Here is a 101149-nt window from a genome sequence, read left to right as displayed (position 1 = left end):
GCCGCGGGGCGGATCGGGCCCGCCCCCGATCCGCCCCGATCCGGTTCCGGCCTGTCTCCGATCCAATTCGGAGATGTCCGAAGGACGTGGCAACATGCCGTCATGTCCTTGGCCCTCACCGACCTCCTCCGGCACCCCGTGGTGCAGGCCCCGATGGCGGGCGGAGTCGCCGTGCCGCAGCTCGCCGCGGCCGTGTCCGAGGCGGGCGGGCTCGGGTTCCTGGCCGCCGGGTACAAGACCGCGGACGGGATGTACCAGGAGATCAAGCAGCTGCGCGGGCTGACCGGGTTCCCCTTCGGCGTCAACGTCTTCATGCCCCAGCCCGAGACCCCCGACCCCGCCGCCGTGGGCGTCTACGCCCATCAGCTGGCCGGTGAGGCCTCCTGGTACGCCACCGAGCTGGGTGACCCCGACAGCGGCCGCGACGACGGCTACGACGCCAAACTCGCCGTCCTGCTCGACAACCCGGTGCCGGTGGTGTCGTTCCACTTCGGCGTGCCCGCCCGTGACGTCCTGGACGCCCTGCGCCGCGCCGGCACGTTCACGCTGGCCACCGCCACCACCCCCGACGAGGCGCGGGCCGTTCGGGACGCGGGCGCCGACGCGGTGATCGCGCAGGGCGCCGAGGCCGGCGGCCACCAGGGCACCCACCGGGACTGCCCGGAGACGGACTGCTCCGGCATCGGGCTGCTGTCCCTGATCAGCCAGGTGCGGGAGGCCGTGGACATCCCGGTCGTCGCGGCCGGCGGCATCATGCACGGCAGCCAGATCGCCGCCGTCCTCGCGGCCGGCGCCTCGGCGGCCCAGCTCGGCACGGCGTTCCTCGCCACGCACGAGTCCGGCGCGCACGCCCTGCACAAGCAGGCGCTGACCAACCCCCTGTACACCCGCACCGAACCGACCCGCGCCTTCTCCGGACGTCCGGCCCGCGCCCTGGTCAACCGCTTCCTGCGCGAGCACGGCCGGTACGCCCCCGCCGCCTACCCGGACGTCCACCATCTGACCGCCCCGCTGCGCAAGGCCGCCGCCACCGCCGGGGACCCGCAGGGCATGGCGCTGTGGGCGGGACAGGGCCACCGGATGGCCCGCGAGCTGCCCGCCGGGCAGCTGGTGGAGGTGCTGGCCGCCGAACTCACCGCCACCCGGACCGCTTTGTCGGCGGGAGGTGCCCGATGACCGCCCCGGTCTTCGTCGTGGACGGCTTCGGCACGGACGGCTCCGGTCACCACGTGCTCGACGGCCCCGAGGGACGGCACGCCGTCTCCGTGAAGCGGCTGCGGGCCGGGGAGAGGGTCGTCCTCACCGACGGCGCCGGCCGCCGGGCCGAGGGTGAGGTGACCGGCACCGAGGGCAAGGACCGGCTGATCGTGCGCCTCGGCGACGTCGTCGAGGAGCCCGCGGAGTCGCCCCGGCTCACCGTCGTCCAGGCCCTGCCCAAGGGGGACAGGGGCGAGCTGGCCGTGGAGACGATGACCGAGGTCGGCGTCGACGCGGTCGTGCCGTGGTCGGCGGCGCGCTGTGTCACCCAGTGGCGGGGCGAGCGCGGGCTGAAATCCCTCGGCAAATGGCGGGCGACGGCCCGTGAGGCGGGCAAGCAGTCCCGCCGGACACGCTTCCCGGAGGTCGCGGACGCGGCCACGACCCAACAGGTTGCGTCACTTCTGGCCGAAGCCGACTTCGCCGCCGTCCTCCACGAGAGCGGCACCGAACCCCTCGCGACCGCCGAACTCCCCTCCTCCGGCACCATCGTGCTGGTCGTCGGCCCCGAAGGCGGGGTCTCGCCGGAGGAGCTGGAGCTCTTCGCGCGGGCCGGCGCCCAGCCCTACCGCCTGGGCCGCAGCGTCCTGCGCACCTCCACCGCCGGCACCGCGGCGGCGGCCGTACTCCTGGCCCGCACGGGCCGCTGGTCCTGATCCGGGACCACCGAGGCGCCGAGGTGTCGGGCGCCAGGGCGCTGATCAGGCCCGGCGGCGGGGGCGGGACGGGGGCAGGGCGGGAGCAGGGCAGGGGCGCCCGCGGTGGCCGTATGCGCCCTACCGTCACGCCTGTGGCGGTGGCAGGCTGCCGTCCATGGCGTCCAAGGGGGCACTGACAAGGAGTTGGCCGAGGTCTTGGCCGAGGGCTCGGCGCGGGGCACGGTGGCGGCGGCCGGTACTGGCCGTGGGGTTCGCCGTGTTCGCCGTGGGCGGGGCCGTGGCGTGCGAGCCGGGCTCGGTCGGCTCGGCCGCGGTGGCGCTCACGACCGACGAGACGGTCACCCAGGAGCTCAACCGGCAGAAGGCCGGCGTGCGATGGCTCAGCTGCACCGCCTCCTACGGGGACGACGCGAGCGCGTCGTCGCGGTCCGCGCGTGCGAACGAGAGCACGGTGGCCACCGTGGACTGCGACGGGGAGACCGAGGACGGCAAGGAGATCACCGTCACCGGGAAGATCACCCACGCCGTCGACGGCGCCTGTGTGCGCGGGGACATCACCGCGAAGGTGGACGGCAAGCAGGTGTTCCGGGTCGACGGCCTGGGCGACTGCGACGCCACCAGCCCGCCCCCGGTGGGCGAGCCCACGAACCGCGGCCCGCAGCCCACCGTCACGGTGACGGTCACGACGACCGTGTGGTGCGACCAGTACCCCTCCTGCCGCCCTGTCGAGGGCAAGTGATCCAGACCCCTGTCCACGCCGACCGCGCCTGCGTAGGGTGACCGGGTGACGCACTCTGCTTCGGTCGCCTCCGCCGCGTATCTCCGGTTCCCGCATCCGCACGGCGAGTTGGTCGCCTTCACCGCCGAGGACGACGTGTGGCTCGCCCCGCTCGACGGCGGCCGCGCCTGGCGGGCCAGCGCCGACAACGTGCCGGTGACGATGCCCCGCATCTCGCCCGACGGCACCACCGTCGCCTGGACCTCCACCCGTGACGGCGCCCCCGAGGTGCACGTCGCCCCCGTCGAGGGCGGCCCCGGCCGGCGCCTGACGCACTGGGGCAGCGCCAGGACCCAGGTACGCGGCTGGACCCCGGACGGGAAGGTCCTGGCGCTCAGCACCCACGGCCAGGCGAGCCTGCGCCGTACCTGGGCTTGTGCGATCCCCCTCGACGGAGGCCCCGCCACCACGCTGCCGTACGGTCCCGTCGGCGACGTCGCCCACGGGCCGCGCACCGTACTGCTCTCCGCGACGATGGGCCGCGAGGCCGCCGCCTGGAAGCGCTACCGGGGCGGCACGGCGGGCAAGTTGTGGATCGAGCAGGAGACGGGGGACGACGGGGCGGCCGAGCCCTCCGGCGAGTTCGTCCGCCTGCACGCCGATCTCGACGGGAACATCGAGTACCCGATCTGGGTGGGCATGGGGGTCCCCCCTGTTCGAGCGGAGCCGAGAACCTGGGGGGGGATTGCCTTCCTCTCCGACCACGAGGGCACCGGTGCGCTGTACTCCTCCCTCGCCGACGGCTCCGACCTGCGCCGGCACACACCTCTGGGCGGGTTCTACGCCCGGCACGCCGCCACCGACGGCACCCGCGTCGTCTACTCCAGCGCCGGTCGGCTGTGGATCCTCGACGACCTGGACGGGGCCGAGCCCCGCCCGCTCGACATCCGGCTCGGCGGCCAGCGCGTCGACCTGACACCGTTCCCGGTGAACGCCGCCCGCTGGTTCGGCTCCGCCTCCCCCGACCACACCGCGCGCGGCAGCGCCGTCTGCGTGCGCGGCACCGTCCACTGGGTCACCCACCGGTCGGGCCCCGCCCGTGCCCTCGCGGCCACCCCCGGCGTCCGCGCCCGGCGCCCGCGCGCCTTCCGCGCGGACGGCGAGGAGTGGGTGGTGTGGGTGACCGACGCAGAAGGCGACGACGCCCTGGAGTTCGCCCCGGCCGCCGGCCTCGCCCCCGGCGCGACCCCGCGCCGGATCGCCGCCGGACGGCTCGGCCGGGTTCTGGAGCTCGCGATGTCGCCGGACGGCAGCCGCGCCGCCATCGCCTCGCACGACGGCCGCGTCCTGCTCGTCGAGCGGGAGACCGGCGAGATCCGCGAGGTCGACCGCAGCGCCGACGGCGACGTCTGTGGGCTGACCTTCTCACCCGACTCCGCCTGGCTCGCCTGGTCCCATCCCGGCCCCCGCCCGCTGAGCCAGCTGAGGATCGCCGGCACCACCGACCTCCAGGTCACCGAGGCGACCCCGCTGCGCTTCCAGGACTACGCGCCCGCCTTCACCCTCGACGGCAAACACCTCGCGTTCCTGTCGACCCGCTCCTTCGACCCGGTCTACGACGAGTACGTCTTCGACCTCGCCTTCGTCGAGGGCGCCCGGCCACACCTGATCACCCTCGCCGCGACGACCCCGTCACCGTTCGGCCCGCAGCGGCACGGCCGCCCCTTCGAGACGCCGGACCGGGACGAGACCCCCGACAGCGAGGGCACCCCGACCACCCGCATCGACCTGGAAGGGCTCGCCGACCGGATCGTGCCGTTCCCGGTCGAGGCCGCCCGCTACTCCAACCTGCGCGCCGCCAAGGACGGGGTGCTGTGGCTGCGGCACCCGGTGCGCGGTGTGCTCGGTGCCTCCCGCGCCACCCCCGACGACCCCGACCCGAAGACCGAGCTGGAGCGCTACGACCTCGCCCAGTCGCGCATCGAGCATCTGGCCTCGGACGCCGACCACTTCGAGGTCAGCGGCGACGGCAAGCGGGTGCTGCTGTGGACCGACAGCCGGCTCAAGGTCGTTCCCAGCGACCGGCGCGCCTCGGGCGACGACGACAGCGACAGCAACATCACCGTCGACCTCGACCGGGTCCGCCAGTTCATCGACCCGGCCGCCGAGTGGCGGCAGATGTTCGACGAGGCCGGCCGCATCATGCGGGACAACTACTGGCGGCCGGACATGAACGGCGTCGACTGGGACGCCGTCCTCGACCGCTACCGGCCCGTCCTCGACCGGCTCGCCACCCACGACGACCTGGTCGACCTCCTGTGGGAGGTGCAGGGCGAACTCGGCACCTCGCACGCCTACGTCACCCCGCGCGGCGGCTTCGGCGGCGGTGCCCGGCAGGGCCTGCTCGGCGCGGACATCTCCCGCCACGAGGACGGCAGCTGGCGCGTCGACCGCATCCTGCCCGCCGAGACGTCCGACCCTCAGGGCCGCTCCCCGCTGGCCGCGCCCGGCGTCGCGATCCGCACCGGTGACGCGATCGTCGCCGTGGCCGGACAGCCCGTCGACCCGGTGAGCGGACCGGCCCCGCTGCTGGTCGGCACCGCCGGCAAACCCGTCGAGCTGACCGTCTCCCCGGCCGGCGGCGGCGAGGCGCGGCACGCGGTCGTCGTCCCCGTCGCCGACGAGGAGCCGCTGCGCTACCACGCGTGGGTCGCCGACCGGCGGGCCCACGTCCACGAGCTGTCCGGCGGCCGGCTCGGCTACCTCCACGTCCCCGACATGCAGGCTCCCGGCTGGGCCCAGATCCACCGGGACCTGCGGGTCGAGGTGGTCCGCGAGGGCCTGATCGTGGACGTCCGGGAAAACCGCGGCGGCCACACCTCCCAGCTCGTCGTGGAGAAGCTGGCCCGGCGGATCGTCGGCTGGGACCTGCCGCGCGGCATGCGTCCGGAGAGCTACCCGCAGGACGCGCCCCGCGGTCCGGTCGTCGCCGTCGCCAACGAGTTCTCCGGCTCCGACGGCGACATCGTCAACGCGGCGATCAAGGCGCTCGGTATCGGCCCGGTCGTCGGCACCCGCACCTGGGGCGGCGTCGTCGGCATCGACAGCCGCTACCGGCTGGTCGACCACACCCTCGTCACCCAGCCCAAGTACGCCTTCTGGCTGGAGGGTTACGGCTGGGGCGTGGAGAACCACGGCGTGGACCCGGACGTGGAGGTCGTCCAGCGCCCGCAGGACCACGCGGCGGGCCGGGACGTCCAGCTGGACGAGGCGGTACGGCTGGCGCTGGCCGCGCTCGAGGAGACCCCGGCGAAGACGCCGCCGGCGATGGGGTAGGCAGTCCGGCGCCGGGGCACGACCGTGCGGACGACGGCTTCCCGCGTCCGCCCGCGTCCGCCCGCGTCCCGGCGTCGCTCGCGTCCTCGCGTATCCGCGCAACCCGTGTCCGTCGGCGTCCGGGGGCGCCCGTCCGCGTCTCGGCGTCGGCCGGCGTCCGGGGGTGCCCGTCCGCGCCCTGGTGCCGGCCCTGTCCCGCGCGTCGGCGCATCCGTGTGCCCCGGTGTCCGGCCCGTCCCTGCACGTCCCCGCGTCCGCCCGTGCCCCCTGCTCGATCCCGCGCGTCCCCGTGTCCCTCCGGACTGTCCCCGGACGCCTGCCCGCCGCGGCGGGGGCGACTACGATGCCCCCGTACGCGATCACCACGCACCGAGGAGGGCCTGCCATGGCAGGGGAACCGCAGGACGACTGCCTGTTCTGCAAGATCGCCGCAGGGCAGACCCCGGCGACGATCGTCCGGGAGACGGACACCACCGTCGCGTTCCGCGACATCAACCCGCAGGCGCCCACGCACATCCTGGTGATCCCGAAGGCGCACCACAAGGACGCGGCGGCCCTCGCCGCGGCCGCCCCCGAGATCGCGGCGGACGTCCTGCGCGAGACACAGGCCGTCGCGGCCCAGGAGCAGCTGGAGAGCTACCGCATCGTCTTCAACACCGGCAGCGGCGCCGGCCAGACCGTCTGGCACGCGCACGCCCACGTCCTGGGCGGCCGCGGTCTCCACTGGCCCCCCGGATAGGCGGCGGCTTCCTTGTCCGTACGCGAACTGGTGGTGCTCGGCACCGCCAGCCAGGTTCCCACCCGCCACCGCAACCACAACGGCTATCTGCTGCGCTGGGACGGCGAGGGCATCCTGTTCGACCCCGGCGAGGGCACCCAGCGCCAGATGCTGCGCGCCGGGGTCGCCGCGCACGACCTGAACCGGATCTGCGTCACCCACTTCCACGGCGACCATTCGCTCGGCCTCGCCGGCGTGATCCAGCGCATCAACCTCGACCGGGTCCCGCACCCCGTCACCGCGCACTACCCGGGCTCCGGGCAGCGCTTCTTCGACCGGCTGCGGTACGCCACCGCCTACCGCGAGACCGTCGGCATCACCGAGGAACCCGTCGCCGCGGACGGCCCGCTCGCCCGCACCGCCGGATACACCCTGGAGGCGCGGAAGCTGTCGCACCCCGTCGAGTCGTACGGCTACCGGCTGGTCGAACCCGACGGCCGGCGGATGCTGCCCGACCGGCTCGCCGCGCACGGCGTCAAGGGGCCGGACGTCGGCCGCATCCAGCGCGAGGGCACGCTCGACGGGATCGCGCTGGAGGACGTCAGCGAGGTGCGGCGCGGCCAGCGGTTCGCGTTCGTCATGGACACCCGGCTCTGCGAGGGGGTGCACGCGCTCGCCGAGGGCTGCGACCTGCTCGTCATCGAGTCCACGTTCCTCGACGAGGACGAGCGACTCGCCGTCGAGCACGGTCATCTGACGGCCGGCCAGGCGGCCCGGGCGGCACGGGACGCAGGCGTACGGCATCTGGTGCTCACCCACTTCAGCCAGCGCTACAGCGACCCGGAGGAGTTCGAGCGGCAGGCGCGGGCCGCCGGGTACGAGGGCGAGCTGACCGTGGCACGCGATCTGCTGCGGGTGCCGCTCCCCAAGCGCCGCTGAGGCCGCCCGTACGATGCTTCGATGCCCGTACCGAAAGCCGAACTGCACCTTCACATCGAAGGCACCCTCGAACCCGAGCTCGCCTTCGCCCTCGCCGCCCGCAACGGCGTCGACCTGCCCTGGGCCGACACCGACGCCCTGCGCGAGGCGTACCGGTTCCAGGACCTCCAGTCGTTCCTGAACCTGTACTACGCACTCATGGCCGTGCTGCGCACCGAGCGGGACTTCGAGGACCTCGCCGACGCCTACCTGGCCCGCGCCGCGGCGCAGGGCGTGCGGCACGCGGAGATCTTCTTCGACCCGCAGGCCCACATGGCGCGCGGCGTCGGCATGAGCACCGTGGTCGACGGGCTGTGGCGGGCGCTCGGGCGCGGTCAGGAGACGCACGGCGTCTCGACCCGGCTGATCATGTGCTTCCTGCGGGACGAGTCCGCCGAGTCGGCCCTGGCGACCCTGGAGGCGGCGAAGCCCCATCTGGACCGGATCACCGGTGTCGGCCTGGACTCGGCCGAGGTCGGGCATCCGCCCGGGAAGTTCCGTGCGGTGTACGAGGCGGCCGCCGCGCTCGGGCTGCGGCGCGTGGCGCACGCCGGTGAGGAGGGGCCGCCGGAGTACATCACCGAGGCGCTGGACGTCCTCGGCGTCGAACGGGTCGACCACGGGCTGCGCTGCGTGGAGGACCCGGAGCTGGTGGAACGACTGGTGCGGGACCGGATCCCGCTGACGCTGTGCCCGCTGTCGAACGTCCGGCTGCGCGCCGTGGACACCCTCGCCGGCCACCCGCTGCCCGCGATGCTCGACGCCGGCCTGCTGTGCACGGTGAACTCCGACGACCCGGCCTACTTCGGCGGCTACGCGGGCGACACCTTCGACGCGGTGCGCGACACGCTCGGCCTCGGCCCGGAGCGGCTGCGCGAGCTGGCCCGCAACTCCTTCCTCGCCGCCTTCCTGGACGACGACGAGGAGCGGCGGGGCAGGTACCTCGCCGAGGTGGAGGCGTACGTCTTCCCGTAGTCCCCACGCCGTCCACGCCGCCCTCGCCGTAGGGGTGTCGTTAACGAGTGGCGAACCAAGTGACAAGTAACCCGCCGGTAGCTTTCAGGGCTTCGCCGCAGCGGTCTTCTTCGGCTGGCGGGGCACGGTCTTGGTCTTGTCGAGGTGTCCGTAGACCGTGGAACGGGGCACGTTGAACATGTCGGCGATCTGCTGGACGGTCTTCTCCCGGGCGTCGTAGAGCTGCTGGGCGAGCTCGGCCTGGTCGGCCGTGAGCTTCGGCCGGCGCCCGCCGACCCGGCCGCGGGCCCGCGCGGAGGCGAGCCCGTCGTTCGTGTTCGCCACGATCAGCTCCCGCTGGAGCTCCGCGAGCACGCTGAGCATCCCGAACATGGCCCGGCCTTCCATGGTGGAGGTGTCGATGCCCTGCTCGATGACGTGCAGCCCGATCCCGCGCTCGCGCAGCTCGGCGCCGAGGGTCACCAGGTGCAGCACGGAGCGGGAGAGCCGGTCGAGCCGGGTGACCTTCAACGTGTCACCCTCGCGCATCAACTGCATGACGAGATCGAGCTTGGGACGGGAGGCTTTCGCGCCGCTGGCGACGTCGACGTGGATGTTGTCGCGGTCGACGCCGTCGCGGAGAAGTGCGTCGATCTGGTGGTCGGGATTCTGATCGGCCGTCGAAGTGCGGCAGTAGCCAAGAAGCATTGTCGGAAACTACTCCGACGACCGTTCACCGACGTTGATTTCCGACGCGAGTTGTCGACAGTGCCCACCTGCGGGTTCGTGATCACGCGTATGAGTGTCGACAGACGGTCGTTTGCCGACACTCAAGGACACATGAGATCCAGTGGGGAGTGTCCGGCCAAGGGCCAGGCGCACATCATCGGCGACGGAAAATCGTCAGCGGATGGCGAGAAGGCCATCCACCAGAGCTCGGAGCCCGTCGAGGTAAGTGTCCTCGCCGGTCAGCGGTGCCCAGCGGTCCGCGATCTGTGCCAACCGGGGCAGCTCACCCGGGTCGAGATTGCCGAAGACCTGCTCCCGGTAGGTCCCTCGGTCGTCGTCTGCGCGCCGCCGGGCCGCTGTCGCCCGGACCACGATCTCTCCAGCGGTGTAGTACCAGATCGCGCGGTAACCGTGCACGGCCCGCTCGGGGGACAGTCCGCATTCGACCAGGCCGTCGACGATCTGCTCGACAAACCACAGCGCTGACGTGGACATCAGGTCATCGGCGGTCAGCACTTCCACGATCCAGGGACAGGCGGCGAGCGCCTCGTGGATCGCGGCGGCGGCAACGACGATCCGCTCGCGAGGGTGGGCGGGCAGTTCGGGTCGGCGCAGCGCCTGCGCCGCGTAGTCGTCCAGCAGCAGGACGAGCAGTTCTTCCTTGTTGCGGACGTGGTGGTAGAGCGCCATCGGTGTGCTGCCGATCTCCGTGGCCAGCCGCCGCATGGTCAGCCGGTCCACGCCTTCCTCGGTCACGATCCGGCGGGCCGTCTTGATGACCTCCTCGCGGGATATACGGGGAGGTCGGCCAGGGGATTTGCGCGGTGCGGACGGCTGCGGCATGCCCCCATCATTCCCCAGGTCTCGACAACGGCGATCCCCTAACGCTAGTTTCTTTACATGTATAAAAACTTACGGGGGCGATCCGGAGTGGTGCTGGCGGCGGCGGCCGTCGCCCAGTTCGTCTTCGCTCTGGACATGTCGGTGGTCAACGTCGCACTGCCCGCAATCCGCAACGCGCTGGGATTCGCGCCGCTCGACCTGTCGTGGATCGTGCACGTCTACGCGCTCACCTTCGGCGGACTGCTGCTACTGGGGGGGGCGTGCTTGTGACCTGTACGGTCACCGTCGGCTGTTCGTGGGGGGCCTGGTCGTCTTCGGGCTGTGCTCGCTGGTGGGCGGGCTGGCCCAGGCGCCCTGGCAACTGATCGCTGCCCGCGCCGGTCAGGGCCTGGGTGCTGCCGCTGCCGCCCCAGCCGCGCTGGGCATGCTCACCACCACGTTCCCTGAGGGCCCTCGGCGTGTCCGGGCGCTCGGGGTGTGGAGCGCGGTGAACGCCGCAGGGGGAGCGTTGGGGGTACTGGCAGGTGGCCTGCTGACCGAGTACGCGGGTTGGCGCTGGGTGATGCTGGTCAACCTGCCCATCGTGGCGGCGGCTCTCGCGCTGGTGCTGGCAGGCGTGCCCGCCGGAGCACAGCCCGACCGGCGCGAGAGGCTGGACGTGCTCGGCGCTGTCCTGGCGACCGGAGGAGTCGGGCTGCTGGTGTTCGGTGTCGTCCGCACCGACGCCCGAGGATGGGGATCCCTGGCCACCGTGGCGACCCTCGCCGCTGCGGCCGCGATCCTGGCCGCCTTTACCTTCGCCGAATCCAGGGCCCCCGCGCCGCTGCTGCGCCTCGGCCTGCTGCGCAGTCGCTGGGTGGCCGGCGCCAACGTGCTGGTTTTCTTGGCCGCGGCCGGGCAGTTCACGGCGTTCTACTTCGTGTCCCTGTACATGCAGCAGGTCCTGGGCATGGGTGCCGCAGCGACCGGCGCCGCGTTCCTGCCTTTCTCCGTGAGCCTGGTCGCGGGCACCATCATCGCGACCCGCGTCACCACGGCGCGCACCCCCCGAGCTGCCCTGGTGCCCGGCGCTCTGCTGGCCGCCGTGGGCCTGGCCTGGCTGGCCTTCATCAGCCCCGGCGGCGGCTTCCTCACCGACGTGCTCGGTCCCTGCCTCATCACCGGCGTCGGCGTCGGACTGGTCCTGGCCCCGGTCGCCGCCGCCGCAACCACCGGCGTCGCCTCCCGCGAGGCCGGCATGGCCTCCGGCCTCTTCAACAGCTCCCGCCAACTCGGCGGCTGCGTCGGCCTGGCCGCCCTGGCCACCATCGCCGCACTCCGCACCGGCACGGCCACCGACCCCGCCTCCCTCAACGACGGCTATGCCCTGGGCCTGGCCGTCACCGCCGGCCTCTTCGTACTCGCGGCAGTCGTGGCGATCGGGGTGTTGCCCCGACGCCAGGCCGCCCTGCCTGACCCCCCGCAACCCGCCGCCCCCACAAAGAACCAACTGGAAGGAACGCCATCATGACGACGACCCCCATCGACCTGTTCGTCTCCGCGCTGCAGTTCCGCCCCGACGGCGATGTCCGAGCCGCCGAACGGCAGATGACGAGCAGCGACTCCGGCGCCTGGCAGATCACGACGTTCCACGTGGAGACCGACGTCGACGTCCACGCCGACCACTGGGAGATGCACCCGGAGGCCGAAGAGGCGGTGTGCTGCCTGACTGGCGGCGTCCGCCTCTACTTCCGTGCCACCACGCCCGGTGGCGCCGAGGACATGGTGCAGTTGCAGGCAGGCACCGCCGTGATCGTCCCCCGCGGCCGCTGGCACCGCCTGGAGCTGAACGCCCCCAGCGACCTGATGTCGATCACCCTTCGCCACGGCACTCGCCTCGAAAAACGCACCGACACTCACTGACCGGGAGGTGGCCCGACAGATTCGCTGCCGGGCCACCGCGAGCCTCGCCCAGTCCTCACGAAGTTCCAACAGCGCGCCGTTTGACACCCTCGTCGACCGCACAGGGATCCCATACTGATGAGCTCGTGTATTCAACTGTCGCCGGTTCCCCGGTCTGGCGGACCTGGACATGACCGCCATGCGCAGGGATGCCACGGGCAAGGCCGCTGGGCATCCAGCCGTCGCCTGAACTGGCTGGGCATCCAGCCGTCGCCTGAACTGATCGTCCGACGCCGTTACCAGGCCCGCTCGGTCCGCTCCGTGGTCTTCCCAGCGGCCGGCGGAGAGAAGACGCTGAAGGGCCTGGTTGCGGAGTTGAAGGCGACGAACGCCGAGTTCGCCCGTTCCAAGCGGGAGGTGTTCAAGTCCTCCTACTCCCACCACTACCGCAGCGGGCTGATGAAGCTCCTCGGCGTGCTCGACTTCCGCTCCTCCAACGACCAGCACAAGCCCGTCATGGACGCGTTGAAGCTGATCGAGCGGCACAAGGGCTCCTCCACCACCTACCTTCCCCTCGGCGAGACCATCCCGCTCGAAGGCGTCGTACGCAAGGACTGGATGGAGTTCGCGCTCTTCACCCCCGACAAGGGACCCAAGCGAGTCATGCGCACCGTGTACGAGGCGTGCGTCTTCCAGGCCCTGCGCGACCGGCTGCGCTGCAAGGAGATCTGGGTCGTCGGCGCCGACAAGTGGCGCAACCCCGACGACGACCTCCCGGACGACTTCGAAGTCAGGCGCGCGGAGTACTACGAGAAGCTCAACAAGCCGCGCGAGGCGAAGGTGTTCACCGCCCAACTCCAGGCCGAGATGCGCGCCGAGCTCGGCGCGCTGGACACCAAACTGCCGAAGCTGCCGTGGGTCACGATCAGCGGCAAGCACCGCAACGGCGCGATCAAGTTCACCGAGCCCGAGCCGCAGAAAGAGCCGAAGAACCTGCGCAAGCTCAAGAAGGCGATCCGCAAGAAATGGGGCACCGTCGCCCTCATCGACATCCTCAAAGAGGCCGCCCTGCGCACCGGGATGCTCAAGGCCCTCGCCCCGGTCGGCACGCGGGAGGCGATCGACGAGGCGAAGCTCCTGGAACGCCTGCTCCTGATCGCGTACGCCTACGGCACCAACTCAGGGATCAGCTCCGTCGCGTCCGGCGAGCACAAGCACACCGAGGAAGAGCTGCGCTACACGGCCCGCCGCTATCTGACCGCCGGCGGACTGAAGGCCGCCGGCGTCGAGATAGCGAATGCCACCTTCGCGGCCCGCTCCGAAGCGGTCTGGGGCCAGGGCACCACCACCGTGGCCTCGGACTCCACGCACTTCAAAGCCTGGGACCGCAACATCTTCACCGAGTGGCACTCCCGTTACGGGGGCCGCGGCGTGCTCGTGTACTGGCACATCGAAAAGGGTTCGATGGCCATTCACAGCCAGCTTCTGAACTGCACCGCCTCGGAGGTCGCCGCCGCGATCGAGGGCATGATGCGGCACGCCACCACCATGCAGGCCGAGGGCAACTACGTCGATTCGCACGGCCAGTCGGAAATCGGGTTCGGACTGACCAGGCTCCTGGGCTACGACCTGCTGCCGCGCATCAAGCAGATCAACAAGGTCAAGCTGTACCGGCCCGGCCGCGAGGACGAGGACACCTACGAGCGCCTGGCGGACGCGATGACCCGCCCGATCCGCTGGGACGTCATCGAGAACAACTACGACCAGCTCATCAAGTACGCCACCGCGATCCGGGTCGGCACCGCCTCCACCGAGGCGATCCTGCGGCGCTTCACCCGCACAGCCTCGCACCCCGTCTACCAGGCGATGCTCGAAGTCGGCCGCGCCCAGAAGACCATCTTCGTCGCCCGCTATCTGCGCGACCGCGACCTTCAGCGCGAGATCCAAGAAGGGCTCAACGTCGTCGAGGGCTGGAACGGCGCCAACGACATCATCTTCTTCGGCAAGAACTCTCTGTTCTCGCACTCCACCTCTTGCAAACGGCGCTGTCCGGCAACAGTGAACCGAGCACCGCCGAGAACAGCGGGCACTACATCCACGTCGACGAGCCCGAGGTCGCCGTCGAGGCGATAGGGGACGTCACCGGCGGCTGACGGTCCGGGACCGGTTACCGCCCGCCCATTGACGACCCCTGTTCGCCTATCTAACCTCTGTTCTCATACGTGTACCACGTCCGCGCGGCCCGGCCGTGCGGACGCCGCCCGTGGCCCCGTACGCGCCCCGCTCGCCGACCCCTCGCCCTTGGACCTCACCGATCCCGAGGCCCCGCTCACCGCCGGCCCGGACCTCGTAGGAGCCGCCCTGTGACCGCGCAGACCGTGCCCGCCGTGCCGACCGCCCGCGACCTGACCGTCACCGAGGTACGGCTCACGCCGATCCTGGTCGCCGACCCACCGCTGCTGAACACGCAGGGCGTCCACCAGCCGTACACGCCCCGGCTGATCGTCGAGGTCGTCACGGCGGACGGGACCACCGGGGTGGGGGAGACCTACGGCGACACCAAGTACCTCGAGCTGGCCCGCCCCTTCGCCGAGCAGCTCAAGGGCCGCAAGGTCACGGACGTGAACGCACTGTTCGCGCTTCTGGACGAGGTCGCCGTCGCGGCAACCCGGGTCGACACCGCCGTCGACGTCGGCGGACTGCGCGGCGTGCAGACCGCCGACAAGCTGCGGCTGTCCATCGCCTCCGCCTTCGAGGTCGCCTGCCTCGACGCCCTCGGCAAGGCCCTCGGCCTGCCCGTGCACGCACTGCTCGGCGGCAAGCTCCGCGACACCGTGGAGTACAGCGCGTACCTCTTCTACAAATGGGCCGGCCACCCCGACGGCGTCCCGGCCGAGAAGGACGACTGGGGCGCCGCCCTGGACCCGGCCGGCGTCGTCGCGCAGGCCCGCGCCTTCAAGGAGCGGTACGGCTTCGGTTCCTTCAAGCTCAAGGGCGGTGTCTTCCCGCCCGAGGAGGAGACCGCAGCCGTCCGCGCCCTCGCCGAGGCCTTCCCCGGCCACCCGCTGCGGCTCGACCCCAACGGCGCCTGGTCCGTCGGGACCTCGGTCGAGGTGGCCGAGGAGGTCGGCGGACTCCTGGAGTACCTGGAGGACCCGACGCTCGGCACCCCCGCCATGGCCGAGGTCGCCGCCCGCACCGGCGTGCCGCTCGCCACCAACATGTGCGTGACGACCTTCCCCGAGATCAAGGAGGCGTTCACCACGAACGCCGTCCAGGTCGTCCTCTCCGACCACCACTACTGGGGCGGGCTGCGCAACACCCTGAACCTCGCCGCCGTCTGCCGCACCTTCGGCGTGGGCATCTCCATGCACTCCAACACCCACCTCGGGATCAGCCTCGCCGCGATGACCCACGTCGCCTCCACCGTCCCGGGCCTGCACCACGCCTGCGACTCCCACTACCCGTGGCAGTCCGAGGACGTCCTCACCGAGCGCCTCACCTTCGAGGACGGCGCCGTGCGCGTGTCCGACGCGCCCGGCCTCGGCGTCACCCTCGACCACGACCGGCTCACCGCGCTGCACCGGCGGTGGCTGGAGGACGACGGCACACTCCGCGACCGGGACGACGCGGCGGCCATGCGGATCGCCGATCCCGACTGGGTCACCCCGACGGTGCCCCGCTGGTGAGAGGCCCGGCGGCACGCCGGAGCCCCGGGCGGGGGCGGCTCCGACGTGACGGGCGGCACGTTGTCGGCGACGTGGTGCACACTGGCCAGAACCGCACCAGGCCAGGGAGCGCAACGTGAGGGCGTCCACCACGCCGGCCGCGTCAGCCGGAGAGGGAAACACCGAGGGAAGCACCGAGGGAAGCACCGAGGGTGCCGGCACGGGCGCCCCGGACAGCGCGCCCCGGGCCGCCGCCGTCCGCTCGGGGTCCTCCTGCATGCCCCATGTCGACCCGCTCGCCGCGCTGCGCGCGCCCGGCGACCCGCCCTGGGACGTCTACCTCACCGGCACCGTCTTCCTCGACATCATCTTCACCGGGCTCGACTCCGCCCCGGTGCGCGGGACCGAGTCCTGGGCGCGCGGGATGGGGTCGAGCCCCGGCGGCGTCGCCAACATGGCCACCGCCCTGGCCCGCCTCGGCCTGCGCACCTCCCTCGCGGCCGCCTTCGGCGACGACCACTACGGGGACTACTGCTGGGACGCCCTGGAAAAGGGCGAGGCCATCGACCTCTCCCCGTCGCGCACCGTGCCCGGCTGGCACTCCCCGGTCACGGTCTCCATGGCGTACGAGGGGGAGCGCACGATGATCTCCCACGGTCACGAGCCGCCCCCGGAGCAGCCCTCCCGCCCGTCCGACCCCGCCGCCCGCAAGCGGCTCCCGCCCGGCGCGGACCTGCCGCCCTGCCCGCCCCGGGCGCGGGCCGCCGTCGCCTCCCTCGCCCCGGGGCGCAGCGACTCCTGGATCGCCCGCGCCGCGGCGCGGGGCACCCGGGTCTTCGGCGACGTCGGCTGGGACGACACCGGCGCCTGGGACCTGGCCGCGCTGCCCGACCTGCGGCACTGCGAGGCCTTCCTGCCGAACGCGCAGGAGGCCATGCGCTACACCGGCACCGACTGCCCCCGCGCCGCCGCGCACGCCCTCACCGACCGGGTGCCGGTCGCCGTCGTCACCCTCGGCGCGGACGGGGCGTACGCGGTGGACCGGCGGACCGGTGAGAGTGCCGAGGTGCCGGCCATCGCCGTCGAGGCCCTCGACCCGACCGGCGCCGGGGACGTCTTCGTCGCGGGCTTCGTCACCGGCAGCCTGGCCGGCTGGCCGCTCGCCGACCGCCTCGCCTTCGCCGGCCTGACCGCGGCCCTCTCCGTCCAGGAGTTCGGCGGCTCCCTGTCGGCGCCCGGCTGGTCGGAGATCGCCGCCTGGTGGCGCGAGGTCCAGTCCGTACGGGCCCAGGACCCGGCCGCGCTGAGACGCTACGCGTTCCTGGCGGACCTGGTCCCCGACGACCTGATCCGCCCCTGGCCCCTGCGCCGGGCGGTCCCGACCATCGGCTTCGGCCGGTCGGCCTGACCCACCCCCCGCTCTCCTCCCCGGTCCGCCGGTGCGGGCGGCCGTCACCCCGTCCCCACCCGCCCGCGATCACCCCGCTGTGAAAAGGTCTACGGAGTTGTCACCCCCGCGTCGTACCCTGGGAGTCGCGAGGCCGCCCTCAGCTGCGCGGCCCTGACGAGGAGGAACCGCAGGCCTTCAGAGCCGGCCCATGACTCAGACACCCACAGACCGCACCTCCGCGCAGGAGCAGGCGAGAGTACAGCTCACCGTCCCGGCCAAGCACCCCATGGTGACCGTGCTGGGGTCCGGCGACTCCCTCCTCCGCGTGATCGAGAAGGCCTTCCCGGGGGCCGACATCCACGTCCGGGGCAATGAGATCAGCGCGGCCGGCGACGCCACGGAGGTCGCCCTCGTCTCGCGCCTGTTCGACGAGATGATGCTGGTGCTCCGCACCGGACAGCCGATGACGGAGGACGCGGTGGAACGCTCGATCGCGATGCTGAAGACGACCGAGGACGGGGAGAGCGAGGGCCAGGAGACCCCGGCCCAGGTACTCACGCAGAACATCCTCTCCTCGCGCGGCCGCACGATCCGTCCCAAGACGCTCAACCAGAAGCGCTACGTGGACGCGATCGACAAGCACACCATCGTCTTCGGCATAGGCCCCGCCGGTACCGGCAAGACCTATCTCGCCATGGCCAAGGCGGTACAGGCCCTGCAGTCCAAGCAGGTCAACCGCATCATCCTGACCCGCCCCGCGGTCGAGGCCGGGGAGCGCCTGGGCTTCCTGCCCGGCACCCTCTACGAGAAGATCGACCCGTACCTGCGCCCGCTCTACGACGCCCTGCACGACATGCTCGACCCCGACTCCATCCCCCGCCTGATGGCGGCCGGGACCATCGAGGTCGCGCCGCTGGCGTACATGCGGGGCCGGACGCTCAACGACGCCTTCATCATCCTGGACGAGGCGCAGAACACCAGCGCCGAGCAGATGAAGATGTTCCTCACCCGGCTCGGGTTCGACTCGAAGATCGTCATCACGGGTGACGTCACCCAGGTCGACCTGCCGAGCGGCACCAAGTCCGGGCTGCGGCAGGTGCAGGACATCCTGGAGGGCGTCGAGGACGTCCACTTCTCCCGGCTGTCGTCGCACGACGTCGTACGCCACCGGCTGGTGGGCCGTATCGTCGACGCGTACGAGCAGTACGACAGCGAGCACGGCACCGAGAACGGCACGCAGAAGAGCGGCCGGGGCAGGGCCGGGCACAAGGGGAAGTAGACCGAGCAGCAGATGTCGATCGACGTCAACAACGAGTCCGGAACCGAGGTCGACGAGCAGGCGGTCCTCGACATCGCCCGCTACGCGCTCGCGCGGATGCGCATCCACCCGCTCTCCGAACTCTCGGTGATCGTGGTGGACGCCGCCGCCATGGAAGAGCTCCACATCCAGTGGATGGACCTGCCGGGACCGACGGACGTCATGTCGTTCCCGATGGACGAGCTGCGGCCGCCCGCGAAGGACGAGGCCGAGCCCCCGCAGGGGCTGCTCGGCGACATCGTGCTGTGCCCCGAGGTCGCCGCCAGGCAGGGCGCCGAGGCGCCGACGCAGCACACCATGGACGAGGAGCTCCAGCTGCTCACCGTCCACGGTGTGCTGCACCTGCTGGGCTACGACCACGAGGAGCCCGACGAGAAGGCCGAGATGTTCGGCCTGCAGGCCGCCATCGTCGACGGCTGGCGCGCGGAGAAGGGCATCACCGGCCCGTCCCCCGCCCCGACCGTGTCATGAGCCCGCACCTCGTCCTCGGCGCGATCGCCCTGATCGTCGTCGCCTGGCTGTTCGCCTGCGCGGAGGCGGGCATCGCCCGGATCTCCACCTTCCGCGCCGAGGAGGCCGCGCGCTCCGGCCGCCGGGGCAGCGCCGGGCTCGCGAAGCTCGCCGCCGACCCGACCCGCTACCTCAACGTGGCCCTGCTGGTCCGCGTCGGCTGCGAGATGGCCGCCGCCGCGCTGGTCACCTACGCCTGCCTGCGCGAGTTCGACGGCACCGCCGAGGCCCTGCTGATCGCCATCGCGGTCATGGTCCTCGTCTCCTACGTCGCCGTCGGTGTCTCCCCGCGCACCATCGGCCGCCAGCACCCCATGAACACGGCCACGGCGGCGGCGTACGTCCTGCTGCCGCTGGCCAGGATCATGGGCCCGGTCCCGAACCTGCTGATCCTCATCGGCAACGCGTTCACCCCCGGCAAGGGCTTCAGGCGCGGCCCCTTCGCCTCCGAGGCGGAGCTGCGCGCGCTGGTCGACCTCGCCGAGCAGGAGTCGCTGATCGAGGACGAGGAGCGCCGCATGGTGCACTCCGTCTTCGAGCTGGGCGACACCCTGGTCCGCGAGGTCATGGTCCCGCGCACCGACCTGGTGGTGATCGAGCGCTACAAGACCGTCCGGCAGGCCCTCACCCTCGCCCTGCGCTCCGGTTTCTCCCGGATGCCGGTGACCGGCGAGAGCGAGGACGACGTCGTCGGCGTCGTGTACCTGAAGGACCTGGCCCGCAAGACGCACATCAGCCGGGACGCGGAGAGCGAGCTGGTGTCCACGGCGATGCGGCCCGCGTACTTCGTGCCCGACACCAAGAACGCCGGTGACCTGCTGCGCGAGATGCAGAAGGAACGCAACCACGTCGCCGTCGTCATCGACGAGTACGGCGGCACCGCCGGCATCGTCACCATCGAGGACATCCTCGAGGAGATCGTCGGCGAGATCACCGACGAGTACGACCGTGAGATCGCGCCGGTCGAGGAACTGGGCGAGGAGCGCTACCGGGTCACCGCCCGCCTCGACATCACCGACCTCGGCGAGCTGTACGGCCTGGAGGAGTACGACGACGAGGACGTGGAGACCGTCGGCGGACTGCTCGCCAAGATGCTCGGCCGGGTACCGATCGCGGGCGCGTCCGCCGTGGTCGACCTTCCCGACGAGCGCCGGCTGCGGCTGACGGCGGAGGCCGCGGCCGGCCGCCGGAACAAGATCGTCACCGTGCTGGTGGAGCCGGTCGCCCCCGGGGACCCGGGGGAGCCGACCGACCCGTCCCGGGACGAGACGGAAGAGGCGTGGGAGAGGAGCGAGCGGGACGAGCGGGCAGGGGAGCCGTCGGCATGACTCCGGCACAGCTGCGCGCCTTCTGTCTCTCCTTCGACGCGGCCGTGGAGGACTTCCCGTTCAACCCGGAGACCTCGGTCTTCAAGGTCCGGGGCAAGCTCTTCGCCCTGACGAACCTGGACGCGCGGCCGCTGAGGGCCAACCTCAAGTGCGACCCGGACGACGCGGTCCGGCTCCGTGCCGAGCACCCCGGGCTGATCGTCCCCGGCCGGCACATGAACAAAAGACACTGGAACACGGTGACCGTCGACGGCGGCCTCCCGGACCGGCTGGTCCGGGAGCTGGTCGAGGACTCCTACGACCTGGTCGTCGCCGGCCTCCCACGCGCCGAACGCCTCCGCCTCGACCGCGCGTGAGGCGCTGAGGCGCGGTCCCGCGGCAGGGGAGCCTCAGCGGTCCTGTGGCACGGCGCCGCAAGCGGCCCTGGGGCACGTCCCCGGGGCCGCGCTCCGTATGCTCGGGGCCATGACCGACAGCAGCGCGCTCGACCCCGAGGACCTCAAGATCGTCACCCTGGCCCGTTCCGCGCGGGCCCGCAACGGTGTGCCCGAGGGGGCCGCCGTACGGGACGAGAACGGCCGGACCTATGCCGCCGGGACCGTGGACCTGGACTCCCTGAAGCTGACCGCCCTGCAGACGGCGGTGGCGACGGCGGTGGCATCCGGGGCGAAGTCGCTGGAGGCGGCGGCCGTGGTGACGGACGCCGGTTCGGTGCCGGAGGCGGACCGTGCGGCGGTACGGGACCTCGGCGGCCCCGCGACCCCGGTGTTCCTGGCCGGCCCGGACGGGACGGTCCGGGAGACGTCGACCGCGGGATGACCTGATCCAGGGTTCCCGGAACGATCCCGGCCCTCTTGGGTGTTACCGGTGGTAAATGGGCCGGAATCCAACCTTGCCGTCCTCTGCCTCCCACGCATCAATGGAACCGTTGTTCCGACGGGCCGTCAGGCGCGGTCCGTCGGTCCCCCGGCCCGCGCAGCGTGACGACCGCTCTCACCTGCCGGGCGTTCCCCCCACGGAAAGGGACCGGACTCCATGAGAGGCACACGAATCGGAACAGGCGCGTCACTGGTCGCGGGGGCGCTCGCGGTCTGCGGGCTCGCCTTCGCCCCGTCCGCCGCCGCAGTCGCCCCCGGGTCGGCGACGATCACCGCCGACTGCGGAAGCTTCGGCGGCGGTGAGGCCACCCTCACGGCGACCCAGAACGGCTCGGCCGCCACCCTCACCCTCAGCACCTCCGCGTTCACCGCGCCCGTCGCCCTCGGCCAGGACTCCATCAACTCCACTCTCACGCTGGTGAACGACAACGGGGGAACCGTGAGGTTCGCCGGCACGAAGAACCCGGCCATGGCGGCCGGCGACTCCCTCTCGGTCGGCCCGCTCGGCGGCACCGTGGCCTCCGGCGACAGCCTGGAGGCGTACGGGGGCTCGCTGCGGATGACCGTGTTCGGCTTCATCACCATCACGTGCACGGCGGAGGGGCCGCAGTCACCGGGCCCGTTCGTCTTCGACTGATCCCGCGCGAGCCCCACTCGACCGCTGCTCGACCGCTGTCTGCTCCCCCCCCGTTTCCCGGGCCGGACATCTCACGGGGTGCCCGGCCCTCCGGGGCCCGTCGCCGGCGGGTGGTACGGCGGGGCTCCGGGGATCAGGGAGAATGGGCGGCATGAGTGTTCGTACCCAGTCATCCGAGCAGCCCGCCGGAGCAGTCCACCGGGCCGGCTTCGCCTGCTTCGTGGGCCGCCCCAACGCGGGCAAGTCCACCCTCACGAACGCTCTGGTCGGGCAGAAGGTGGCGATCACCTCCAACCGGCCGCAGACGACCCGGCACACGGTGCGCGGCATCGTCCACCGCCCCGACGCGCAGCTGATCCTCGTCGACACCCCCGGTCTGCACAAGCCGCGCACCCTGCTCGGTGAGCGGCTGAACGACGTGGTCCGCACCACCTGGGCCGAGGTCGACGCGATCGGCTTCTGCATTCCCGCGGACCAGAAGCTCGGCCCCGGCGACCGCTTCATCGCCAAGGAACTGGCCGGGATCAGGAAGACCCCGAAGATCGCCATCGTCACCAAGACCGACCTGGTGGACGGCAAGGCGCTGGCCGAGCAGCTGATCGCCGTCGACCAGCTCGGCAAGGAGCTCGGGATCGAATGGGCGGAGATCGTCCCGGTGTCGGCGACCGCGAACCAGCAGGTCGACCTGCTGGCCGACCTCCTCATCCCGCTGATGCCCGAGGGCCCCGCCCTCTACCCCGAGGGCGACCTGACCGACGAACCCGAGATGGTCATGGTGGCCGAGCTGATCCGCGAGGCCGCCCTGGAGGGCGTCCGCGACGAGCTGCCGCACTCCATCGCCGTGGTCGTGGAGGAGATGCTGCCCCGCGAGGACCGCCCCGCCGACAAGCCCCTCCTCGACATCCACGCCAACCTCTACATCGAGCGCACCAGCCAGAAGGGCATCGTCATCGGCCCCAAGGGCAAGCGCCTGAAGGACGTCGGCATCAAGTCCCGCAAGCAGATCGAGGCACTGCTCGGCACCCCCGTCTTCCTGGACCTGCACGTCAAGGTCGCCAAGGACTGGCAGCGCGACCCGAAGCAGTTGCGTCGTCTGGGCTTTTGACGTGGGGGGTGTTGCTGGGGCGTTGGTGTCGGGTTCTGTGGGTGGGGCGAGGCGTTGTTCGGGATCCCGCCGCGCGGCGGTAGCCGCATGTCGATGCAGTCCGGACCTTCACGTCAAGGTCGCCGAGCACTGGTAGCGCGACCCGAAGCAGTTGCGTCGCCCGGGCCTCTGACGCGACCCCGGGTACCTCCGAGAGCGCCGGTACCTCAGGTGCCGGCCCGTCGGCCCCGGTGCTGCTCGCGCAGCACCTCGCGCAGCCAGTCGTACGACGCCTTCGGCGTGCGCCGCTGGGTCTCGAAGTCCACGTGGACCAGGCCGAAGCGGCGGGCATAGCCCTCCGCCCACTCGAAGTTGTCCATCAGGGACCACACGAAGTAGCCGCGTACGTCCACGCCGGCCTCCAGCGCCCGGTGCAGGGCGCGGAGGTGGCCGTCGAGGTACGTGATGCGGGCCTGGTCGTCGATGCCCTCGTAGGAGCAGCCGTTCTCGGTGATGACGACCGGGGGGAGCCGGTCGCCGTAGCGGTCGTGGAAGCCGGTGAGGAGCTCGGTCAGGGCCCCGGGAACCACCGGCCAGCCGAAATCCGTCACCGGGTACCCCTCGATATCCCTTACGGAGAAGGGGAGTTCGGCCGGAATCCGGACACCGCCGAAGTCGATCTCCGTGCCCTGCGGGGCGCCCGCCCGGGTCGGCGCGTAGTAGTTGACGCCGTACCAGTCGACCGGCTCCGCGATGATCCGCAGGTCCGCCTCGACGTCGCCCGGCATCAGGTCGCCGAGGCCCTCCGGGTAGCGGCCGAGCAGCACGGGGTCGGCGAACAGGCGGTTCAGGAGCGTGTCGTAGAAGTCCGCCGCCGCCACGTCCGCCGGGTCGGGGGAGGCCGGCCAGGTCGGACCGTGGGAGTTGGCGATCCCGACGTCACCGGCGCCGGCCGCGCGCAGGGCACGCACCGCCAGTCCGTGCGCGAGGAGTTGGTGGTGCGCCACCGGCAACGCGTCGAAGAGCAGCTTCCGTCCGGGCGCGTGGACGCCCAACGCATGCCCGAGCAACGTGTGCTCGGCGGGCTCGTTGAGGGTGATCCAGCGCTTCACACGGTCGCCGAGACGCCCGGCGACCTCGGACACGTACTCCGCGAACCGCTCCGCGGTGCTCCGATCCAGCCAGTCCAGACCGGCCGGCAGGTCCCAGTGGAACAGCGTCGGCACCGGCCGTACGCCCGCAGCACACAGGTCGTCGACCAGACGGTCGTAGAAGTCCAGGCCGCCTCGCGCACGCACCCGGGGCCAGGAGACGGAGAAACGGTACGCGTCCACACCCAGGCCGGACAGCAGCGCCACGTCCTCGCGGTGCCGGTGCACGTGGTCGCACGCCACCGCCGCCGTCGAACCGTCCCGCACCCGGCCCGGCTCGGACGTGAACACGTCCCACACGGACGGTTCGCGTGCGTCCACCGCGCCCTCGATCTGGTGCGCCGAGGTCGACACGCCCCACAGGAAGCCGTCCGGGAAGCGGGGGAGCGGGTTCGTCGTCGCCATGGGGTGGATCATCCGCACCGGCCGTGACGGAAGTCAACGCCCGCGCGGCAGAAGGAGGTTACGCGTCACGTCGGTTACGCGCCCTCCTTGAGCACTCTGCTGATCAGCGCGCGCTGTTCCTCGGTCAGCCGGGGGTCGGCGCAGTACACCGACCGCCCGTCCACCGTGATCCGGTAGCTGAAGCCGTCCGGGACCCCCGCCGAAGGTGTGCCCCGGCCGGTGGTCAGGGCCCGCTCGGCCAGGGCGTGCCAGTCGGCGGCGTCGGCCCGGCCCGAGGTGTCCACCTCGGCCTGCCGCTCGATCCCCGCGAAGCCGCCCGTACGCCGCACCTGAATACGCATGGGTCCCTGTCTAGTACGAGAACGGGCGTGACGCCCACACCGCTGCCACCGCCGCTACCGCGTCGGCACCCCCACCCGCTCCCACGCCTTCGACACCGCCAGCAGCTCCTCGCCCTCGCCGAACCGCTCCCGCGCCGCCTTCACCGTGAGCGTCGCGAAGTCCGTGAACTGTGCGTCCTGCTCCAGCTCGCCGCCGGTCAGCACGTCGTACCAGACCTGCCCCGTCCGCTCCCACGCGTTCCCCCCGAGGGCGGTGGCCGCCTGGTAGAAGGCGTGGTTGGGGATGCCGGAGTTGATGTGGACGCCGCCGTTGTCCCGGCCGGTGTGGACGTAGTCGTCCATCGTCGCGGGCTGCGGGTCCCTGCCGAGGACGTCGTCGTCGTACGCCGTGCCCGGCGCCTTCATCGAACGCAGCGCCACCCCCGTCACCCGCGGGGCGAGCAGCCCGGCGCCGATCAGCCAGTCGGCCTCGGTGGCGGTCTGGCCCAGCGAGTACTGCTTGATGAGGGCGCCGAAGACGTCCGACACCGACTCGTTGAGCGCGCCGGACTGGCCGAAGTAGGCCAGGTTTGCGGTGTACTGCGTGACGCCGTGCGCGAGTTCGTGGCCGATGACGTCGACGGGGATCGTGAAGTCGAGGAAGATCTCCCCGTCCCCGTCGCCGAACACCATCTGCTCACCGTTCCAGAACGCGTTGTTGTAGTCGCGGTCGTAGTGCACGGTCGCGACCAGCGGCAGGCCGGAGCCGTCGATCGAGTCGCGGGAGAAGGCCTTGAGGAACAGCTCGAAGGTGGCGCCGAGGCCCGCGTGGGCGCGGTTGACGGTGGCGTCCTTGCCGGGCTCGTCGCCCTCCTCGCGGACCTTCGCCCCCGGCAGCGCGGTGCGGTGCCGGGCGTCGTGGATCGTACGGTGCGGCCTGCCCGGCTCGGCCCCGGCGAGGGGCGCGACGGCCGCGGCGCCGATCACCGTGGTCAGGCGGCGCTGGGTGCGCTCGTAGGCGTCGCGCTGGAGGGTGCGGCGGGCGGGGCCGGCGAGCGCGGGGTCGTCGGCCTGCGCGAGCCGGTCCAGGACGTGCGGCGGGACGATGGTGCAGAAGACGGGCTCGGAGCCCCCGGTGGTCGTCATACCCCGCACCCTTGCACTGCGTCACGCGTATGTCACTATCGGCAACGACATCCTCGACCGCGACGGGTGAACCGTGCCGCCAATCCCGGTGCCGAGGCGCCTTCGAGTGCTATACGACACTTTTTGTCCCCTTCCTCCTTCTGGTTCCGCATACTGATACGGACCCCCGCGCGGGAGTGCGTCTCGGTTAGGCTGCGGAGCATCATGCGTTTCGGGCTGCTTCTCCTTAGCTGCCGCGGCGAGGGCCTGTAGTCGAGGCCGACCCCCTCCCCGCGGAGTTCGGCGCTGCGCCGTCGGCCGTCCCTTCCGGATCCCACCGGATGCCCGCGGACCATCGAGGAGCCCACGCATCATGGCGAACCGCCAGCAGTCCAGCCCCATGCCGATCCACAAGTACGGCCGTTACGAGCAGGTCGACCTCCCCGACCGCACCTGGCCCGAGAAGCGGATCACCACCGCCCCCCGCTGGCTCTCCACCGACCTGCGCGACGGCAACCAGTCCCTGATCGACCCCATGTCGCCCGCCCGCAAGCGCGCGATGTTCGATCTGCTGGTCACGATGGGCTACAAGGAGATCGAGGTCGGCTTCCCGGCCTCCGGCCAGACCGACTTCGACTTCGTGCGCTCCATCATCGAGGACCCGGACGCCATCCCCGAGGACGTCACGATCTCCGTACTGACCCAGGCCCGCGAGGACCTGATCGAGCGGACGGTCGAGTCCCTGAAGGGCGCCCACCGCGCCACCGTGCACCTGTACAACGCGACCGCGCCGGTCTTCCGCCGGGTCGTCTTCCGCGGCTCCAAGGACGACATCAAGCAGATCGCCGTCGACGGCACCCGCCTGGTCGTGGAGTACGCGGAGAAGCTGCTGGGCCCCGAGACGCACTTCGGCTACCAGTACAGCCCCGAGATCTTCACCGACACCGAGCTGGACTTCGCGCTGGAGGTCTGCGAGGCGGTGATGGACGTCTACCAGCCGGGTCCGGGCCGCGAGATCATCCTCAACCTGCCCGCCACGGTGGAGCGTTCCACGCCGTCCACGCACGCCGACCGCTTCGAGTGGATGGGCCGCAACCTGTCCCGCCGCGAGCACGTCTGCCTCTCCATCCACCCGCACAACGACCGCGGTACGGCCGTGGCCGCCGCCGAACTGTCCCTGATGGCCGGCGCCGACCGCGTCGAGGGCTGTCTGTTCGGGCAGGGTGAGCGCACCGGCAACGTCGACCTGGTCACCCTGGGCATGAACCTGTTCTCCCAGGGCGTCGACCCGCAGATCGACTTCTCCGACATCGACGAGATCCGTCGTACGTGGGAGTACTGCAACCAGATGGAGGTCCACCCGCGCCACCCGTACGTGGGCGACCTGGTCTACACGTCCTTCTCCGGCTCCCACCAGGACGCCATCAAGAAGGGCTTCGACGCCATGGAGGCCGACGCGAAGGCCAGGGGCGTCACCGTCGACGACATCGAGTGGGCGGTGCCGTACCTGCCCATCGACCCCAAGGACGTCGGCCGCTCCTACGAGGCCGTCATCCGCGTCAACTCGCAGTCCGGCAAGGGCGGTATCGCCTACGTCCTGAAGAACGACCACAAGCTGGACCTGCCCCGCCGGATGCAGATCGAGTTCTCGAAGATCATCCAGGCCAAGACGGACGCCGAGGGCGGCGAGGTCACCCCGGCCGACATCTGGTCGGTGTTCCAGGACGAGTACCTGCCCAACCCGGGCAACCCCTGGGGCCGCGTCCAGCTCAAGAACGGCCAGTCCACCACCGACAGGGACGGAGTCGACACGCTCACCGTCGAGGCCGCCGTCGACGGTGTCGACACCGTGCTGACCGGCACCGGCAACGGCCCGATCTCGGCGTTCTTCGAGGCCCTGCAGTCCATCGGCATCGACGTACGCCTGCTCGACTACCAGGAGCACACGATGAGCGAGGGCGCCTCCGCGCAGGCCGCCTCGTACATCGAGTGCGCCGTCGGCGACAAGGTTCTGTGGGGCATCGGAATCGACGCGAACACCACCCGCGCCTCGCTGAAGGCGGTCGTCTCGGCCGTCAACCGGGCGGCCCGCTGAACAGCCGCTTCGAGGGGTTCGACAGCCCCGCCCGCCACTTCCGGCGGGCGGGGCTCCGTCGTTTCCCGGCCAAATCCCGTGGGGGTCACGGGAAGGTCTCGCCCGGGGTACTGACTCAGCCTCACCGATGTGGCTAACATCACGGGGCACGGCGATGAAGCCGGGGCGATGTGGAGGTGCGACGTGCTGCCAGGACGGGGACCCGACGGCCGTACCGCTGTCGCCAGACTTTCGCGCCTGCTGGGCACCCGGACCGCGTGGACGGCCGTCGGTGACGGCGAGTTCTTCTGCCCCGGCTGCGGCGGCGACCGCAACTACCAGCGGCTGACCGGACAGCGCCGCTTCGCCCTCCTCGGCGTGCCCGTAGTGCCCCGCGGCACGACCGGCCCGGTCGTCGAATGCGCCGCCTGCCGTCGCCACTTCGGCACCGACGTCCTGGACCACCCCACCACCACCCGCTTCTCCGCGATGCTCCGCGACGCCGTGCACACCGTCGCCCTCGCGGTACTGGCCGCGGGCGGCACCTGTGCGCGCGCCTCCCTGGAGACCGCCGTGACCGCCGTCCGCGCGGCCGGCATCGACGACTGCACCCAGGACCAGCTGGCGGCCCTCGTCGAAGCGCTGGCCGCCGACACCGGCCGCTTCACCGGCGAGCCCTGCGCGGCGGGCCTCGCCATCGAACTGCACGAGGCCCTCGACCCGCTGGCCCCGCACCTCGCCGCCCCCGGCCGCGAATCGATCTTCCTCCAGGGCGCCCGCATCGCCCTCGCCGACGGCCCCTACACCCCCGCCGAACGTGACACCCTGTCCACCATCGGCGCCGCCCTCACCATCTGCGCGACGGACGTGACCCGCCTGCTGACGGTGGCCCGGACGCCGTCCTGACCGCCCGCGCCAGGCTCGGCTCAGTGGAAGCCGGTGAGTCCGAGGCGCATGATCAGGCGGTCCTGGCCGGGGCCGAAGTAGTCCCGGCGCAGCCCGGCGTCGGGTTGCTCGAGACGGAAGCCCAGGGACCGGTAGAGCCGGATGGCCGCGCGGTTGGCGGGTTCCACGGTCAGACGGACCTGTTCGATGCCGCTCTCGCGCAGCCGCGCCAGGGCCTCCGCCATCAGTTCCCGGCCCAGTCCGTGGCGGCGGCGCTCCTCGGCCACGCACAGGCCGAGGATCCAGCTCTCCCGGTTGAGCGCCGTGGTCGCGGCCAGGACGTAGCCGCGCAGGCGTCCCCCGCCGTCGTCGAGGACCAGGAGATGCTCGGCGTACATGTCGTAGAGCTGGCGAAACAGGAACGCGGGGTACGCGACCTCCTGGAAGACCGCCTCGTCGAGCCGCCGGAGCTCGGGCAGGTCGGACTCCTGTGCCGTCCGCAGCAGGGGCCGCGGGTCGGGGAACGGGTCCGGTTCCCTGAGGAACCCGCGGCGGTCCAGGGCGTGCTCCAGCGGCTCGGCGGTCATGCCACCCCCAGTCGGGACGTGCGGGATGTGTGGGCGTCAACGAGGCAGCCCCGGCGCGGTTCACCCTAAGGAAGTGGGCGTCCCGGTGGCGGCCGACGGTTTCCCCTCGTTACAGTGAGCGTCCAACTTACTGCGTGCAAGGGCGAGTTCAGGTTTGTCGGTGAAGTGCTGACGTGCGCCTGTCGTGCGCCTGTTCGTTGGGGACTGGCTCATTCCCAGCTCTCTGCGTGTTTCGCGTCGGTTTACCGTGCGAGTACCGGCAGACGCTGTTCCGTCTGCCGGTGTCCGCGAGGACATGCGCCCAGGGCACAGGGTCTTGTCCGACACTGATGGGAAACGACAGGGTGATGATGGATCGCAACGCCGACGCGCCGTGGTCGCATTTCGATCCCGAGGTGTATGTCGACCTCAACTACCGCACACCGCTCGAAGTCGACCTGCTGATCGTGCGGTTGATGCGCGACTACTTCAGCGGCTGCTTCGGCGGGGGGGTCCCGGGGGCGGTGCGCGGTGTCGACGTCGGGGCCGGCGCGAACCTCTATCCGGGCCTGGCCATGCTCCCGTGGTGCGAGAAGATCGTCCTGCTCGAGTACGCGCAACCGAACGTCGAGTACCTGGAGCGGCAGACGTCACCCGATGGCTACGACGAGGCCTGGGACGCGTTCTGGAACGAACTGAACGAGGCCCCCGCCTACGCCGGCGTCGAACCGAGGGCCCGGTTCAGCGAGATCGTCCGGGTGGAGCGGGCCAACCTGCTCGACCTCGACGGACAGCGGCGCTGGGACATCGGGACGATGTTCTTCGTCGCGGACTCGATGTCCGAGTGCCCCGACGAATTCCTGCGGGGCGTACGGTGCTTCATGGACGTGCTGACCGAAGGAGCCCCCTTCGCCGCCGCGTTCATGAAGGAGTCGGTCGGCTACCAGGTCGGCGAACACCGGTACCCGGCCTACCGGGTGAACGAGGACCGGGTCCGCGAGAGCCTGGAGCCCTTCACCTCCGAGCTGGAACTCCACGATCTGCACCACATGGTGCGGCCGGGTCACGAGGGAATCATCCTCGCCCTGGGACGGCGCAATTCGGAGATTGCCGTCCCCTAGGAGCGGGGACCGTCTCTGCACACAGGGTAACCAGATCTGTACGAGGGGTGCGGGAATGCAGATCAAGCCACGGCAGCATCTGCTGGACATCTGGCGGGCCGCGGCCCGCCATTCGTTCGACGACGGAAAGCTCGTCTGGGGGGAAACCGACGGGCTGAGTTCCGTCGCGGACGCGGAGCGGCTGCTCTGCCTGCTGTACCCCGCCACCGAGGTCCCCGCGTTCCGTCTCGACCAACCGGACACCACCGAGCGGGATGTCCTGCGCGCGCTGGAGCGGGTCGGCAGCCGGCTCGAGATCCCGCCCAACATGATCACCGTCCTGTCCCAGTTCATGCGCACCCACACCGGGCCGGACGACAGCCCCACCTTCTCCGGCGGGCACTACTTCAGGCCGACCGACCCGAAGCAGAAACTCACCCACGAACAAACCCAGCTGGGCGTCGTCGACGCCTACTCCATGTCCGTCACGCTGTGCCTGGCCACCCTGGGGTTCCTCAAGGTCTACGAGGAGAACACCACCCGGCCCGAGGTGCGCAGGTCGCTCGGCGAACTGAGAGACGCCACCAACGCCCGGCTGACCGCCGCGATGGTCAGCCTGCTGCGCTCCTTCACCGTCAACGTCTTCGACGCCGAGTCCGAGCAGGGCCGACGGCTCATCCAGGTCATCGGGCAGGACAAGCAGTCCGACCGGGCCGTGCTCCAGCAGTTCTCCCGCAGATTCCGCCCGCTGCGCGCCACGATCATCGAAAGCCTCAGCCGTGGCATCGAGGTCGACGAGAGCATCCGGGACGAGAGCCAGCTCTTCGAGTGCGGCTGGGCCTGGGGCGTGGTGAAGGACGCGCCGACCATCACCGACCTGGACGTCCTGGTCAAGGGCCAGCCCGACGGCATCGCCGACCGGCTGCCCTACGTGTACTTCACCGTCGTCGCCCTGGACGGCATCCAGGACCTGTTCTCCGATCGCACCCTCACCCTGGGGCTGCTCGACGCCGACCAGCAGAAGCTCGCCGAGGCGTTACGCCTGCGCTGGGAACTCAGCCAGCAGTACTGGTCGGCCATCGCCCGCTTCGGCACCGAGCGCTGGCCCCTGGAGGACCTCCCCTGGCAGACCACCGGTCTGCGGCTGGAGTCGGAGTACTTCTCCCTCACCGTGGCGGCCATCCTCGTCCACGACCTGATCCGCCGGAAAGCGACCGACGACGACCTCACCCGCACCGTCGCCATCATGGAACGCCTCGCCGACCGAGGCCGCGTCACCAGCCGGATGACCAGGAACGACCCCACCGTCCGGCTGCACCACCCGGGGGTCACCATGCCGCTCGCCGGGTCCGAGCGGTCCGGCGCGCCGCTGGAGTGGCGGATGACCGACTTCTCCGCACAACTGCTCAAGCGGATCATCCAGCTCGCGGCACTCTCCCGGAACATCGAGGCACAGGACCGCCTGATCCGCCTGGGCGAGCAGACGTTCGGGCACCTGTGGAACCGGCGGATCGAGGACGGCGACGGAGCCGGCCTCTGGGACAACGCGGCAGCCGTCTTCCCGGACGCGGCCCTCGGCCGGCGCCTCTCCTGGAGCATCACCGAGCGCGTCACCGAGTGCCTGGTCGCCGCCCGCGGCCTGTACGAGCAGCAGCCCATCCGCAGCCCTGAACTCGCCGAGCTGGCCCGCGAACTGCTCAGCGAGGCCGCCCATCTGTTCGGCAAGGAACAGCTGGAGGCCTCCGCCACCGCCGACGGCAGCCGGGGACGGGCCATGCGGAGCATCGAGAACCGCCTGGACCACGCCCGTGACCTGGTCGACGAGCGGCCCGCCACCGCGTTCGCACTCGCCCTGCCCGTGCTCCAGGAACTCGACACCCTGGCCCAGGCCCGCGGTGCCGCCGCAGAGGAGATGTGAGCCGTGCTCGTCTTCGCCGCCTCCGACAAGGGAGGCACGGGCCGCTCGGTCACCAGCGCCAACCTGGCCTACCAGCGCGCCCTCACCGGTGACCACGTGGCCTACGTGGACTTCGACTTCGGCTCGCCCACGGCCGCCGCCGTCTTCGACGTACCGGGCGCGATGCGCGGCATCGCGGAGCGGGGCCTGCACTCCTACCTGGAGGGCGAGGTCCCCGAACCGGCCAGGATCGACGTCTGGCGCCAGACCGAGCACCCCCAGCTGCACGCCCGGCCGAACCAGTCCGGCCGCCTGACCCTGTTACCCGGCGACGCCGGCGGCGGCGAGTTCGTCACCGGCGAGGACACCCTCGACCGCTGCGTCGACCTCCTGCTCAGACTGAACGGCGAGTTCGACCTGACCGTGGTGGACCTCAGCGCCGGGCGCAGCTACGCCGTGGACATGGTCCTGGCGGCGACCGCCCACCCCCGGATGCGCTACGTCCCCTTCCGCTGGCTCGTCTTCCACCGCTGGACCCGGCAGCACGTGATCGCCGCCGCCGGGCTGGTCCACAAGGAAAACGGCATCATCAGGGGCGGCGTCGACCGCGGGCACGACGAGGAGGCCCTGCGCGGCGCCATCCGGTTCGTACGGGCCGCTGTGCCCGACCCCGACTCGCCTCTGTGGGCCCAGGGTTCACCCGCCCAGGCGGCCTGGATGCAGTCCTGCGACGACGCCCTGCGCCGGCTCGCCTCGGAGCACCGCATCGGCGACAGCGTGGTGCTCGGCGCCGTACCGCTGGAACCCGTCCTGCAGTGGCGCGAGCAGCTGATCACCGAAGAGGACGTGCTCTCCACCCAGATCGCCAACAAGGAGACGCTCGAGGCGCTGGAGGAGATCGCACGACGCCTGACCGACGACTCCTGCTGGGGGCGGCCATGACGGACGCAGTGTTCCGCGAGACCACCGCCGAACCACGCACCCAGGCGGTGCCGCTGTCCCACCTCTCCCTGGAGCTGGGCCACCTCTACATGGAGGACTTCGAGGCCGGTCCGGAGCACCTGCGGCGGCACTTCGCGCAGGTACGGCCCTGGGCGGACGCGGCGCGGGCCGCGGCGGCCGCCCAGACCGGCGGCAAACGCCCCCGGATCAGCACCTGCTTCCTCATCGACGACTACTTCACCCAGTTCTCCAGCCCCGCCGAACTCGTCCCGCTGCTGCTGACGGAGGCGGACCGGGCCGGGCTGGCCGTCGACTACCTGGCCCGCGAGTCGGGCTGCGCGGTCGCCGGCAAGGTGCCCGTCGCGGAGGCGGTGGCCGGCCGCCTCGTCGAGGAACCACCGCCCGGCAGCTACGGCCTGCGCCCGCCGGCCGCGCAGACCGGCTGGCTGGCCAACGGTGAGCGCAGCCCCGTCGCGCGCGCCCCGCAAGCGATGAAGAAGGCCGCCGTCTGGCAGCCGCCCAAGGAGACCGCGTCCCGCCGCCACTCCGTCTTCCTGGACGTCGAACTCTGGAGCGACGCGCCCGACGGACAGCGCACCTGGTCCTGCCCCTTCCTCGCCGCGGTGTGGCAGCTCGCCCGCCTCGGCCTGCTGCGCACCGAGGGCGAGGCCGTCCTCGAACCCCAGCCGCACACCGCCGACGGCTTCCCCGACGACTGGGACGAACTGCCCCCGCTGATCCGGCTCAACCCGCGGGCGGACCCGTTCGCCGCGTACCGCACATGCTCGGTGGTGCCCAACCGGTTCCTGCCCGTCGAGCACGCCGTCCGCGTCATCCTCGACCAGACCGAGGTGGACCCCGAAGCGCTGGGCCAGGCCGCCCGCCGGTCCGCCGGCGAGAAGGTGCCCGTCCCCGACTCGGTCGCCGACCGCGTCTCCTACGTCTTCTACGCGGGGCCGTGACATGGGGCCGGCGAAGACCGTACCGCGTGTCGTGCTCGCCTGCGGAGAGGTCCGCACCTCGCTGCTGCCGGCCCTGCAGGCCCTCGACAGCCGGGCCGCCGCCCAGCTCCTCGGACTGCGCGCCGACGAACGCGTCCTGCTCTCCGAGCGCCCCAACCTCTACGGGCGCTCGCCCGACACGCTCACCGGCGTCGACTGCCCCCTGCCCAGCGCCAACGGCGCCCGGGTCCGCGCCGTCGGCACGGTCGCCGCACGGGCCGCGCTCACCGAGGGACGCCTGCTCCAGGCCTCCGCGTACTTCAGGGTGCCCGCCACCGGCCCCGACCACCGGCGGCCGTGGGGCCACTACCTGGTAAGGCCCGGTGTGGTCGAGCCGTTCGGGAAGCTGCCCCACGAGGCGGTGGCCGAGGGCGTGCTGAACGGCGGGCGGCACGGCGATCTCGACGTCGGCCTGATCGCGGACGGACTGCACACCAGACTGCTGCGCCACCCCCTGCTCGACCACCGGCCGCCCCTCAGGTCCCGCCCCACCCGGCTCCGCTGGGTGGCCCTGCCCGCGGACCCGGGCGCCGGCCCGTCGATCGAGCGGTTCACCCTCGCCGAGGACGAGCTGCGCACCGTCCGGCTCCGGGTGCCCGAGGGCACTCCCAGCGAGGGGCTCGCCGGGCTCTGCGACGACCTCGCCCTGCACGACTGGCTGCTCACCACGGTGGTCCGCATCCTCGACGGCATCCGGCTGGGGGCCGGCGGGGCCGGCGCCGGGGCGGCCGGGACACCGCCGGCCCGGCAGCGGCCGAGGCAGCGTCCGGGAGCGGGCGAGGAGCTTCCCGCCGTGGTCAGGGCGCTGCGGCCCACCGTCGACCATCTGCTGCACCTGTGGATGCCGCGGGCCCGGGTGGCGCAGGACCTGGCGCCGCTCTGGGACGCGCTGGAGGAACGGCCCGGCTTCACCCGGCAGTGGCAGACCCTCGTGCAACGCATCCGCGACCAGCTCACCCTGCACGCGATCCCGGCCCCCCACCGGGAGGCGGACATGGGTCCCTGACCGGACACCGGGCAACCGCCGGACCCGGCCCCAAGCACATTTCCGCATCCCGATCCGACGTGTATCCCAACGGGGGGAAGAGCGAGATGAGCACGGCACCATCACCTGAGTCCGAGGGCACCCGGCCCGAACCCGGCACGGCGATTCCCGCACAGGCGGGACCGCCGGACGACCCGGGCGGCACAGTGTCACCCCCTTCGGCGGACGCACGCGACGCGCCCGACATGACCGACGAGCCGGGCAGGTGGCCGGGTCCGGCCGCATTCGCATGGCAGCGCCGGCTGCTGGTCGGCCTGGTCCTCGGCCTCCTCGCCTGGGGCGTCGCCGCGCTGCTGGCCCCGGACGCCGGTACGGGGCGGCAGCTCGCCGCCGCCGCGCTCTGCGCCGGTGCCGTCGTGGCCGTCCAGTACCTCCTCGGCCCGGACCGCGAGGCGCGGGAGTGGCAGACGCGGGAGAGGCAGGACAGGTACGGGCGGGAACGGGAGAGGTGGGCGGAGCGCGTCCTGACCGGGACCGCCACCGAGGTGGAGAACACCGTCCGGGACGGTCTCCAGCGGTACGACGACGCCCTGAAGGCCGGTCTCACCCGGCACGCCGAGGAGACGCGGACCGCCTTGAGCCGGCACGCCGAGGACATGAAGCAGCTGGTCGAGAACCGCTTCGCACAGCTGGACCGGCCCTCGCAGCCCTATCCGACGCTGGACCGGGTCCGCATGGACGGCGTACCCGAACTGGCCCAGCGCTTCGCCGACTTCCTGGCGCCCGGATCCCCGCTCCTGCACTCCTTCATCCGGCTGGAGATGCAGCGGGTGATCGAGCACATGTCGGCGCTCACCCGGCTGAGCGTGGAGAGCCACGGGGAGAACCACGACTGGATGCTCAGCCTCGCCCACGTCGCGGAACGGTCGATCTGCGCCATCAGTACGTCCGTCGACCGGGAGTTCTGGAACAGCGAGCCCGCGGGCCGCTACCTCGACGCGCAGAAGCAGGCGATCGAGGAGCACGGGGTGCCCGTACGGCGCCTGTTCCTGCTGGAGAGCGCCCGCGAACTCGACGACCGACTGCTGCGGCTGTGCGACGAGCAGGAGGCGCTGCGCATCGAGGTGCGGGTGGCGGTGCTGCCGGAACTGCCGCCGCACATCCAGCGCGGCACCGCCAACGACTTCATCGTCTACGACGAGGAAGTGTCCTTCGAGATCGAGCAGGACCTGCGCGACGTCAATGTCAGAACCCGGCTCATCGCACGTCCGGACCATGTCCAGGAGCAGATGAAGCGCTTCTGGAAACTCTGGGAGGCGGGTATGAGCGTCCGCGAACTGGAGGTGCGGGTCGACGACGAGGAGGACGGCACCTGGATGGTCGACCGCACCTGAGGACGCCCTGCCCGGCGCCCTCTCCACGGCTCCGCCCCGCCTTCGCCCGGCCCACGCCCCCGTTGCTCCCCGGGGAGTAACCAGCCCCCCCCCGCGCCACCCTCCGCAGTACCCGCCGACTCGCCCTCGCGTTTGACGTATCGGCCCTCCCACGCCGGGAGTCTGGTGAGCGAATCAGGCTGAGTCGGCCGGGTCCGAGTGGAGGGAGACGGTGTCATGGGGGCCGCAAGGACACGTGCGGGGCGTGCTGTGCCCTGGGTGCCGGCCGGGCCGCCGGCCGGGAAGTTCAGCGAGGTGCAGCAGAACCGGGCCGCCGACTGTCTGCCCGACAGTGCCGACTCCACCCAGGCCGCCCGCATCCAGGCGGAGTTGCCCGGCGGTGGGGCCACCGACCTGGTGCTCGTCCATCATCGGGACGGCGGGCCGGCCGAGGCCACCCGGCTGGTCACCGCCGACGAGGACCTCGCCGGGGTGCAGGTGCTCGTCCTGACCACCTCGACACCGACGAGAACATCGTGGACGCGATCCGCACCGTGACCGCAGCGGAGGCGCTGCTGTCACCGGGGCCCACGGCACGGCTGATCGCACGCTTCCTGCGCAGTCCCGAGATGCCGGTGGCGGCCGGTCCCGAGTGCCTGTCGGACCGCGAGCGGGAAGTGCTCGCGCTGGTCGCGCGCGGGCTCAACGACACCGAGATCGCCGAGGCGTCGGGGCTGAGCCCGCTCACGGCGAAGACCCATGTCAGCCGGATCACGGGCAGGCTCGCCGCCCGCGACCGGGCCCGGCTGGTCATCGTGGCCCACGAGTCGGGGCTGGTCGCGCCGGGGACGCCGTGACGGCCCTCCCGTACGCCCCGCCTCGCGTCAGAGGGCGTGCTGCAGCCAGCGCTGGATCGTGTTGTTGATGTTGCCGGGCAGGGCGCTGAGCCGGTCGATGGCCTCGCGGTCCTCGGGAAGCGGCGGGATACCGGCGGCGGTCAGGGCCGCGTGGAGCTCCAGCCGCCGCCGGTCCTGCGGGTCGATGGCGACGTCCAGCCGAGCCGGCGGGTGCGGCGGCGCGATCGGGAAGTCGCCGTAGGCGCTTCCGTCGAAGGCGTACGGGTCGACGTAGGTGTGGTGGGGGCCGTACTCGTACGAGGTGGCGGTCACGTCGGTCTCCAAAGAATTGCGGTCCTACCTCACAGGAGACCGCCCCGGAGCCCGCCACAGGCGCCGCCCCGCCGAAACGTCACGCCATCGGCGTCATAGCCGGGTCATCCTCCGATCGGACCAACCGCCCAGCGGAAAAGCGGAAGTTGGGAGGAAACGGGGAGGGGGTGGAAGCATCCCGCGGCACGAACGGCCGCCGCGTATTCGTACGCTTCAACCTGTATGCCCACCAAGGCGTGAATCAATCCGTGACGCACAACCACCCGGAACCCTCACAGGTTGTACACCCGCGCCGCGTGAATGATCCCGTTCCGCCGTCTAACGACAGTACGTGTCCCGGGTGGGGCGTTCGCCGGTGGCCAGGAAGTGGGAGACCCGGGCGTCGCCGCAGGCGTTGCCCTCGGCGAGGTAGGCGTCGTGGCCGGTGGAGTTCACGGTCACCATCACCGCCCGCCGGCCCAGCGCCTCGCGCAGCTTCCTGGCGCCGGTGAGCGGGGTGGCGACGTCCCGTTCGTTCTGCACGAGCAGGATGTTGGACGGCCCCCGGTCCGTGATCCTCACCGGCGCCCGGCGGGGCGGGTACGGCCACGCCGCGCACGGCATCGCGTTGCGCGGCATCCCGGCCGTCAGCGGGAACGCGGCGCGGCTCTCGGCGACGTCCTTCTCGTACACGGCAGGGGACTTGGGCCAGGCCACGTCGTTGCACAGGGTCCCGGCGCCCACGGCGGCGACGTTCTGGAGCACCTCCTCCGGCGGGGCGGGCGGCGCGGGCGGCACCGTGCCCTTCTGCGCAGCCAGGATCAGCTTCGCCAGGGCCGGGTAGCGGGAGGGCCGGTACAGGCTGTCCAGCATGGTCTGGCGCAGGACGTTGCCGTTCAGCTCCTCCGGATCGGCGCCCGGCCAGGGGATCGGCTCGCGGTCCAGACGGGCGGCGAGCCGAAGGAACAGCGGACGCACCTCCGCGGCCGTCTTCGCCACCCGGTCCGGGTTCCCCGGCTTCGACGCCCACGCGGCGAAGTGCGGGAACACGTCCTCGACCCCCTGCTCGTGCCCCGCCAGCCAGGCGCGGGCCACCCGCTCGGGGTCCGGGTCGTCGTTGCTGTCCAGCACGATCCGGTCCGTCCGGTGCGGGAACATCTCGCTGTAGACCGCCCCGACGTACGTCCCGTACGACACGCCCCAGGCGGAGATCCTCCGCTCCCCGAGCGCCGCCCGGACGCGGTCCAGGTCCCGGGCGTTGTCCGCCGTGCCGAGGTGCCGGAGCAACTCACCGCCGTTGCGCGCGCAGGCGTCCGCGACGCGCTGTGCGGTGGCCATGTTCCCGTCGACCGAGCCGTCGGGGGCCGGCCACGGGCGCAGTTTCGACAGCGCCAGGTCGCCGTGTTCCAGGCCGCAGTCCACGGCCGTGGAGGGGGCGAGGCCACGGGGTGCGAAGCCGATGAGGTCGTACTGGTCGCGCACCCTCTGCGGGAGCTTCTGCCCCTTCCCGGCCGGGTCGCCCAGACTCGAGCCGCCCGGTCCTCCGGGGATCAGGAACAGCGCGCCCCGCCGGGCACGGTCGTCCTCGGCCGGGAGGCGCGACAGCGCGAGGGAGATGGCCGGGCCGTCCGGGTCGGCGTGGTCCAGGGGGACTCGGAGCGTGGCGCACTCGGGGACCGGCCGTGTGTCACCGGCGCCCCCACAGGGTTCCCAGGAGAGGGCGGAGCGGGAGGAGGCGGACGACGACGGTACGGGTTCGGCGGAGGCGGTGAAGGAGGGCGCCAGGGCGACCAGGACGGCTGCCGGTACGGCAGTGAGGACTGCGGTGTGACGTGTGGTGTGCGGCATGCGTCCGAGCGTCCCGGACTCCCGTCGCCGCCCACATCCGGACAACGGGCGTGTTCGTGCGGGGGGTTACCCCCGGCTGGAGCCGCCGCGGCCCACGGCGCCCATGAACTCCGTCCAGGCCGCCGCCCCGACGGCCAGGACGGGGCCGGCGGTCACTTTGCTGTCCCGGACGGGGACGATGCCGGGGACTCCGGCGGCGACTTCGAGGCAGCTGCCGCCGTTGCCGTCACTGTGGCTGCTCTTGCGCCAGAGTGCCTTGCTCAGGTTGTACCCGCGCATCGTCTGAAGTCCTCCGCCGCCGACTGGATCAAGGGAAGGGACGCCTCTGGTGACAGCGCGTCCGCCCTGAGCAGATCGTATGCCGAGTGTGTCCGCTCCACCATGGCCGGATCGTCGATCAGGTTTCCCGAATACACGGCCTCTGTACAGGCGGTTGGCGGTGCGTCCTCGAACTCCATGAGCACCACCATCCCGTTCATGAGCGCGTATGCCCCCGCCGAGTAGGGCAGCACCTGCACCACCACTGTCCGCCCCCGCACCGACGCAGCTACGTGTTCCAGCTGCTGAGCCATGACAGGAGCTCCGCCGACAGGGACGCGCAGTGTGCTCTCATGCGGGATCACCCAGTACGCCGGGCGTGTGGCGTCCTTGAGGATCCGGGCTCGTTCGATCCGGCCGGATACCTTCTCTTCGATGTACTCGTCCGGCGCGAACGGGTTCATTGCCGGCGTGACCGCCCGCGCACAGGCCGGTGTCTGCAGCAGCCCGGGAACCAGCGCCGGCGCGAACTCGCAGATCTTCGTCGCCAGTGCCTCCAGGTCCGCCGCCTTGGCGAAATAATCCGCATATCGTCGATCAGCTTCCTGCGCAGCCGCTCGAAAATACCGTCGGTTTGCAGCGTGCTGTCGATCCGCTGGGCCACGTCCCATTGAGGCTTGCGAATTGCCTGTTCGAATTGGCCGATGCAACCCCCCTCTCCGACACGAACACCCGAGCCCCCAGCTCCACCTGTGTGAACCCCGACTCCTTCCGGCGTCGCCTCGGCTCCGTGCCGAAGAACTCCCATGCCGCCTGGCGTGAACCATTGGCCATTGCCGGCCCCTTTCCCAACCCCTTTGTGCAGCCCTTTACTTGTGGAGCGCGAACCTCTTCCGAGTGTAGGTTCCGGCGGGCACCTCAAGGAGCGGAAGCGTGAAAGCCGAAAAGGAGGGGGACCAAGGTGAAGGAACAGCACTCGGCGCTCTGCGTCGAAGAAGCGGAGGGTGTGGTGAAAGAATTGCGGGCGTTACTCGCGAAGGCCGGAATTACTCTGCCGTCACTGGGGTTGGACCCGGTGAGTCTTGCGCGGGAGGCGCCCTGTCCGCTCGTCGAGCCGGGGCGGTGTTCCGTGGAGACCGCACGACGGCTCGCGGCCGCGGTGGCGAAGTGAAGCCGCCGGTCGGTGTATACGTCGTGGACACCCGGACCGAGCGGATCGGCATCGTGATGGGACACGAGGGGCCCTACATCCAGCTGAGACCGTACGGCGGCGGCCGGGAGTGGGACGCCGAGCCGGTCGAGGTGCGGCAGGCGACGCCCGCAGAGCGGCTGCGCGCGGCGACCGCGTACGCCAACGCGCGCAGTAGAGGTGAGCTGCCTTGACGCCGGGCCCGGGGCCCACCGGCTTCGCGCGTACGCGAGAATGGGTGCATGAGTCTGTTCCGCGACGACGGCATCGTGCTGCGCACCCAGAAGCTGGGTGAAGCGGACCGGATCATCACTCTGCTCACGCGCGGTCACGGGCGCGTACGCGCCGTGGCGAGGGGCGTGCGCCGGACGAAGTCCAAGTTCGGCGCACGCCTCGAACCGTTCTCCCATGTGGACGTGCAGTTCTTCTCCAAGGGGAGCGAGCTGATCGGGCGCGGTCTCCCGCTGTGCACGCAGAGCGAGACCATCGCGCCGTACGGCGGCGGGATCGTCACCGACTACGCCCGCTACACCGCCGGAACGGCCATGCTGGAGACCGCCGAGCGGTTCACCGACCACGAGGGCGAGCCGGCCGTCCAGCAGTACCTGCTGCTCGTCGGCGCCCTGCGGACCCTCGCCCGCGGCGAGCACGCACCGCATCTCGTCCTCGACGCGTTCCTGCTGCGCTCCCTCGCCGTCAACGGTTACGCCCCGAGCTTCGGCGACTGCGCGAAGTGCGGGATGCCCGGACCGAACCGGTTCTTCTCGGTCGCCTCCGGCGGGACCGTCTGCGCCGACTGCCGGGTGCCCGGCAGCGTCGTACCCTCGCCGCAGGCCCTGGAACTGCTCGGCGCGCTGCTCACGGGAGACTGGGAGACGGCGGACGCGTCCGAGGCGCGGCACGTCCGGGAGGGGAGCGGGCTGGTGTCCGCGTACCTCCACTGGCACCTGGAGCGCGGGCTGCGCTCCCTGCGGTACGTCGAGAAGTAAGCACGACACGTCAGCACGACACGTCAGTACGAGGAGACGAGAAGCACATGGCCGTACGCGGGTTCCTGGGGCGTCAGCGCCGGGAGTACAGGACGCCGGAACCGCACCCCTCCGGCGCGCGGCCTCCGAAGTTCCCGGGCGAGCTGGTCCCCAAGCACGTGGCGATCGTGATGGACGGCAACGGCCGCTGGGCCAAGGAGCGGGGCCTGCCGCGCACCGAGGGGCACAAGGTCGGCGCCGAGCGGGTGCTGGACGTGCTCCAGGGCGGGATCGAGATGGGTGTCGGAGCCATCTCGCTGTACGCCTTCTCCACCGAGAACTGGAAGCGCTCGCCGGACGAGGTGCGCTTCCTGATGAACTTCAACCGCGACTTCATCCGCAAGTCCCGTGACGAGCTCGACGAGCTGGGTGTGCGGGTGCGCTGGGTGGGCCGGATGCCCAAGCTGTGGAAGTCGGTCGCCAAGGAACTCCAGATCGCCCAGGAGCAGACCAAGGACAACGACCGGCTCACCCTGTACTTCTGCATGAACTACGGCGGGCGGGCGGAGATCGCCGATGCGGCGCAGGCCCTGGCCGAGGACGTGAAGGCGGGGCGTCTCGACCCGGCGAAGGTCAACGAGAAGACGTTGCAGAACTACATGTACTACCCGGACATGCCGGACGTGGACCTGTTCCTGCGGCCGAGCGGCGAGCAGCGTACGTCCAACTACCTGCTGTGGCAGAGCGCCTACGCCGAGATGGTCTTCCAGGACGTCCTGTGGCCGGACTTCGACCGCCGGGACCTGTGGCGCGCGTGTCTGGAATTCGCCTCCCGCGACCGCCGCTTCGGCGGGGCGATCCCGAACGAGGAACTGCTCGCCATGGAGGGCAGGCAGGAACAGTAGGGGGAGACGCGGGTACGGCGAAGGGGCGCGGAGATCACCTCCGCGCCCCTTCGCGCGTCCGGGATCTCAGGTGCCGCTGGATGCCGCCGCGCACTCCGCGCACGTGCCGAAGATCTCCACGGTGTGGGCCACGTTGACGTAGCCGTGCTCGGCGGCGATGGCCTCCGCCCAGGTCTCCACGGCCGGGCCCTCGACCTCGACCGCCTTGCCGCAGTTGCGGCAGACCAGGTGGTGGTGATGGTCGCCGGTGGAGCAGCGGCGGTAGACGGACTCGCCGTCGGCGGTGCGCAGGACGTCCACCTCGCCGGCGTCGGCGAGGGACTGCAGGGTGCGGTAGACCGTGGTGAGCCCGACCGAGTCGCCCTTGTGCTTGAGCATGTCGTGCAGCTCCTGCGCGCTGCGGAACTCGTCGACGTCCTGGAGCGCAGCCGCCACTGCGGCCCGCTGCCTGGTGGCGCGGCCCTTCACGGGCGGTCCAGCGGTGGTCACCGGTCTCCTCCTCACGTCTGCCTCTGCCCTGCCGCGGCCATTGTGCCAGGCCGGGCGGAGACGGGTCAGACGCCGACGTCGCCGGGCGGCTTCCGGCCGGCCGGAACGGCGCACTCCGCGGGGTCCGGGGCGGGCCGCGCGGCGGCCAGAGCACGGGCGCGTCGGCGGGCCAGCGGTGTGGCCAGTACGGTCAGCGCGATGAACGCGGCGATCGTCAGCAGCACGATCGTCGCTCCGGGCGGCACGTCCTGGTAGTACGAGGTGACCGTGCCGCCGATGGTCACGCTCACGCCGATCGCGACGGCGATGGCGAAGGTGGCGGCGAAGCTGCGGCTGAGCGCCTGGGCGGCGGCGACGGGCACGACCATGAGCGCGCTCACCAGGAGCAGGCCGACCACGCGCATCGCGACGGTGACGGTGACCGCCGCCGTGATCGCGGTGAGCAGGTTCAAGAACCGCACCGGCAGGCCCGTGACCCGCGCGAACTCCTCGTCCTGGCTGACCGCGAACAGCTGGCGGCGCAGACCGACGGTGACCAGCACCACGAACGCGGCCAGCAGACAGATCGCCGTCACGTCGGACTCGGAGACCGTCGACAGGGAGCCGAACAGGTACGAGGTGAGATTCGCGTTGGAGCCGGTCGGGGCGAGGTTGATGAACATCACGCCGCCCGCCATACCGCCGTAGAACAGCATCGCGAGGGCGATGTCGCCGCGGGCCTTGCCGTACCAGCGGATCAGTTCCATCAGGACGGCGCCGACCACGGAGACCAGGGTCGCCATCCACACCGGCGACCAGGAGAGCAGGAAGCCGAGGCCGACGCCGGTCATCGCGACGTGCCCGATGCCGTCGCCCATGAGGGCCTGACGGCGCTGGACGAGGTAGATGCCGACCGCGGGGGCGGTGATGCCGACCAGGACGGCCGCCAGCAGGGCCCGCTGCATGAAGGCGTAGTTCAGGAGGTCCATCGGCAATCAGCTCAGCAGTCCCGTGCGGATAGGTTCGGCGCCCGCCGCGTGCGGGTGTACGTGGTCGTGGCCGGGCAGGGCGTGCTGGCCGACCGCCTTCGGGGGCGGGCCGTCGTGCGTCACGCAGCCGTCGCGCAGGACGACCGCCCGGTCGATCAACGGCTCCAGCGGGCCCAGCTCGTGCAGGACGAGCAGGACGGTGGTGCCCCGGGCGACCTGGTGGCGCAGGATCGTCGCGAGCACCTCCTGGCTGGCCAGGTCGACACCCGCCATCGGCTCGTCCAGGATCAGCAGCTCGGGTTCGGCGGCGAGCGCGCGGGCGATCAGCACCCGCTGGTGCTGGCCGCCGGAGAGCGCGTCCACGGAGTCCTTCGCCCGGTCCGCCATGCCGACCAGGTCCAGCGCGTGCCGTACGGCCTCGCGGTCGGCACCCCGGAACACGCCGAAGCGGGTGCGGGAGAGCCGGCCGGAGGAGACCACCTCGGTGAGCGTGGCGGGCACGCCGCCCGCGGCCGTGGTGCGCTGCGGGACGTATCCCACCCGCGCCCAGTCGCGGAACCGGCGCTGCGGGGTGCCGAACAGCTCGATCGCGCCGGCGGCGACCGGCACCTGGCCGATGACGCTGCGCACGGCCGTCGACTTGCCGGAGCCGTTGGCGCCGAGCAGGGCGACGACCTCACCGCGGCGCACGGTGAGGTCGATGCCGCGCAGGACGGGGCGCGAGCCCAGCTCGGCGTGGACGCCGCGCAGGGATATGACGGGGTCGGTCCTCGTCGTCATGCTGCCGCCCTCCGGTGGGTCGGTCGGTGGTCGGCCGGGCGGCCGGTCATGCGGCTCCCAGAGCCGTCCGCAGGGCCTTCAGGTTGGACTCCATGACCTCGAAGTAGTCGTCGCCCCGGGACGTGTCGGTGATGCCCTCGAGCGGGTCGAGGACGTCCGTCTTCAGTCCGGCGTCGCCCGCGACCGTCTTCGCGGTGTCGCCGCTCACCAGTGTCTCGTAGAAGACGGTGGTCACGCCGTCGGCCTTGGCCGTCTCGGCGAGCTCCTTCACGCGGGCCGCGCTGGGCTCGGACTCGGGGTCGAGGCCGTTGATGGCCTCCTCGGTCAGGCCGTAGCGCTCGGCGAGGTAGCCGAAGGCGGAGTGGGTGGTGATGAAGACGTCGGACTTCCGGTCCTCGAGGCCCGCCTCGAACGTGGTGTCCAGCTCGTTCAGCTTGCCGACCAGGGCCTCGGTGTTCTTCTTGTAGTCGGCGGCGTGGTCGGGGTCGGCCTTCTCGAAGGCCTTGCCGACGCCCCCGGCGACCTCGGCGTACTTGACCGGGTCGAGCCAGACGTGGGGGTCCTTGCCGCCCTCGGTCTCGTGGCTGTGGCCTTCGTGCCCGCCCTCGGCCTCGTCCGTGTGCTCGTCCGCGTGCTCGTCCGTGTGACCGTGCTCGTCCTCGTGACCGTGCTCGTCCTCGTGCGCCCCGGCCTCGGTGCCGTGCGTCTCCAGGGTGGTCAGGGTGGCCGCGTCGATCTTCGTCTTCACACCGGACTGGCCGATGGCCTCGTCGACGGTGGGCTGCAGGCCCTTGAGGTAGAGCGCCGCGTCGGTCTCCTCGAGCTGCGCGGTCTGCTTGGCGCTGATCTCCAGGTCGTGCGGCTCCTGGCCGGGCTGGGTCAGGCTCGTGACGTTCACATGGTCGCCGCCGATCTGCTCGGCGAGGAACGCCATCGGGTAGAAGGAGGCGACGACGTCGAACTTCCCGGTGTCGCCCGCGGCGGCGCTGTCGGAGGAGCAGGCGGACAGCGTGCCCAGGGCCAGCGCGGTGACCGCGGTCGCCGCTGCCGCGGGTATGAGGCGTCGTCGTACGTTCATGACTCCCATTTTCAACAAATATGGAAACCGTTGTCAACAAAGTGGGTATGAGGCGTCGAGCACGGCGGGGCCCGCCCCCGAATTGGTCGGGGGGCGGGCCCCGCCGGTAGCCTGAGTGCTTCGCTGGAAGCAATCTCGCTTCGTCGCCCGTCGTAATGAAGAGAGCACCGTGGCCGCCGACAAGATCGACACCATCGTCAGCCTGAGCAAGCGCCGAGGCTTCGTATTCCCCTGCAGTGAGATCTATGGCGGTCAGCGTGCCGCCTGGGACTACGGGCCGCTGGGTGTCGAGCTCAAGGAGAACCTCAAGCGCCAGTGGTGGCGCTACATGGTGACGTCCCGTGAGGACGTCGTGGGTATCGACTCGTCGGTGATCCTGGCCCCCGAGGTGTGGGTCGCCTCCGGTCACGTCGCCACCTTCTCGGACCCGCTCACCGAATGCACCGCCTGTCACAAGCGGTTCCGCGCGGACCACCTGGAAGAGGCGTACGAGGAGAAGAAGGGCCGCGCTCCGGAGAACGGTCTCGCCGACATCAACTGCCCCAACTGCGGGAACAAGGGCCAGTTCACCGAGCCCAAGCAGTTCTCGGGCCTGCTCTCCACCCACCTCGGCCCCACGCAGGACTCCGGCTCCGTCGCCTACCTGCGTCCCGAGACCGCCCAGGGCATCTTCACCAACTTCGGCCAGGTGCAGACCACTTCGCGCCGCAAGCCGCCCTTCGGCATCGCCCAGATGGGCAAGTCCTTCCGCAACGAGATCACGCCCGGCAACTTCATCTTCCGGACCCGCGAGTTCGAGCAGATGGAGATGGAGTTCTTCGTCAAGCCGGGCGAGGACGAGACGTGGCAGGAGTACTGGATGCAGCAGCGCTGGAACTGGTACACCGGCCTCGGCATGCGCGAGGAGAACATGCGGTGGTACGAGCACCCGAAGGAGAAGCTCTCCCACTACTCCAAGCGCACCGCCGACATCGAGTACCGCTTCCAGTTCGGCGGCAGTGAGTGGGGCGAGCTCGAGGGCGTCGCCAACCGCACCGACTACGACCTCGGCGCCCACTCCAAGGCCTCCGGCCAGGACCTCTCCTACTTCGACCAGGAGGCCGGCGAGCGCTGGACGCCGTACGTCATCGAGCCGGCGGCCGGTGTCGGCCGGGCGATGCTCGCCTTCCTGCTCGACGCGTACATCGAGGACGAGGCGCCCAACGCCAAGGGCAAGCTGGAGAAGCGCACCGTGCTGCGCCTCGACCCGCGCCTGGCCCCGGTGAAGGTCGCGGTGCTCCCGCTCTCCCGCAACCCGGAGCTGTCGCCGAAGGCCAAGGGCCTCGCCCAGGCGCTGCGGCAGAACTGGAACATCGAGTTCGACGACGCCGGCGCCATCGGCCGCCGCTACCGCCGCCAGGACGAGATCGGTACGCCGTTCTGCGTCACGGTCGACTTCGACACGCTCGAGGACAACGCGGTGACGGTGCGCGAGCGCGACACCATGAAGCAGGAGCGGATCTCCCTCGACCAGATCGAGGGCTACCTGGCGAGCCGCCTGGTCGGCTGCTGACGCCGTAACCTCCGTGAGCCGTCGGCTTCCCTGAACCGCCCCGGGCGGCGCTTCCCGCGCCGCCCGGGGCGGTTCACGTTCCCGCGGGATCCACCGTCGCCTGGTGGGCCTCGGCCAGATGTTCCTGTGCCTTCAGCCAGGGCAGGAACTGGGCGCGTATGCGCCAGTCGCAGGTCTCGCAGCTGATCGTGCGCTGCACACCGGTGCGCCGGACCCGTACGATGTGCTCCCGCCCGTGCTGGTCCCAGCGGCTGACTTTGCTCGTGTCGATCTGGGTCATGACGCAGAGTGTGCAGCAAGAGCGACATCAACGGGGGCTCGGCGCAGGTGAATTCGGTGGAGGACCGGCCCGTACGGGAGAGGGCGGGGGACGTCGTGCCCGAACGTCGCGTGTGGTTACGCGTCCGCTCCGGCCGCCTCGCGGATCTCCCTCGACTCCAGCCGCTCGGCCGTCCGCCGTGCGGTCGCGCGGGCCCAGGGGCCCGAGGTCGCCGCGCCCACCACCAGTACCGCGAGTCCGCACGCGGTGAGGATCCACCAGCCGGGCCGCGAGGCCGCCACGAAGCTTTCCGCGTACGACGAGGAGCCCACCCCGGCGGCCAGCACCGCGCCGATCACCGCGACGCCGAGCGCCTGGCCCAGCTGCCGGCTGGTGGAGGCCACCGCCGAGGCCACCCCGGCCTGGGCGCGGGGCATGCCGGAGACGGCGGTGTTGGTGATGGGCGCGTTGACGAAGCCGAAGCCGATGCCGAACAGGACGTACCCGGCGGCCATCGTGACGTCGGACGTCTCGGCCTCGAAGAGGGCGAAGAGGAGCCCGGCCGCCGTCATCGCGCCGCCCGCGATCAGCAGCGGCAGCCGTGGTCCCCGGCTGCCGACCAGCCGGCCGGAGAGCGGGGCGCACAGGAACGTCGGGAGGGCCATGGGGAGCATCCACAGCCCGGCCTCCAGGGCGCCCAGACCCCGTACGTTCTGCAGGTAGAGCGTCGACAGGAACAGGAACCCGCCGAGCGCGGCGAACGCGCTCACCGCGATCACCGTGGCCCCGCTGAACGGCGCCGAGCGGAAGAAGCGCAGGTCGATGAGGGGTTCGTGGCGCCGGGACTCGTAGACCAGCAGGGCGGTCAGGGACGCGAGCGCGACGGCGGCGAAGGGGGCCGTGGTGGAGAGCGGCGCGTGCGGCGCCTCGATGATCGCGTACGTCAGCGAGCCGAACAGGACGATGACCAGCAGCTGGCCCACCGGGTCGGCGCGGCGGGCCTTCGGGGCCCGGGACTCCGGGACGAAGCGCAGGGTGAGGACCAGGGCGGCGAGGCCCACCGGCAGGTTGATCCAGAAGATGGAGCGCCAGCCGACGGAGTCCACCAGCAGGCCCCCGATCAGTGGCCCCGCCGCCATCGAGAGGCCGACGACCGCGCCCCACGCGCCGATCGCGCGGGCGCGTTCGCGCGGGTCGGTGAAGGTGTTGGTGATGATCGACATGGCGACCGGGTTGAGCATCGAACCGCCCACCGCCTGCACCATGCGGAAGGCGACCAGCGCGTCCAGCTTCGGGGCGAGCGAGCACAGCAGCGAGCCGAGGGTGAAGACGACCAGGCCGGCCAGGAAGACCCGTCTGCGGCCGATCCGGTCCGCGGTGGAGCCGGCGAGCATCAGGAAGGACGCCAGGACGAGCGTGTACGCGTCGATGGTCCACTGCAGACCCGAGGTGTCGGCGTCCAGGTCTCTCTGGAGCGACGGCAGGGCGACGTTCAGGACCGTGTTGTCCAGGCTCACGAGGAGCAGGCTCATGCAGCAGATCGCGAGCACGAGGAGACGTCGGCGCGGATTGAGCTCGGGCATGGCTCCCATCGTACGCGCGGTTCGATAGTGCGGTTAACTAATGGCCGTTACACGATGCTGCCCGGGGCTCCTGGGCGGCACCCCGGGCAGTGCTCGGGATGCGGGACAATGGGGGAATGCCCACGCTCCCCTCCACCCTGAACCCGGCCCCGGACGCACGCGACCTGGCGATCGGCCCGTACGCGGTCCGGCCGCCCGTCGTGCTGGCGCCCATGGCCGGGATCACCAACGCACCCTTCCGTACCCTGTGCCGAGAATTCAGCGGGGGCAAGGGGCTGTTCGTCAGCGAGATGATCACCACCCGGGCGCTGGTCGAACGCAACGAGAAGACCATGCAGCTGATCACGTTCGACGCGAGCGAGACCCCGCGCTCGATCCAGCTGTACGGCGTCGACCCGGTGACCGTCGGCAAGGCCGTCCGCATGATCGTCGAGGAGGACCTCGCCGACCACATCGACCTCAACTTCGGCTGCCCGGTACCGAAGGTGACCCGCAAGGGCGGCGGCTCGGCCCTGCCCTACAAGCGGAACCTGCTGCGTTCCATCCTGCGCGAGGCGGTCGCCGGAGCCGGGGACCTGCCGGTCACGATCAAGATGCGCAAGGGCATCGACGACGACCACCTGACCTACCTGGACGCCGGCCGCATCGCCGTCGAGGAGGGCGTGAGCGCCGTCGCCCTGCACGGCCGCACCACCGCCCAGCACTACGGCGGCACCGCCGACTGGGAGGCCATCGCCCGGCTCAAGGAGCATGTGCCGGAGATCCCCGTGCTCGGCAACGGTGACATCTGGTCCGCCGACGACGCCCTGCGGATGGTGCGCGAGACCGGCTGTGACGGGGTCGTGGTGGGACGCGGCTGCCTGGGGCGGCCGTGGCTGTTCGCCGACCTGGTCGCGTCCTTCGAGGGCCGCCGCGACCTGTACCGGCCCACGCTGCGCGAGGTCGCCGACGTCATGGTCCGGCACGCCACCCTGCTCGGCGAGTGGATCGGCGACGAGGCCCGCGGGGTGATCGACTTCCGCAAGCACGTCGCCTGGTACCTGAAGGGCTTCGCGGTCGGCTCCGAGATGCGGAGGCGGCTCGCGGTCACGTCCTCCCTGGAGGCCCTGCGGGCCGGCCTGGACGAGCTGGACCTGGACCAGCCCTGGCCGGCCGGCGCGGACGGCCCCCGCGGCCGCACGTCCGGCAACAACCGGGTGGCGCTGCCGGACGGCTGGCTGAAGGACCCGTACGAGTGCGCGGGCGTCGGCGAGGACGCCGAACTGGACACCTCGGGCGGCTGAGCGGGCCCGGCCCCGGGTTTCAGCCTCCGGCGGGGTGCGGGACGGAGCCGTACGCCTTCAGGAAGCGGTCCCGGAACGTGTCCATGCGCCATACGGGTGCGTCCTGGTCCGGCCCGAGCCCCTCCGTCCAGTTCCAGTCGGCGACCTTGTCCAGCACTTCCGGGTCCTTGGCGACGATCGTCACCGGCACGTCCCGGCTCGCGCGCAGGCCGCTGACCCGGGAGAGGGGCTGGTGGTCGCCGAGGAAGACGAGGACGGTGTCCCCGGTGCCGTAGCGCTCCATCCACTGGATCAGTGAGGTCACCGAGTACTCGACCGACTTGCCGTACTCCTGGCGGGCCTTGGTGGTGTCCGCCATGAGGGCGCCGGGTTCCTCGCCGGCCTTCTGGATGGGCCCGAAGACGGAGCCGTCGCCGAGCTCGTCCCAGTCGACCATCTCGGGCAGCGGCGCCCAGGGCTGGTGGCTGGAGGTCAGGATGATCTCCGCCATCAGGTTCCTGCCCTCGGCGCGTTCCCTGCCGTGCTCCAGGCGCTGGAAGGCCTCGAGCGCGTACTGGTCCGGCATGGTCGACCAGCTGAACTTCGGGCCCCGGTAGCCCAGCCGGAAGGCGTTGTAGACCTTGTCGAGGCCGAACCACTTCGCCTCGGGCCAGCCCTTCTGGACACCCGGCATGACGCCGACGGTGTCCCAGGCACCGGACTTCCCGAACGCCTTGGTGAGCGTGAGGCGCTCGCTCGCGGTGGCGGTGCGGTAGCGCTGCTGGTTGTCGATCCACAGGCCGGACAGCGCCGTCGAGTGCCCGAGCCAGCTGCTGCCGCCGAACGTCGCCGACGTCAGCCAGCCGCTGCGCGCCCCGAACCCCGCCTTCGCGAGCGACCCGGTGCCGGCGTCCAGCACGCCGGTGACGCCGGGTGCGATCACCGGGTCCTCCAGGGCGGTCCGGCCGTAGCTCTCGATGAAGGTGATGAGGACGTCCTTGCCGCGCAGGCCGGGCAGGAGCTGGTCGGGGGGAGTGGCCGCGAAGGGGTCCGAGCGCGCCACCCTCTCGAACGCCGCCTCGTCGCGCAGCGTGTCCCGCACGCGCTTGCTCTGCACCTTCAGCACCCCCGCGACCTGGTCGGAGGCGACCGGCACACCGGATATCTGCAGGCCGAAAGCGGCACAGGTGATCCACACCGTGCCCGCGACGAGCGCGCCCCGGGTGGCCCGCGTACGGTGCCGGGCCAGCAGACCGCTCAGCCGGACCGCGGCGAGCGCCATCACGACCACCAGGAGCAGGGTGAGGCCGACCGCGCCGACGGCGGCGGCCGTGGCGGTCGTGGCGCCCATCGAGTCCTCGACGTACGCCTGCGCGTCGTCGAGCAGCCCCCAGTCGAGCACCACGTTGAAGCCCCGGCCCAGATACTCGTTGAACCCGATGTCCAGCAGGTTCAGAACGGTCACCGCGGCGACGCCGGCCCCGTACAGCGCGGCCGCGACGATCCGCGGCCGGCGCGGCAGGGCGAGCAGCAGTACGGCCCCGATGATCGCCTCGGCCGGAATCCGGGTGAACCGGCTGGGGCGCAGGGCGCCGGCGGTGTTCGGCAGCAGGAGCGCGCCGACGATCAGCGCGGCGGCGAGTCCGTGCAGGGTCCAGCGGGCGGCACGCGCGGCACGGGGGTGCCGGTCGCGCAGGCGGGCGTAGCGGGCGTGCAGGCGGGCGTGCAGGGCGTGCAGAGCATGCGGGGCGTGGAGGGGGAGCTTCTTCGAGGTCGCTTCCCCGCGCTGTTCCTCCGTGCCCTCCGTGCCCTCCGTGCCCTCCGTCTTTTCAGCCTCCTCAGTTCCTTCCGCCGGGTGCGGGTGCTCTTCCTCCTGTCGGTTCCCCTCGGTCGTCCGTGTCGGTCGGCGCAGGCGTGTGAAGACAGGCACCCGGAGGTCCTTCCGTGCAAAACCCGGTGAGGTGGCGGACCCGGCGTGGGGGTCCGGATCCGCCGTAGTTCCGTACGGGCGTGCCGACCGGGGTGTTCAGCACGGCGGAGGTACGTTCGGCAAACAGGGGGCAAAGGCCCGGGGGGCGCCGTCCGCGGAGCCTCGGCGAGGTGCCTGCACGGCCGCCCGAGCGGCCGCCGGGAGAGGCGTACGGGATACGTCCGCATGGTGAAATCCCGGCGACTGTGGCAGCGTGATTCTCGCCACCCCTGATAAGGGTTGCGCTCAGATGAGCGAATCGCGAGCGATTGCACTTCTCAAAGGATGGCACTCGGTGCCACCCCTTGATCGTTCATCGAGCGAAATCAGACGTGCCGATTACCGCTCACATGAGCACTCGGATCGCTCAATCCGGAGTCGATGCGTTCAAGAAGTGAACACGCGCGGCTGTGAGGGCTTGCCGCGCTTCGACTTTCGATCCCGTGGCGGCGGAGTGGTCGCAGGCGCATGACGCACGTGTGGACGTACCCAGATGCCTTTGATCTGGGTATGTTCCTGCCCGTCAGGGCAGCCACCGCGTCCTCGAGGAGTCGAGACCCGTGTCGGAAAACAAAGATCCCCACGTAGGCCAGCAGGGTCGCAGTGTTGAGGGAGTGAAGTTCGTCTACGGCTTCACCGAGGGCAACAAGGACCTCAAGGACCTTCTCGGAGGCAAGGGTGCGAACCTCGCCGAGATGACCAATCTGGGTCTTCCCGTCCCTCCCGGTTTCACCATCACCACGGAGGCCTGCAAGGTCTACCTGGAGAGCGGCGCGGAGCCGGCGGCACTGCGTGACGAGGTGAGTGCGCACCTCGACGCCCTCGAAGCCGCGGTGGGCAAGAAGCTCGGCCAGCCCGACAACCCCCTCCTCGTGTCGGTCCGCTCCGGAGCCAAGTTCTCCATGCCGGGCATGATGGACACCGTCCTGAACATCGGCCTGTCCGACAAGTCGGTGCAGGGACTCGCCAGGCAGTCCGGCGACGACCGCTTCGCCTGGGACTCCTACCGGCGCCTCATCCAGATGTTCGGCAAGACCGTCCTCGGCGTCGACGGCGAGCTGTTCGAGGACGCGCTGGAGGCGGCGAAGGCCGCCAAGAAGGTCACGGTCGACACCGAGCTGGAGGCCGCCGACCTCAAGAAGCTGGTCACCAAGTTCAAGAAGATCGTCAGGACCGAGGCCGGCCGGGACTTCCCACAGAATCCGCGCGAGCAGATGGACCTCGCCATCCACGCGGTCTTCGACTCCTGGAACACCGACCGGGCCAAGCTCTACCGCCGCCAGGAGCGCATCCCGCACGACCTGGGGACGGCCGTCAACGTCTGCTCCATGGTCTTCGGCAACCTCGGCCGCGACTCCGGCACCGGCGTCGCCTTCACCCGCGACCCGGCCTCCGGCCACCAGGGCGTCTACGGCGACTACTTGCAGAACGCCCAGGGCGAGGACGTGGTCGCGGGCATCCGCAACACCGTGCCGCTCGCGGAGCTGGAGCAGATCGACAAGAAGTCGTACGACCAGCTGATGCAGATCATGGAGACGCTGGAGAACCACTACAAGGATCTCTGCGACATCGAGTTCACCATCGAGCGCGGCCAGCTGTGGATGCTCCAGACCCGCGTCGGCAAGCGCACCGCGGGCGCGGCCTTCCGCATCGCCACCCAGCTCGTCGACCAGGGGCTGATCGACGAGGCCGAGGCGCTCATCCGCGTCACCGGCGCCCAGCTCGCCCAGCTGATGTTCCCGCGCTTCGACGAGAACACGAAGGTCGAGAAGGTGGGGCGCGGCATCGCGGCCTCGCCGGGCGCGGCGGTCGGCAAGGCGGTCTTCGACTCGTACACGGCCGTCAAGTGGTCCCGCTCCGGCGAGAAGGTCATCCTGGTCCGCCGCGAGACCAACCCCGACGACCTGGACGGCATGATCGCCGCCGAGGGCATCCTCACCTCCCGCGGCGGCAAGACCTCGCACGCCGCCGTCGTCGCCCGCGGCATGGGCAAGACCTGTGTCTGCGGCGCCGAGGAGCTCGAGGTCGACACCAAGCGCCGCCGGATGACCGTCCCGGGCGGGCACGTCGTCGAGGAGGGCGACCTGATCTCCATCGACGGCTCGACCGGCAAGGTCTACCTCGGTGAGGTCCCGGTCGTGCCGTCGCCGGTCGTGGAGTACTTCGAGGGCCGCATGCACCCGGGCGCCGACGACGCCGACGAGCTCGTCGAGGCCGTCCACCGGATGATGGCCTTCGCCGACCGCAAGCGCCGGCTGCGCGTACGCGCCAACGCCGACAACGCCGAGGACGCGCTGCGCGCCCGCCGCTTCGGCGCCCAGGGCATCGGCCTGTGCCGCACCGAGCACATGTTCCTCGGCGACCGGCGCGAACTGGTGGAGCGGCTGATCCTGGCCGACACCCAGGACGAGCGCGAGGAGTCCCTCAAGGCGCTGCTGCCGCTGCAGAAGAAGGACTTCGTCGAGCTGTTCGAGGGCATGGACGGCCTCCCGGTCACCGTCCGCCTCCTCGACCCGCCGCTGCACGAGTTCCTGCCCGACATCACCGAACTGTCGGTCCGCGTGGCCCTCGCCGAGTCCCGCCAGGAGCCGCACGAGAACGACCTGCGCCTCCTCCAGGCCGTCCACCGGCTGCACGAGCAGAACCCGATGCTGGGCCTGCGCGGCGTCCGGCTCGGCCTGGTCATCCCCGGCCTGTTCACCATGCAGGTACGGGCCATCGCCGAGGCGGCGGCCGCGCGCAAGGCCGCCAAGGGCGACCCGCGCGCGGAGATCATGATCCCGCTGGTCGGCACGGTCCAGGAGCTGGAGATCGTCCGGGAGGAGGCCGACCAGGTCATCGCGGAGGTCGAGGAGGCCACCGGCACCAGGCTGAAGCTCGCCATCGGCACGATGATCGAGCTGCCGCGCGCAGCGCTGACCGCCGGCCAGATCGCGGAGGCCGCAGAGTTCTTCTCCTTCGGCACGAACGACCTCACCCAGACGGTGTGGGGCTTCAGCCGGGACGACGTGGAGGCCAGCTTCTTCACCGCGTACCTGGAGAAGGGCATCTTCGGCGTCTCCCCGTTCGAGACCATCGACCGGGACGGCGTCGGCTCCCTGGTGAAGCTCGCCGCCGAGGCCGGCCGCGCCACCCGCCCCGACCTCAAGCTCGGCGTCTGCGGCGAGCACGGCGGCGACCCGGAGTCCGTCCACTTCTTCCACGAGGTGGGCCTGGACTACGTCTCCTGCTCCCCGTTCCGCATCCCGGTCGCCCGCCTGGAGGCCGGCCGCGCGGCGGTCACCTCGAAGGGCAGCGACCACCGCTGACCCCTCCGGGGCGAAGCGGGCCCACAAGCCCCGGAGCCGTTGTCTGTCACCCGACCACCCTCACCGATCGGCAACGGCTCCGGATCACGAAAGAGAGGGCGGCACCCGTGCGGGGGTGCCGCCCTCTCCGATGCCCGCGCGCCCCGGCGGCGGCCGGGCCGCGACTCCGTGGGCCGAACGGAGGACGCCCGGGAGCGGATCGGGCATCCCTTCCGAAGAACGGCCCTACCGTGGGGCATGCCCGACTGGAACGCTCTCTTCGTCTTCAGCGTGCCGCCCCTGGAACTCTTCCTGCGGGGCACGGTCACCTTCCTGGTGCTGCTGGCCGTCATGCGCGTCATCGGCCGGCGCGAGTCCGGCGGGCTGGGCGTCAGCGACATCCTCCTGGTCGTGCTGGTGGCCCAGGCCGTGGGCCCGAGCCTGGTGGGTCACAGCAGCGCCCTTCCCGACGGCCTGCTGGTGGCGGTCACGATCATCTTCTGGAGCCTGGTGATCGACGCCCTCGCCTACCGGATGCCCCGCCTCGCCGGTGTCATCAAGGCCCGGCCCCGGCCCCTGATCGAGGACGGACGGTTCAGCCACCGGGCCATGCGCCGGGAGCTCATGACCGAGGAGGAGGTCATGGCGCAGCTGCGCCTGCACGGCGTGAGCGACCCGTCGGACGTCACCCGTGCCCACCTCGAGCCCAACGGCATGATCAGCATCATCCGGGGAGACGAGAGGCGGACCGACGGGCCGCCCCGGCCCGAAACACCGTGACCGGGGGACGCCCCCGCCGGCAGACGCCCCCTCGCCCCGGTCTCCCCCTCGCCCCGGTCTCCCCCTCGCCCCGGTCTCCCTCTCGCCCCGGTCTCCCCCTCGCCCCGGTCCGTTCGGCGGCCGTTCTCCCGGGCCGCCGTTTCTCGGCCCCGGACTCCCAGCTCGGACTGAACCGTTCCGGGTCCGGTAGGGACTCCGGAGTGCTCTGAGTTCGGTGGAGCCGCGTCATGGCACGTCCTTCCCCCTACCCGCTTGAGCTGCGCCGTCGTGCGGTGCGGACGGTCGCCGTGGTAGGCGGCGCGGCCGGGGTTGCCGACGAGGCCGCCGAGGGAGGAGCAGTTGACCATGGCGCCGCTGCCCTGGGTTCGCATGTGGCGCAGTTCGTGCTTCATGCTCGCCCAGATGCCGCGCAGGTCGATGGCGTTGACGCGGTCGAACTGGGCGGCGCTCTCGTCGGCGGCGTCGTCGGCGTCGGCGGCGTCGGTGGGCTGAGGCATGATGCCGGCGTTGTTGTAGGCCATGTCCGGGCGGCCGAGGGCGTCCGCCGTGCGGTCGACGGCAGCGGCAACCCGGTCCTCGTCGGTGACGTCGCAGACCAGGTCCAGGACTTGGTGACCCTCGTCCTTGAGCTGCCGGGCGACCCGGGTCACGGTCACTTCGTCGATGTCGGCGAGGGCGACTGCGGCGCCGGAGGCGGCGAAGGCCCGGGCCGCAGCCGGCCCCGTGCCGGAACTGGCGCCGGTGACGAAGGCGACCTGGCCGGTGAAGTTGTACGTGGGGTTCATCGGAGATCTTCAGGAAAGGATTGAGGGGGTCAGGGGGTCAGGTGGTCTGGCCGCCGTCGACGACGAGGGCGGTGCCGGTGGTGAAGGCGGCGTCGTCGGAGCACAGCCACAGCACGGCGGAGGCGATCTCTTCCGGTTTGCCGAGGCGGCCGACGGGTTCGTCGGCGACGAGTCCTTCGCGGCCCCCTGGGCGGGTGTCGCCGAAGCGGCGGATCATCTCGGTGTCGATGATGCCGGGGCAGATGGCGTTGATGCGGATGCCGGCGGCGGCGTGGTCGAGGGCGGCGGAGCGGGTGAAGCCGATGACCCCGTGTTTGGCGGCGGCGTAGGCGGCCTGGCCCTTGAAGCCCTTGACGCCGGCGCCGGAGGAGACGTTGACGACGGCGCCTCCGCCGTCCTGCTGGAGCATCTGCCGGATCTGGGCGCGGGTGCACAGGAACGCGCCGGTGAGGCTGACGCCGAGGATGCGGTCCCAGTCGTCCTTGGCGGTGTCGGCGGCGGACTGTACGGGCTGTTCGACGCCGGCGTTGTTGAACGCGGCGTCCAGACGCCCGAAGTGCTCGACGGTCCGGCCGACGGCCGCCTGTACGTCTTCTTCGCTGGTGACGTCGCAGGTCAGGGGAAGGGCCTGACCGCCCTCGGACTCGATGAGGCGGGCGGTCTCGCGCAGACCGCCCGCGGACAGGTCGACGAGGGCGACCTGCGCGCCCGCGCGGGCGAAGGCCAGCGCGGTGGCGCGGCCGATGCCGGAGCCGGCACCGGTGACAAAGGCGGTCTTTCCGTGGAAGTCGTAGGTGACGTTCATGCCTGTTCTCCCATCGAGGGGCGGGCCGTGGGCGAAGGGCCCAGAGGTGGGTCAGTGCTTTGAGGGCGCCGGTGCGGTGGTGTCGTCGTGTACGGGGATCGGTGTACTGCGCTGGGCCACGATCCGCGTCCGGTTACGGGTGCCGCTGAGGGCAAGGACGATCAGCGGCAGGAGGGTGAGGGTGGCGGAGACGGCGCCGGCCGGGGCCGGTCCGGTCAGTCCGAGGGAGGAGTCCGGGGCGGGGCAGCGGCGGTACGGTCCGGTCAGCGGGCGGTTTCGATGGTCACCTTGGAGGCGGTGGCCAGTCGGTCGGTGTCACGGTCGTCGGCGAGGTGGCCGAGGATGACGATGCCGTCGGCGTAGGGGACATCGCGGTAGTAGAGGACCAGCTGGCCCCAGGGCGCGTAGTAGCCGAGGTCACCAGCCTTCGGAGCGGCTCCCTCGGGGGCACCGGAGGCGGACAGCCGGCGAGGGAGATCGACGATCTTCTCGGCCTGGTGGAAGTCCTTCAGGTCCAAGGTGAGCGGGAGGAGAGCCGCGAAGTCGCGGGCGGTCGCGCTGTCGTTGAGTCCGGCGGCGACCGGGCCACCGTCGACGGTGAGGCGGATGTCCATGGCGGTGCTCCTGCCGGAGACGGACGACGAGGCGGCTGGTGTGGTGGACAGCGCGGTGGGTGCCGTCGTCTCCTGCTGTCCTGGGGAAGCGGACGACGTGGAGGGCGGTGGGGTTCCTTGCGAGTCGCTGGAGCAGGCGGTCCCGGCCAGCAGCAGAGCGGCTGCTGGAGCGACACGGACCAGGCCGCGACGGACTGCGGCGTTCATGAAGAGGGTCCCGGGGGCCGTCATGTGGGCATGGGCTCGGCGTAGTGCCGAAACGCGTCGCGCTCGACGTGGATCGCGTACAGGCGCTCGGCCAGGGCATCGGGGCTGGAGTATTCGGCATCCGGCCTGATCGCGCCGGGGATGATCAGCTGGGCGGCGTGGATGTTCTCGCCGGCGAGGGCGTCGTGGAGCATCGCCGCGTAGGCGCTCTCGGCGGCGAACGCGATCGAGGTGCCGGCCCGCTCGGGGTGGGGGCGTACAGCGCTGCCGCCGTTGACGAACAGCAGCGTGCCCCGGCCCAGGGCCCGCATGCCGGGCAGGACGGCGTTCACGCAGGTCACCGGACCCTTGACGGAGAAGGCCAGCGGGTCGTCCAGGTCGGCGGCGGTGGTGTCCAGAACCGGCTTCATGAAATCGCCGCGGGGCACCGGGCTGAACTGGAGGACCTCGACGGGCCCCAGCGAGTCGGCGGCTTCGCCCAGAGCCGCGGTGAGGGAGGCGGGGTCGAGGACGTCGGCGGAGAAGCCGCGGGCGTGGATGTTCTCCCGGGCCAGTTCGGCCGCCAGGGTGTCCTGGTGCTGGGCACTGCGTGAGATGAGGGCGACACGGTGGCCGGCGGCACCGAAGCGGCGGGCCGCGGCCAGACCAAGACCGGGACCGGCGCCTACGAGGGCGAAGGTGGTCACGATGGTTCTCCTCAAGAACGACGTGGGCGGGGGCCCTCTTCCAGGGCCACCCGGGGAAAGGGCGAGGTGGTTCAGAGGACGGGGGCTTGACGGAGCGGCGCCTGTCCATGGCCTTGCAGCCCCCGGCGCCCTGGTAGAAGGGCGTGGTGAGGGCGAAGACCTTGTCCGGGTTCAGCCGGTGGCCGGGGCGGCGTGGTACTCCTCGTCGGTGACGGGGTTCAGCCAGTGCACGACGGCGTGGTCGTCGTCGCCCTCGTTGACGGCCAGGTGGACCATCAGCCGGTTCGGTGCGGCGCCGTGCCAGTGCTCCTCGTCGGCCTCGAACAGCACGCGGTCACCGGGCCGGATGACCTCCACCGGCCCGCCCCGGCGCTGGCACAGACCGACGCCCTCGGTGACGAAGACGGTCTGGCCCAGCGGGTGACGGTGCCAGTGGGTACGGGCGCCGGGCATGAAGTGCACCAGGGACGCGGTGACCCGGGACGGGGCCGAGGCTGCGGCGACGGCGTCGATGTAGACGTCGCCGGTGAACCAGTCGGCCGGGCCCTTGACCGTGTCGATCGAGCTGCGGGTGATCTGCATGATCGCTCCTTGTGCGGTGGGCGGGTCAGGGCTTGAGGAGGGTCTTGACGGCTCGGCGGCGTCGGCGGCCCACCAGCCGGTGCCCATGACGTCGGAGACGGCCGGCAGACCGGGCCAGAACTCCTCGCCGGGCACCTCGTCGGTGGCGACCAGGGTGCCCTGGGCGTTGGGGATGCGCACGTATTCGGTCTGGCAGGTGGACATGAACTCGCGGTGCAGGCAGTTCGACAGGAACCCGTTTTTGCAGTTCGCGCAGGTGTTGTCGGATGTGGCGAAGGAGCCGACGACGAACCGGCCCGGGCGGAGCGAGGTGACTTCGGAGCCGGCCTCTTCCACGAAACCGACGTACTCGTGCCCCATCGGGTGCGGGTCGCCGATCGGCTCCGCACCGCGATACGGCCACAGGTCGGAGCCACAGACACATGTGACGGCCGTACGGATGACCGCATCGGTGGGGTGGAGGATCTTCGGATCCTCAACGGTCTCGAAGCGGACGTCGCCGGGGACGTGGACCACTGCGCCGCGCATGAGGGGGGCTCCTTCGCGTGCCGGGGGATGCGGTACCGGGCGTGCCGGCCGCTGTGGGGTACGGGGTCGGTGGAGCCGTCCACCGAAACGGCCGGGCGGAAAGCACCACGTCATCCAGGTAACCCGTACTTCGCGCGTGCAGCGAGTCACTGACAAGGGGTGTACCGGCAGTACATCCCTCCCATGGCGTGCCGGACGTACGGTCGGAGGGTGGACAACCAGGAAGAGGTCCGCGAGTTTCTCACCTCGCGGCGCGCGAAGATCACCCCTGAGCAGGCGGGGCTGCCCGCCGGACCCCGCCGACGCGTCCCGGGCCTGCGCAGGAGCGAGGTCGCGGCGCTCGCCGACGTCAGCGTCGAGTACTACGCCAAGCTGGAGCGCGGCAACCTCGCCGGCGTCTCACCGGCCGTCCTCGAAGCCGTCGCCCGCGCCCTCCGGCTCGACGACGCCGAACGCGCCCACCTGCTCCATCTGGCCCAGGCCGCCGACGGCACCGACGCCCTCACCCGGCCCCGCCGCCGGCGTACCAAGGACCAGTGGAAGCCGCACCGCAGCCTGCAGTGGACCCTTGACGCCATCACCGCCGGACCCGCCTTCGTCCGCAACGGCCGCATGGACGTCCTGGCTGCCAACCAGCTCGCCCGCGCCTTCTACGCCGACGTGTACGCCTCGCCGCACAACCAGGCGAACCTGGCCCGCTTCCAGTTCCTCGACCCCGCCTCCCGCCGCTTCTACCCCGACTGGGATCTCGCTGCCGACGTCGCCGTCGCCATCCTGCGCACCGAGGCCGGCCGCAACCCCCACGACAAGGACCTGCACGACCTCGTCGGCGAGCTGTCCACCCGCAGCGACGCCTTCCGCACCCGTTGGGGAGCCCATAACGTCCGCCATCACGGCACCGGTACGAAACGCTTCCACCACGCGGCAGTCGGTGAGCTCACCCTCGCCTACGAAGGCCTGGAGATGGCCGCCGAACCCGGCCTCACCCTCACCATCTATGCGGCGGAACCCGGCTCGCTCTCCGAAGCGGGCCTTCGCCTGCTCGCCTCATGGGCAGCCACGCCCCAGAGCCTCGCACCACACTCAAGCGACTGAAGATCCCCGGCCGACCATCCCGCGCTCATCGGCGGGAGCGACCTGATGCGGCGTGCCATCTTCGCCCGCGTCAGCGGCGCAGATCTCCTCCAGACCGAAAACCCAGGCGCCTCCGGATGAACTCCTAGGATCGTTCACATGGCTCATCTGCACGATGGTGCCAAACCCGTCGCGGCGCGCAGCACCGGGATATGCCCCTCGCGTGATCGTGTTACGAGCTCCTGACGTTGCGTCACGACCTCGGCGTCCGACCTCATACGGCCCACCACCCGCAGGCAGTTCCTGGAACTCGCGAAAGGCCTGAAGGAGGCCGCGATCGAAGGCGAAGCTTGCGAAGGTACTGGGGCGGTGACGTCCTGGAAGAGGGAGGCGTCGAGGAGGCAAAACCACATTCCCGCGACTGAGGTGCGTCCGGCTGGATGACTTCGTTAGCGCGGGGACAGGCGAAGGTGCAGATAGCCGAGCAGTAGGGCGGACCCAATAAGGAAGATGGTGTACGACGTGCCTGTGCCTCGGTAGTTCGTGCCCATGGTGTCGGTAAGAGAGATCATCTTATCTAGGCGCGAGCCGCAAATTCGTATTCGTGTGTGGGCCGACCGAGGTGGTCGTGGTAACTGGCGGTCTGGCCGTGAGGAAGCAGTCTAGCCCCAGTCGCTGAAGCCGGCACCTAACTAGCCAGGCCATACCTGCACACCCTGTGCATGGAAGAAGAATCGCGATGACACCACGCAACGGGGGCATTCGCCCTTGGCGCCCTGATTATATCCTCACGGTCATGTCCATTGAGGAAAGAGAACTGCGCCGCTTTGTCACAGACGCACGTACGCATCCGGAGAAGTACCCACCCCGCGGGAACTCCGCAGGCGCTGTCATGCCGCCCGGGGTGCCAGACTTCAAGCTTTCGGCAGTTCTGACCCAGATAGCGCGCGCCCACAGCGAATTCTTGACTGGCCAGGACAAGGATTGGGTGAATGACGATGAAAACATGCACCGTGGCCCTGGCGGAATATTGGTTGGGGATCCTGGACAGCCGATGGAGCAGGCGGGGTACCGCACCTGGCGACGGGAAAACGTAGCCACGGGGTTCGACACCGCAGAGAAAGTTGTGCGCTTCTGGATGCAAGATGATGAGGTGTGGGGCTGGGGGCATCGCAATGTCATCCTGTTTGATGACTGGTATGCGCCAGACGATATTCGCGAGGCTGGCTTCGGCTATTGGAAAGGCGGCCCGTGGACCCATTATTGGACGCTGGACATGGGCAGGAAAACAGGGCCGTTCTGATGCGGTCCGGGTCCAGACCCGGCTTTCATCTCCCGTTGCCGCAGGTCGGTCTGGCAGATGGGAGCGATGGATCCGTATAGATCATGGTGGGGCTTTGAGATTTCTGAAGGGCCATCATGATCCCTACACAGACGCACAGGCCGAGAGTGACGAGGTGCCTGAGACCTGTCCCGTAACTGCTGGTCAGGGGTGAGATGATCTTGCCGTGTCTGGTGTGATCACGGCGTCGCAGCCCTCCTGGATAGCCCCGTTCAGCGGGCTGAGCCCGCGGCAGTTCGGCAAGCTGGTCACCGCGCTCCAGCGCGAGGGCGCGGATCCGGTGCGCAAGGGCCGGCCGTGGAGTCTGCCGCTGGAGGACCGCGTCCTGCTGGTCGCTGCCTACTGGCGGACCAACCTGACCCTGCGCCAACTGGCGCCGCTGTTCGGGGTGTCGAAGTCCGCGGCCGACCGCATCATCGACCACCTCGGGCCGTCGCTCGCGCTCCAGCAACGCAAGCGGTTCCGCAAGGACACCGTGCTGATCGTCGACGGCACCCTGGTCCCCACCCGCGACCACAGTGTCGCCGAGCAGTCGAAGAACTACCGGTACTCCACCAACCACCAGGTCGTCATCGACGCCGACACCCGGCTGATCGTCGCGGTCGGCCGCCCGTTGCCCGGCAACCGAAACGACTGCAAGGCGTGGGAGCTGTCCGGTGCGAAGGCCGCCGTCGGCCGTGCCACGGTCATCGCGGACGGCGGCTACCGGGGTACCGGCCTGGTCATCCCACACCGCCGCGAACCCGGCCAGAGTGAACTCGAGGCATGGAAAGAGGAACACAACGCCTCGCACCGCAAGGTCCGCGCCCGCGTCGAGCACGCCTTCGCCCGGATGAAGACCTGGAAGATCCTTCGCGACTGCCGCCTCAAAGGTGACGGCGTCCACCACGCGATGCTCGGCATCGCCCGCCTGCACAACCTCGCCCTCGCCGGGTGACAAAGGAACAAGCAGGTCAGCGAACACGTCGTAGATCATTTACGGGACAACGCTTGGCCAGGCTCCATGTCGAGGAATCGAGGGCACGGCGAACTCGTGGGATGTCGCACGACTGTTCTACCCTGCCCCGCCCAATGCCCCGGTGCGCGGTCGGCGCCTGCACGACGCCGCATACGCGCCGACTGTCGCTGGGCGAGGGCTCGACGAGTGGGCCCCGGGCTCCCAGCTCGGACACCAGGTGCAAAGTAGCCGTGTCCCTACTGGTCAGAAGCTCGGTCGTCTACGAGGCAAGAACGCTGACACGAGCCGCAAACGACGAGCGCCGGAAAAACGAAGGTCTGTCGACACTCGGCCCGGTCCGGACGTTCCCGCTGGTCGGCAGTGTCGACAACCCGTGCCGGGAATCAACGTCGATAAACGGTGGGCGCCAACGGAGCTGGGGCCTGTCCGGCGGATCGGGTCGGAGGCGATCGGCGGTCTCCATCCAGCTGGGGCGAGTGGGGTCCGGCGCGTTCAGCCGCAAGGCGGAGGAGGGCGCCGACGCGATGGGGGTCCCTCCCTGCTCGGGCGGAGCCGGGAGCCCGGGGGAGTCGGCAACCGGCGACCACGTCGCAGACGAGTGTGCCGGACCCCACGTCTTCGGCATGATCCGCCGGACAGGCCCTGATCGCCGGTTACTCGTCCCCTGGTGTCCGAGCAGGGAGTCCGGGGCCTTCTCCTGCCGTCTGTGCGAGGTGCAAAGAACCCCTTGCAGCCATTTCTTTGCAAAGCTATCTTTGTGGTCATGAGTGAGTCCCAGGAACCGCAGGTCCTCAGTCTCGACGCCCGCTCCCTTCGCGGGCTCGCACACCCGCTGCGCATACAACTGCTGGACTCCCTGCGCCTCGGCGGCCCCGCCACCGCGTCCCAGCTCGCCCAAAAGCTGGGCGAGTCGAGCGGCGCGACCAGCTACCACCTGCGTCAGCTCGCCGCACACGGCTTCATCGAGGACGCCCCCGAGCACGGCAGGGGCAGGGAACGGTGGTGGAAGGCGGTCCACAAGGGCCTGAGCTTCGACGACGGGCTGCTCACCGACGCCAACCCGGACGTACGCGGGGCTGCCGACCTGTACCTCCACGAGGTCGCCACCTCGCAGGGCCGGGACCTGTCGACCTGGCTCGGCAACCGCCTGACCTGGCCGCAGGAGTGGAACCGCACCTGGGACATGAGCAGCGCGACGCTGCGGCTGACGCCCGAACTGACCCGGGAGCTCGTCGAGAAGATGCACGCACTCGTCGACACCTACCGCGACCGGGCCGCCGACGAGGGCGACGCCGACACCGCCCAGGTGCGCATCCACACCCACGCTTTCCCCCTCACCACGGACTGAAAGGTCACGGCCCGATGGATCTCGAGACCCGCCTCGCCCTGCACCGCATCCGCGCCGCCGAACTCCGTACCGAAGCCGACGAGCACCGCCTCGCCGCAGCCGCCCGGCACTCCCGGCGCCCTCGGCATCTCCGCACCCGCCTCGGCTGGACCCTGGTGGAAGTCGGCCTGCGCCTGGCCGCCGCGCCCAGGCCGGCAGTCGCCGTTTCCTAGCCCTTGTTGACGCACCGGCCCAAGGCATCGCCCAATTCCGCGAGACTCCGACGAAGGTCCTCGGCTGCGGCCGTGCGGACGCCCGTCCCCCGCGGGTCCCGGTCTGACGGGCGCGGCGTCCCGTGGGGGGACGCCGCCGCCTCGAGGCTTCAGGACGGTTCGGGTCAGTCGGTGCTGCGGCGCCGGCGTGCCGCGAACAGCACCCCGCCGCCCGCCAGGACGACGGCCGCGCCGCCCGCCGCGAGGTACGGGGTGGCGCTGCTGCCGCCGGTCTCGGCGAGGTCGGTGCCGCCCTGTTCGGTGGTGCCGGGGGCGGGGTCCTTCGTGCCCGTCTCTGTGCCGGTGCCGGTGTCCGAGCCGGTGTCCTCGTCCTTGTCGTCGGCGGGGACGAAGCCCGCCGGCGGCTTGTCGCAGCCGATGCCGTCGCCGTCGCGGTCCAGGTGCTCGCCGTAGTGCTCGCTGCCCGCCGGGATGTTGGCGTACCCGGCGGCGTACGCCTCGGAGCAGTTCTTGAACGCGCCCTCGTGGGCCACCGCGGAAGCGGCCGGCAGGGCGGCCAGTGCGAGCGCGGCGACGGTGACGGCGGCGGACTTGCAGGACAGGTTCACAGGGGGTCCCCCAGCTATGTGCGGATATCCGGCAGCGTGCCCCTGTCCGGGGCGGCCTGCCGGGTGTGAGCTGCCGACGGTAGGGGAGGGGCCGGGGGAGGGTGGGGAGGTTTCGTGGACCCGTGATGCGAACGTGACGTAACCGGAGGGTAGCTCTCCGCTCATGCCGGTGCGTTCTGTGCACCGGCATGAGCCGGCAACCGGGAGCGGTTACCTGCGGAACGGGCCCCTCACCTCGTACGTGATGCCGCCCGACGAACTCCCGCTCGTGCCGCGCTGGCTGGAGAAGTACAGGCGGGTGCCGTCCGGGGAGAAGGCCGGGCCGGTGATCTCCGAGCCGGACTGGCCGGACACCTGGAGGAAGGGGGCCACGACGTCGTCGGGCGTGATGACGCAGATCTCCATGTTTCCGCCGTCCTCGGCCACGAACAGGTCGCCCGAGGAGGAGCCGGTGACGTTGTCCACGCCGGTCAGGGGAGCGGAGCCGCCCGTCACCAGGGAGTCGTCATAGGCGAGTTCGATGGTCTGGGCGGAGGCGTTGTACTGCCAGACGCGGTTGTCGCCCTTGGTCGTGAACCAGCAGGTGTCGTTCGCGTAGTGGCAGCCCTCGCCGCCGTTGAAGCGCTTGGCGCCGGAGACCTGGTTGCGGGTCGCGGTGGCCCCGGAGGGGTCCGGGACCCTCGCCCAGCTCACCGGGCCGCTCGTGCCGCTGCCCGCCACCAGTACCTCCAGCGTGCCGGAGGACAGGTCGCCCCACGTCGTCGGCCGGAAACGGTAGAAGCAGCTGTCCGAGACGTCCTCGGTCAGGTAGATCACCCTGCGGACCGGGTCGGCGGCCGCCGCCTCGTGCTTGAAGCGGCCCATCGCGTCCCGGCGGACCGCCGCCTTCGTCCCCCACGGGTCGGTCTCGTAGACGTAACCGCGGTCCACCTCCTCGCAGGACAGCCAGGTGTTCCACGGCGTGCTGCCGCCCGCGCAGTTCTGCCGGGTGCCGGACAGGACGCGGTACGCGCCCGTGACGGCGCCGGTGGCCGAGAAGCGCACCGCGCCCGCGCCGCCGGACGGGTTGATCTCCGAGTTGGAGACGTAGATCCAGCCGCTGCCGTCCGCGTAACAGGCGCCGCCGTCGGGGGCGTTGTGCCAGGTGTACGACGTGCCCGGGACCTGCCGGCCGGAACGGGCGATCACCCTGCTGGTGAACCCGGCCGGCAGCCTGATCCCGTTGGCGTCCGCCGCGCCGAGCGCGCCGTAAGGGCCCGTGCCGGGCCGGGCGGGCGCCGCGTACGCGGCGCTGTGCCAGAGTGCGCCGCCGAGGACCGCGCCGGTGCCGCCCATGGCGCTCGCACGAAGGAAGGTACGACGTTCCACTGCCACTCCTGGAGGTGCCGTGAACCGTCCCGCCACCGGCCGGTGACGGGGAGGTGCGGTCACGGAACCTACGGGTGCGACATGGACACATCATGACTGTGGGCGTACCGGACGGTGACCATCCCGGGCGCCGCCCCGGCACGTGTCCTACAGCGGTACGCTCACCGCCGTGAACGTCGTCTCGGGTGTCTGCGGGCTGGTGAAACGGGCGTTGACCAGGTACAGGCGGTCGCGGTAACGGGCCGCGGTGGCCGGGACGTCGAAGCGCGGGTCGGTGATCGAACGGCGCAGGGTCGCCGTCGTCGCGCCGGCGTCGAGGTGGAACACGGTGACCAGGTTCAGCCGGTTCTGGACCACGTACAGCGTGCGGCCGACGCGCACCAGGCCGTCGCCGTTGACGACGTCGTCCGCGCCGGACAGGGTGATCCGGGTGGCGCGTCCGGTGCGCAGGCCGACCCGGTACAGCTCGCCCGGGGTGCTCTTGACCACGATGACGTCGCGGCCGTCGGGCGTGCTCACGATGCCGTTCGCGTTGTTGACGTCCGGCAGCTGCTCCCAGTCGCCGCTCAGCGGCAGCGCCCGGACGGCGCCGCGCCGCCCGCGCGGGACGCCGTACAGCACCGCGTCGCGCGAGTCGGTGAACCAGGCGCGGTCGCCGAGCAGGGCGACGTCGTTGATGAAGTGGCCGGTGTTCTCCGTGAGTTGGTGGGTGGTGCGGAGGGTGCCGGTACGGGCGTCCACGAGGCGTGCGGTGCCGCCACCGCCGCCGGCGACGTACAGCAGGCCGCCGTGGTCGTCCAGCTTCAGGCCGATGGACGCCAGGCCGGGGGAGCCCTCGTGGAACACCGCGCCCTGTCCGGTGCGCAGGTCGGTGCGGTAGATCGCGCCGTTCGCACGGGATCCCATGTACGCGTACGGCCTGCTGCCGATGGTGATGCCCTCGGGGAGCCAGCCGTCGGGCAGCGGGAACCCGGTCGGCCGGACGGGGCGGTGTCCGGCCGCCTGCGCGGTACCGGTGCCGGCGGCCGCCGCGAGGGCGGTGACCGCGGTGGCCGCGGCGCCGCCGAGCACGGCGCGGCGGGACGGCTGGGGGTGCTGGGGGTGCTTCCGGGTCATGGTTCGTGCCTCCGTGGCGGGTGGGGAGTGCGCGAGACGAGTGGGCGGGGTTCGCGGAATCGATGAAACTCCAGAAAACCCGCCCACCGAGCGGAAACACACGGATCCGGCAGGAATTCGGCAGCCGGACAGCCGGACGTCCGGGCGTCCGGGCCGCCGGCCTGGCAGCCGGACGTCCGGACGCCCGGGGTGCCCTCCCCTACCCGTTCACGCCGCCTTGACCTCGTACGTCGTCAGGCGGACGGTGTCGTCGTCCAGGCACTGGCCCGTCTCCAGGTCGAAGCGCTGCTTGAGCAGCGGGGAGGCGACGAACGGGCGGCCCCGGTGGGTGCCGGTCAGGCCGCGGGAGAGGACCGCCGCGCCGGTGAAGGGGTCGCGGTTGTCGACGGCGTACAGGCCGCCGTTGCGGTCGGTGAAGACGGCGACCTGCCGGCCGTCGGGCAGGAGGGCCGCCACGCCGCGGCCCGGGACCAGGGCGCTCAGGTCGCAGACCGCGAACCAGGCGTCGGGCAGCTGGAGTCGGACCTTCAGGTCGGTGGTCTCGAGGGCCAGGGTCATCGCTGGGCGCTCCCTTCCAGGGCGGCTTCCTTGGACTGTGCGGGTCGCATGCCGATGTTCAGCAGGGGCAGGTCGGGCTTCATCTGGTCGCGTTCGGGGACGAAGCCGACGACCGGGTCCGGGGTGTCGGGGGCGTTGACGAAGGACACGAACCGGGACAGCTTCTCGGGGTCGTTGATGGTCTCGGCCCACTCGTCGCGGTAGTGCGAGACGTGGGCGGACATCAGGGACTCCAGCTCGTCGCAGATCCCGAGCGAGTCGTGCACGACGACGTCCCGTACGTGGTCCAGGCCGTCCGGGATCCGGTCCAGCCAGGTCGAGGTGCGCTCCAGGCGGTCGGCGGTGCGGATGTAGAACATCAGGAAGCGGTCGATGAGGCGCACCAGTTCGGCGTCCGAGAGGTCCTGTGCGAGCAGGTCGGCGTGGCGCGGGGTGGCGCCGCCGTTGCCGCCGACGTACAGGTTCCAGCCGTTGGCGGTGGCGATGACGCCGAAGTCCTTCGACTGGGCCTCCGCGCACTCGCGCTGGCAGCCGGAGACCGCCGACTTGAGCTTGTGGGGCGACCTGAGCCCCCGGTAGCGCAGCTCCAGGTCGATCGCCATGCGCACCGAGTCCTGGACGCCGTAGCGGCACCAGGTCTGCCCGACGCAGGACTTCACCGTGCGCAGCGACTTGCCGTACGCGTGGCCGGACTCGAAACCGGCGTCCACCAACCGCGCCCAGATGATGGGGAGTTGTTCGACACGGGCGCCGAACATGTCGATGCGCTGACCGCCGGTGATCTTCGTGTAGAGACCGAAGTCGCGGGCGATCTCGCCGATCACGATCAGTTTCTCCGGGGCGATCTCGCCGCCGGGGATGCGGGGAACGACCGAATACGAGCCGTTCCTCTGCAGGTTGGCGAGGAAGTGGTCGTTGGTGTCCTGGAGGGCGGCCTGTTCGCCGTCCAGGACGTAGCCGCTCGCGCCGATCGTCGGGGCCAGCGAGGCGATGATCGAGCCGACCGTCGGCTTGCAGATCTCGCAGCCGTCGCCACCCCGGGCGTCCTCGCGGCCGTGCCGGTCCAGCAGGTCCCGGTGGGAGGTGACGCGCAGGGCGTGGACGATCTCGTACAGCTCCTCGCGGGTCTGCGAGAAGCAGCCGCACAGGCCCTTGTCGACCTCGACGCCGCTCGCCTCCAGCTCGGCGTTGACCAGCTGGCCGAGCACCTTCACGCAACTGCCGCAGCCGGTACCGGCCTTGGTGCACTTCTTCACCTCGGGCACGGTGGTGCAGCTGTGCTCGGTGACCGCGCTGCGGATGGTGCCCTTGGTGACGTTGTGACAGGAGCAGACCACCGCGTCGTCGGGCAGTGCGGACGGGCCCAGCTGGGCCGGGGCCCCGGCGCCGGCGGGCAGGACGAGGGACTCGGGCGAGACGGGCGGGACCGACCCGGTGAAGGCGCGCAGGGTGCCGTACGCCTCCGCGTCGCCGATCAGGATGCCGCCGAGCAGCGTGCCGTCGCTGCCGACGACCAGCTTCTTGTACAGGCCGGCGCGGGAGTCGGAGTAGACGACGTCCAGGCAGTCGGCGGTGGCGCCGTGCGCGTCGCCGAAGGACGCCACGTCCACGCCGAGCAGCTTCAGCTTGGTCGACAGGTCGGCGCCGGTGAAGGACGCCTCGTCGTCGGCGATCGTCGCGGCGGCGGTCTGCGCCTGCTCGTAGCCGGGGGCGACCAGGCCGTACACCCGGCCGTCGGCGGCCAGCGCGCACTCGCCGATCGCGAAGACGTGCGGGTCGGTGACCGTGCGGCACTGCTCGTCCACGGCGATGCCGCCGCGCTCGCCGACCGCAAGACCCGACTCGCGGGCGAGTTGGTCGCGGGGGCGGACCCCGGCGGAGAACACCACCATGTCGGTGGCGAGTTCGGAACCGTCGGACAGCTTCATGCCGCAGACGGCGCCGTCCTCGCCGACCACGACCTCCTGGGTACCGGTGCCGGTGTGGACGGACAGGCCCATGTTCTCGATGGTGCGCAGCAGCGCGCTGCCGCCACCGTCGTCGACCTGCACCGGCATCAGGCGGGGCGCGAACTCCACGATGTGCGTGGTGAGTCCGAGTCCCTTCAGCGCGCCCGCCGCCTCCAGACCGAGGAGCCCGCCGCCGACCACCGCGCCGGTCGTCGCGTTCTTCGCGTACTCCTCGATCGCGAGCAGGTCCTCGATGGTGCGGTAGACGAAGCAGCCGGCCGCGTCCTTGTTCGGCACCGGCGGCACGAACGGGTAGGAGCCGGTGGCCAGCACCAGGACGTCGTAGTCGACGGCCAGTCCCGAGCGGGCGGTGACCCTGCGGGCCTCCCGGTCGACCGTCTCGGCCGGGTCGCCGATGTGCAGCTCGATGCCGTGGTCCTCGATGAACGCCAGGTCCGTCATGGACAGGTCCTCGGGGGTGCGCCCCGAGAAGTACGAGGTGAGCTGGACGCGGTCGTAGGCCGGACGCGGTTCCTCGCACAGCACGACCACACGGTGCGTGGCGGTCAGGCCGCGCTCGGCGAGCGCCTCCAGGAAGCGCTGGCCGACCATGCCATGGCCGACGAGCACGATCGTGGGGCGGGGCCGGTCACGAAGAGCCGTCGCGGACATCAGGAGCCTCCGTCGTTGGTGAGCAGGTGGAGCAGGGGGCCGCCGTCGGAGGGGAGCGGCTCTGCTCCCTCCCACGCGCGGGCGAGCGCGCCGACCGTGCCGAGTTCGCCGACCAGGACCCCGCCGATCAGCCGGTCGTCGCGGACGACGACCTTGCGGTAGGTGCCCCGGGTGGCGTCGGTGAGCTGGACGACGTCGTCGCCGGGCAGTGCCTCGGTCTCGCCGAACGCGGCGAGGTCGAACGGGCTGTCGGGCCCCGTGAGGGTGAGCCGGGTCAGGGAACGGGTGCCGGTGTAGCGGGCGCCCGCGTCCCCGGAGAGCAGGGCGGCCAGGGCCTCGGCCTGTTCCAGCGCGGGGGTGGCCAGTCCGTACACCGTGCCGGCGTGCTGGACGCAGTCGCCGACGGCGTGGATACGGGGGTCGGAGGTCCGCAGCTCGTCGTCGACGACGATGCCCTTGCGGACCTCCAGGCCGGCCGCCTGGGCGAGTCCCACCCGCGGGTGCACCCCGCAGGCCAGGACCACCAGGTCGGCGTCGAGGGCGTACCCGTCGGCCATCTCGACCGAGCGGACCGCGCCGGCGACGCAGCGCACGTCCCGCACCCGGCACTCGGTGTGGACCTCCACACCGAGGTCCGTCAGATGCCGCCGGACGAGCTTCGACGCCGCCGGGTCGAGCTGGCGTTCCATGAGCCGCTCGGACTGCTGGGCGAGGACGACCTGCACGCCGCGCACGGCGAGGGCACGGGCCGCGGACACACCGAGCAGCCCGCCGCCGATGACGACGGCCCGCGCCCCCGGACGCACCGCCTTGGCCAGGCCCAGGCAGTCGTCCATGGTGCGGAACGCGTGCACGCCCTCGGGCAGCGCGTGGTCCTCGGTGAACAGTCCGCGCAGCGGCGGCAGCACCGGGTTGGAGCCGGTGGCCAGGACGAGCCGGTCGTAGCCGATCCCGGTGCCGTCCGCGCAGGCGACGGTGCGTGCCGCGCGGTCGATGCCGGTGACCCGGCCGCGGGTCAGCACCGTCGGCGCCGCCGGGGCGGGAAGGGCGATCAGCTCGGGGCTGTAGCGTCCGGCCAGTACTTCGGCGAGCAGCACCCTGTTGTACGGACGGTGCTCCTCCTCGCCGATCAGCGTCACCGGCGTGCCGAGCTCGCCGAGCCGCCGGGCGAGTGTCACGCCCGCCAGGCCGGTGCCGATCACCACCACACGCTCGTTCGAGGTCATGTCCCTGAGCGTGCGGTGCGGGTGTTACCCGGCGGCATCCCCGCTGTTTCCCGCGCGGAACGCTGCCCTCAGCGGGGGCGGGGGGTGGGTGTGAGGGTTCGGAGGCGCGCGGCGGAGGGGCTGTGAGAAGCCACTGCGAGGAGGCGTGAGGACGCTCAACCTCAGAAAAAGCTCATCTTGATGGACGGCACAACTACCCGCTCCATAGGGTCATGCCCATGCCTGACATATCGCTGACCACGGTCGTTCTCCTCTGCCTGGCGGCGCTCGCCGCCGGCTGGATCGACGCCGTGGTCGGCGGCGGCGGACTCCTGCTCCTGCCCGCGCTGCTGCTCGGCCTGCCCGCCGGCACGCCCGCCGCGCACGCGCTCGGCACCAACAAGGCGGTCGCCATCGTCGGCACCACCGGCGCGGCGGTGACCTTCGCCCGCAAGGCACCCGTCGACGTACGCACCGCCGTCCGCATCGGTCTCGCCGCGCTCGCCGGATCGTCGGGCGGGGCCTTCCTCGCCGCCGGGATGAGCACCGAGGTCCTCGAACCGGTGATCATGGTGGTGCTGCTCGGCGTGGCCGCCTTCGTCATCCTCCGCCCCGGCTTCGGCACCGCGCCGCAGCCCGGCCCGGTCTCCCGCCGCCGCGTCCTCGCCGCGATCGGCTTCGGCGGCCTGGGCATCGGCTTCTACGACGGCCTCATCGGCCCCGGCACCGGTACGTTCCTCGTCCTGGCCCTCACCGCCCTGCTCCACCTCGACCTCGTCACCGCGTCCGCCACCGCGAAGATCGTCAACTGCTGCACCAACGCCGGCGCGCTGGCGATGTTCGCCTGGCAGGGCGCGGTGCTGTGGCAACTGGCGGGCCTGATGGCCGTGTTCAACCTGGCGGGCGGCACCCTCGGCGCCCACACGGCCCTGAAGAAGGGCAGCGGCTTCGTCCGTATCGTCCTGCTGGTGGTCGTCTTCGCGCTGGTGGCGAACATGGCGTACGAGCAGTGGCTGGCCTGAGCGCCGCACCCGGTGTGAGCGGCACATCCGGTGATCAATCCGGCTGACGTGATCCATTCGGACGGGTTAGGCTCCAGCGCCGCTCCGCGACGCGAGCGGCCGGTGCCGGGGAGCGCCGCAGAACAGAACACGGGGGACACGATGGCCGGGGACAGCAGACCGTCCGGGACGCGGCCGCCGGCGAAGGCCGGGCTGGTGGTCGGAGCGGGCGCGCTGATCGGGCTCGCGGTGGAGTTCCACGTGCTGGGGTGGTCGTCCATTCCCGGCAGCAGCTGCGGCAGGTACCGGCCCTGCCCGGAAGGCACCACGCCGACGCTCCTGCTGGCGTTCCTGTTCACCTTCGCGGGTGCCGTGGGGCTCGTCGTCGCCCTCGCCTCCTTCACGCAGAGCCGCCCCGGGAAGGCCGTGCCCGGCGCCCTCGTCGCGGCGGGCGTGCTGATCGCGCTGTGGCCCGGCTGGCAGGCCCACCTCTGGCTGCGCGGACCGGTGCTCGACCCGGTCTGGCAGGCCGGCCCGGACCGGCCCGCGACCGTGAGCGGTGTCGGCACCTGGACACTGGGCGACGACGCCGGGACGGTCGTACGGGCCCGGACCGACGCGCTGATCGCGTACGACTCCGGCACCGGGGACCGCGGATGGGCGCTGCGGGCCCCCGTGCGCGAGTCGGTGTGCGCGATGAGCGAGCGGATCGTCGACGGCATCGGCCTGGTCGCCTTCGCGCGGGACGAGAAGCCGTGCGACACCGTGTGGGGCGTCGACGCGGGCAGCGGACGCAAGGTGTGGGAGCGGAACATCACCGGGAGGACACTGGTGCACGGCGGCGGCGGACTGCTCACCGCCGACGCGGGCGTGGCCGTGGCGCTGGCCGACCGCTCCGTCCACGGGTACGGGCTCACCGACGGCGCGGTGCGCTGGACCGTGCGGCCCACCGCCCCCGGAACCGGGGGCGGGGACAACGCCGAGGAGGACGCCGAGTGCGAGCCGGTGACGGCCTCCGCGGCCGGCGGCACCACCCGGGTCGCCGTGACCTGCGGCGGCTACGGCGACTTCCACTCGGCGTGGCTCCTCACCCTCGACAACGCCACGGGCAGGGAGCTGAACCGGAGTGGGCTGCCGGTCGAGAGCTACCTCAGCTCGGCCGCGGTGCTCTCCGCCGACCCGTTCACCCTGCTGGTGCAGGAGAAGGACGAGCGCGGCCTCGCCGCCGTACTGGCCTACGGCGGCCCGGACGACCCGAAGCGCGAGCCGGTGACGATCCCCCTCACCGCCGACGAGGAGGACCTGGCCCTCACCGCGTTCCAGCCCGGCTTCGCCGCACGGCCGGTGTTCCGGGCGACGGTCGCCGACGGCAACCTGATCGTGGCCGCCGCCGAACCGGGGGACGACTACCCCGAGCGGGTCGCGGCCTACTCGCTCGACGACGGACAACGCCGCTGGCACGCGGACCTGGGCACCACGGTCGTCGCCCTGGCCCCGGCGGGCCGGGGCCGGGTGGCCGTACTCGGCGACTCCCAACGCCTGTGGACCCTCGCCACCGGTGACGGAGCCCGGGTGGGCGAGGAGGACGGCACCACGGTGCGCGAGGTCGACCTGGAGATCGGCGGAGACCCGCAGCTCATCGGGGCGGGCGACGACTGGGTGATCGTCAACGCCGACGGCGACGGCCATCCCCCCGCCCTCGCGGTCGGTCCGTAGGGGCCGCCTGCGCCAGCAGGTCGATCATCCCTGTCCCGTCCTCGTCGCCGTGCCCCTCGGCGACGAGGCGGGCCATCAGGTCCGTGTACGGCGTCAGCAGCTCCGCGCTGACGCCCTGCTCCTCGGCCGTGCGCAGCAGGGTCGCGTTGCCCACGGCCTGCATCGCGAGGTTGGACACCACGTCCGAGGTGTAGTCGCCGCTGCGCAGCCGCCCGGCGGTCTCGTGCACGGCCGGCGTCATCGCGGTGAGCCAGGAGGCGAGCAGGGGCGCGAAGTCCCCGGGATCGATCTCCTCCCGGCGGATCAGCGCGAAGGCGTGGGTGACACCGGCGAACAGCCCGCTCATCGCGCTCAGCAGCGCCACGTCGTGCAGCGCGGCGAACCCGGGGTCCTCACCCACGTACCGGGTGCCGGCCGGGACGGTGAGTGTGTCCCGGTGCTCCTCGAACAGGGGGCGCGAGCCGCTGTAGAAGACATACGCCCCGGACTCCGGGGCCCCGATCATCGGCGGTACCGCCATGACCCCGGCGTCCAGGAAACGGGCGCCGCGTGCCGTGGCCCAGGCGGCGCGGGCACGGCCCTGGGCCGGCGTTCCGGTGGTGAGGTTCACCAGGTCCCGCCCGGCGAGGCCGGCGCCCCCGAGCGCCTCGCCGACGGAGTCGTCGTCGAGCAGGCAGGCGACCACCAGGCGGTTCGCGGCCACCGCCTCGGCGGCGGTCGCGGCGACCACCGCGCCCTCGGCGGCGAGGGCGGCGGTGCGGGCGGCGGTGCGGTTCCAGACGGTCACCGGATGACCGGCGGCGAGCCAGGCGCGGCCGAGGGCGGTGCCCATGGCGCCGGCGCCGAGGAGGGTCAGGGAAGCAGGAACGGGGGAGGAGGTGTTGTGGGTCATGGAGACCAGGCTCGCCGCGGGGAAGGACCTGCTCAAGTACGTACTTGGAAGTGGGCGCTCACCCCGGGGAAAGGGTGCAGGCAGCGGAAGCGGACGGGGTGACGGGCATGGGGACGGTACGGCAGCCGGGGGCGTATCTGTGCGGGATCGACGCGGCGATGGACGTGATCGGCGGCAAGTGGAAGGTGCTGATCCTCTGGGCGCTGCACGAACGGCCGTACCGCTTCGGCGCCCTGCGCCGGGAACTGCCCGGGATCACCGAGAAGGTGCTCGCCTCGCATCTGCGGGAGCTGGAGTCCGACGGCATCGTGCACCGCGAGGAGTACGACGAGACCCCGCCGCGTGTCGAGTACTCCCTGACGCCCAGGGGCACGGCGCTCAACGAGGCGCTGGAACCGCTGGGCGCGTGGGGGAGGGCGAACGTGCTGGGGCCGCCCGAAGGCTCAGCGGCTGCCGGCGAGGTGGGCGTAGACGACGACGTTGCCCTGGTAGCCGGTGGTGCGTGAGTAGCCTCCGCCGCAGGTGATGATCCGCAGCTCCGGGCGGACCGCCGCGCCGTACACCCTCTCGTCGGGGAACTCCCGGGCGTCGTACACCTCGACGGCGTGCACGGTGAACACGGCGGTGCCGCCGTCGCGCCGGTCCACCTCGACGGTGCCGCCCTTGCGCAGGGCGCCCAGGGAGTAGAAGACGGCGGGGCCCTCGGCGTTGTCGACATGGCCCGCGACGACCGCGGTGCCGTTCTCGCCCGGTGTGGTGCCGGCCTCGTACCAGCCGGCCAGGTCCGGCCGTTCGGGCGGCGGCACGTCGAGGCTGCCGGTGCTCGTCAGGCCGAGGCCCGTCAGGGGCGCGTCCACGCCGATCGCGGGGATGCGGATCCGGTCGGGCGGGGAGGGCGGCAGCGCGGCGGACGCCGGGACCTGCCCGGCGCCGTGCCCCGGGCTCGCGGAACGGGCCTGGGCGGCCGACGGCTGCGGCGGGGCGCCCGTGCCGGTTCCGGCGTGCAGCAGCCACAGGCCGCAGCACAGGGCGAGCGTGCTCACCGAGGCTATGGCCGTGTCGCCCCGGCTCCCGGCCGCCCGGCAGGAACTGCGGCATATGCGGTGTATGCGGTGTATGCGAAGCATCGCTCACTGACCTCTCCAGGGTCGGCCCCGTGCCCCCTCCGGGCCGCGAGGGGCGTCGGACCCGGAGGGGGAGGGGACACGCGGTACCGGCGGACGGGCTGCGGAGGGCGCCCGTCAGATCCCGTCGCCTCTCGCCCGGCGATGCAGGAGCCAGGTACCGCCCGCGGCGGCGACGGCGAGAGCCGTCACGCCGGCCGCGGTCTGCGCGGGACCGGGGCCCAGAGCGCCACCGATCCCCGTCCTCACGCTGCCCCGGGGGTACACCTGCTGCGCCGCCGGCGTCAGCCTGACCACCAGGTCCCCGGTCACCCGCTGCCCGCCCGCCTCGCACGTCGCGACGATCTCGTACGTCCCGGGCTGCGCGCCCGGCGGCACCCGGAACCGTCCGGTCGAGTCCCGTCCGGCCGCGTCGGGCCCGTCCTCGCCCGGCGCCAGTGTGAAACGGCCGGCGCCCACGGCGGTGGCGTCGCCCGCGACCGTGTCGCCGTCGCCGCACGCCGCGGTGTTCACCGTCACCTGCGCGCCCGCCACGACCACGGCCGGGTGCAGTTCCAGGCTCCCGGCCGGCTTTCCGGCCGGCCTGCCGTTGCCGTAGGGGGGTCCCACGGGGGCGGCGGGCTCCTCGGCGTACGCGGCGGGTGCGGCGGGCGCCACGAGCAGCCCCGCGGCGGCCACGGCGAGCGCGGGTCCGGTCAGGCCGGTCAGCCGCCGGGCGATACCTCGCATCGATGCTCCCTCGGGCTCACGGAGGGGCCACGCCCGCGGCACCCCCATGTGCCGCCGTCGGTCGCGTCCCCGCTAGTCCGAGGTAAAGGCCGGCGGGCGCGGCCCGCTCCCTGAGAGAACGTCAAAAATGAGGTGAACGGGTGTCAGGAAGTCCCCGCCGGACCCCCGCCCGTACCCGTTTCGGCAGGTCACCGCCGTGCCGCGGGCCCGGCCGGGGGAAAGGAGCCGAAGGGTGCGCCACGCGGCGGTGAACGGGTGAGGCGACGGCGTGCGGGCGGAGCGGCCGGAACTCATGACCGCACCGTCTCCACTTCCACCCGTACCGCGCACACCTTGAACTCCGGCATCCGTGACGTCGGGTCCAGGGCGGGGTTGGTGAGGGTGTTCGCGCGGCCCTCGCCCGCCCAGTGGAACGGCATGAACACGGTGTCGGGGCGGATCGCGGTGGTGATCCGGGCCGGTGCCACCGCCCGGCCCCGCCGGGACACCACGGCCAGCGGATCGCCCTCGGCCGCGCCGAGCCGCTCCGCGAGCCGCGGGTGCAGCTGCACGAACGGGCCGGGTGCGGCCGCGTTCAGCTCGTCGACGCGCCGGGTCTGCGCGCCGGACTGGTACTGCGCCACGACCCGGCCGGTGGTCAGCAGTACGGGGTACTCGTCGTCGGGTTCCTCGGCGTTCGCGCGGTGCGCGACGGGCACGAACCGGGCCCGCCCGTCCTCGGTGGCGAACCGGTCGAGGAACAGCCGGGGGGTACCGGGGTGTACGGCACTGTCCGCTGCCGCGGGTGCCTCCACCGGCGTGGGTCCGGGGGCCGGGCACGGCCAGAACACGCCGTTCTCCTCCGCGAGCCGCCGGTAGCTGATCCCGGAGTAGTCGGCGGGCCCGCCCGCGCTCGCGCGGCGCAGCTCCTCGAAGACCTCCTCGGGATCGGTCGGGAACCTCTTCTCCGGACTCGGCCCGGCGCCGAGCCGGGCGGCCAGCCCGTGCAGCACCTCGAGGTCGCTGCGCACACCGTCCGGCGCGGGCAGCGCGCGCCGCCGCAGCAGGACCCTGCCCTCCAGGTTGGTCGTCGTGCCCGTCTCCTCCGCCCACTGCGTCACCGGCAGGACGACGTCGGCGAGCGCGGCCGTCTCCGACAGCACGACGTCGCACACCGCCAGGAAGTCCAGCGACCGGATGCGCTCCTCGACGTGCGCGGCGCGGGGCGCCGACACCACCGGGTTGGAGCCCATCAGCAGCAGTGAGCGGATGTCCGTCCCCAGCGCGTCCAGCAGCTCGTACGCGCTGCGCCCCGGGCCGGGCAGCGCGTCGGGGTCCACGCCCCAGACGCCGGCGACATGCGCGCGCGCCGCCGGGTCGGTCAGCTTGCGGTAGCCGGGCAACTGGTCGGCCTTCTGGCCGTGTTCACGCCCGCCCTGCCCGTTGCCCTGCCCGGTCAGGCAGCCGTACCCGGACAGGGGGCGGCCCGCGCGGCCGGTCGCCAGGCACAGGTTGATCCAGGCGCCCACGGTGTCGGTGCCCTTGGCCTGCTGCTCGGGGCCGCGGGCGGTGAGCACCATGGCCGCCTCCGGCTCGCAGAACAGCCGTACGGTCTCGCGCAGTTGGGGCACCGGTACGCCGGTGATCCGCTCCACGTACTCCGGCCAGTGCGCCATCGCCGCGGCCCGGGTCTCCTCCCAGCCGGCGGTGCGTTCCCGGATGTACGCCTCGTCGCTGCGGCCCTCGGCGACGACCAGGTGCAGCAGGCCCAGCGCCAGCGCGAGGTCCGTGCCGGGGCGGGGCGCCAGATGCAGATCGGCCAGCTCGGCGGTCTTCGTACGGCGCGGGTCGACGACGATCAGCGTCCCGCCGTTCTCCTTCAGCTCGGCGAAGTAGCGCAGCGCCGGCGGCATGGTCTCCGCCGGGTTCGAGCCGACGAGGATCACGCAGCCGGTCCTCGGGATGTCCTCCAGCGGGAACGGCAGCCCCCGGTCCAGCCCGAACGCCTTGATACCGGCGGCCGCCGCGGACGACATGCAGAAGCGGCCGTTGTAGTCGATCTGGGAGGTGCCCAGCACCACCCGCGCGAACTTCCCCAGCGAGTACGCCTTCTCGTTCGTCAGCCCGCCGCCGCCGAACACCCCGACCGCGTCCGCCCCGTGTTCGCCGCGCGTACGGCCCAGCCCTTCGGCGATCCGGTCCAGCGCCTCGTCCCAGCCGGCGGGCACCAGCTCGCCCGTCTCCCGGGACCGCACCAACGGCGAGGTCAGCCGCACGGCGGAGGACAGCACCGCCGGCGCCGTACGCCCCTTGCCGCACAGCGCACCCCGGTTCACCGGGAAGTCCGCGCGCTCGCTCACCCGGACGGTCCCGTCCGGCGCGGGCGTCAGATCCATCCCGCACTGCAGGGCGCAGTACGGGCAGTGCGTGGGCGTCACGGTGTTCTGCATACCGCCCAGCGTGCGCCGCACGTGTTACACACCGCACCGGCCCCGGTTACACGCCCGGTACGGCGACCTCCCCGGGAGCGGGGGAGCGCGGTGAGGCCGAGGGCGCGGGCGTGCGTGGGCTTCCTCCGGTCGGACGCCCACGAGGCGGACACGGTCGCCGCACAGGCGGGACATGTCGTCGAGGTCGGACGTCAGTATGGCGACCGGCCCCGGCCGGAGACGTTGTCGGTGAGCCTTCTCAGCTCGGCGACCTGCTCGGTCGGGAGGGTGACCGTGAGGCGTGTGGTGTCCGCCACGGTGCGAGCATGCTGCGGTATGCGCGTTACGGTCGCCGTGCGGCCGACGGGGCACGGATGCCGTCGAGCGCCTGCTCCACCCCCGCCTCCCTCGGGCCGAGGAAGTGCGGGTCCGGGCGGAAGGCCGTGTCCAGGGCCGCCTTGCCCGCCGCGAGGATCTCCCGGACGCCGCCGTAGTACCAGGTGGCGTCGTGCCGGTCGTCGACGCCGACGCCGTACGAGGAGACGCCGGCCGCCCGGCACAGGGTGACCGCGCGCCGGATGTGGAAGCCCTGGCTGATCAGTACGGCCCGGTCCACGCCGAAGACCTTCTTCGCGCGCACGCACGAGTCCCAGGTGTCGAAGCCCGCGTAGTCGCTGACGATCCGCGCGTCGGGCACGCCGTGCCGGGTCAGATAGGCGCGCATCGCGTCCGGCTCGTCGTACTCCTCACGGCTGTTGTCGCCGGTCACCAGGACCACCTCGATCCGGCCCGCCCGGTACAGCTCGGCCGCCGCGTCCAGCCGGTGCGCGAGGTACGGCGACGGCTCCCCGTCCCACAGGCCCGCGCCGAAGACCACGGCGACGTCGGTGCGGGGCACGTCGGCGGTGGTGTGCAGCCGGCCCTCCGCCGCCAGACGCATCCACGTCGCGGGCAGCAGCGCCAGTACGCACGCCGCCATCCCCGCCTGCAGCAGTCGCCGCCGGCCGGCCCGGGTACGCGGCAGGCGCACGCGGCGGAGCCGGCGGACCCCGTCCGCCCTTGCGCGGTGCAACAGGTGAAGCATGGGACGGGCACCCTCCCCGGTCGGTCCTCGACGTCGAAGACGCCCTCGCGCGTCCCGCGGTTCAGCCGTTTCCTGTGATCAGCGGCACGGTACGGGGGGTACGGGGAGGCGAAGCCGCAGCTCGAACGGGCTCACACCGTGCGGGGGCCGTGCCGTGAACCGCCGGAAAACACCCGTCACGCCCGTGCAACGGGGAGGCAACGTCCCCCGGCGACGATCGGAGACATGACGGCGCACCTCACGACCCCGACCCCGACCCCGCTCAGCAGCCGGCCGCCCGGGCACGGGGCGTTCGGCGGGAGCGGCCGGCGCCATCCGCTCCCGCCCCCGCCCCCGGCCCTCGTCGTGGTGGCCCACGGCAGCCGTGATCCGCGCGCGCTGAACACCGTACGGGCACTCCTGGACCGCGTCCGCGCGCTCCGCCCCGGTCTGCCGGTGCACCTCGGGCACATCGAGCTGAACGAGCCGCTCCTGACCGACACCCTCGCCGGTCTGCACGCGCGGGGGACCGGTTCCGCCGTACTCGTGCCGCTGCTGTTCGGCCGCGGCTACCACGTCAAGCAGGACATCCCCGGGATGGCCGCCGCCTCGCCGCTGCCCACGCGCGTGGCCGCCCCGCTCGGCCCGCACCCGCTGCTCGTCGACGCGCTGCACGCCCGCCTCACGGAGGCCGGCTGGCGGACCCCGGCCGACGCGGCGGCCCGCCGGGCGAGCGCGGTGGTACTGGCCGCCGCCGGGTCCCGCGACCCCGAGTCGCGGGCCGACACCGCCCGCACCGCCGGCCTGCTCGCCCAGCGCCTCGGCGTCCCCGTCGTCCCCGCCTACGCCTCCACGGCCGCCCCCACCGTCTCCGAGGCCCTGCGCGCCCTCGCCGCCGAGGGCCGTCACCGGGTGGCCGTCGCCTCCTGCTTCACCGCACCCGGCCGCTTCGCCACGGAGTGCGCGGCGGCCTCCCCCGGGATCACCGCGGCCCCCCTCGGCACCCACCCCGCCCTGGCCCACCTCCTCCTGCACCGCTACACCCGGGCCCGCACGGCGTCCGTCCTGGCCGCCGCATGACACGGAGGTCCACGACAGCGCCCCGTTCCGGGGCGTGGAGGGGGCCGCACCCGGGACCAGGACGGTCCCGCACCCGCCGGCCGCCCGTCCGGCCCCTCCCGGTGGCCCGCGCAGCCCGGCGCGGCAGCCCTCCGCGCGTTCCCCGACCGTCACCGCGTACCCGTAGTGTCGAGACATGGCAGGCACCAGCACCCCCGCCCCCACCGGCCCCCCGGCTCAGGCGCAGGCACACCCGCGGCAGAACCACACCCCGCCCCCCGGCTACGACCCGGCGTCGGCCGCCCGCTGGGACACCGAGCCCGACAAGCGTCCCGGGCGTACCGCCTTCCAGCGCGACCGCGCGCGCGTGCTGCACTCCTCGGCCCTGCGCCGCCTGGCCGGCAAGACGCAGGTCGTCACCCCCGGAGCGGCCAGCCCGGTCTGGGACGCCAGCCCTCGCACCCGCCTCACCCACTCCCTCGAATGCGCCCAGGTGGGCCGGGAACTCGGTGCCGCCCTCGGCTGCGACGCGGACCTCGTGGAGGCCGCCTGCCTCTCCCACGACCTGGGCCACCCGGCCTTCGGCCACAACGGCGAACAGGCGCTGAACCAGTTCGCCGAGGACTGCGGCGGCTTCGAGGGCAACGCCCAGTCGCTGCGCCTGCTCACCCGTATCGAACCCAAGCGGTTCGTCCCCGATCCGGGCGCCGACCCGGCCTCCGGCGACGTCGTCAGCGTCGGCCTCAACCTCACCCGCGCCACCCTCGACGCCGCCACCAAGTACCCCTGGGCGCGAGGCGCCCACCCCACCGACCCGGCCTCCCCGAAGTTCGGTGTCTACGAGGACGACCGCCCCGTCTTCGACTGGGTCCGCGAGGGCGCCCCCGACGGCCGTATCTGCTTCGAGGCCCAGGTCATGGACTGGGCCGACGACGTCGCCTACTCGGTGCACGACGTGGAGGACGGCCTGCACGCCGGCCACATCGACCCCAACTGCCTGCACGCCGAGCCCGAACGGCAGGAGATCTTCGCCGTCGCCGTCGGCCGTTACGCCGGCGCGGACACCGACCCGGCGGAACTCGCCGAGGCACTCGACCGCCTCCTCGCCCAGGAGTGGTGGCCGCACGGCTACGACGGCACGGCACTGGCCCAGGCCCGCCTGAAGGACGCCACCAGCCAGCTCATCGGCCGCTTCTGCCTCGCCGCCGAGGGCGCCACCCGGGAGAGATTCGGCAGTGGCCGTCTCACCCGCTACGCGGCCGAACTCGTCGTCCCCAGGGACACCCGTATGGAGTGCGCCGTCCTCAAGGCGGTCGCCGACCGGTACGTCATGCAGCGCGCCGAGCAGGAGCAGCTCCGCGCCGACCAGCAGATCGTCGTCCTCGAACTGGCCGAGGCGCTCACCGCCCGCGCCCCCGACGGCCTGGACCCGCAGTTCCGCACCCTGTTCGCGCAGGCTCCGGACGACCGGGCCCGCAAGCGGGTGATCGTGGACCAGATCGCGTCCCTCACCGACGCCTCGGCCCGCTCGCTCCACGCCCGCCTCACGGGGCAGGCATGAGGCAGGCACGAAGGAGCACGGGACCGAGGGGACCGGTGGGACACCGGAGACGGGTGCTCGCTCGAAGGTGACCCTGCGTGGCCTGATCGGGCCACTCCCTCTTCCCGCATCACCCTGTGTGCGGGACGCTCGCACATGGCGGCACCTTCACGAGGAGGCATCACGTGGTCGACGCGGATCAGACATTCGTCATCGTCGGAGGCGGCCTGGCGGGCGCGAAGGCGGCCGAGACGCTGCGGGCGGAGGGATTCACCGGCCGGGTCCTGCTGATCTGCGACGAACGGGACCGCCCGTACGAGCGGCCGCCGCTGTCCAAGGGCTTCCTGCTCGGCAAGGAGGAGCGCGACAGCGTCTTCGTGCACGAGCCCGCCTGGTACGCGCGCCACGACATCGAGCTGCACCTCGGCCAGACCGTCGACGCCGTCGACCGAGCCGCGAAGACCGTCCGCTTCGGCGAGGACGGCACCACCGTCCGCTACGACAAACTGCTGCTGGCCAACGGCTCCGAGCCCCGCCGCCTGGACATCCCGGGCACGGACCTCGTCGGCGTCCACCACCTGCGCCGCCTCGCGCACGCCGAGCGCCTCAAGGGCGTCCTGGCCTCCCTCGGCCGTGACAACGGCCACCTGGTGATCGCCGGCGCCGGCTGGATCGGCCTGGAGGTCGCCGCGGCGGCCCGCGGGTACGGCGCGGAGGTCACCGTCGTGCACCGCGGGCCCACCCCGCTGCACTCCGTCCTCGGCCCCGAGCTCGGCCAGCTCTTCGCCGACCTGCACAGCGAGCACGGCGTCCGCTTCCACTTCGGCGCCACCCTCACCGGGATCACCGGCCAGGACGGCGTCGTCCTCGCCGCCCGCACCGACGACGGCGAGGAGCACCCGGCGCACGCGGTCCTCGCGGCGATCGGCGCCGCCCCGCGCACCGGCCTCGCCCAGGCGGCGGGCCTGGACCTCGCCGACCCCGCGGACGGCGGCGGCATCCGGGTCGACGAGCGGCTGCGCACCTCCGACCCCGACATCCACGCCGCCGGTGACGTCGCCTCGTTCCCGCACGCCCTCTTCGGCACCCGGCTGCGCGTCGAGCACTGGGCCAACGCCCTCAACGGCGGCCCGGCCGCGGCCCGCGCGATGCTCGGCCGGGAGGTCACCTACGACCGGGTCCCGTACTTCTTCAGCGACCAGTACGACCTGGGCATGGAGTACTCCGGCTGGGCCCCGCCGGGCTCCTACGACCAGGTCGTGATCCGGGGCGACGCGGGCAAGCGGGAGTTCGTCGCCTTCTGGGTGAAGGAGGGCAGGGTGCTGGCCGGAATGAACGTCAATGTGTGGGACGTCACCGACCCGATCCAGCGGCTGATCACCTCCCGGACCCAGGTGGACACGGACTCCCTGGCGAACCCACGCGTCCCGCTGGAGAACCTGGTCCCCTGACGTACGGGGGCTCCCGTACAGCGGGCGGACGCCCGGCCCGCCGGGAGCCGGCCGTCGCCCGCTCGCCGACGGCGGCCGTCCGACGCCTCGTCCCTGACCGCCGGCCGCCGTCCCGCCCGCTGCCGGCGCCTCGCCTCCGGACAGCCGGCGGGGCCTCGTACCCCTGGCGGGGCGGGTGCCCCGGATCCGGCTGCCGGTGGACCGCCGTAGACTTCACGCGTGGCTGGACGGATCAACGACGAGGACGTGAAGGCGGTACGGGACGCGGTCCCGATCGACGCCGTGGTGTCCGAGTACCTTCAGCTCAAGGGCGCGGGCGGCGGCAACCTCAAGGGTCTGTGCCCGTTCCACGACGAGAAGTCGCCCTCCTTCCAGGTGAGTCCGAGCAAGGGGTTCTTCCACTGCTTCGGCTGCCAGGAGGGCGGCGACACCATCACGTTCGTGATGAAGATCGACCACCTCTCCTTCTCCGAGGCGGTCGAGCGCCTCGCCGCCCAGGCCGGCATCACCCTGCGCTACGAGGAGGGCGGGTACAACCCCGCCCACCAGCGCGGCGAACGCATCCGCCTGGTCGAGGCCCACCAGATCGCCGCCGAGTGGTACATGGAGCAGCTCGCGACCTCCGCCGAGGCGGACACCGGCCGCACCTTCCTCGCCGAGCGCGGCTTCGACCAGGGCGCCGCCCAGCACTTCTCCGTCGGCTACAGCCCCCAGGGCTGGGACCACCTCACCCGCTTCCTGCGCGGCAAGGGCTTCACCGACAAGGAGCTGATCCTCTCCGGCCTCTCCCAGGACGGCCGCCGCGGTCCCATCGACCGCTTCCGCGGCCGCCTGATGTGGCCCATCCGCGACATCGGCGGCGACGTCGTCGGCTTCGGCGCCCGCAAGCTGTACGAGTCGGACAACGGGCCGAAGTACCTCAACACCCCCGACACGGCGATCTACAAGAAGTCCCACGTCCTCTACGGCATCGACCTGGCGAAGAAGGACATCGCGAAGTCGTCCCGCGCGGTCGTCGTCGAGGGCTACACCGACGTCATGGCCTGCCACCTCGCCGGCGTCACCACCGCCATCGCGACCTGCGGCACCGCGTTCGGCACCGACCACATCAAGATCCTGCGCCGGCTGCTGATGGACAACGGTTCGGCCCGAGTGATCTTCACCTTCGACGGTGACGCGGCCGGCCAGAAGGCGGCCCTGCGCGCCTTCGAGGACGACCAGAAGTTCGCCGCCGAGACCTACATCGCCGTCGCGCCCGACGGCATGGACCCCTGCGACCTGCGCCTCGCCAAGGGCGACGACGCGGTCGCCGACCTCGCCGAACCGCGCACCCCGCTCTTCGAGTTCGCGCTGCGCCACATCGTGGGCCGCTACGACCTGGACACCCCCGCCGGCCGCGCCGCCGCCCTCGACGAGGCCGCCCCCGTCGTCGCCCGCATCAAGAACAGCGGCGCCCAGCACGAGGTCGCCGTCCAGCTCGCCGGCATGCTCGGCATCCTCGACACCCAGTTCGTGGTCAAACGGGTGGCGCAGGTCGCCCGCTGGGCCCGCGACCGCGGCGGCAAGGGCCCCGCCCCCGACCGGCAGCAGCGCGGCCAAGGCGGAGGCCCGCAGCAGTACGGCTCCGCCCCGGCCCCGGCTTCCCCGCGCGGCCCCGCGCTCAACCTGCGCAACCCCGTCTTCGCCACCGAACGCGAACTGCTCAAGCTCGCCCTCCAGCGCCCCGAGCTGGTCTCCCCGGCCTTCGACGCGTACGGCCTCGACGAGTTCACCGCCCCGGTGTACGCGGCGGTGCGCCAGGCCGTCCTGGACGCGGGCGGCGCCGAATCCGGCGTTCCCGACTCCCAGGACTATCTGGTCCGCGTCCGCGAGGCCGCCCCCGACGACACCGTCCGCGCCATGGTCACCGAACTCGCCGTAGAGGCGATCATGCTGCACCGGGGCGTCAAGGAGGTCGACGAGACGTACGCGGGCGCCCAGCTGGTCACCGTCCGCCGCCGTGCCGTCGAGCGGCGCATCCGCGAGATCACCGGCCGGCTGACCCGGGTCGCCTCCCAGGGCGACCCGGCCGAACTGGCCTCCGTGCAGAACGAGCTGTGGGTCCTCCAGCAGTACGACCAGGCCCTGCGCGCACACGGCGCGGCGGCGCTGTAGGCAGCCCGTGACCGCCGGGTCACCGCGCGGAAGCAAAAAGTCCTCGCACGCCCCTCGTGGGGACGATGTGCCGTACCCCACACTGGGGTGCGGTGCCTGAGTCCTCGGAGCGCGGCCGACCCGTCCCCGACGGGTCGCGGACCCCCCTGGCCCCGCTCGTCGCGTACGGGACGGACAGCGGCGAGGCCGCCGACTCCGTCCCCGAAGTACCGCTGCCGCCCCCCTCGGCAGCGATCATCCTGGAGGTCGCCCCGGTGCAGACCCAGATCCAGACCCCCGCCCAGTCCGCCGCGCGTACGGCCGGTGCGCGGCCCGACGCGGACGTCCTGGTGGCGGTGCCCGCGCAGAACCGGGCCGCACACCACCCCGAGACGGAGAGCGAACCCCCGCCCCCGGCCCCCGATCCGGGGAACCCGGCGGACCCCGTGGACCTCGTGGACCTCGCGGACCCCGTGGACGCGGTGGACGCGGTGGACGCGGTGGAGGTGGCCCCGCCGCCGGTGCGTGCCGATCCCGGCAGCCCCTCCCCGGACCTGTTCCGCCAGTACCTGCGGGAGATCGGCCGCATCCCGCTGCTCACCGCGGCCGAGGAGGTCGAACTCGCCTGCCGTGTCGAGGCCGGACTGTTCGCCGAGGAGAAGCTGCGGCTCGCCTCCGACCTGGACAGCAGACTCGCCCTCGACCTGGACCGGCTCGTCGTCATGGGCCGGATGGCCAAGCGGCGGCTGATCGAGGCCAACCTGCGGCTCGTCGTCTCCGTCGCCAAGCGGTACGTGGGCCGCGGCCTGACCATGCTGGACCTGGTACAGGAGGGCAACCTCGGCCTGATCCGGGCCGTGGAGAAGTTCGACTACGCGCGCGGCTACAAGTTCTCCACCTACGCCACCTGGTGGATCCGCCAGGCCATGTCCCGCGCGCTCGCCGACCAGGCCCGCACCATCCGCGTCCCCGTGCACGTCGTCGAACTCATCAACCGCGTCGTCCGCGTCCAGCGCCGCATGCTCCAGGAACGCGGCTGTGAACCGACCGCGGACGAGGTCGCCGCCCACCTCGGCCTGGCCCCCGAGCGGATCGGCGAGGTGCTGCGGCTCGCCCAGGAACCCGTCTCCCTGCACGCCCCGGTGGGCGAGGAGGACGACGTGGCCCTCGGCGACCTCATCGAGGACGGCGACGCCGCGAGCCCCGTCGAGTCGGCCGCGTTCCTGCTGCTGAGGGAGCACCTGGAGGTGGTCCTGTCGACGCTGGGGGAGCGCGAGCGCAAGGTCGTCCAGCTCCGCTACGGCCTGGTCGACGGCCGGCCCCGCACCCTGGAGGAGATAGGCCGCATCTTCGGCGTCACCCGCGAACGCATACGCCAGATCGAGTCCAAGACCCTCAACAAACTCCGCGACCACGCCTTCGCCGACCAGCTGCGGGGCTACCTGGACTGAGGCCGTGGCCATGGTGGTTCCCGTGGGCCCGTGGGCCCGTGGCCCGGGCCACGGGAACCACGGACCACAGGCGTAGCGGGAATACGTATTTCCACTGACGCCGAACCCGCCGCGTTCTGTCACCGTCTTTCCTCATGTGACCTTGGTGCCGATGCGCCGGGGACAGATCTCCGAGGAGTGAGAATGCGCGTGGACGGACTGCGGCGGGTTCCGGCGGTCGTGGCGATGCTGGCGACTGCGGCACTGCTGACCGGTTGCGGAGGCGGCGACGAGGGGTCCGCGGACGACGGCGGGACCGGCGGAGCGGCCGAGGGCTCGGCGAAGGGGACACAGGAGAAGGCGGGCGGCCCGCTGGACGCGGCCGCTCTGGAGAGCGCGGCGGTCGCGGAAGCGGACCTGCCCGACTACACCTTCACCGTCTTCAAGCAGGGCACCGTCCTCGGCAGCAAGGGCGAACCGGCCGACCCGGCGGTCTGCCAGCCCATGGAGGACATCCGGCTGCGCTCCCCCGAACCGGAGCCGGCCGCCGCGGCGGCCCGCTCCGTCCACCCGAAGACGGACACGAAGGCCACCACGATCGAGCTGTACGCCTACGACAAGGCCGCCGACGCCGGGGAACTCCTCACCCGCGTCCGCGAGGCGACGAAATCCTGTACCGGATACAAGGACGACCTGGGCCTGCAGCCGACCGTCACCGCCCTCCCCGACCCCGACCCCGGTCCGGGCGACGAGGCGGTCGCCTTCAAGCGGGAGTCGTCGGGCACGGCCTTCTGGTACCGGGTGGTGCGCAGCGGCTCCAACGTCGCCGTCTTCGGCTGGCAGGGCCTGGCCGCGCACAAGAGCGCGGGCGTCGTGCCGGACGAGGTGATCACCGTCCAGCTGAAGAAGCTGACGGAGACGGCCGGGACGGGCTGAGCCCGGCGGCGGTCACGACGCCGTGACGCCGTACCGCCGACCGGGCACAAGCCCCTCAGTCCACCTCGGCCACCGCCTGCGCGAACTGCGCCCGGTACAGCCGGGCGTAGGCTCCGCCGGCCGCCAGCAGCTTCTCGTGGGGGCCCTGTTCGACGATCGAGCCGTTCTCCATGACGAGGATCGTGTCCGCGTCCCGGATCGTGGAGAGCCGGTGTGCGATGACGAACGACGTGCGCCCGTGGGCCAGTTCGGCCATCCCCTTCTGGATCAGCACCTCGGTCCGGGTGTCCACGGAACTCGTCGCCTCGTCCAGCACCAGGATCACCGGGTCGGACAGGAACGCCCGCGCGATGGTGACGAGCTGCTTCTCACCGGCGCTGACCCCGCTGCCCTCGTCGTCGATCACCGTCTCGTACCCGTCCGGCAGCGTGCGGATGAACCGGTCGGCGTGGGCCGCCCGCGCCGCCTTCTCGATCTCCTCGTGGGTGACCTTCCGCGAGGCGCCGTACGCGATGTTCTCCGCGATGGTGCCGCCGAACAGCCAGGTGTCCTGGAGCACCATGCCGACCCCGGCCCGCAGCTCGTCCCGGGACATGCGCGCGATGTCGACGCCGTCGAGCGTGATGCGCCCGCCGGACACCTCGTAGAACCGCATCAGCAGGTTCACCAGTGTCGTCTTGCCCGCGCCGGTCGGGCCGACGATCGCGACCGTCCGCCCCGGCTCCACCGTGAGCGACAGGTCCTCGATCAGCGGCCTGGCCGGGTCGTACCGGAACGACACGTGCTCCAGCGCCACCCGCCCGCGCAGCTCGGCCGGCTTCTCGGCCGGCGAGAGGTCGGCCGACTGCTCCTCGGCGTCGAGCAGTTCGAAGACCCGCTCCGCCGACGCGACACCCGACTGCACCAGGTTCGCCATCGAGGCGACCTGCGTCAGCGGCATCGAGAACTGCCGCGAGTACTGGATGAACGCCTGCACGTCGCCGATGGACAGCGCGCCCGACGCGACCCGCAGCCCGCCGACGACCGCCACCAGCACGTAGTTGAGGTTCGACACGAAGAGCATCAGCGGCTGCATGATGCCGCTGTTGAACTGCGCCTCGAAACCCGCCTCGTACAGCGCCTCGTTCTCCTCGGCGAACCGCTTCGCCGACTCCTCCTGGCGCCCGAACACCTTCACCAGGGTGTGCCCGGTGTACATCTCCTCGATGTGCGCGTTGAGCCGGCCCGTCGTACGCCACTGCTGCACGAAGTGCGGCTGCGACCGCTTGCCCACGCGGGTGGCGACCACGAACGACAGCGGCACGGTCACCAGCGCGACCAGCGCCAGGATCCACGACACGTAGAACATCATCGCCAGCACCCCGATGATGGTCAGCAGCGAGTTGATCAGCTGGCCCATCGTCTGCTGGAGCGTCTGCCCGAGGTTGTCGATGTCGTTGGTCGCCCGGCTCAGCACCTCACCGCGCTGCCGCTTGTCGAAGTACGACAGCGGCAGCCGCGACAGCTTCGTCTGCACGTCCTCGCGCATCCGGTACATGGTGCGGTTCACGGCCCCGTTGACCAGCCGCGTCGCGACCGCCATCAGCAGGCCGGCGACCACGAACACCGCCAGCGCGAACAGCAGCACGTTGCCCACGGCCGTGAAGTCGATGCCCTCGCCCGGCGTGAAGTCGGTGCTGCGGAGCATGTCCGCGACACCGCCCTCGCCGCGCTCCCGCATCGACTCCAGCACCTGCTCCTTGGTGGCCCCGGCCGGCATGTCCCGTCCGACGATGCCCGCGAAGACGAGGTCGGTCGCCCGGCCGAGGATCTTCGGCCCGATCACGCTGAGCCCCACGCTCAGCACCACGCAGACCAGCAGCCCGTAGATGGTCAGGCGTTCCGGCCCGAACCGCGCGACGAGCCGTTTGCCCGACTCCTTGAAACGCAGCGACTGGTGGTCGGGGCCCGTCCCGGCTCCGGCCCGCGCCATGGCCCCGGCCATCAGGCGGCCTCCGCTTCCGTCAGCTGGGAGAGCACGATCTCCCGGTAGGTCTCGTTGTCCGCCATCAGGTCGTGATGCCGGCCGGTGCCGGCGACCCGGCCCTCGTCCAGGACCACGATCCGGTCGGCGTCCCGGATGGTCGCCACCCGCTGGGCGACGATCACCACCGTCGCCTCGGCGGTCTCCTCCGCCAGCGCCGCCCGCAGCGCCGCGTCGGTCGCGTAGTCGAGCGCGGAGAAGGAGTCGTCGAACAGATAGATCTCGGGACGCTGCACCAGCGTCCGCGCGATCGCGAGCCGCTGGCGCTGGCCGCCGGAGACGTTCGTCCCGCCCTGCGCGATCGGCGCGTCGAGCCCGCCCTCCAGCCGCTCCACGAACTCCCTGGCCTGCGCCACCTCCAGCGCGTGCCACAACTCGGCGTCCGTGGCGTCCGGATGGCCGTACCGCAGATTCGTCGCCACCGTCCCCGCGAACAGGTACGGCTTCTGCGGCACCATCCCGACCGTCCTCGCGAGCAGCGCCGGATCGAGGTCCGCGACGGGTACGCCGTCCACCAGGACCTCGCCGTCGGTCGCGTCGAACAGCCGGGGAACCAGCCCGAGCAGCGTCGACTTGCCGCTGCCGGTCGAGCCGATGACGGCGGTCACCTCGCCCGGCCGGGCCACCAGGTCCACCGACTTCAGCACCGGCTCCTCGGCACCCGGGAAGCGGAAGCCGCCGCCCCGGATCTCCAGATGGCCGTGCCGGGGCAGTTCGGTGACGGGCGAGGCGGGCGGCACGACGCTGGAGGAGGTGTCGAGCACCTCCTCGACGCGCTCGGCACACACCTCGGCCCGCGGCACCATCATGAACATGAAGGTGGCCATCATCACGGCCATGACGATCTGCATCAGATAGGCGAGGAACGCGGTCAGGTCACCGATCTGCATGCCCCCGCTGTCGATCCGGTGCGCACCGAACCACACCACCGCGATCGACGACAGGTTCACCACCGTCATCACCACGGGGAACATCAGCGCCAGCAGATTGCCGGTGCCGAGCGACACCTCGGTCAGCTCGGCGTTGGCCTTCCCGAACCGCCGCTGCTCGTACGCGTCCCGGACGAACGCCCGGATCACCCGGTTGCCGGTGATCTGCTCGCGCAGCACCCGGTTCACCGTGTCGAGCCGCACCTGCATGGCCCGGAACAGCGGACGCAGCCGCCACACGATCAGTGTCACCGAGACACCCAGCACCGGCACCACCGCGACCAGCACCCCGGACAGCGGAACATCCAGACCGAGCGCCATCACGATGCCGCCCAGACACATGATCGGCGCCGACACCATCAGCGTGAACGTCATCAGGGCCAGCATCTGGATCTGCTGGACGTCGTTCGTCGTACGGGTGATCAGCGAGGGCGCGCCGAAGTGGCCGACCTCACGCGCGGAGAACGACTGCACCCGGTCGAAGACGGCCCCCCGCAGGTCCCGCCCGAGCGCCGCCGCGGTCCGGGCGCCGTAGTACACGGCGAACACGTTGCACACGACCTGCGCCAGCGAGATGCCGATCATCAGGGCGCCGTAGGACAGGATGTAGCCGGTGTCCCCCTTGACGACACCGTCGTCGATGATGCCGGCGTTGAGGGTGGGCAGGTAGAGCGTGGCGCAGGTCTGCAGGAACTGCAGCAGCACCAGAAGGACGATGGGTCTCTTGTACGGCCGCAGATGAGTCCGCAACAGTCGTATCAGCACGCTGAATCTTTCGGGTGGTCGGCGGGAGCCAGTAGGTGCCCCTGGCCCCTATCGTCGGACACTCCACCCGCGTTACCCCAACCGATTAAATCCGGCTCCGCGCGCCGCCGGTGACACCCCCGCAGCCCGTCCGCCCACATCCGGATCACATCCGGAACGCCCCCGGGTGGGTCTGCTCGCGCACCGACACGAACTGCTGGCGCACCGCCTGCCCCACCGCCAGGTCGTCGCCCGGCTCCAGCACCTGCGCCGCCGCGCCCTGCCACACCGGCGGTGTCCGCGGGTCGAGGGTGCCCCGGGACACCCCGAGCGCCCACGCCGCCTGCCGGGCCGCGCCGATCGCCGCGTAGTCCGCGGGCTGCACCACCACCACCTGCGCCCCGAACAGCGAGGGCGCCGCCGCCTGCACGGCGGGCAGCTCCGCGGCCTGCCCCAGCAGGAACACCCGCCGGACCTCCACGCCCCGCCCCCGCATCACGTCCAGCGCGTCCGCGAGCCCGCACAGCATGCCCTCGAACGCGGCCCGCGCCAGGTGCTCCGGCTTCATCGACTCGCGCCGCAGCCCCGACAGGGTCCCGGCGGTGTGCGGCAGGTTCGGCGTCCGCTCACCCTCCAGGTAGGGGAGCAGCACCAGCCCGTGCGAGCCCGGCGTCGACTTCATCGCCAGATCGGACAGGCTCTCCAGATCGGGCAGCCCGAGCAGTTCCGCGGCCCCGCGCAGGGTCCGTACCGCGTTCAGCGTGGTGACGACGGGCAGATGCATCCCGGTGGCGTCCGCCAGCGCGGTGATCATGCCGTTCGGGTCGTAGAGCGCCTCGGGGTGGACGGCCATGACCGAGCCCGACGCGCCCAGCGACACCACCGCGTCACCCAGACCGATCCCGAGCCCGAACGCCGCCGCCATCGTCTCCCCGGTGCCCGCCGAGATCAGCAGCCCCTCCGGGGTGGCCCCGGCCGCCTCGGAGGGACCGATCACCTCCGGCAGCATGGTCTGGTGCCCGAGCGCCAGCTCCACCAGATCGGCCCGGTAGTTCCCGGTCGCCGCCGCCCAGTAACCGGTGCCGGACGCGCCGCCCCGGTCGGTGGTCCGGCGCACCGGACGGCCCAGGAGCTGCCACACCAGCCAGTCGTGCGCCTGCAGCAGCACGGCGGTGCGCGCCGCGTTCCCGGGCTCCGTACGGGCCAGCCAGCGCAGCTTCGTCACCGGGTGCGAGGCCTGCGGCACGCTGCCCACCGCCTGCGCCCACGCCTCACGGCCGCCGAGCGCGTCGATCAGATCGGCCGCGGCGACCTGGGTCCGCTTGTCGGCACCGACCATGGCGGGCCGCACGGTGTTGCCCTGGGAGTCCAGCGGCACCAGCGCGTTCGCCTGCGCGGACACCCCGATGGCCTGGACGCCCTCGAGCAGCCCGCCGCCCGCCGCCTCGCCCAGCGAGTACAGCCAGTTCTGCGGATCGACGTCGGACGGCCGGCCCGTGCCCTGGGGATTGTCCACCGGATGCGGCGCATACCCCTGTTTGAGCACGGTCCCGCTGTCCGCGTCACAGACGACGATACGAGTGAAATCGGGCGCACTGTCCAACCCGGCGACTATCCCCATGGCCAAAATTCTGCCGTACCCGGCGACGTCGCGACGCCGGGCCGGTCCACCGCGGGCTCCCCGCCGGGTCCCACCGGTGCCCCGGTCAGGTGTTGCTCGTGCCCCAGTCGTCCTCGCCGGCACCCTGCGCGGTGCGCTCGCGCAGGGCGCGCACCCGCTGGGAGACCGAGTCGGGCATGCGGTCGCCCATCTTGTCACTCACCACGTGGTACGCCCGGCCCGCGATGTCCCGGCCCTGCTGGGCCGCGGTCTCCGCGGTGTTGCGCACGGCGGGGTTCCGCGCGAACTGCTGCGCCGACTTCTTCAACTGCTCGTAGCGCTCGCGTCCGGCCCTCGTGCCCAGCACGTAACCCAGGACGACTCCAGTGACGAACGTGAGCCGGTAACGCATGCGGCCACCCTTCCCTTGCGTAGGACTGTGTGCGGTTGTGCACAGGTCTTCGGTGCGGCGACGGCGCCGGGGAGTACCGATTGGCGAAGCACCCCCCTGCTTGCGCTAATGTATGTGTCGCAGCGAGCGCGCGCCCCCTGGCGAATACCCAGGTAGGTGCGTTCGATGCAGACGAGTGCATTCCTCCGTAGCTCAATTGGCAGAGCAGCCGGCTGTTAACCGGCAGGTTACTGGTTCGAGTCCAGTCGGGGGAGCTCGGTCCTCCGTAGCTCAATTGGCAGAGCAGCCGGCTGTTAACCGGCAGGTTACTGGTTCGAGTCCAGTCGGGGGAGCATGCTGAACGAGGACCCCGTGGGGGTCCTTTTTCATGCCCGGTTCGCGTCCTGGTCCACCGCCCGGAGCAGCCGTGCGGGCCCCGGGGCAGTCTTCGGGGTCGCGAGGGGGTCCGTGCCTAGTCGATCATCGAGGCAGGAGATCGTATGAGCGGCTATGCTGCGGCAGACGGCACGCACACCTGTGCGCGACACGCCGCTTGGGGCGGTAGCTCAGCCGGTTAGAGCAGCGGACTCATAATCCGTCGGCCGTGGGTTCGAGTCCCACCCGCCCCACCACAAGCCTCGGCGGCAGGAACGTTCTGACCTGCTGCGGAAGGGGTCGTCTCCGCATCCCGGGCAGGCGACGGGGTCGATTCCGTCGGCGGGGTGGTCACAGAGTGGTCACACGGGTCCGCCGGTGCGTCGTCGGCCGGAGTCTTCCGAGCGCGGGGGATGAGCGCCGCGGCGCGCTCCGCACCCTTCCGCGCCTCACCGGGCAGCAGGTGGGCGTACACCTTCGATGTGATCTGAATGCCGGAGTGCCCGAGCATCTTTGACACCGTCTCCAGCTGCACGCCACCGGCGAGCAGCAGCGACGCGTACCCGTGCCGCAGATCATGCAGCCGCACCCGCCGCAGGCCGGCATCGTCGACCAAGGCCGCGAACAACCGCGTCGCCGCATCGGGCCGTAGCGGGTTGCCGTCCTCACTGGCGAACACGAGCCCGTGATCCTTGTACGCGTCGCCCCACGTCTCACGCTCCGACTGCTGCCGGAGCTGATGCGCGAGCAGCGCGCCGACCACGTCGTCCCCCAGCTCGATCACGCGGCCTTTGCTGGTCTTCGTCTTCGGGGCCCCGAAGGACATCCCGAGGTGCCCGGCGTCGCAGTACGGGCACGGGGCCGGCGCCTGCTTCTGCTTCTTCCGCCCGGATTCCTGCACCACCTGTCGACGCACAGTCAGCGTCCGCCCGGCGAGGTCGACATCATCCCAGCGCAAGCCCAGCGCCTCACCGCGCCGCAGACCGGTATACGCGATCACCTCGAACATGGCGCCGAGGCGGTGCCCGCCGATCGAGTCGAGGAAGCTGCCCAGCTCTTCACCGGTCCACGGCTCGACCTCTGTCTCCGCGGCCTGTGGGAGCGTCGCCTTCCTGGCGACGTTGAACGCGATCAGGTCCTTCATTGCCGCCGTCTGCAACGCGCTCGACAGCGTCGCGTGCACCCGACGAACGGTCGTCTTCGACAGGTGCCCGTCGTTGATCGCGGTCACCATGCGGTCGACGTGCGAGGCCCGGAGGTCCCGCAGGCGTATGTGCCCCATGTGCGGCTTGATGTAGTCCCGGATGTGGTGCCGGTAGGACCGCAGCGTCGTGATGCGCCGGCCTTCCCGCTCCTTGAGTTCAAGCCACTGGTCAAGCCACACCGACAGCTTCATGCCCTCGTCGTACGAGTAGGTGCCCTCGCCGACCTTGGCGAGCAACTTGTTCAGCGCTTCTTCCGCGTCGTCCGAGGTACGGAACCCGCCCTTGCGGACCTGCTTCCGCTTGCCGTCCGCGCCGCGGCCGACGTCGGCGACGTAGTACCACGTGCCGTGGTCCTTGCGGCAGTTCTTGCGGTTGCCCTTGGCGTCGTACTGCGCAGGGCACTTGCACCGCTTGTACGTCGAGCCCTTCATTCCTCTCCCGCCATCTTCTTGATCTCGGCGTCTGCCTCATCGTGCAGGTGTTGCAGCCGACCGGTCACCTCCTTGCCCGTGTCCTCGAATGCACCAAGGAGGTCGGTCATCAGCTCGCCGATCTCCTTCAGCTCGGAGTCGACGGCGTTCCGGTGCGCTTGCAGCGCCTCGAACCGCATCTGTGTAGCGGCAAGGATCGATCGGCTGAGTCTCCAAACGGTGAGACTTTCCTCGAGCTCACCGCTGATGAACTCTTCAGACAGGATGTCGTCCACCGTGACGCCAAAGTGTGCGGCCAGGGCGTACGCCTCGTTGAGCCGCACAGGCCGGTTGCCGGCCTCTGTCTTCGCCGCCGTTGTCTGCTGCCACTTGAAGCCAGCACTTTGCATGACACGCGCCAACTCCTCTTGTGAGTAGCCCCAACGCTCCCGAAGGGCGCGGAGGCGGACCCCGAAGACACGCTCCGGCCCATCTGGCTCTCGGAGGAGCGCCGCTACCCGAGCGGCGACCTCCGCGCTCTCTTCTTGCGTTGGCTGGCGTTTATCCGTCACAGGGATACACGGTACATGCTGTCCTGGGTTGACGGTAGCGGGTACACATGTAATGCTCAACGAGCATGATCGATGCATCCCAGAGAGGAATGGTCACCGTGGGTATCTACCTCACTACCGCAGAAGTCGCCCAGCGGTACCGAACCGCACCGGCGACGGTCCGCTACTGGCGCCACATCGGCTACGGGCCAAAGGGCGTGAAAATCGGCCGCCGCGTCCTGTACGCCGAGACGGAACTCACGCGCTTCGAGCAGCACCAGGCCGCGGGGCAGGTGCCAGCGTGAACCGCGCCCTGTCCGCCGCCGAAGTGCTCGCGCTGCCGGCCTCCGTCGACCTGGTCACCGCCGGCCGTGCTCTGCACTGCGGCAGGACCCTCGCCTACGAACTTGCCCGGCGTGGTGAGTTCCCCGTCCCGGTCCTGCGGCTCGGAAACGCCTACCGCGTCCGCCGGGCCGACCTGCTCGCCGTCCTCGGCATCGAGGACCCGACGGCAGCCGTTCCCGCGGCGGCATGAAGAACGGCCCCCGGCAGGCGCGCCAACGCCACGCCGAGGGCCTAGCGCCAACCCTTCCCCTGCAACAGCAAGGGCCCCGGATCGCGACCAAACGAACCCCGGAGCCCCTGCAAACGAAAAGAGAACGACGCAGTGTCCATCATCGCAGACACCCCCGCCTTCCCCGTCTCCCTGCTCGACGCGGACCTCCGCGCCACCGACCCGGCGGTCGCCGCCCAGTGCGCTGACACCTTCGTGCCCGTGCCCGGCGCGGTTGAGGTTCCGTCCGGCGTCGCCCGGCTCGCCGAGCTGATGACCGCCGAGGCGAACAAGTACCGGGCCGCTGTGATCCGCGGCGACGCCCAGGCCGCCGCCGCCGGTCTCGTGACCGTCGGCGCCCTGTTCGAGGTCGCGTCCGCCGAGATGGGCGCCAGCACGGACGCCATCGAAGCCGCGCTCGTCGACGCGCTCGGCGGCGGCCGGTGACCAAGCACCCGCACGACACCGAGACCGGTCCCGCTACGGCGGGGCCGGCTTCGGCCATTCCCACCCAGCTCCGCAGCCGTCGGGCCGCCGGATACCGCACGCCGCCCCTCACCTGCGGGTGTCCGTACGCCTTCCACCGCGACCCGCTCGACTGCGACGCCGCCCCGACCGGACACTCCGACTACGGACTCACCCTGCGCGAGCTGTGGGCCGAGTACCGACGTCTCCGCGCCGCCGGATGGACCCCAGGAGAGGTTCGGCGCCGCCTGTACCTGCGGGGTGACGCCGCAGCGTGAACAGCACCACCACCGCCGAGGCGGGCCGCGTCGAGCAGATTCTCGACCTGGCCCGCCTCGGGCTGCACGTCTTCCCCCTCCGTCCCAACGACAAGCGGCCGGCCGTCGAGCAGTGGGAGCAGCGCGCCACAACCGACCCGGACCGCATCCGGCGCTGTTGGTCGTACGCCCCGTACGGGGTCGGTGTCGCCTGCGGCCCGTCCGGCCTCGTCGTCGTCGACCTCGACACCGCCAAGGGCGACACCCCGCCCGCCCCCGGCGTCGTGTCCGGCGAGGACGCCCTCGCCCGGCTGTACGAACACCACGGCGACCGGTACCCGTTCGGCACCACACCCGCCGTCCGCACCACGTCGGGCGGCACCCACCTCTACTACCGCGCCCTCGACGGACACGAGGTGCGCAACAGTGCATCCAAGGTCGGATGGAAGGTGGACGTACGCGCCGCCGGCGGGTACGTCGTTGCCCCTCCCTCGGCCTACCGCGGTAGCGCCTA

General features: G+C 71.6%; 89 protein-coding genes, 3 tRNA genes and 5 pseudogenes (1 of these 97 only partly in view). 58 read left to right on the top strand and 39 right to left on the bottom strand.

Going from position 1 to position 101149, the window contains the following annotated elements:
• The first annotated feature begins 102 nt into the window (after positions 1 to 102).
• The 7 genes from ACFWVE_RS01260 to ACFWVE_RS01230 all read left to right on the top strand — a co-directional run bounded on the left by ACFWVE_RS01260 (position 103) and on the right by ACFWVE_RS01230 (position 8641).
• Complete coding sequence (locus ACFWVE_RS01260; protein ID WP_384007045.1) at positions 103 to 1176, top strand: nitronate monooxygenase; 1074 nt, start codon at positions 103 to 105, stop codon at positions 1174 to 1176.
• On the top strand, positions 1173 to 1913 hold the full coding sequence (locus ACFWVE_RS01255; protein WP_384007042.1) for a 16S rRNA (uracil(1498)-N(3))-methyltransferase: 741 nt from the start codon (positions 1173 to 1175) through the stop codon (positions 1911 to 1913). Before ACFWVE_RS01260 ends, ACFWVE_RS01255 begins: the two co-directional genes overlap by 4 nt.
• 157 nt (positions 1914 to 2070) lie before the next feature.
• On the top strand, positions 2071 to 2655 hold the full coding sequence (locus ACFWVE_RS01250) for a hypothetical protein (protein WP_384007039.1): 585 nt from the start codon (positions 2071 to 2073) through the stop codon (positions 2653 to 2655).
• Between the two features lie 108 nt (positions 2656 to 2763).
• Positions 2764 to 5970 (top strand): S41 family peptidase, encoded by a 3207-nt coding sequence (locus ACFWVE_RS01245; RefSeq protein ID WP_384007068.1) that lies wholly within the window; start codon positions 2764 to 2766, stop codon positions 5968 to 5970.
• 385 nt (positions 5971 to 6355) lie between these two features.
• Positions 6356 to 6709 carry a histidine triad nucleotide-binding protein gene (locus ACFWVE_RS01240; protein WP_384007036.1) on the top strand — a complete coding sequence of 118 codons (354 nt, stop codon included), beginning with the start codon at positions 6356 to 6358 and terminating at the stop codon, positions 6707 to 6709.
• Between the two features lie 12 nt (positions 6710 to 6721).
• A complete protein-coding gene (locus ACFWVE_RS01235; protein WP_384007033.1) occupies positions 6722 to 7627 on the top strand; it encodes a ribonuclease Z in 906 nt (301 codons plus the stop codon).
• A gap of 21 nt (positions 7628 to 7648) precedes the next feature.
• A complete protein-coding gene (locus ACFWVE_RS01230; protein ID WP_384007030.1) occupies positions 7649 to 8641 on the top strand; it encodes an adenosine deaminase in 993 nt (330 codons plus the stop codon).
• 84 nt (positions 8642 to 8725) lie between these two features.
• Here the strand turns inward: ACFWVE_RS01230 and ACFWVE_RS01225 are convergent, their stop codons facing one another.
• Together ACFWVE_RS01225 and ACFWVE_RS01220 are read right to left on the bottom strand one after the other, a co-directional pair.
• Entirely contained in the window at positions 8726 to 9328 is a 603-nt protein-coding gene (locus ACFWVE_RS01225) for a recombinase family protein (RefSeq protein WP_384007027.1), read from the bottom strand.
• 195 nt (positions 9329 to 9523) lie between these two features.
• Positions 9524 to 10192 carry a TetR/AcrR family transcriptional regulator gene (locus ACFWVE_RS01220; RefSeq protein ID WP_384007024.1) on the bottom strand — a complete coding sequence of 223 codons (669 nt, stop codon included), beginning with the start codon at positions 10190 to 10192 and terminating at the stop codon, positions 9524 to 9526.
• 57 nt (positions 10193 to 10249) lie between these two features.
• Here ACFWVE_RS01220 and ACFWVE_RS01215 point away from each other — a divergent pair.
• The 12 genes and pseudogenes from ACFWVE_RS01215 to era all read left to right on the top strand — a co-directional run bounded on the left by ACFWVE_RS01215 (position 10250) and on the right by era (position 22907).
• Positions 10250 to 11702, top strand: a pseudogene (locus ACFWVE_RS01215) (MFS transporter).
• Positions 11699 to 12094, top strand: a complete 396-nt coding sequence (locus ACFWVE_RS01210) for a cupin (protein WP_369478174.1) — start codon at positions 11699 to 11701, stop codon at positions 12092 to 12094. The pseudogene ACFWVE_RS01215 and the gene ACFWVE_RS01210 overlap by 4 nt, the downstream one beginning before the upstream one ends.
• A gap of 300 nt (positions 12095 to 12394) precedes the next feature.
• Positions 12395 to 14206: a Tn3 family transposase gene (locus ACFWVE_RS01205; RefSeq protein ID WP_384007021.1), complete on the top strand. Its 1812-nt coding sequence runs from the start codon at positions 12395 to 12397 to the stop codon at positions 14204 to 14206.
• Between the two features lie 254 nt (positions 14207 to 14460).
• A complete protein-coding gene (locus tag ACFWVE_RS01200; protein WP_384007065.1) occupies positions 14461 to 15762 on the top strand; it encodes a glucarate dehydratase family protein in 1302 nt (433 codons plus the stop codon).
• A gap of 256 nt (positions 15763 to 16018) precedes the next feature.
• A complete protein-coding gene (locus ACFWVE_RS01195) occupies positions 16019 to 17149 on the top strand; it encodes a carbohydrate kinase family protein (protein ID WP_384007062.1) in 1131 nt (376 codons plus the stop codon).
• A 190-nt stretch (positions 17150 to 17339) separates the two neighbouring features.
• Positions 17340 to 18410 carry a PhoH family protein gene (locus ACFWVE_RS01190; protein ID WP_384007018.1) on the top strand — a complete coding sequence of 357 codons (1071 nt, stop codon included), beginning with the start codon at positions 17340 to 17342 and terminating at the stop codon, positions 18408 to 18410.
• Between the two features lie 12 nt (positions 18411 to 18422).
• Positions 18423 to 18920, top strand: a complete 498-nt coding sequence (ybeY, locus tag ACFWVE_RS01185) for an rRNA maturation RNase YbeY (RefSeq protein ID WP_383808846.1) — start codon at positions 18423 to 18425, stop codon at positions 18918 to 18920.
• Positions 18917 to 20287 (top strand): hemolysin family protein, encoded by a 1371-nt coding sequence (locus ACFWVE_RS01180; protein ID WP_384007014.1) that lies wholly within the window; start codon positions 18917 to 18919, stop codon positions 20285 to 20287. The genes ybeY and ACFWVE_RS01180 overlap by 4 nt, the downstream gene beginning before the upstream one ends.
• Complete coding sequence (locus tag ACFWVE_RS01175; RefSeq protein WP_384007011.1) at positions 20284 to 20643, top strand: MmcQ/YjbR family DNA-binding protein; 360 nt, start codon at positions 20284 to 20286, stop codon at positions 20641 to 20643. The genes ACFWVE_RS01180 and ACFWVE_RS01175 overlap by 4 nt, the downstream gene beginning before the upstream one ends.
• A 109-nt stretch (positions 20644 to 20752) precedes the next feature.
• Positions 20753 to 21106, top strand: coding sequence for a cytidine deaminase (locus tag ACFWVE_RS01170; protein ID WP_384007009.1), 354 nt, complete (start codon positions 20753 to 20755; stop codon positions 21104 to 21106).
• Between the two features lie 216 nt (positions 21107 to 21322).
• Positions 21323 to 21802, top strand: coding sequence for a hypothetical protein (locus ACFWVE_RS01165; RefSeq protein WP_384007006.1), 480 nt, complete (start codon positions 21323 to 21325; stop codon positions 21800 to 21802).
• A 151-nt stretch (positions 21803 to 21953) separates the two neighbouring features.
• A complete protein-coding gene (era, locus tag ACFWVE_RS01160; protein ID WP_384007003.1) occupies positions 21954 to 22907 on the top strand; it encodes a GTPase Era in 954 nt (317 codons plus the stop codon).
• Positions 22908 to 23113: 206 nt separating this feature from the next.
• Here era and ACFWVE_RS01155 read toward each other — a convergent pair whose 3' ends face one another.
• The 3 genes from ACFWVE_RS01155 to ACFWVE_RS01145 form a co-directional block, all read right to left on the bottom strand.
• Positions 23114 to 24442: a GH1 family beta-glucosidase gene (locus ACFWVE_RS01155; RefSeq protein ID WP_384007000.1), complete on the bottom strand. Its 1329-nt coding sequence runs from the start codon at positions 24440 to 24442 to the stop codon at positions 23114 to 23116.
• 74 nt (positions 24443 to 24516) lie between these two features.
• Positions 24517 to 24783 carry a protealysin inhibitor emfourin gene (locus tag ACFWVE_RS01150; RefSeq protein WP_384006997.1) on the bottom strand — a complete coding sequence of 89 codons (267 nt, stop codon included), beginning with the start codon at positions 24781 to 24783 and terminating at the stop codon, positions 24517 to 24519.
• Positions 24784 to 24837: 54 nt separating this feature from the next.
• Positions 24838 to 25908 (bottom strand): M4 family metallopeptidase, encoded by a 1071-nt coding sequence (locus tag ACFWVE_RS01145; protein ID WP_384006994.1) that lies wholly within the window; start codon positions 25906 to 25908, stop codon positions 24838 to 24840.
• Positions 25909 to 26260: 352 nt separating this feature from the next.
• Here ACFWVE_RS01145 and leuA point away from each other — a divergent pair, with 352 nt between their 5' ends.
• Together leuA and ACFWVE_RS01135 are read left to right on the top strand one after the other, a co-directional pair.
• Complete coding sequence (gene leuA, locus ACFWVE_RS01140; RefSeq protein ID WP_384006991.1) at positions 26261 to 27982, top strand: 2-isopropylmalate synthase; 1722 nt, start codon at positions 26261 to 26263, stop codon at positions 27980 to 27982.
• Between the two features lie 183 nt (positions 27983 to 28165).
• Positions 28166 to 28867: a TerB family tellurite resistance protein gene (locus tag ACFWVE_RS01135; protein ID WP_384006988.1), complete on the top strand. Its 702-nt coding sequence runs from the start codon at positions 28166 to 28168 to the stop codon at positions 28865 to 28867.
• 20 nt (positions 28868 to 28887) lie between these two features.
• Here the strand turns inward: ACFWVE_RS01135 and ACFWVE_RS01130 are convergent, their stop codons facing one another.
• On the bottom strand, positions 28888 to 29433 hold the full coding sequence (locus ACFWVE_RS01130; RefSeq protein WP_384006985.1) for a GNAT family N-acetyltransferase: 546 nt from the start codon (positions 29431 to 29433) through the stop codon (positions 28888 to 28890).
• A gap of 347 nt (positions 29434 to 29780) precedes the next feature.
• Between ACFWVE_RS01130 and ACFWVE_RS01125 the strand changes: the two genes are divergently transcribed.
• From ACFWVE_RS01125 to ACFWVE_RS01095, 7 genes and pseudogenes are all read left to right on the top strand, one after another.
• Positions 29781 to 30533 carry an SCO2525 family SAM-dependent methyltransferase gene (locus tag ACFWVE_RS01125; RefSeq protein ID WP_384006982.1) on the top strand — a complete coding sequence of 251 codons (753 nt, stop codon included), beginning with the start codon at positions 29781 to 29783 and terminating at the stop codon, positions 30531 to 30533.
• Between the two features lie 55 nt (positions 30534 to 30588).
• Positions 30589 to 32430 (top strand): SCO2524 family protein, encoded by a 1842-nt coding sequence (locus tag ACFWVE_RS01120; RefSeq protein WP_384006979.1) that lies wholly within the window; start codon positions 30589 to 30591, stop codon positions 32428 to 32430.
• A 3-nt stretch (positions 32431 to 32433) separates the two neighbouring features.
• Positions 32434 to 33351: an SCO2523 family variant P-loop protein gene (locus tag ACFWVE_RS01115; RefSeq protein ID WP_384006977.1), complete on the top strand. Its 918-nt coding sequence runs from the start codon at positions 32434 to 32436 to the stop codon at positions 33349 to 33351.
• Entirely contained in the window at positions 33348 to 34313 is a 966-nt protein-coding gene (locus ACFWVE_RS01110; protein ID WP_384006974.1) for an SCO2522 family protein, read from the top strand. Before ACFWVE_RS01115 ends, ACFWVE_RS01110 begins: the two co-directional genes overlap by 4 nt.
• A 1-nt stretch (position 34314) precedes the next feature.
• The gene (locus ACFWVE_RS01105; RefSeq protein ID WP_384006971.1) at positions 34315 to 35358 is read left to right on the top strand and encodes an SCO2521 family protein; all 1044 of its coding nucleotides are present in this window, start codon (positions 34315 to 34317) and stop codon (positions 35356 to 35358) included.
• A gap of 86 nt (positions 35359 to 35444) precedes the next feature.
• Positions 35445 to 36731, top strand: coding sequence for a hypothetical protein (locus tag ACFWVE_RS01100; protein WP_384006969.1), 1287 nt, complete (start codon positions 35445 to 35447; stop codon positions 36729 to 36731).
• A 294-nt stretch (positions 36732 to 37025) separates the two neighbouring features.
• A pseudogene (locus ACFWVE_RS01095) lies at positions 37026 to 37567 on the top strand (response regulator transcription factor).
• A gap of 27 nt (positions 37568 to 37594) precedes the next feature.
• Here ACFWVE_RS01095 and ACFWVE_RS01090 read toward each other — a convergent pair.
• From ACFWVE_RS01090 to ACFWVE_RS01075, 4 genes and pseudogenes are all read right to left on the bottom strand, one after another.
• Positions 37595 to 37879, bottom strand: coding sequence for a hypothetical protein (locus ACFWVE_RS01090; protein ID WP_384006966.1), 285 nt, complete (start codon positions 37877 to 37879; stop codon positions 37595 to 37597).
• Positions 37880 to 38197: 318 nt separating this feature from the next.
• Positions 38198 to 39706, bottom strand: a complete 1509-nt coding sequence (locus ACFWVE_RS01085; protein WP_384006964.1) for an alpha/beta hydrolase — start codon at positions 39704 to 39706, stop codon at positions 38198 to 38200.
• 66 nt (positions 39707 to 39772) lie between these two features.
• Positions 39773 to 39985, bottom strand: coding sequence for a DUF397 domain-containing protein (locus tag ACFWVE_RS01080; RefSeq protein ID WP_384006961.1), 213 nt, complete (start codon positions 39983 to 39985; stop codon positions 39773 to 39775).
• Positions 39967 to 40798 (bottom strand): annotated as a pseudogene (locus ACFWVE_RS01075) (Scr1 family TA system antitoxin-like transcriptional regulator). The gene ACFWVE_RS01080 and the pseudogene ACFWVE_RS01075 overlap by 19 nt, the downstream one beginning before the upstream one ends.
• A gap of 127 nt (positions 40799 to 40925) precedes the next feature.
• Between ACFWVE_RS01075 and ACFWVE_RS01070 the strand changes: the two are divergent.
• The 4 genes from ACFWVE_RS01070 to ACFWVE_RS01055 are packed head-to-tail and all read left to right on the top strand — an operon-like array spanning position 40926 to position 43026.
• A complete protein-coding gene (locus ACFWVE_RS01070) occupies positions 40926 to 41135 on the top strand; it encodes a hypothetical protein (protein WP_384006958.1) in 210 nt (69 codons plus the stop codon).
• Entirely contained in the window at positions 41132 to 41347 is a 216-nt protein-coding gene (locus tag ACFWVE_RS01065) for a hypothetical protein (RefSeq protein WP_384006955.1), read from the top strand. Before ACFWVE_RS01070 ends, ACFWVE_RS01065 begins: the two co-directional genes overlap by 4 nt.
• A 48-nt stretch (positions 41348 to 41395) precedes the next feature.
• The gene (gene recO / locus ACFWVE_RS01060; RefSeq protein ID WP_384006952.1) at positions 41396 to 42142 is read left to right on the top strand and encodes a DNA repair protein RecO; all 747 of its coding nucleotides are present in this window, start codon (positions 41396 to 41398) and stop codon (positions 42140 to 42142) included.
• A gap of 47 nt (positions 42143 to 42189) precedes the next feature.
• A complete protein-coding gene (locus tag ACFWVE_RS01055) occupies positions 42190 to 43026 on the top strand; it encodes an isoprenyl transferase (protein WP_384006949.1) in 837 nt (278 codons plus the stop codon).
• A 66-nt stretch (positions 43027 to 43092) separates the two neighbouring features.
• Here ACFWVE_RS01055 and ACFWVE_RS01050 read toward each other — a convergent pair whose 3' ends face one another.
• The 4 genes from ACFWVE_RS01050 to ACFWVE_RS01035 form a co-directional block, all read right to left on the bottom strand.
• Complete coding sequence (locus tag ACFWVE_RS01050) at positions 43093 to 43515, bottom strand: Fur family transcriptional regulator (RefSeq protein ID WP_384006946.1); 423 nt, start codon at positions 43513 to 43515, stop codon at positions 43093 to 43095.
• 65 nt (positions 43516 to 43580) lie between these two features.
• Entirely contained in the window at positions 43581 to 44483 is a 903-nt protein-coding gene (locus ACFWVE_RS01045) for a metal ABC transporter permease (protein ID WP_384006943.1), read from the bottom strand.
• Between the two features lie 6 nt (positions 44484 to 44489).
• Positions 44490 to 45263 carry a metal ABC transporter ATP-binding protein gene (locus ACFWVE_RS01040; protein ID WP_384006940.1) on the bottom strand — a complete coding sequence of 258 codons (774 nt, stop codon included), beginning with the start codon at positions 45261 to 45263 and terminating at the stop codon, positions 44490 to 44492.
• Between the two features lie 46 nt (positions 45264 to 45309).
• A complete protein-coding gene (locus ACFWVE_RS01035; protein WP_384006938.1) occupies positions 45310 to 46341 on the bottom strand; it encodes a metal ABC transporter substrate-binding protein in 1032 nt (343 codons plus the stop codon).
• 169 nt (positions 46342 to 46510) lie between these two features.
• On the opposite strand from ACFWVE_RS01035, the gene ACFWVE_RS01030 reads away from it, so the two are divergent.
• Positions 46511 to 47893, top strand: a complete 1383-nt coding sequence (locus tag ACFWVE_RS01030; protein ID WP_042172135.1) for a glycine--tRNA ligase — start codon at positions 46511 to 46513, stop codon at positions 47891 to 47893.
• 73 nt (positions 47894 to 47966) lie between these two features.
• On the opposite strand, the gene ACFWVE_RS01025 is transcribed toward ACFWVE_RS01030, so the two are convergent.
• Together ACFWVE_RS01025 and ACFWVE_RS01020 are read right to left on the bottom strand one after the other, a co-directional pair.
• Positions 47967 to 48173 carry a hypothetical protein gene (locus ACFWVE_RS01025; protein WP_384006935.1) on the bottom strand — a complete coding sequence of 69 codons (207 nt, stop codon included), beginning with the start codon at positions 48171 to 48173 and terminating at the stop codon, positions 47967 to 47969.
• A 116-nt stretch (positions 48174 to 48289) separates the two neighbouring features.
• Entirely contained in the window at positions 48290 to 49735 is a 1446-nt protein-coding gene (locus ACFWVE_RS01020; protein ID WP_384006932.1) for an MFS transporter, read from the bottom strand.
• A gap of 116 nt (positions 49736 to 49851) precedes the next feature.
• On the opposite strand from ACFWVE_RS01020, the gene dusB reads away from it, so the two are divergent.
• Positions 49852 to 51018 carry a tRNA dihydrouridine synthase DusB gene (gene dusB, locus ACFWVE_RS01015; protein ID WP_384006929.1) on the top strand — a complete coding sequence of 389 codons (1167 nt, stop codon included), beginning with the start codon at positions 49852 to 49854 and terminating at the stop codon, positions 51016 to 51018.
• Positions 51019 to 51037: 19 nt separating this feature from the next.
• Here dusB and ACFWVE_RS01010 read toward each other — a convergent pair whose 3' ends face one another.
• On the bottom strand, positions 51038 to 52726 hold the full coding sequence (locus ACFWVE_RS01010; RefSeq protein WP_384007059.1) for a CDP-alcohol phosphatidyltransferase: 1689 nt from the start codon (positions 52724 to 52726) through the stop codon (positions 51038 to 51040).
• Positions 52727 to 53526: 800 nt separating this feature from the next.
• Here ACFWVE_RS01010 and ppdK point away from each other — a divergent pair.
• Positions 53527 to 56274: a pyruvate, phosphate dikinase gene (ppdK, locus tag ACFWVE_RS01005; RefSeq protein WP_384006926.1), complete on the top strand. Its 2748-nt coding sequence runs from the start codon at positions 53527 to 53529 to the stop codon at positions 56272 to 56274.
• A gap of 237 nt (positions 56275 to 56511) precedes the next feature.
• On the top strand, positions 56512 to 57033 hold the full coding sequence (locus ACFWVE_RS01000) for a DUF421 domain-containing protein (protein WP_384006924.1): 522 nt from the start codon (positions 56512 to 56514) through the stop codon (positions 57031 to 57033).
• A gap of 278 nt (positions 57034 to 57311) precedes the next feature.
• On the opposite strand, the pseudogene ACFWVE_RS00995 reads toward ACFWVE_RS01000, so the two are convergent.
• The 5 genes and pseudogenes from ACFWVE_RS00995 to ACFWVE_RS00975 all read right to left on the bottom strand — a co-directional run.
• Positions 57312 to 57818: pseudogene (locus ACFWVE_RS00995) on the bottom strand (SDR family NAD(P)-dependent oxidoreductase); the annotation flags it as partial.
• 37 nt (positions 57819 to 57855) lie between these two features.
• Complete coding sequence (locus tag ACFWVE_RS00990; RefSeq protein ID WP_384006922.1) at positions 57856 to 58623, bottom strand: glucose 1-dehydrogenase; 768 nt, start codon at positions 58621 to 58623, stop codon at positions 57856 to 57858.
• A 263-nt stretch (positions 58624 to 58886) separates the two neighbouring features.
• Positions 58887 to 59444 carry a cyclophilin-like fold protein gene (locus ACFWVE_RS00985; protein ID WP_384006919.1) on the bottom strand — a complete coding sequence of 186 codons (558 nt, stop codon included), beginning with the start codon at positions 59442 to 59444 and terminating at the stop codon, positions 58887 to 58889.
• A 20-nt stretch (positions 59445 to 59464) separates the two neighbouring features.
• Positions 59465 to 60130 carry an SDR family NAD(P)-dependent oxidoreductase gene (locus ACFWVE_RS00980; protein ID WP_384006916.1) on the bottom strand — a complete coding sequence of 222 codons (666 nt, stop codon included), beginning with the start codon at positions 60128 to 60130 and terminating at the stop codon, positions 59465 to 59467.
• A 171-nt stretch (positions 60131 to 60301) separates the two neighbouring features.
• Positions 60302 to 61240 (bottom strand): alcohol dehydrogenase catalytic domain-containing protein, encoded by a 939-nt coding sequence (locus ACFWVE_RS00975; RefSeq protein ID WP_384006913.1) that lies wholly within the window; start codon positions 61238 to 61240, stop codon positions 60302 to 60304.
• A 210-nt stretch (positions 61241 to 61450) separates the two neighbouring features.
• Here ACFWVE_RS00975 and ACFWVE_RS00970 point away from each other — a divergent pair, with 210 nt between their 5' ends.
• The 5 genes from ACFWVE_RS00970 to ACFWVE_RS00950 all read left to right on the top strand — a co-directional run bounded on the left by ACFWVE_RS00970 (position 61451) and on the right by ACFWVE_RS00950 (position 66174).
• On the top strand, positions 61451 to 62335 hold the full coding sequence (locus ACFWVE_RS00970) for a helix-turn-helix transcriptional regulator (RefSeq protein WP_384006910.1): 885 nt from the start codon (positions 61451 to 61453) through the stop codon (positions 62333 to 62335).
• 775 nt (positions 62336 to 63110) lie between these two features.
• The gene (locus ACFWVE_RS00965) at positions 63111 to 63617 is read left to right on the top strand and encodes a CAP domain-containing protein (protein WP_384006907.1); all 507 of its coding nucleotides are present in this window, start codon (positions 63111 to 63113) and stop codon (positions 63615 to 63617) included.
• Positions 63618 to 63822: 205 nt separating this feature from the next.
• A complete protein-coding gene (locus ACFWVE_RS00960) occupies positions 63823 to 64593 on the top strand; it encodes a transposase (RefSeq protein WP_384006905.1) in 771 nt (256 codons plus the stop codon).
• 784 nt (positions 64594 to 65377) lie between these two features.
• Entirely contained in the window at positions 65378 to 65962 is a 585-nt protein-coding gene (locus tag ACFWVE_RS00955; RefSeq protein WP_384006902.1) for an ArsR/SmtB family transcription factor, read from the top strand.
• A 14-nt stretch (positions 65963 to 65976) separates the two neighbouring features.
• The gene (locus ACFWVE_RS00950) at positions 65977 to 66174 is read left to right on the top strand and encodes a hypothetical protein (RefSeq protein ID WP_384006899.1); all 198 of its coding nucleotides are present in this window, start codon (positions 65977 to 65979) and stop codon (positions 66172 to 66174) included.
• Positions 66175 to 66338: 164 nt separating this feature from the next.
• On the opposite strand, the gene ACFWVE_RS00945 is transcribed toward ACFWVE_RS00950, so the two are convergent.
• The 6 genes from ACFWVE_RS00945 to ACFWVE_RS00920 all read right to left on the bottom strand — a co-directional run bounded on the left by ACFWVE_RS00945 (position 66339) and on the right by ACFWVE_RS00920 (position 73671).
• Positions 66339 to 66782 carry an LAETG motif-containing sortase-dependent surface protein gene (locus ACFWVE_RS00945; protein ID WP_384006896.1) on the bottom strand — a complete coding sequence of 148 codons (444 nt, stop codon included), beginning with the start codon at positions 66780 to 66782 and terminating at the stop codon, positions 66339 to 66341.
• Between the two features lie 210 nt (positions 66783 to 66992).
• Positions 66993 to 68150 (bottom strand): alkaline phosphatase PhoX, encoded by a 1158-nt coding sequence (locus ACFWVE_RS00940; RefSeq protein WP_384006893.1) that lies wholly within the window; start codon positions 68148 to 68150, stop codon positions 66993 to 66995.
• A 147-nt stretch (positions 68151 to 68297) separates the two neighbouring features.
• Positions 68298 to 69266, bottom strand: a complete 969-nt coding sequence (locus ACFWVE_RS00935) for an SMP-30/gluconolactonase/LRE family protein (RefSeq protein ID WP_384006890.1) — start codon at positions 69264 to 69266, stop codon at positions 68298 to 68300.
• 207 nt (positions 69267 to 69473) lie between these two features.
• The gene (nirD, locus tag ACFWVE_RS00930) at positions 69474 to 69824 is read right to left on the bottom strand and encodes a nitrite reductase small subunit NirD (protein WP_384006887.1); all 351 of its coding nucleotides are present in this window, start codon (positions 69822 to 69824) and stop codon (positions 69474 to 69476) included.
• On the bottom strand, positions 69821 to 72445 hold the full coding sequence (gene nirB, locus ACFWVE_RS00925) for a nitrite reductase large subunit NirB (RefSeq protein ID WP_384006884.1): 2625 nt from the start codon (positions 72443 to 72445) through the stop codon (positions 69821 to 69823). Before nirB ends, nirD begins: the two co-directional genes overlap by 4 nt.
• On the bottom strand, positions 72445 to 73671 hold the full coding sequence (locus tag ACFWVE_RS00920; RefSeq protein WP_384006881.1) for an NAD(P)/FAD-dependent oxidoreductase: 1227 nt from the start codon (positions 73669 to 73671) through the stop codon (positions 72445 to 72447). The genes nirB and ACFWVE_RS00920 overlap by 1 nt, the downstream gene beginning before the upstream one ends.
• Before the next feature lie 218 nt (positions 73672 to 73889).
• Between ACFWVE_RS00920 and ACFWVE_RS00915 the strand changes: the two genes are divergently transcribed.
• Positions 73890 to 74672: a sulfite exporter TauE/SafE family protein gene (locus ACFWVE_RS00915; protein ID WP_384006878.1), complete on the top strand. Its 783-nt coding sequence runs from the start codon at positions 73890 to 73892 to the stop codon at positions 74670 to 74672.
• Between the two features lie 141 nt (positions 74673 to 74813).
• Positions 74814 to 76367 (top strand): PQQ-binding-like beta-propeller repeat protein, encoded by a 1554-nt coding sequence (locus tag ACFWVE_RS00910; protein WP_384006875.1) that lies wholly within the window; start codon positions 74814 to 74816, stop codon positions 76365 to 76367.
• On the opposite strand, the gene ACFWVE_RS00905 is transcribed toward ACFWVE_RS00910, so the two are convergent.
• The gene (locus ACFWVE_RS00905; RefSeq protein WP_384006872.1) at positions 76318 to 77259 is read right to left on the bottom strand and encodes an NAD(P)-dependent oxidoreductase; all 942 of its coding nucleotides are present in this window, start codon (positions 77257 to 77259) and stop codon (positions 76318 to 76320) included. The two genes, ACFWVE_RS00910 and ACFWVE_RS00905, sit on opposite strands and share 50 nt — an antisense overlap.
• A gap of 107 nt (positions 77260 to 77366) precedes the next feature.
• Here ACFWVE_RS00905 and ACFWVE_RS00900 point away from each other — a divergent pair, with 107 nt between their 5' ends.
• Complete coding sequence (locus tag ACFWVE_RS00900; protein ID WP_384006869.1) at positions 77367 to 77765, top strand: winged helix-turn-helix transcriptional regulator; 399 nt, start codon at positions 77367 to 77369, stop codon at positions 77763 to 77765.
• On the opposite strand, the gene ACFWVE_RS00895 is transcribed toward ACFWVE_RS00900, so the two are convergent.
• From ACFWVE_RS00895 to ACFWVE_RS00880, 4 genes are all read right to left on the bottom strand, one after another.
• Entirely contained in the window at positions 77703 to 78386 is a 684-nt protein-coding gene (locus ACFWVE_RS00895) for a class F sortase (RefSeq protein ID WP_384006867.1), read from the bottom strand. The genes ACFWVE_RS00900 and ACFWVE_RS00895 overlap by 63 nt on opposite strands.
• 114 nt (positions 78387 to 78500) lie before the next feature.
• Positions 78501 to 79112, bottom strand: coding sequence for a hypothetical protein (locus tag ACFWVE_RS00890; RefSeq protein WP_384006864.1), 612 nt, complete (start codon positions 79110 to 79112; stop codon positions 78501 to 78503).
• A gap of 290 nt (positions 79113 to 79402) precedes the next feature.
• On the bottom strand, positions 79403 to 81541 hold the full coding sequence (locus tag ACFWVE_RS00885) for a molybdopterin oxidoreductase family protein (protein ID WP_384006861.1): 2139 nt from the start codon (positions 81539 to 81541) through the stop codon (positions 79403 to 79405).
• 322 nt (positions 81542 to 81863) lie between these two features.
• Complete coding sequence (locus ACFWVE_RS00880) at positions 81864 to 82604, bottom strand: vancomycin high temperature exclusion protein (RefSeq protein ID WP_384006858.1); 741 nt, start codon at positions 82602 to 82604, stop codon at positions 81864 to 81866.
• A gap of 225 nt (positions 82605 to 82829) precedes the next feature.
• On the opposite strand from ACFWVE_RS00880, the gene ACFWVE_RS00875 reads away from it, so the two are divergent.
• From ACFWVE_RS00875 to ACFWVE_RS00850, 6 genes are all read left to right on the top strand, one after another.
• Positions 82830 to 83663, top strand: coding sequence for a sirohydrochlorin chelatase (locus ACFWVE_RS00875; protein WP_384006855.1), 834 nt, complete (start codon positions 82830 to 82832; stop codon positions 83661 to 83663).
• A 175-nt stretch (positions 83664 to 83838) separates the two neighbouring features.
• The gene (locus ACFWVE_RS00870; protein WP_384006852.1) at positions 83839 to 85203 is read left to right on the top strand and encodes a deoxyguanosinetriphosphate triphosphohydrolase; all 1365 of its coding nucleotides are present in this window, start codon (positions 83839 to 83841) and stop codon (positions 85201 to 85203) included.
• A gap of 164 nt (positions 85204 to 85367) precedes the next feature.
• Entirely contained in the window at positions 85368 to 86633 is a 1266-nt protein-coding gene (locus ACFWVE_RS00865; protein WP_384006850.1) for an NAD(P)/FAD-dependent oxidoreductase, read from the top strand.
• Positions 86634 to 86852: 219 nt separating this feature from the next.
• The gene (gene dnaG, locus ACFWVE_RS00860; RefSeq protein WP_384006848.1) at positions 86853 to 88787 is read left to right on the top strand and encodes a DNA primase; all 1935 of its coding nucleotides are present in this window, start codon (positions 86853 to 86855) and stop codon (positions 88785 to 88787) included.
• 92 nt (positions 88788 to 88879) lie between these two features.
• Complete coding sequence (locus ACFWVE_RS00855; protein WP_384006845.1) at positions 88880 to 90217, top strand: RNA polymerase sigma factor; 1338 nt, start codon at positions 88880 to 88882, stop codon at positions 90215 to 90217.
• A gap of 183 nt (positions 90218 to 90400) precedes the next feature.
• Entirely contained in the window at positions 90401 to 91132 is a 732-nt protein-coding gene (locus tag ACFWVE_RS00850) for a hypothetical protein (RefSeq protein WP_384006842.1), read from the top strand.
• A 55-nt stretch (positions 91133 to 91187) separates the two neighbouring features.
• Here ACFWVE_RS00850 and ACFWVE_RS00845 read toward each other — a convergent pair whose 3' ends face one another.
• From ACFWVE_RS00845 to ACFWVE_RS00830, 4 genes are all read right to left on the bottom strand, one after another.
• Positions 91188 to 93116: an ABC transporter ATP-binding protein gene (locus tag ACFWVE_RS00845; protein WP_384006839.1), complete on the bottom strand. Its 1929-nt coding sequence runs from the start codon at positions 93114 to 93116 to the stop codon at positions 91188 to 91190.
• Positions 93116 to 94849 (bottom strand): ABC transporter ATP-binding protein, encoded by a 1734-nt coding sequence (locus tag ACFWVE_RS00840; RefSeq protein WP_384006835.1) that lies wholly within the window; start codon positions 94847 to 94849, stop codon positions 93116 to 93118. The genes ACFWVE_RS00845 and ACFWVE_RS00840 overlap by 1 nt, the downstream gene beginning before the upstream one ends.
• Positions 94850 to 94994: 145 nt before the next feature.
• Positions 94995 to 96449, bottom strand: a complete 1455-nt coding sequence (locus tag ACFWVE_RS00835; protein ID WP_384006833.1) for an FGGY-family carbohydrate kinase — start codon at positions 96447 to 96449, stop codon at positions 94995 to 94997.
• An 85-nt stretch (positions 96450 to 96534) separates the two neighbouring features.
• On the bottom strand, positions 96535 to 96840 hold the full coding sequence (locus tag ACFWVE_RS00830) for a YtxH domain-containing protein (protein WP_384006830.1): 306 nt from the start codon (positions 96838 to 96840) through the stop codon (positions 96535 to 96537).
• A 181-nt stretch (positions 96841 to 97021) separates the two neighbouring features.
• Here ACFWVE_RS00830 and ACFWVE_RS00825 point away from each other — a divergent pair.
• The 3 genes from ACFWVE_RS00825 (at position 97022) to ACFWVE_RS00815 (ending at position 97451) form a co-directional block, all read left to right on the top strand.
• Positions 97022 to 97094: transfer RNA gene (locus ACFWVE_RS00825), tRNA-Asn, on the top strand.
• A 5-nt stretch (positions 97095 to 97099) separates the two neighbouring features.
• Positions 97100 to 97172, top strand: a tRNA-Asn gene (locus ACFWVE_RS00820).
• Positions 97173 to 97374: 202 nt separating this feature from the next.
• Positions 97375 to 97451 (top strand) — tRNA-Ile (locus tag ACFWVE_RS00815).
• Positions 97452 to 97663: 212 nt separating this feature from the next.
• Here ACFWVE_RS00815 and ACFWVE_RS00810 read toward each other — a convergent pair.
• Together ACFWVE_RS00810 and ACFWVE_RS00805 are read right to left on the bottom strand one after the other, a co-directional pair.
• Positions 97664 to 98830, bottom strand: a pseudogene (locus ACFWVE_RS00810) (tyrosine-type recombinase/integrase); the annotation flags it as partial.
• Positions 98827 to 99459 carry a helix-turn-helix transcriptional regulator gene (locus ACFWVE_RS00805; protein ID WP_384006827.1) on the bottom strand — a complete coding sequence of 211 codons (633 nt, stop codon included), beginning with the start codon at positions 99457 to 99459 and terminating at the stop codon, positions 98827 to 98829. The gene ACFWVE_RS00805 and the pseudogene ACFWVE_RS00810, both read right to left, overlap by 4 nt.
• 20 nt (positions 99460 to 99479) lie before the next feature.
• Here ACFWVE_RS00805 and ACFWVE_RS00800 point away from each other — a divergent pair, with 20 nt between their 5' ends.
• From ACFWVE_RS00800 to ACFWVE_RS00780, 5 genes are all read left to right on the top strand, one after another.
• Entirely contained in the window at positions 99480 to 99665 is a 186-nt protein-coding gene (locus ACFWVE_RS00800; protein WP_384006825.1) for a helix-turn-helix transcriptional regulator, read from the top strand.
• On the top strand, positions 99662 to 99895 hold the full coding sequence (locus ACFWVE_RS00795) for a hypothetical protein (protein ID WP_384006822.1): 234 nt from the start codon (positions 99662 to 99664) through the stop codon (positions 99893 to 99895). The genes ACFWVE_RS00800 and ACFWVE_RS00795 overlap by 4 nt, the downstream gene beginning before the upstream one ends.
• A gap of 132 nt (positions 99896 to 100027) precedes the next feature.
• The gene (locus tag ACFWVE_RS00790; RefSeq protein WP_384006819.1) at positions 100028 to 100360 is read left to right on the top strand and encodes a hypothetical protein; all 333 of its coding nucleotides are present in this window, start codon (positions 100028 to 100030) and stop codon (positions 100358 to 100360) included.
• Positions 100357 to 100656 (top strand): hypothetical protein, encoded by a 300-nt coding sequence (locus tag ACFWVE_RS00785; protein ID WP_384006816.1) that lies wholly within the window; start codon positions 100357 to 100359, stop codon positions 100654 to 100656. Before ACFWVE_RS00790 ends, ACFWVE_RS00785 begins: the two co-directional genes overlap by 4 nt.
• On the top strand, positions 100653 to 101149 hold the 5' portion of the coding sequence (locus tag ACFWVE_RS00780) for a bifunctional DNA primase/polymerase (RefSeq protein ID WP_384006813.1). 382 nt of this gene lie beyond the right edge of the window; the window shows 497 of its 879 coding nt (coding positions 1-497); it begins with the start codon at positions 100653 to 100655; the stop codon falls past the right edge of the window. Before ACFWVE_RS00785 ends, ACFWVE_RS00780 begins: the two co-directional genes overlap by 4 nt.

Origin of the sequence: Streptomyces sp. NPDC058632, assembly GCF_042717095.1 — a bacterium.
Lineage (GTDB): Bacteria > Actinomycetota > Actinomycetes > Streptomycetales > Streptomycetaceae > Streptomyces.
Note: the sequence above shows the minus strand (reverse complement) of the source record. Positions and strands in the feature narration are given on the sequence as shown.

What these genes read in the sequence shown, in the direction of transcription:
- ACFWVE_RS01145 (WP_384006994.1), bottom strand. Translation starts at nt 25,908, where the DNA reads ATGACGACCACCGGGGGCTCCGAGCCCGTCTTCTGCACCATCGTCCCG.
- ACFWVE_RS01125 (WP_384006982.1), top strand. Translation starts at nt 29,781, where the DNA reads ATGATGGATCGCAACGCCGACGCGCCGTGGTCGCATTTCGATCCCGAG.
- nirB (WP_384006884.1), bottom strand. Translation starts at nt 72,445, where the DNA reads ATGTCCGCGACGGCTCTTCGTGACCGGCCCCGCCCCACGATCGTGCTC.
- ACFWVE_RS00920 (WP_384006881.1), bottom strand. Translation starts at nt 73,671, where the DNA reads ATGACCTCGAACGAGCGTGTGGTGGTGATCGGCACCGGCCTGGCGGGC.
- ACFWVE_RS00805 (WP_384006827.1), bottom strand. Translation starts at nt 99,459, where the DNA reads ATGCATCGATCATGCTCGTTGAGCATTACATGTGTACCCGCTACCGTC.
- ACFWVE_RS00975 (WP_384006913.1), bottom strand. Translation starts at nt 61,240, where the DNA reads ATGCGCGGCGCAGTGGTCCACGTCCCCGGCGACGTCCGCTTCGAGACC.
- leuA (WP_384006991.1), top strand. Translation starts at nt 26,261, where the DNA reads ATGGCGAACCGCCAGCAGTCCAGCCCCATGCCGATCCACAAGTACGGC.
- ACFWVE_RS00965 (WP_384006907.1), top strand. Translation starts at nt 63,111, where the DNA reads ATGTCCATTGAGGAAAGAGAACTGCGCCGCTTTGTCACAGACGCACGT.
- ACFWVE_RS01255 (WP_384007042.1), top strand. Translation starts at nt 1,173, where the DNA reads ATGACCGCCCCGGTCTTCGTCGTGGACGGCTTCGGCACGGACGGCTCC.
- ACFWVE_RS01080 (WP_384006961.1), bottom strand. Translation starts at nt 39,985, where the DNA reads ATGCGCGGGTACAACCTGAGCAAGGCACTCTGGCGCAAGAGCAGCCAC.
- ACFWVE_RS00955 (WP_384006902.1), top strand. Translation starts at nt 65,378, where the DNA reads ATGAGTGAGTCCCAGGAACCGCAGGTCCTCAGTCTCGACGCCCGCTCC.
- dusB (WP_384006929.1), top strand. Translation starts at nt 49,852, where the DNA reads ATGCCCACGCTCCCCTCCACCCTGAACCCGGCCCCGGACGCACGCGAC.
- ACFWVE_RS00915 (WP_384006878.1), top strand. Translation starts at nt 73,890, where the DNA reads ATGCCTGACATATCGCTGACCACGGTCGTTCTCCTCTGCCTGGCGGCG.
- ACFWVE_RS00880 (WP_384006858.1), bottom strand. Translation starts at nt 82,604, where the DNA reads ATGCTTCACCTGTTGCACCGCGCAAGGGCGGACGGGGTCCGCCGGCTC.
- era (WP_384007003.1), top strand. Translation starts at nt 21,954, where the DNA reads ATGAGTGTTCGTACCCAGTCATCCGAGCAGCCCGCCGGAGCAGTCCAC.
- ACFWVE_RS01130 (WP_384006985.1), bottom strand. Translation starts at nt 29,433, where the DNA reads ATGACCGCCGAGCCGCTGGAGCACGCCCTGGACCGCCGCGGGTTCCTC.
- ACFWVE_RS01225 (WP_384007027.1), bottom strand. Translation starts at nt 9,328, where the DNA reads ATGCTTCTTGGCTACTGCCGCACTTCGACGGCCGATCAGAATCCCGAC.
- ACFWVE_RS01240 (WP_384007036.1), top strand. Translation starts at nt 6,356, where the DNA reads ATGGCAGGGGAACCGCAGGACGACTGCCTGTTCTGCAAGATCGCCGCA.
- ACFWVE_RS01220 (WP_384007024.1), bottom strand. Translation starts at nt 10,192, where the DNA reads ATGCCGCAGCCGTCCGCACCGCGCAAATCCCCTGGCCGACCTCCCCGT.
- ACFWVE_RS00870 (WP_384006852.1), top strand. Translation starts at nt 83,839, where the DNA reads ATGGCAGGCACCAGCACCCCCGCCCCCACCGGCCCCCCGGCTCAGGCG.
- ACFWVE_RS01000 (WP_384006924.1), top strand. Translation starts at nt 56,512, where the DNA reads ATGCCCGACTGGAACGCTCTCTTCGTCTTCAGCGTGCCGCCCCTGGAA.
- nirD (WP_384006887.1), bottom strand. Translation starts at nt 69,824, where the DNA reads ATGACCCTGGCCCTCGAGACCACCGACCTGAAGGTCCGACTCCAGCTG.
- ACFWVE_RS01175 (WP_384007011.1), top strand. Translation starts at nt 20,284, where the DNA reads ATGACTCCGGCACAGCTGCGCGCCTTCTGTCTCTCCTTCGACGCGGCC.
- ACFWVE_RS01250 (WP_384007039.1), top strand. Translation starts at nt 2,071, where the DNA reads ATGGCGTCCAAGGGGGCACTGACAAGGAGTTGGCCGAGGTCTTGGCCG.
- ACFWVE_RS00830 (WP_384006830.1), bottom strand. Translation starts at nt 96,840, where the DNA reads ATGCGTTACCGGCTCACGTTCGTCACTGGAGTCGTCCTGGGTTACGTG.
- ACFWVE_RS01195 (WP_384007062.1), top strand. Translation starts at nt 16,019, where the DNA reads ATGCCCCATGTCGACCCGCTCGCCGCGCTGCGCGCGCCCGGCGACCCG.
- ACFWVE_RS00900 (WP_384006869.1), top strand. Translation starts at nt 77,367, where the DNA reads ATGGGGACGGTACGGCAGCCGGGGGCGTATCTGTGCGGGATCGACGCG.
- ACFWVE_RS00895 (WP_384006867.1), bottom strand. Translation starts at nt 78,386, where the DNA reads ATGCTTCGCATACACCGCATACACCGCATATGCCGCAGTTCCTGCCGG.
- ACFWVE_RS01150 (WP_384006997.1), bottom strand. Translation starts at nt 24,783, where the DNA reads ATGCGTATTCAGGTGCGGCGTACGGGCGGCTTCGCGGGGATCGAGCGG.
- ACFWVE_RS00990 (WP_384006922.1), bottom strand. Translation starts at nt 58,623, where the DNA reads ATGAACGTCACCTACGACTTCCACGGAAAGACCGCCTTTGTCACCGGT.
- ACFWVE_RS00985 (WP_384006919.1), bottom strand. Translation starts at nt 59,444, where the DNA reads ATGAACGCCGCAGTCCGTCGCGGCCTGGTCCGTGTCGCTCCAGCAGCC.
- ACFWVE_RS01260 (WP_384007045.1), top strand. Translation starts at nt 103, where the DNA reads ATGTCCTTGGCCCTCACCGACCTCCTCCGGCACCCCGTGGTGCAGGCC.
- ACFWVE_RS01105 (WP_384006971.1), top strand. Translation starts at nt 34,315, where the DNA reads ATGGGGCCGGCGAAGACCGTACCGCGTGTCGTGCTCGCCTGCGGAGAG.
- ACFWVE_RS00850 (WP_384006842.1), top strand. Translation starts at nt 90,401, where the DNA reads ATGCGCGTGGACGGACTGCGGCGGGTTCCGGCGGTCGTGGCGATGCTG.
- ACFWVE_RS00875 (WP_384006855.1), top strand. Translation starts at nt 82,830, where the DNA reads ATGACGGCGCACCTCACGACCCCGACCCCGACCCCGCTCAGCAGCCGG.
- ACFWVE_RS00905 (WP_384006872.1), bottom strand. Translation starts at nt 77,259, where the DNA reads ATGACCCACAACACCTCCTCCCCCGTTCCTGCTTCCCTGACCCTCCTC.
- ACFWVE_RS01170 (WP_384007009.1), top strand. Translation starts at nt 20,753, where the DNA reads ATGACCGACAGCAGCGCGCTCGACCCCGAGGACCTCAAGATCGTCACC.
- ACFWVE_RS00845 (WP_384006839.1), bottom strand. Translation starts at nt 93,116, where the DNA reads ATGGCCGGGGCCATGGCGCGGGCCGGAGCCGGGACGGGCCCCGACCAC.
- ACFWVE_RS01110 (WP_384006974.1), top strand. Translation starts at nt 33,348, where the DNA reads ATGACGGACGCAGTGTTCCGCGAGACCACCGCCGAACCACGCACCCAG.
- ACFWVE_RS01055 (WP_384006949.1), top strand. Translation starts at nt 42,190, where the DNA reads ATGGCCGTACGCGGGTTCCTGGGGCGTCAGCGCCGGGAGTACAGGACG.
- ACFWVE_RS01040 (WP_384006940.1), bottom strand. Translation starts at nt 45,263, where the DNA reads ATGACGACGAGGACCGACCCCGTCATATCCCTGCGCGGCGTCCACGCC.
- ACFWVE_RS00910 (WP_384006875.1), top strand. Translation starts at nt 74,814, where the DNA reads ATGGCCGGGGACAGCAGACCGTCCGGGACGCGGCCGCCGGCGAAGGCC.
- recO (WP_384006952.1), top strand. Translation starts at nt 41,396, where the DNA reads ATGAGTCTGTTCCGCGACGACGGCATCGTGCTGCGCACCCAGAAGCTG.
- ACFWVE_RS01045 (WP_384006943.1), bottom strand. Translation starts at nt 44,483, where the DNA reads ATGGACCTCCTGAACTACGCCTTCATGCAGCGGGCCCTGCTGGCGGCC.
- ACFWVE_RS01210 (WP_369478174.1), top strand. Translation starts at nt 11,699, where the DNA reads ATGACGACGACCCCCATCGACCTGTTCGTCTCCGCGCTGCAGTTCCGC.
- ACFWVE_RS01100 (WP_384006969.1), top strand. Translation starts at nt 35,445, where the DNA reads ATGAGCACGGCACCATCACCTGAGTCCGAGGGCACCCGGCCCGAACCC.
- ACFWVE_RS01155 (WP_384007000.1), bottom strand. Translation starts at nt 24,442, where the DNA reads ATGGCGACGACGAACCCGCTCCCCCGCTTCCCGGACGGCTTCCTGTGG.
- ACFWVE_RS00885 (WP_384006861.1), bottom strand. Translation starts at nt 81,541, where the DNA reads ATGCAGAACACCGTGACGCCCACGCACTGCCCGTACTGCGCCCTGCAG.
- ybeY (WP_383808846.1), top strand. Translation starts at nt 18,423, where the DNA reads ATGTCGATCGACGTCAACAACGAGTCCGGAACCGAGGTCGACGAGCAG.
- ACFWVE_RS00835 (WP_384006833.1), bottom strand. Translation starts at nt 96,449, where the DNA reads ATGGGGATAGTCGCCGGGTTGGACAGTGCGCCCGATTTCACTCGTATC.
- ACFWVE_RS01035 (WP_384006938.1), bottom strand. Translation starts at nt 46,341, where the DNA reads ATGAACGTACGACGACGCCTCATACCCGCGGCAGCGGCGACCGCGGTC.
- ACFWVE_RS00950 (WP_384006899.1), top strand. Translation starts at nt 65,977, where the DNA reads ATGGATCTCGAGACCCGCCTCGCCCTGCACCGCATCCGCGCCGCCGAA.
- ACFWVE_RS01165 (WP_384007006.1), top strand. Translation starts at nt 21,323, where the DNA reads ATGAGAGGCACACGAATCGGAACAGGCGCGTCACTGGTCGCGGGGGCG.
- ACFWVE_RS01020 (WP_384006932.1), bottom strand. Translation starts at nt 49,735, where the DNA reads ATGCCCGAGCTCAATCCGCGCCGACGTCTCCTCGTGCTCGCGATCTGC.
- ACFWVE_RS00935 (WP_384006890.1), bottom strand. Translation starts at nt 69,266, where the DNA reads ATGACCCGGAAGCACCCCCAGCACCCCCAGCCGTCCCGCCGCGCCGTG.
- ACFWVE_RS01025 (WP_384006935.1), bottom strand. Translation starts at nt 48,173, where the DNA reads ATGACCCAGATCGACACGAGCAAAGTCAGCCGCTGGGACCAGCACGGG.
- ACFWVE_RS01190 (WP_384007018.1), top strand. Translation starts at nt 17,340, where the DNA reads ATGACTCAGACACCCACAGACCGCACCTCCGCGCAGGAGCAGGCGAGA.
- ACFWVE_RS00890 (WP_384006864.1), bottom strand. Translation starts at nt 79,112, where the DNA reads ATGCGAGGTATCGCCCGGCGGCTGACCGGCCTGACCGGACCCGCGCTC.
- ACFWVE_RS01180 (WP_384007014.1), top strand. Translation starts at nt 18,917, where the DNA reads ATGAGCCCGCACCTCGTCCTCGGCGCGATCGCCCTGATCGTCGTCGCC.
- ACFWVE_RS01085 (WP_384006964.1), bottom strand. Translation starts at nt 39,706, where the DNA reads ATGCCGCACACCACACGTCACACCGCAGTCCTCACTGCCGTACCGGCA.
- ACFWVE_RS01230 (WP_384007030.1), top strand. Translation starts at nt 7,649, where the DNA reads ATGCCCGTACCGAAAGCCGAACTGCACCTTCACATCGAAGGCACCCTC.
- ACFWVE_RS01120 (WP_384006979.1), top strand. Translation starts at nt 30,589, where the DNA reads ATGCAGATCAAGCCACGGCAGCATCTGCTGGACATCTGGCGGGCCGCG.